Annotated in this window: 93 protein-coding genes, 8 tRNA genes and 2 riboswitches; of the genes, 87 read left to right on the top strand and 14 right to left on the bottom strand. The window is 49.8% G+C overall.

Going from position 1 to position 115,343, the window contains the following annotated elements:
- Positions 1 to 206: 206 nt before the first annotated feature.
- Complete coding sequence (locus DWV73_RS06450; protein ID WP_181357208.1) at positions 207 to 872, top strand: Crp/Fnr family transcriptional regulator; 666 nt, start codon at positions 207 to 209, stop codon at positions 870 to 872.
- A 68-nt stretch (positions 873 to 940) separates the two neighbouring features.
- Here the strand turns inward: DWV73_RS06450 and DWV73_RS06445 are convergent, their stop codons facing one another.
- Complete coding sequence (locus tag DWV73_RS06445; protein WP_117796184.1) at positions 941 to 1,885, bottom strand: LysR family transcriptional regulator; 945 nt, start codon at positions 1,883 to 1,885, stop codon at positions 941 to 943.
- Between the two features lie 383 nt (positions 1,886 to 2,268).
- On the opposite strand from DWV73_RS06445, the gene DWV73_RS06440 reads away from it, so the two are divergent.
- The 12 genes from DWV73_RS06440 (at position 2,269) to DWV73_RS06385 (ending at position 14,342) form a co-directional block, all read left to right on the top strand.
- Positions 2,269 to 2,946, top strand: coding sequence for a F0F1 ATP synthase subunit A (locus tag DWV73_RS06440; protein WP_107000520.1), 678 nt, complete (start codon positions 2,269 to 2,271; stop codon positions 2,944 to 2,946).
- Between the two features lie 39 nt (positions 2,947 to 2,985).
- Entirely contained in the window at positions 2,986 to 3,210 is a 225-nt protein-coding gene (gene atpE / locus DWV73_RS06435) for an ATP synthase F0 subunit C (protein WP_022359062.1), read from the top strand.
- A 31-nt stretch (positions 3,211 to 3,241) separates the two neighbouring features.
- Complete coding sequence (locus DWV73_RS06430; RefSeq protein ID WP_117796183.1) at positions 3,242 to 3,730, top strand: ATP synthase F0 subunit B; 489 nt, start codon at positions 3,242 to 3,244, stop codon at positions 3,728 to 3,730.
- Positions 3,717 to 5,786: a F0F1 ATP synthase subunit alpha gene (gene atpA, locus DWV73_RS06425; protein ID WP_117796182.1), complete on the top strand. Its 2,070-nt coding sequence runs from the start codon at positions 3,717 to 3,719 to the stop codon at positions 5,784 to 5,786. The genes DWV73_RS06430 and atpA overlap by 14 nt, the downstream gene beginning before the upstream one ends.
- A 14-nt stretch (positions 5,787 to 5,800) precedes the next feature.
- A complete protein-coding gene (gene atpG / locus DWV73_RS06420) occupies positions 5,801 to 6,703 on the top strand; it encodes an ATP synthase F1 subunit gamma (protein ID WP_117796181.1) in 903 nt (300 codons plus the stop codon).
- 41 nt (positions 6,704 to 6,744) lie between these two features.
- On the top strand, positions 6,745 to 8,145 hold the full coding sequence (atpD, locus tag DWV73_RS06415) for a F0F1 ATP synthase subunit beta (protein ID WP_117796308.1): 1,401 nt from the start codon (positions 6,745 to 6,747) through the stop codon (positions 8,143 to 8,145).
- Between the two features lie 6 nt (positions 8,146 to 8,151).
- Entirely contained in the window at positions 8,152 to 8,565 is a 414-nt protein-coding gene (gene atpC / locus DWV73_RS06410) for an ATP synthase F1 subunit epsilon (RefSeq protein ID WP_022359057.1), read from the top strand.
- A 94-nt stretch (positions 8,566 to 8,659) separates the two neighbouring features.
- The gene (locus DWV73_RS06405) at positions 8,660 to 9,619 is read left to right on the top strand and encodes a LysR family transcriptional regulator (protein WP_107000515.1); all 960 of its coding nucleotides are present in this window, start codon (positions 8,660 to 8,662) and stop codon (positions 9,617 to 9,619) included.
- A 296-nt stretch (positions 9,620 to 9,915) separates the two neighbouring features.
- Positions 9,916 to 11,283, top strand: a complete 1,368-nt coding sequence (locus DWV73_RS06400) for an MATE family efflux transporter (RefSeq protein WP_117796180.1) — start codon at positions 9,916 to 9,918, stop codon at positions 11,281 to 11,283.
- A 14-nt stretch (positions 11,284 to 11,297) separates the two neighbouring features.
- The gene (locus tag DWV73_RS06395) at positions 11,298 to 11,891 is read left to right on the top strand and encodes a cytidylate kinase-like family protein (protein ID WP_333549888.1); all 594 of its coding nucleotides are present in this window, start codon (positions 11,298 to 11,300) and stop codon (positions 11,889 to 11,891) included.
- 407 nt (positions 11,892 to 12,298) lie between these two features.
- On the top strand, positions 12,299 to 13,132 hold the full coding sequence (locus DWV73_RS06390) for an RNA methyltransferase (protein WP_117796179.1): 834 nt from the start codon (positions 12,299 to 12,301) through the stop codon (positions 13,130 to 13,132).
- A gap of 109 nt (positions 13,133 to 13,241) precedes the next feature.
- Complete coding sequence (locus tag DWV73_RS06385) at positions 13,242 to 14,342, top strand: zinc ribbon domain-containing protein (RefSeq protein ID WP_117796178.1); 1,101 nt, start codon at positions 13,242 to 13,244, stop codon at positions 14,340 to 14,342.
- 2 nt (positions 14,343 to 14,344) lie between these two features.
- Here the strand turns inward: DWV73_RS06385 and DWV73_RS06380 are convergent, their stop codons facing one another.
- Positions 14,345 to 15,220, bottom strand: coding sequence for a polysaccharide deacetylase family protein (locus DWV73_RS06380; RefSeq protein ID WP_117796306.1), 876 nt, complete (start codon positions 15,218 to 15,220; stop codon positions 14,345 to 14,347).
- 314 nt (positions 15,221 to 15,534) lie between these two features.
- Here DWV73_RS06380 and DWV73_RS06375 point away from each other — a divergent pair, with 314 nt between their 5' ends.
- From DWV73_RS06375 to DWV73_RS06275, 21 genes are all read left to right on the top strand, one after another.
- On the top strand, positions 15,535 to 16,821 hold the full coding sequence (locus DWV73_RS06375) for an aminotransferase class I/II-fold pyridoxal phosphate-dependent enzyme (RefSeq protein WP_117796177.1): 1,287 nt from the start codon (positions 15,535 to 15,537) through the stop codon (positions 16,819 to 16,821).
- A gap of 149 nt (positions 16,822 to 16,970) precedes the next feature.
- Entirely contained in the window at positions 16,971 to 17,408 is a 438-nt protein-coding gene (locus DWV73_RS06370; protein WP_117796305.1) for a GtrA family protein, read from the top strand.
- Between the two features lie 105 nt (positions 17,409 to 17,513).
- The gene (locus DWV73_RS06365; protein ID WP_117796176.1) at positions 17,514 to 20,369 is read left to right on the top strand and encodes a YfhO family protein; all 2,856 of its coding nucleotides are present in this window, start codon (positions 17,514 to 17,516) and stop codon (positions 20,367 to 20,369) included.
- Positions 20,370 to 20,401: 32 nt separating this feature from the next.
- Positions 20,402 to 20,926 (top strand): adenine phosphoribosyltransferase, encoded by a 525-nt coding sequence (locus DWV73_RS06360; RefSeq protein WP_022359322.1) that lies wholly within the window; start codon positions 20,402 to 20,404, stop codon positions 20,924 to 20,926.
- A 277-nt stretch (positions 20,927 to 21,203) separates the two neighbouring features.
- Positions 21,204 to 23,489 carry a bifunctional (p)ppGpp synthetase/guanosine-3',5'-bis(diphosphate) 3'-pyrophosphohydrolase gene (locus DWV73_RS06355; RefSeq protein WP_022359323.1) on the top strand — a complete coding sequence of 762 codons (2,286 nt, stop codon included), beginning with the start codon at positions 21,204 to 21,206 and terminating at the stop codon, positions 23,487 to 23,489.
- A 68-nt stretch (positions 23,490 to 23,557) separates the two neighbouring features.
- Positions 23,558 to 24,202, top strand: coding sequence for an MBL fold metallo-hydrolase (locus DWV73_RS06350; protein WP_117796175.1), 645 nt, complete (start codon positions 23,558 to 23,560; stop codon positions 24,200 to 24,202).
- Positions 24,199 to 25,650: a coproporphyrinogen dehydrogenase HemZ gene (hemZ, locus tag DWV73_RS06345; protein WP_117796174.1), complete on the top strand. Its 1,452-nt coding sequence runs from the start codon at positions 24,199 to 24,201 to the stop codon at positions 25,648 to 25,650. The genes DWV73_RS06350 and hemZ overlap by 4 nt, the downstream gene beginning before the upstream one ends.
- A 148-nt stretch (positions 25,651 to 25,798) precedes the next feature.
- Positions 25,799 to 27,061, top strand: coding sequence for a histidine--tRNA ligase (hisS, locus tag DWV73_RS06340; protein WP_107000509.1), 1,263 nt, complete (start codon positions 25,799 to 25,801; stop codon positions 27,059 to 27,061).
- A gap of 53 nt (positions 27,062 to 27,114) precedes the next feature.
- Positions 27,115 to 28,923: an aspartate--tRNA ligase gene (aspS, locus tag DWV73_RS06335; RefSeq protein WP_022359327.1), complete on the top strand. Its 1,809-nt coding sequence runs from the start codon at positions 27,115 to 27,117 to the stop codon at positions 28,921 to 28,923.
- 358 nt (positions 28,924 to 29,281) lie between these two features.
- Complete coding sequence (locus DWV73_RS06330; protein WP_022359328.1) at positions 29,282 to 29,959, top strand: response regulator transcription factor; 678 nt, start codon at positions 29,282 to 29,284, stop codon at positions 29,957 to 29,959.
- Positions 29,956 to 31,713, top strand: coding sequence for a HAMP domain-containing sensor histidine kinase (locus DWV73_RS06325; protein ID WP_117796173.1), 1,758 nt, complete (start codon positions 29,956 to 29,958; stop codon positions 31,711 to 31,713). The genes DWV73_RS06330 and DWV73_RS06325 overlap by 4 nt, the downstream gene beginning before the upstream one ends.
- 384 nt (positions 31,714 to 32,097) lie before the next feature.
- Positions 32,098 to 32,817, top strand: coding sequence for a C40 family peptidase (locus DWV73_RS06320; RefSeq protein ID WP_022359330.1), 720 nt, complete (start codon positions 32,098 to 32,100; stop codon positions 32,815 to 32,817).
- Positions 32,818 to 33,081: 264 nt separating this feature from the next.
- Positions 33,082 to 33,282 carry a hypothetical protein gene (locus DWV73_RS06315; RefSeq protein ID WP_107000506.1) on the top strand — a complete coding sequence of 67 codons (201 nt, stop codon included), beginning with the start codon at positions 33,082 to 33,084 and terminating at the stop codon, positions 33,280 to 33,282.
- Positions 33,283 to 33,508: 226 nt separating this feature from the next.
- Entirely contained in the window at positions 33,509 to 33,829 is a 321-nt protein-coding gene (locus tag DWV73_RS06310; protein WP_117796172.1) for a rhodanese-like domain-containing protein, read from the top strand.
- 273 nt (positions 33,830 to 34,102) lie between these two features.
- A complete protein-coding gene (locus DWV73_RS06305; protein WP_107000505.1) occupies positions 34,103 to 35,269 on the top strand; it encodes a class I SAM-dependent RNA methyltransferase in 1,167 nt (388 codons plus the stop codon).
- Positions 35,259 to 36,974 (top strand): lectin like domain-containing protein, encoded by a 1,716-nt coding sequence (locus DWV73_RS06300; RefSeq protein ID WP_117796171.1) that lies wholly within the window; start codon positions 35,259 to 35,261, stop codon positions 36,972 to 36,974. Before DWV73_RS06305 ends, DWV73_RS06300 begins: the two co-directional genes overlap by 11 nt.
- 109 nt (positions 36,975 to 37,083) lie before the next feature.
- Positions 37,084 to 37,683, top strand: a complete 600-nt coding sequence (gene rdgB / locus DWV73_RS06295; protein ID WP_117796170.1) for an RdgB/HAM1 family non-canonical purine NTP pyrophosphatase — start codon at positions 37,084 to 37,086, stop codon at positions 37,681 to 37,683.
- Positions 37,683 to 38,180 carry a metallophosphoesterase gene (locus tag DWV73_RS06290; RefSeq protein ID WP_117796169.1) on the top strand — a complete coding sequence of 166 codons (498 nt, stop codon included), beginning with the start codon at positions 37,683 to 37,685 and terminating at the stop codon, positions 38,178 to 38,180. The genes rdgB and DWV73_RS06290 overlap by 1 nt, the downstream gene beginning before the upstream one ends.
- Before the next feature lie 134 nt (positions 38,181 to 38,314).
- A complete protein-coding gene (locus DWV73_RS06285; protein ID WP_181986221.1) occupies positions 38,315 to 38,944 on the top strand; it encodes a DUF3877 family protein in 630 nt (209 codons plus the stop codon).
- 16 nt (positions 38,945 to 38,960) lie between these two features.
- Positions 38,961 to 39,821: an SseB family protein gene (locus DWV73_RS06280; protein WP_022359338.1), complete on the top strand. Its 861-nt coding sequence runs from the start codon at positions 38,961 to 38,963 to the stop codon at positions 39,819 to 39,821.
- A 15-nt stretch (positions 39,822 to 39,836) separates the two neighbouring features.
- Entirely contained in the window at positions 39,837 to 40,832 is a 996-nt protein-coding gene (locus DWV73_RS06275) for an aldo/keto reductase (protein WP_107000500.1), read from the top strand.
- A gap of 72 nt (positions 40,833 to 40,904) precedes the next feature.
- Here the strand turns inward: DWV73_RS06275 and DWV73_RS06270 are convergent, their stop codons facing one another.
- Together DWV73_RS06270 and DWV73_RS06265 are read right to left on the bottom strand one after the other, a co-directional pair.
- Positions 40,905 to 41,249, bottom strand: a complete 345-nt coding sequence (locus DWV73_RS06270; RefSeq protein ID WP_181357182.1) for a NusG domain II-containing protein — start codon at positions 41,247 to 41,249, stop codon at positions 40,905 to 40,907.
- Complete coding sequence (locus DWV73_RS06265; protein ID WP_107000498.1) at positions 41,230 to 42,255, bottom strand: FAD:protein FMN transferase; 1,026 nt, start codon at positions 42,253 to 42,255, stop codon at positions 41,230 to 41,232. The genes DWV73_RS06270 and DWV73_RS06265 overlap by 20 nt, the downstream gene beginning before the upstream one ends.
- 287 nt (positions 42,256 to 42,542) lie before the next feature.
- On the opposite strand from DWV73_RS06265, the gene DWV73_RS06260 reads away from it, so the two are divergent.
- The 3 genes from DWV73_RS06260 to DWV73_RS06250 all read left to right on the top strand — a co-directional run bounded on the left by DWV73_RS06260 (position 42,543) and on the right by DWV73_RS06250 (position 45,760).
- Positions 42,543 to 43,076: a Gx transporter family protein gene (locus DWV73_RS06260; RefSeq protein ID WP_107000497.1), complete on the top strand. Its 534-nt coding sequence runs from the start codon at positions 42,543 to 42,545 to the stop codon at positions 43,074 to 43,076.
- A 313-nt stretch (positions 43,077 to 43,389) separates the two neighbouring features.
- Positions 43,390 to 44,895 carry a UDP-glucose--hexose-1-phosphate uridylyltransferase gene (galT, locus tag DWV73_RS06255; protein WP_117796167.1) on the top strand — a complete coding sequence of 502 codons (1,506 nt, stop codon included), beginning with the start codon at positions 43,390 to 43,392 and terminating at the stop codon, positions 44,893 to 44,895.
- Between the two features lie 10 nt (positions 44,896 to 44,905).
- Positions 44,906 to 45,760 carry a RelA/SpoT domain-containing protein gene (locus DWV73_RS06250; RefSeq protein ID WP_265104151.1) on the top strand — a complete coding sequence of 285 codons (855 nt, stop codon included), beginning with the start codon at positions 44,906 to 44,908 and terminating at the stop codon, positions 45,758 to 45,760.
- Positions 45,761 to 45,977: 217 nt separating this feature from the next.
- Here the strand turns inward: DWV73_RS06250 and DWV73_RS06245 are convergent, their stop codons facing one another.
- Positions 45,978 to 47,000 carry a PTS sugar transporter subunit IIC gene (locus tag DWV73_RS06245; RefSeq protein ID WP_117796166.1) on the bottom strand — a complete coding sequence of 341 codons (1,023 nt, stop codon included), beginning with the start codon at positions 46,998 to 47,000 and terminating at the stop codon, positions 45,978 to 45,980.
- 251 nt (positions 47,001 to 47,251) lie between these two features.
- On the opposite strand from DWV73_RS06245, the gene DWV73_RS06240 reads away from it, so the two are divergent.
- The 10 genes from DWV73_RS06240 (at position 47,252) to DWV73_RS06195 (ending at position 56,278) form a co-directional block, all read left to right on the top strand.
- Positions 47,252 to 47,722, top strand: coding sequence for a hypothetical protein (locus tag DWV73_RS06240; protein WP_117796165.1), 471 nt, complete (start codon positions 47,252 to 47,254; stop codon positions 47,720 to 47,722).
- A 166-nt stretch (positions 47,723 to 47,888) separates the two neighbouring features.
- A complete protein-coding gene (gene metF / locus DWV73_RS06235) occupies positions 47,889 to 48,749 on the top strand; it encodes a methylenetetrahydrofolate reductase [NAD(P)H] (RefSeq protein ID WP_022359348.1) in 861 nt (286 codons plus the stop codon).
- Positions 48,749 to 49,402 (top strand): vitamin B12 dependent-methionine synthase activation domain-containing protein, encoded by a 654-nt coding sequence (locus DWV73_RS06230; RefSeq protein WP_107000493.1) that lies wholly within the window; start codon positions 48,749 to 48,751, stop codon positions 49,400 to 49,402. The genes metF and DWV73_RS06230 overlap by 1 nt, the downstream gene beginning before the upstream one ends.
- 30 nt (positions 49,403 to 49,432) lie before the next feature.
- The gene (locus DWV73_RS06225) at positions 49,433 to 51,910 is read left to right on the top strand and encodes a homocysteine S-methyltransferase family protein (protein WP_117796164.1); all 2,478 of its coding nucleotides are present in this window, start codon (positions 49,433 to 49,435) and stop codon (positions 51,908 to 51,910) included.
- Between the two features lie 74 nt (positions 51,911 to 51,984).
- Positions 51,985 to 52,260 (top strand): HPr family phosphocarrier protein, encoded by a 276-nt coding sequence (locus tag DWV73_RS06220; RefSeq protein WP_022359351.1) that lies wholly within the window; start codon positions 51,985 to 51,987, stop codon positions 52,258 to 52,260.
- Positions 52,261 to 52,388: 128 nt separating this feature from the next.
- Positions 52,389 to 52,823 carry an acyl-CoA thioesterase gene (locus DWV73_RS06215; protein WP_107000491.1) on the top strand — a complete coding sequence of 145 codons (435 nt, stop codon included), beginning with the start codon at positions 52,389 to 52,391 and terminating at the stop codon, positions 52,821 to 52,823.
- 120 nt (positions 52,824 to 52,943) lie between these two features.
- A riboswitch (THF riboswitch) is annotated at positions 52,944 to 53,048 on the top strand.
- Positions 53,049 to 53,111: 63 nt separating this feature from the next.
- Positions 53,112 to 53,675 (top strand): folate family ECF transporter S component, encoded by a 564-nt coding sequence (locus DWV73_RS06210; RefSeq protein WP_022359353.1) that lies wholly within the window; start codon positions 53,112 to 53,114, stop codon positions 53,673 to 53,675.
- Between the two features lie 127 nt (positions 53,676 to 53,802).
- Positions 53,803 to 54,387, top strand: a complete 585-nt coding sequence (locus DWV73_RS06205; RefSeq protein ID WP_022359354.1) for a biotin transporter BioY — start codon at positions 53,803 to 53,805, stop codon at positions 54,385 to 54,387.
- 312 nt (positions 54,388 to 54,699) lie between these two features.
- Complete coding sequence (locus DWV73_RS06200; RefSeq protein WP_022359355.1) at positions 54,700 to 55,527, top strand: Mrp/NBP35 family ATP-binding protein; 828 nt, start codon at positions 54,700 to 54,702, stop codon at positions 55,525 to 55,527.
- A gap of 37 nt (positions 55,528 to 55,564) precedes the next feature.
- Positions 55,565 to 56,278 (top strand): GTP pyrophosphokinase family protein, encoded by a 714-nt coding sequence (locus tag DWV73_RS06195; protein ID WP_107000490.1) that lies wholly within the window; start codon positions 55,565 to 55,567, stop codon positions 56,276 to 56,278.
- Positions 56,279 to 56,343: 65 nt separating this feature from the next.
- On the opposite strand, the gene DWV73_RS06190 is transcribed toward DWV73_RS06195, so the two are convergent.
- Positions 56,344 to 57,225, bottom strand: coding sequence for a GNAT family N-acetyltransferase (locus DWV73_RS06190; protein ID WP_181357181.1), 882 nt, complete (start codon positions 57,223 to 57,225; stop codon positions 56,344 to 56,346).
- 280 nt (positions 57,226 to 57,505) lie between these two features.
- Between DWV73_RS06190 and DWV73_RS06185 the strand changes: the two genes are divergently transcribed.
- The 14 genes from DWV73_RS06185 to DWV73_RS06125 all read left to right on the top strand — a co-directional run bounded on the left by DWV73_RS06185 (position 57,506) and on the right by DWV73_RS06125 (position 69,513).
- Positions 57,506 to 57,871, top strand: coding sequence for a CidA/LrgA family protein (locus DWV73_RS06185; RefSeq protein ID WP_107000488.1), 366 nt, complete (start codon positions 57,506 to 57,508; stop codon positions 57,869 to 57,871).
- The gene (locus DWV73_RS06180; protein WP_107000487.1) at positions 57,868 to 58,560 is read left to right on the top strand and encodes an LrgB family protein; all 693 of its coding nucleotides are present in this window, start codon (positions 57,868 to 57,870) and stop codon (positions 58,558 to 58,560) included. The genes DWV73_RS06185 and DWV73_RS06180 overlap by 4 nt, the downstream gene beginning before the upstream one ends.
- Positions 58,561 to 58,681: 121 nt before the next feature.
- Complete coding sequence (locus DWV73_RS06175) at positions 58,682 to 59,446, top strand: nitroreductase family protein (protein WP_333489839.1); 765 nt, start codon at positions 58,682 to 58,684, stop codon at positions 59,444 to 59,446.
- Between the two features lie 276 nt (positions 59,447 to 59,722).
- Entirely contained in the window at positions 59,723 to 60,640 is a 918-nt protein-coding gene (gene pyrF, locus DWV73_RS06170; protein WP_117796163.1) for an orotidine-5'-phosphate decarboxylase, read from the top strand.
- Between the two features lie 10 nt (positions 60,641 to 60,650).
- Positions 60,651 to 61,415, top strand: coding sequence for a dihydroorotate dehydrogenase electron transfer subunit (locus tag DWV73_RS06165; protein ID WP_107000486.1), 765 nt, complete (start codon positions 60,651 to 60,653; stop codon positions 61,413 to 61,415).
- Positions 61,412 to 62,317 carry a dihydroorotate dehydrogenase gene (locus DWV73_RS06160; RefSeq protein ID WP_022359363.1) on the top strand — a complete coding sequence of 302 codons (906 nt, stop codon included), beginning with the start codon at positions 61,412 to 61,414 and terminating at the stop codon, positions 62,315 to 62,317. The genes DWV73_RS06165 and DWV73_RS06160 overlap by 4 nt, the downstream gene beginning before the upstream one ends.
- A gap of 14 nt (positions 62,318 to 62,331) precedes the next feature.
- On the top strand, positions 62,332 to 63,006 hold the full coding sequence (pyrE, locus tag DWV73_RS06155) for an orotate phosphoribosyltransferase (RefSeq protein WP_107000484.1): 675 nt from the start codon (positions 62,332 to 62,334) through the stop codon (positions 63,004 to 63,006).
- Between the two features lie 74 nt (positions 63,007 to 63,080).
- Positions 63,081 to 63,230, top strand: a complete 150-nt coding sequence (locus DWV73_RS12750; protein WP_022359365.1) for a hypothetical protein — start codon at positions 63,081 to 63,083, stop codon at positions 63,228 to 63,230.
- Between the two features lie 106 nt (positions 63,231 to 63,336).
- On the top strand, positions 63,337 to 63,804 hold the full coding sequence (locus tag DWV73_RS06150; protein WP_107000974.1) for a VanZ family protein: 468 nt from the start codon (positions 63,337 to 63,339) through the stop codon (positions 63,802 to 63,804).
- Positions 63,785 to 64,111, top strand: coding sequence for a hypothetical protein (locus DWV73_RS06145; RefSeq protein WP_107000483.1), 327 nt, complete (start codon positions 63,785 to 63,787; stop codon positions 64,109 to 64,111). Before DWV73_RS06150 ends, DWV73_RS06145 begins: the two co-directional genes overlap by 20 nt.
- A 127-nt stretch (positions 64,112 to 64,238) precedes the next feature.
- Positions 64,239 to 66,311 carry an aminopeptidase gene (locus DWV73_RS06140; RefSeq protein WP_117796162.1) on the top strand — a complete coding sequence of 691 codons (2,073 nt, stop codon included), beginning with the start codon at positions 64,239 to 64,241 and terminating at the stop codon, positions 66,309 to 66,311.
- Between the two features lie 69 nt (positions 66,312 to 66,380).
- A complete protein-coding gene (locus DWV73_RS06135; RefSeq protein WP_117796161.1) occupies positions 66,381 to 67,661 on the top strand; it encodes a D-alanyl-D-alanine carboxypeptidase family protein in 1,281 nt (426 codons plus the stop codon).
- A gap of 224 nt (positions 67,662 to 67,885) precedes the next feature.
- A complete protein-coding gene (locus tag DWV73_RS06130) occupies positions 67,886 to 68,479 on the top strand; it encodes a hydrolase (protein WP_117796160.1) in 594 nt (197 codons plus the stop codon).
- A gap of 14 nt (positions 68,480 to 68,493) precedes the next feature.
- The gene (locus tag DWV73_RS06125) at positions 68,494 to 69,513 is read left to right on the top strand and encodes a glycosyltransferase family 2 protein (RefSeq protein WP_107000480.1); all 1,020 of its coding nucleotides are present in this window, start codon (positions 68,494 to 68,496) and stop codon (positions 69,511 to 69,513) included.
- Positions 69,514 to 69,801: 288 nt separating this feature from the next.
- On the opposite strand, the gene DWV73_RS06120 is transcribed toward DWV73_RS06125, so the two are convergent.
- The 5 genes from DWV73_RS06120 to DWV73_RS06100 all read right to left on the bottom strand — a co-directional run bounded on the left by DWV73_RS06120 (position 69,802) and on the right by DWV73_RS06100 (position 71,041).
- Positions 69,802 to 70,467 (bottom strand): phosphatase PAP2 family protein, encoded by a 666-nt coding sequence (locus tag DWV73_RS06120; protein WP_117796303.1) that lies wholly within the window; start codon positions 70,465 to 70,467, stop codon positions 69,802 to 69,804.
- A gap of 236 nt (positions 70,468 to 70,703) precedes the next feature.
- Positions 70,704 to 70,777, bottom strand: a tRNA-Met gene (locus tag DWV73_RS06115).
- Between the two features lie 18 nt (positions 70,778 to 70,795).
- A tRNA-Val gene (locus DWV73_RS06110) sits at positions 70,796 to 70,868 on the bottom strand.
- Positions 70,869 to 70,876: 8 nt separating this feature from the next.
- Positions 70,877 to 70,950 (bottom strand) — tRNA-Met (locus DWV73_RS06105).
- An 18-nt stretch (positions 70,951 to 70,968) separates the two neighbouring features.
- A tRNA-Val gene (locus tag DWV73_RS06100) sits at positions 70,969 to 71,041 on the bottom strand.
- Between the two features lie 241 nt (positions 71,042 to 71,282).
- On the opposite strand from DWV73_RS06100, the gene DWV73_RS06095 reads away from it, so the two are divergent.
- From DWV73_RS06095 to DWV73_RS06055, 9 genes are all read left to right on the top strand, one after another.
- Positions 71,283 to 72,230, top strand: coding sequence for a YegS/Rv2252/BmrU family lipid kinase (locus DWV73_RS06095; RefSeq protein WP_242995758.1), 948 nt, complete (start codon positions 71,283 to 71,285; stop codon positions 72,228 to 72,230).
- 97 nt (positions 72,231 to 72,327) lie between these two features.
- Complete coding sequence (ispF, locus tag DWV73_RS06090; RefSeq protein WP_117796159.1) at positions 72,328 to 72,903, top strand: 2-C-methyl-D-erythritol 2,4-cyclodiphosphate synthase; 576 nt, start codon at positions 72,328 to 72,330, stop codon at positions 72,901 to 72,903.
- 18 nt (positions 72,904 to 72,921) lie between these two features.
- Entirely contained in the window at positions 72,922 to 74,331 is a 1,410-nt protein-coding gene (cysS, locus tag DWV73_RS06085) for a cysteine--tRNA ligase (protein ID WP_107000478.1), read from the top strand.
- The gene (locus DWV73_RS06080; protein ID WP_117796158.1) at positions 74,316 to 74,753 is read left to right on the top strand and encodes a ribonuclease III domain-containing protein; all 438 of its coding nucleotides are present in this window, start codon (positions 74,316 to 74,318) and stop codon (positions 74,751 to 74,753) included. The genes cysS and DWV73_RS06080 overlap by 16 nt, the downstream gene beginning before the upstream one ends.
- 19 nt (positions 74,754 to 74,772) lie before the next feature.
- Positions 74,773 to 75,537: a 23S rRNA (guanosine(2251)-2'-O)-methyltransferase RlmB gene (gene rlmB / locus DWV73_RS06075; protein WP_022358985.1), complete on the top strand. Its 765-nt coding sequence runs from the start codon at positions 74,773 to 74,775 to the stop codon at positions 75,535 to 75,537.
- 234 nt (positions 75,538 to 75,771) lie between these two features.
- A tRNA-Thr gene (locus DWV73_RS06070) sits at positions 75,772 to 75,844 on the top strand.
- Positions 75,845 to 75,947: 103 nt separating this feature from the next.
- A tRNA-Ala gene (locus DWV73_RS06065) sits at positions 75,948 to 76,020 on the top strand.
- A 280-nt stretch (positions 76,021 to 76,300) separates the two neighbouring features.
- Positions 76,301 to 76,380, top strand: a tRNA-Leu gene (locus DWV73_RS06060).
- Between the two features lie 11 nt (positions 76,381 to 76,391).
- Positions 76,392 to 76,475 (top strand) — tRNA-Leu (locus DWV73_RS06055).
- Between the two features lie 149 nt (positions 76,476 to 76,624).
- On the opposite strand, the gene DWV73_RS06050 is transcribed toward DWV73_RS06055, so the two are convergent.
- Positions 76,625 to 76,960 (bottom strand): cyclic-di-AMP receptor, encoded by a 336-nt coding sequence (locus tag DWV73_RS06050; RefSeq protein WP_022358984.1) that lies wholly within the window; start codon positions 76,958 to 76,960, stop codon positions 76,625 to 76,627.
- 188 nt (positions 76,961 to 77,148) lie between these two features.
- On the opposite strand from DWV73_RS06050, the gene DWV73_RS06045 reads away from it, so the two are divergent.
- The 11 genes from DWV73_RS06045 to DWV73_RS05995 all read left to right on the top strand — a co-directional run bounded on the left by DWV73_RS06045 (position 77,149) and on the right by DWV73_RS05995 (position 106,479).
- Entirely contained in the window at positions 77,149 to 77,763 is a 615-nt protein-coding gene (locus DWV73_RS06045) for an HAD family phosphatase (RefSeq protein ID WP_117796157.1), read from the top strand.
- Between the two features lie 304 nt (positions 77,764 to 78,067).
- The gene (locus tag DWV73_RS06040) at positions 78,068 to 78,313 is read left to right on the top strand and encodes an NAD(P)H-dependent oxidoreductase subunit E (protein WP_107000475.1); all 246 of its coding nucleotides are present in this window, start codon (positions 78,068 to 78,070) and stop codon (positions 78,311 to 78,313) included.
- A 37-nt stretch (positions 78,314 to 78,350) separates the two neighbouring features.
- The gene (locus DWV73_RS06035) at positions 78,351 to 80,066 is read left to right on the top strand and encodes a [Fe-Fe] hydrogenase large subunit C-terminal domain-containing protein (protein ID WP_107000474.1); all 1,716 of its coding nucleotides are present in this window, start codon (positions 78,351 to 78,353) and stop codon (positions 80,064 to 80,066) included.
- Entirely contained in the window at positions 80,067 to 81,251 is a 1,185-nt protein-coding gene (locus DWV73_RS06030) for a SpoIIE family protein phosphatase (protein ID WP_107000473.1), read from the top strand.
- A gap of 15 nt (positions 81,252 to 81,266) precedes the next feature.
- Positions 81,267 to 82,718: a 4Fe-4S dicluster domain-containing protein gene (locus DWV73_RS06025; protein WP_107000472.1), complete on the top strand. Its 1,452-nt coding sequence runs from the start codon at positions 81,267 to 81,269 to the stop codon at positions 82,716 to 82,718.
- 661 nt (positions 82,719 to 83,379) lie between these two features.
- The gene (locus DWV73_RS06020) at positions 83,380 to 84,873 is read left to right on the top strand and encodes a DUF6273 domain-containing protein (RefSeq protein WP_147341930.1); all 1,494 of its coding nucleotides are present in this window, start codon (positions 83,380 to 83,382) and stop codon (positions 84,871 to 84,873) included.
- A 116-nt stretch (positions 84,874 to 84,989) separates the two neighbouring features.
- A complete protein-coding gene (locus DWV73_RS06015; RefSeq protein WP_242995757.1) occupies positions 84,990 to 88,892 on the top strand; it encodes a peptidase A26 in 3,903 nt (1,300 codons plus the stop codon).
- Between the two features lie 109 nt (positions 88,893 to 89,001).
- A complete protein-coding gene (locus DWV73_RS06010; RefSeq protein WP_022358976.1) occupies positions 89,002 to 89,946 on the top strand; it encodes a hypothetical protein in 945 nt (314 codons plus the stop codon).
- A 60-nt stretch (positions 89,947 to 90,006) separates the two neighbouring features.
- The gene (locus DWV73_RS06005; protein ID WP_117796154.1) at positions 90,007 to 103,575 is read left to right on the top strand and encodes a SpaA isopeptide-forming pilin-related protein; all 13,569 of its coding nucleotides are present in this window, start codon (positions 90,007 to 90,009) and stop codon (positions 103,573 to 103,575) included.
- 142 nt (positions 103,576 to 103,717) lie between these two features.
- Positions 103,718 to 104,701, top strand: a complete 984-nt coding sequence (locus tag DWV73_RS06000) for a hypothetical protein (protein WP_117796153.1) — start codon at positions 103,718 to 103,720, stop codon at positions 104,699 to 104,701.
- Positions 104,702 to 104,821: 120 nt separating this feature from the next.
- A riboswitch (glycine riboswitch) is annotated at positions 104,822 to 104,926 on the top strand.
- A gap of 149 nt (positions 104,927 to 105,075) precedes the next feature.
- Positions 105,076 to 106,479, top strand: a complete 1,404-nt coding sequence (locus DWV73_RS05995) for a sodium:alanine symporter family protein (protein ID WP_117796152.1) — start codon at positions 105,076 to 105,078, stop codon at positions 106,477 to 106,479.
- A gap of 202 nt (positions 106,480 to 106,681) precedes the next feature.
- Here the strand turns inward: DWV73_RS05995 and DWV73_RS05990 are convergent, their stop codons facing one another.
- A complete protein-coding gene (locus DWV73_RS05990) occupies positions 106,682 to 107,620 on the bottom strand; it encodes a DUF4392 domain-containing protein (protein ID WP_117796151.1) in 939 nt (312 codons plus the stop codon).
- Between the two features lie 533 nt (positions 107,621 to 108,153).
- On the opposite strand from DWV73_RS05990, the gene DWV73_RS05985 reads away from it, so the two are divergent.
- Complete coding sequence (locus tag DWV73_RS05985) at positions 108,154 to 108,672, top strand: MazG nucleotide pyrophosphohydrolase domain-containing protein (RefSeq protein WP_207661062.1); 519 nt, start codon at positions 108,154 to 108,156, stop codon at positions 108,670 to 108,672.
- A 164-nt stretch (positions 108,673 to 108,836) separates the two neighbouring features.
- On the opposite strand, the gene DWV73_RS05980 is transcribed toward DWV73_RS05985, so the two are convergent.
- Positions 108,837 to 109,265, bottom strand: coding sequence for an Rrf2 family transcriptional regulator (locus DWV73_RS05980; RefSeq protein ID WP_117796150.1), 429 nt, complete (start codon positions 109,263 to 109,265; stop codon positions 108,837 to 108,839).
- 549 nt (positions 109,266 to 109,814) lie between these two features.
- On the opposite strand from DWV73_RS05980, the gene DWV73_RS05975 reads away from it, so the two are divergent.
- The 5 genes from DWV73_RS05975 to sdaAA all read left to right on the top strand — a co-directional run bounded on the left by DWV73_RS05975 (position 109,815) and on the right by sdaAA (position 114,903).
- Positions 109,815 to 111,098 (top strand): O-acetylhomoserine aminocarboxypropyltransferase/cysteine synthase family protein, encoded by a 1,284-nt coding sequence (locus DWV73_RS05975; RefSeq protein ID WP_107000465.1) that lies wholly within the window; start codon positions 109,815 to 109,817, stop codon positions 111,096 to 111,098.
- A gap of 348 nt (positions 111,099 to 111,446) precedes the next feature.
- Positions 111,447 to 112,319 carry a phosphoribosylaminoimidazolesuccinocarboxamide synthase gene (locus DWV73_RS05970; protein WP_022359439.1) on the top strand — a complete coding sequence of 291 codons (873 nt, stop codon included), beginning with the start codon at positions 111,447 to 111,449 and terminating at the stop codon, positions 112,317 to 112,319.
- 211 nt (positions 112,320 to 112,530) lie between these two features.
- Entirely contained in the window at positions 112,531 to 113,295 is a 765-nt protein-coding gene (locus DWV73_RS05965) for an SDR family oxidoreductase (RefSeq protein ID WP_333549887.1), read from the top strand.
- Between the two features lie 21 nt (positions 113,296 to 113,316).
- The gene (gene sdaAB, locus DWV73_RS05960) at positions 113,317 to 113,976 is read left to right on the top strand and encodes an L-serine ammonia-lyase, iron-sulfur-dependent subunit beta (protein WP_107000463.1); all 660 of its coding nucleotides are present in this window, start codon (positions 113,317 to 113,319) and stop codon (positions 113,974 to 113,976) included.
- A gap of 42 nt (positions 113,977 to 114,018) precedes the next feature.
- Positions 114,019 to 114,903, top strand: coding sequence for an L-serine ammonia-lyase, iron-sulfur-dependent, subunit alpha (sdaAA, locus tag DWV73_RS05955; RefSeq protein ID WP_117796300.1), 885 nt, complete (start codon positions 114,019 to 114,021; stop codon positions 114,901 to 114,903).
- Positions 114,904 to 115,343 lie beyond the last annotated feature (440 nt).

Here is a 115,343-nt window from a genome sequence, read left to right as displayed (position 1 = left end):
AATCTTCTGGTTTAAAGCTCCATTTGATATAGGAATGTTTCTATTATCGCAGAAGTTGCATGGATGTGCAAGAACGGGAAATCAGATTGCAGAAAAATATAAAAATATTTGATATAATAAGAACACTTAGTTAAAACAGAAAGGTCAACATCTATATGGCATCAAACTATAAAACGGGCGCCAGCCTGAATTTAACTCCCTTCGAAATGCAGCTTCTAAGCCGCAGCCCCCTGTTTCGAGGCGCGGGCGAATCCGGAATCGGGGAGATGCTGTCCTGTCTGGGGGCGGAGGAACGCAGTTATGAAAAAGAAGAAATGATTTATCGCGCGGGGAATACGGTCACATCTCTGGGGGTGGTGATGCACGGAAGTGTGATGATTGTCAACGATGATCTGTGGGGTAACCGCAGCATTCTAGACCGGGTAGAACCGGGACAGATTTTTGCGGAGACATATGCGTGCGTGCCGGGGGAAAAGCTGCTGGTCGATGTGTTTGCAGCGGAGGTGACGGAAGTGCTGTTTTTAAATGTTGGAAAAATGCTGTCGCAGTGTCCCAATTCTTGCGGACATCACACGCAGCTTATCCGCAACCTGCTTGCAATCTCGGCGCAGAAAAACTTGCAGCTGTCCCGCCGGATCTTCAATACATCGTCGAAATCCATCCGGGGACGGCTTCTGTCGTACCTCTCCGATCAGGCGGTAAAAAATGAGAGCGAGAGATTTGATATCCCATTCAACCGCCAGCAGCTCGCCGACTATCTGGGTGTGGACCGGTCGGCGTTGTCGGCAGAGCTGGGGAAAATGCAGCGGGAAGGGCTTCTGGAATTTAGAAAAAATCACTTTCATTTATATGAAGAGGTTAGAAGCTTGTAGATTACAAACAAAAATACCCTGTCAGGAGCATTAAAATCCGACCGACAGGGTATTTTTAGCGAAAATCCCTATGGGTGTAACAAGACCGGCTGTTCATTCCCTATACTTTCCTGCACCGGCTGTTTCAGCATATCCAGAAATGCCTGTGCCGCCGGCGTCAGAGGGCGCATCGGGTTTTGCAGGATGAGGATCTGGCGCTTCGGGATAGGGATATTTAAGTGAAGCTGGAACACGCGGTAGTTGAGCAGGTAGTTCCGGGCAAATTCCGAGGGAACAAAGCCGATTCCCAGATTGTGGGAGACGGTCGGGGCGATCAGATCGTTGGAAGAAACTTCGATGCTCGGGTGCAGATCCAGCCCCTGTTCCTCAAAGAGATTGTCCCAAAAAAGCCGCGTCGTCGTGCCGGACTCCATGCTGACAAGCGGGTGCATACAGAGCTCTTCAAGGGAGAGTGTGCGGTTCTGCAGCTCGGAAAAACGGTTTCCGGCGATGACGATATCCTGGAACTCGGCAACCGGCATCACGTGAACCAGATCCAGCTCCTTCATGATCTCGTGGATCGGAGAGATGATGACGGCAAAATCATTTTCCCCGGCCTTTAAGGAAGAAGCGGTGATCGGCGCAGAGTTGGAATGAATCTGTACGGTCACATTCGGAAAACGCTGCTGGAACTGTTCAATATAAGGAAGCAGAAAGAAGCGCATCGTCAGCTCGCTCGCACCGATCGAAACCCTGCCGCTCTGACTGTTCGTATATTCTTTTAAAATCTCTTCCGCGCGTCCCATCTGCTGGCAGGGACGGTTGATCTGGCGGAACAGGATCCGCCCTTCATCGGTCAGGGTCACGCCTTTTTGGGAGCGGTTGAAAAGTTTGCACTGAAGCATATCTTCTAAATTATGAATGTATTTTGTTACGGTTGGCTGCGTGAGGCAGAGATTCAAAGCCGCCTGGGTAATATTCTGGCATCGAGCCACCTCATAGAAAACCTTGTAGTAGTCGAAACTGATGTCCATGTATGTAATTGAAATCCTTTCTGTATGTCGGACTGTTTCTGCCTGATTGAAACAGTGTTTATCTGATTTTATATCTGTACGTGTATTTACCAAATATAGTCACACTTTATCGTATTTTTCCAGAAATGTCCAGCCACAATAACGATTACCAATAACTATCACCATTCATTTTATCTATGGATATAGGAAAAAAATATAATTTTACCATTTGTATTTCTGGGAGTAAGATCGGGAACAGACGGGAAGAATGTGGAGACACAGGAGAAAACGTTACTGGGCACGTATGCGTGAACAGTAACTAGAACACGTGGCGGCATCGGGAAATGAAAGAACAATAGCCGGGGCAGCCGCGGGAGAACAACCCGGAGAGAGGAAGTGACAGTATGGGAGATCTGGGTGCGACCCTGATCAAGGAATTGAACTGTGAGACAGCCTTTACAATTGGCGGGATCGGCATATCAGAATCCGTTGTGGTTACATGGATCATGATGGCAGTGGTGCTCGTGGTTTCACTGATTGTGACGCACGGTCTGAAAGTTGAACATCCCGGACGCGGACAGCTCCTTCTGGAGAACGCTGTTACGTGGCTGCAGGGCATTGGCGAGGGAATCCTCGGAGAGGAAGGAAAAGGCTATGCGCCGTATCTGACATCCGTGCTGATGTATCTGGGCGTGGCGAACCTGCTTGGTATACTGGGATTCAAGCCGCCAACCAAGGATTTGAACGTCACGGCAGCACTGGCGCTGATGAGTATTGTGCTGATTGAGACAGCAGGGATTCGGGTCAAAGGTTTAAAAGGATGGTTAAAGAGCTTTACAGAGCCGATCGCCATCGTGACACCGATCAATATCATGGAGGTATTTATCAAACCGTTGTCGTTGTGTATGCGACTGTTCGGAAACGTGCTGGGCGCGTTCGTCATCATGAAATTGATTGAATACATCCTTCCGGTAGGGCTTCCGGTATTGTTCAGCGCTTACTTTGATATTTTTGACGGTCTGATTCAGGCGTATGTATTTGTCTTTCTGACAGGGCTTTTTATCAAGGAATCAATCGAGTAATAGAAGAGAAATAGAAAATTACAAAAAGGAGACTTTATTATGGGTACAATCATTGCAATCGGAGCAGGTCTGGCAGTTCTTGCAGGCGCAGGAGCCGGAATTGGTATCGGAATCGCCACATCTAAGGCGACTGAGGCAGTCGCAAGACAGCCGGAGGCAGAGGGAAAAATCACAAAGATTCTATTGTTAGGTGCGGCACTTGCCGAGGCAACTGCTATTTATGGTTTCGTTATTGCCCTTTTGATTATTATTCTTTTAAGCTGATACGATAGAAAACGAAAGGTGGGGCAAGGCTATGTTACGGTTGGACATCAACCTGGTTTTTACGATCATCAACCTTTTAATCTGGTATGCGATTATCCGTATTTTCCTCTTTAAGCCGATCAACAAAGTGATCGATAAACGGAATACAGCCATTCAGGAAAAGTATGATGAGGCAAAAAAGATGCAGGAAGAAGCGCAGGCGGAGAAAGAGAAATACGCAGCCTGCCAGGATGAAATAGAAGCAGAGAAAAACAAGGTGCTGGATGCGGCGCGTGCGAGTGCACGTGAGGAAGGACGCCAGCTGATTGAAAACGCCCAGAAAGAGGCAGATAAAGTCATCCGTAAGGCGGGCGAGGATGCACGCCGGGAGAAGGACAAGATGCTCGAACAGGCGAAGCATGAAATTTTGTCGCTGGTTCTGGACGCGGCGGCTGGTTCGATGAACAAGAAGTCGGATGACAGCGCTCTTTATGATGAGTTTTTGAAGAAAGCGGGTACGACGGAGAATGAAGAAACTTGATGTCTATTTACAAGAAATAAAGAGGCAGAAGATTTCTGTCGATGATCTGCAGCATGCGGCTGAGATACTGGCTGCGACACCGCAGCTTCCGGCAGAGCTTGAAAATCCGGATTTGACCCGTGAGAAGCGGGAAGATCTGGTTCGTAGCCTGTTTCCGCTGGCAGTCCGGGGAATCATCGAGGTGCTGGCACAGGATCAGACAATGAAAATGATGCCGGATCTGATTAAGGAAGCGGAGACGTTTGAAAAGCCGGATAAATATCTGCGCTGTGTGCTGGAATATGTCAAAGAGCCGGATGAAAAACAGGCAGCCGGAATCCGGAAATTTCTCTCGGAGAAATATCCGGGACGGGAACTCCGGATTGTGAAGGAAGAAAAGCCGGAGCTTGGAAGTGGTTTTATCCTCCGGGTCGGAAGTGAGGAATATGACTGGAGCACGGAGGGAAGAAAACGGGCACTGGCAGATAAATTAAAGAATCTGGTAAAAGAGCCGGATTCGGGTGATTTCCTTACCCAGAAGGGAATCATCGGGATTCTGAAAGGAAATCTGGATGGAATCGACATTTCAGCCCGTGAGATCGGTACGGTCAGCCGGGTGGGCGACGGCATCGCCTATGTGGATGGAATCGACCACGCAATGTATGGCGAGATCGTGGCGTTTGACGGTGATGTGAGAGGCATGGTACAGGATATCCGGTCGAAGGAGATCGGCTGCATCCTCTTTGGACATGCGAACACCATCGGAGAAGGAAGCCGCGCGATGCGGACCGGCAAGATGGCAGGTATACCAGTTGGCGAGGGATTTTTAGGGCGTGTTGTAGATGCGCTGGGCAATCCGATCGATAATAAAGGTGAGATTGAGGCTGCCGGATACCGTCCGGTGGAGTCACCGGCGCCGGGTATTATCGAGCGTCAGTCAGTTGATACCCCGATGGAGACCGGTATCCTCTCGATCGATTCGATGTTCCCGATCGGACGCGGACAGCGTGAGCTGATCATTGGCGACCGCCAGACCGGTAAGACCTCGATCGCGGTGGATACGATGCTGAACCAAAAGGGAAAAGACGTGATCTGCATCTATGTGGCGATCGGTCAGAAGGCTTCAACGGTATCGAGACTGGTTCATACACTGGAAAAACACGGGGCGATGGAGTACAGCATCGTGCTGGCAGCGACGGCGAGTGATCCGGCGTCCTTACAGTATATCGCGCCGTATGCAGGAACGGCGCTGGCAGAATATTTCATGCATCAGGGAAAAGATGTTCTGATTGTCTATGACGATTTATCGAAACACGCGGTTGCGTACCGTGCACTGTCTCTTCTGATGGAACGTTCTCCGGGACGTGAGGCATATCCGGGCGATGTATTCTATCTGCATTCCCGTCTGCTGGAGCGCTCGGCGCGGCTTTCGGATGAGCTGGGCGGTGGTTCAATCACAGCGCTGCCGATTGTCGAGACACAGGCGGGCGATGTGTCGGCGTATATCCCGACCAACGTTATTTCCATCACAGATGGACAGATTTTCCTGGAAAGTTCGCTGTTCTTCGAGGGCATGCGCCCGGCGGTCAATGTAGGGCTTTCGGTATCGCGTGTCGGCGGCGCAGCGCAGACTAAGGCGATGAAGAAGGCAGCCGGAAGCGTACGTATCGACCTGGCACAGTACCGCGAGATGGAAGTATTTACACAGTTCAGCTCCGATCTGGATCCGGCAACCAAGGCACAGCTTACCTACGGCAGCGGTCTGATGGAGCTGTTAAAACAGCCGCTTGAGCATCCGCTCTCGATGGAAGAACAGGTTGTGATTCTGTATGCGGCGACGAGCCATCTGCTGGTAGATATTCCGAAGGAAAAGCTGAAAACATTCCAGGGCGGTCTTTACGAATATATGAGAAGCTCCTACCCGCAGGTGGGCGATGCACTCCGCACGACGAAGACACTCAGCGATGATATCCAGCGAGAGATTGCGAAGGCGGTGGGCGAGTACAAGGCAAAATTCCTGAAAGCACAGGGAAATGCGCCGGAGGCAGCAGCGGATGCAAAACCGGATAAGCAGTAAGGCGGTGATGGAAGATGGCAGGACTCAGAGAGATCCAGAACCGGATCCGGAGTATTCAGGATACGCGCAAGATCACGAATGCGATGTACCTGATATCTTCGACGAAATTAAAGAAAGCCAGAAAAGAACTGGCAGAGACGGAGCCGTATTTCTATGCATTGCAAAATGTCATCCGGCGTATCCAGAGGCATCTGCCGAACATGGAAAGTCCCTATTTTGAAAAAGAAGGGCACCAGTCGAAGAAAACGGGGCTGCTGGTTATTTCCGGCGATAAAGGGCTGGCGGGTGCTTATAACCATAACATCATGAAGATGGCGGATACATTTTTAAAGGATCCTTCCCGCGAGGTACATCTGTTTGTCATCGGTGAGACGGGGCGGCAGTTTTTTGCCTCCCAGCACGTCCCGATTGAAGAAAATTTCCAGTATACGGCGCAGGATCCGACGTTTAACCGGGCAAGGTGGATTGCTGGAATACTTCTGGAACGATATTTGTCGGGTGATTTGGATGAGATCCATGTCCTGTATACAAGAATGGAAAATGTGATGCAGAGTGTGGCGAAGGATAAAAGAGTGCTTCCGATTACCAAGCCGGATATGCATGGAATGGCGATTCCGGTCGATGTGCGGCTGGAGGAGTTTTCCCTCCGGCCAACGCCGGAGGAAGCGATGAATGCGATCGTTCCGAACTATGTAGCCGGATTTATCTACGGCGCGCTGGTTGAGTCGTTCTGCAGCGAGCAGAATGCCCGTATGATGGCGATGGATGCGGCGACGGATAATGCGGATGCACTTTTAAAAGATTTGAATACGATGTACAACCGGGCGCGGCAGGCGGCGATCACACAGGAGATCACCGAAGTATGCGGCGGCGCGGCTGCACAGAGACGAGAACGAGAAGAGGAGATGAGAGTGTGATGGGAGAACAGGCGGCAGAGACAAAAAAGACCGAAACCAGCCTGCCGGAAGGCAAGATTGTCCAGGTTTCCGGTCCGGTTGTCGATGTGAAATTTGAGAGCGGTCCCCTTCCGGAGATCCGGGACGCGCTCACAGTAGAAAATCAGGGAAAGACGTGTGTGATGGAAGCTGCCAAGCACATGGGAAATAATATCGTCCGCTGCATCATGCTGTCGGCAAGCGAGGGCTTGAGCCGTGACATGAAGGTAACACCGACGGGAGAAGGCATTTCCGTTCCGGTTGGCGAAAAGACGCTTGGACGTTTGTTTAATGTTTTAGGTGAGACGGTAGATGGAGGACAAAAGCTGGATGGTGAGGAGCACTGGTGTATTCACCGGGATCCGCCGCCATTTGAGGATCAGAGCCCGGTCGCGGAGATTCTGGAGACGGGCATCAAGGTTATTGATCTTCTGGCGCCGTATTCCAAGGGCGGAAAAGTCGGTCTGTTTGGCGGCGCGGGCGTCGGAAAAACAGTCCTGATTCAGGAGTTGATCCGGAATATTGCGATGGAGCAGGGCGGTTATTCTATCTTTACGGGTGTCGGTGAGCGTTCCCGTGAGGGCAATGACCTCTGGAGTGAGATGAAGGCATCCGGTGTTCTGGAAAAGACAGCGCTCGTGTTTGGACAGATGAACGAGCCGCCGGGAGCTCGTATGAGAGTTGCAGAGACCGGGCTTACGATGGCAGAATATTTCCGTGACAAAATGCACCGGAATGTGTTACTATTTATCGATAATATTTTCCGTTATGTACAGGCAGGTTCGGAGGTTTCAGCGCTGCTTGGGCGTATGCCGTCGGCGGTTGGTTATCAGCCAACGTTAGCGAATGAGATGGGCGAGCTGCAGGAGCGGATTGCCTCGACGAAAGATGGTTCGGTCACTTCAATCCAGGCAGTCTATGTACCGGCGGATGATTTAACCGATCCGGCACCGGCGACTACCTTTACCCATCTGGATGCGACTACGGTTCTTTCCAGAAAGATCGTAGAACAGGGTATCTACCCGGCGGTCGATCCGCTGGAATCCTCGTCCCGTATTCTGGAACCGGATGTGGTCGGAGAAGAACACTATGAGACGGCCAGACGGGTGCAGGAGATTTTGCAGAAATACAAGGAATTGCAGGATATCATTGCAATTCTGGGTATGGACGAGTTGTCTGAGGAAGATAAGCTGACCGTCGGCCGCGCAAGAAAGATACAGCGTTTCTTATCCCAGCCGTTCCATGTGGCGGAGAACTTTACCGGTGTACCGGGCAAGTATGTGCCATTAAAGGATACCGTCAAGGGCTTTAAGGCAATTCTGGATGGTGAGATGGATGCGTACCCGGAGGCAGCATTCTTCAATGTCGGAACGATCGAGGATGTAGTGGCAAAGGCGAAGGCTTTAGAGAAACAGGAGGCGTAGGAACGGATGGCAGATTTTCATGTAAAAATCATATCCAGCAACCGGACATTCTATGAGGGAGTCTGCCACTGTCTGATCCTTCCGGCGGTGGACGGTGAGATGGCTGTCATGGCGCACCATGAGAGCGAGATCGTGGCAGTCAAAGCGGGAGAAATGCGTTTCCAGGCGACAGAGGACGGTCCGTGGGAGGCGGCAGTCGTCGGGCAGGGCTTCTGTGAGATCGCCAACAACCGTGTTATGTTGCTGGCAGATACGATCGAGAAACCGGAGGAGATCGACCGGATCCGGGCGCAGGAGGCATTAGAGCGTGCGAAAGAGCGGCTGCGCCAGAAACAGAGTATTTCCGAGTATTACAGCACCCGCGCGGCGATGGCGAGAGCGCTGGTTCGTCTGAAAGAGACGGAAAAATTTGTGGACTAGGTGCGTTAGAGGCGGATTTGAGTCTGATGTAATTCTGTGGCAGATGCGGTTCAGAAAGAAATGACAGAAAATCAGTAAGAATGGAGAACAGGGCATGACATTACTTCAGTTAAAATACGTGGTGGAGGTGGCGGCAGCCGGAACCATCAGCGGGGCGGCAAAAAAACTTTATATTGCACAGCCGAGCCTCACGGCGGCGATCAAGGAACTGGAGCATGAGATTGGATTTTCCCTGTTTACCCGCACGAACAAGGGCGTGGTGATTTCCCCGGACGGGGAAGAATTTCTGGGGTATGCGAGACAGGTGATCGAGCAGGCAAACCTGATCGAGGAGCGCTATTTTGGCGCTGTGCCGCAGAAACGCCAGTTCTGTGTTTCCACCCAGCACTATTCCTTTGCCGTTGAGGCGTTTGTCGATCTGATCCGCGAGTACGGCGGAGAAGAGTACGATTTCCGTATCCGCGAGACGCAGACGTATGAGCTGATTGAGGATGTGGCGAAGCTTAGGAGCGAGGTTGGCGTGCTGTATCTGAACCGTTTTAACGAGACGGTGATCCGCAAGACGCTGCGGGAACACGACCTCAAATTTACGCGGCTTTTTATGGCAAAACCGCATGTATTTATCGGTGCGGCCAATCCGCTTGCAAGCCGCAGTTCTATCACCCTGTCGGATTTGGAACCTTATCCGCGTCTGTCCTATGAGCAGGGCGAGCACAATTCCTTTTATTTCTCCGAGGAGATCCTCAGCACGCTGGACAGCCGCAAGGACATCCTGGTGTCCGACCGCGCGACCCTGTTTAATCTTCTGATCGGGCTGAATGGGTATACGATCTGCAGCGGTGTCATCAATGAGGAACTGAACGGACCGAATATTGTAGCGATTCCGCTTGATGTGGACGATTATATGGAGATCGGTTACATTACCCACAATCGCGTGACACCGGGACGGTTTGCGGGACTGTATATTGAGGCGTTGAAGCGGAGAGTGGGAGTGCCGGTTCCCAAAGTGTCTACCCGTGAACCAATAACCAGAATTCCTGTTTCCGACAGGTGATTTTTTGGTTTGACTTTTTTTAAAACAGGAAATATAATAATACCGAAACGAGTAGCAAACGAGCGTAAATCCAGTTTTTGCTGCTCTTTTTTTATTATTCCATAAAGAATGTGCCAAGGTGCATTTTTTATTAAATTTTATAAAAATGCCATTAAAAAGTGTGTTGCCTATCAGCGTAAGTCCAGCTTATGAGATAGGTGCACACTTTTTTATGTAATAGGAAATTCCTTGGAATTCCCTATTACACAAAAAGGCACATTCTTTTTCATGCGGAAAAAAGGAGGATTTAGTTTAAAATGGCAGAAAGCAACAAGATGAAGGATATGCCGGTAAATCAGCTCATGATCCAGATGGGCATACCGATGATTTTATCGATGGCATTGCAGGCAGTCTACAATATCGTGGACAGCGCCTTTGTGGGAAATATGAGGGTAGGAAGCGAAGCCGCCCTGAATGCGCTGACACTGGTGTTCCCGATCCAGATGCTGATGGTGGCAGTGGGAATTGGAACCGGCGTGGGAACGAATGCGCTTCTTGCGAGGATGCTGGGACAGGGAAATAATAAAAAAGCTGCAAAGGCAGCCGGAAACAGCCTGTTTCTGGGTGTGATTATTTATGCGGTATGTCTGTTATTCGGACTCTTTGGAGTAAACGCATATATCGCGTCGCAGACGGTCGATCCGGAGGTTATTTCGATGGGAACGGAGTACCTTCGGATCTGCTGCGTGATTTCGTTTGGAATCGTATTTTTCTCTTTGTTTGAAAAATTATTGCAGGCAACAGGGCGTTCGTTTTATTCGACCATCGGTCAGGTTTTGGGAGCAGTGGTAAATATCATTCTGGACCCGATTATGATCTATGGAATTGGACCTGTCCCGGAGATGGGAGTTGCGGGCGCTGCCTATGCAACGGTGATCGGGCAGATCATATCGGCGGTTTTATTATTTGTTTTTCATATGAAGTTAAACAAAGAGTTTGAGCATGATTTCACATATATGAAGCCGGATGTCGGAATTATAAGGGAAATCTACGCGATCGGACTTCCTGCGATCATCGCGCAGGCGCTCATGTCTATTATGGTGTATGTGATGAACCTGATTTTGAAATTCAATCCTTCCGCCCAGACGGCGTATGGACTCTTCTACAAAGTACAGCAGTTTGTATTGTTCCTTGCGTTTGGTCTGCGCGACGCCATCACACCGATCATCGCGTTTGCATACGGAATGCATAGCAGAAGGCGGATTCTGGATGGAATTAAATATGGTCTGTTCTATACGGTTGTTCTGATGATTGTGGGCATGGCAATCACAGAGGTTTTCCCAGGGATGTTTGCCGGGTTATTTAATGCCGGATCGTCCAGAGAATACTTTATCGGGGCAATGAGAATCATTTCCATCAGCTTTATTTTTGCCGGAATCAATGTGGCATATCAGGGTATTTATCAGGCGCTCAACAGTGGCATCCAGTCGCTGGTGATTTCACTGCTCAGACAGTTTGTGATTATTCTGCCGTTGGCAGGCATCTTTTCAATCTTTGTGAGAAACGGTCAGGCAGGTGTTTCGCTTATCTGGTGGGCGTTTCCGATCACAGAGCTCGCCGCCTGCCTGGTGGGATATGGATTTTTGAAGAAAATCAGAACGAATAAAGTGGAACATTTGGAGTAAGGAGAGAGGATAGGATGATGGGAAAAAGAATTATTACGGTCAGCCGGGAGTTTGGAAGCGGCGGACGTTTTATCGGTATGGAAGTGGCGCAGAAACTGGGTGTGAAATACTACGATAAGGAGATGATCGGACAGATTGCGGAGCAGTCCGGATTTTCACCGAAGTATATCCAGGAGAATGCGGAATTGTCACCCAAGAAGGGGTTATTTGCCTATGCGTTTTCAGGGCGCGACCAGATGGGACGATCCGTCGAAGACATGATCTATGAAGCGCAGAGAAAGATCATTTTGGATATTGCGGAAAGAGAAGAGTGTGTGATAATAGGTAGAAATGCGGACTTTATCCTGAAAGATCGGGATGACGTTCTGAACGTATTTATACACGGAAATATACCGGAGAAGGTAAAGCGGATCTGCGGCTTATACAATGTTACGGAACAGGAAGCGATCAAAATGACAGAAGACATTGATAAGCGCCGTATGAGCAATTATCGCTTTTACACGGATCAGAAGTGGGGGATGGCAAGTAATTATACACTGTCGCTGAACAGTTCAGTGCTGGGGTATGAGATGTGTGAGAGGATTATTATGGAGTGTGCGGGGCGCTAGGATAGGGCTGACAATAGTCTTTTGTTCTTATAAGTAACAGAAAAACCAGAACTGTGTAGCTGATTTAGTCGACAGTTCTGTTTTTTTGTTTTGGAAGTCCCACATAGATGTGTCAGAACCCATTTTTTATTTCTGAACTTTGTGTGAAATCTTTGCCCAGATGATTGACATAAAGCGGGGGTTCAGCGTTATGATAGGCGGTATGGAAAACAGGGATGAAAAAGTCAAATCTTTTGCCGAAGATAGATTTGTATGGAAATAGGAACGGAATCGGAAAGAGGATGATAGAATGCGGCAGAATAGAGGAATGATTTCATGTCAGCGTCCATAATCAGCACTTCCTTTTTGTAAGAAATGTGGTATACTCGATAGAACATGAAAACCATATTAAAAAGGTGAAAAGCAGAATGAATCATATTTCAATTACAACCCTGGAAGCGCCGGAGCTGGATATCTACGCCCGGCTGAGCGAGGGGCAGTTATTTCATTATAATGAACCAAAGGAAGGTCTTTTCATTGCGGAAAGCCCGAAGGTCATCGGGCGGGCGCTCGACGCGGGATATGAGCCGGTTTCTTTTCTGATGGAAGAACGCCATATTGAGACAGAAGGGCGAGAGATTCTGGAACGCCCGGTGTGTGCGGGAGTGCCTGTGTTTACGGCACCATTTGATGTGCTGACGCGCCTGACCGGCTTTAAACTGACGCGCGGGATGCTGTGTGCGGTGAAACGGAAGAAAATGCCGGGGATCGAGGAAATCTGTGCAGGTGCCAGACAGATCGCGATTCTTGAGAATGTAGAAAATCCTACGAATGTGGGGGCGATTTTCCGGTCAGCGGCGGCGCTCTTTATGGATGCGGTGCTTCTGACACCGGGATGCAGTGACCCGCTGTACCGCCGCGCAAGCCGTGTCAGTATGGGAACAGTGTTTCAGGTGCCGTGGACGTACATTCCGAAGGGCGACTGGGCGGAGAACAGTATGGAAACGCTTAAGAAGCTGGGATTTCGCACGGCGGCGATGGCGCTCAGTGACCGTTCCGTGAGTATCGCGGATCCGGCGCTTTCGCAGGAACAAAAATTAGCAATCATTCTCGGAACCGAGGGTGACGGGTTGGCGGCATCGACGATCGCGGCGTGCGATTACACCGTGAAAATCCCGATGTCACACGGCGTGGATTCGCTCAACGTGGCAGCAGCGAGTGCAGTGGCGTTCTGGCAGCTGGGCATGGGAAACAGGAAATAAAGTTCTGGCTGTGTGAAAAAAAATGTACATTGTTTAACATGCGTTTCAAATGCCAGAAATGAGTGCGGAAATGGATGGAAAGAATCGTTTGGAGGAAGGAGAAAATAGAATGAAGTGTCCAAAATGCGGACAGGAGGCAGTTGGAAATTTTTGCAGTAACTGCGGAACTCCGCTTGTAAATGATACAGTACGCCGAGAACAGGAAACGGTGGGAAGAAAGCCGGAAAATAGCTATGACGACGGTGATTCAGAACAGCGGAATCCAGCTCGGATGGAATCGGATGAGAAAAAGGCGGAATCCGGCTCTGGATCGAAACGAAACAGTCAGGAAAAGCGGAGCAGCCAGAGTCAGGACGCACAGAAGCGTGAGGAAGAGCGCCGCGACAATGAACGCTGCCAATCCCAGGCACAGGAGGATGCCCGCCGCGACCGTGAAGCGGCATCGCGCAGACGACAGGGCGCGAGACGTTCTTCTTCCAGCGCGAAAGAGGATAAGCGGGATGCAAAACAGCAGAAGCAGATGGAAAAACGCCTTCATGCTCTGGAGTCGGAGCGGGAGCGCTCAGAGCGTCAGAAAAATCGGATGGAGCGCAGCCACCAGCGGGAACTGGAACGCCAGTCCCGGGAGGCAGAGCGCACCAGACGGGCGGCGGAGCGCAGTGAGGCGCATACGCAGAGTGACTCAAATGACGGTCCGTCCGTGCTGGATGTGACGGCAGCCGGAGTAACCGGCGTGGTTGTGCTGATGGCGCGCGTGATGCAGGCAGCCAGTTTTCTTCTGATGGCGGGAATCACCTGGGCGAATGCGAAGGCATTTCGGTATGGCGGCGACGATCTGGGCTATATCGGAACTATGATTACCGAGGAAAATTATGGTCTGGGGCTGTATGTAGGGATTGGCGTATTTCTGGTATTGATGGGCGCGATCTGGTGCCTGTGGATTCTGTCAGGCAAGCACGCGGGTGGTAAAGTACGGCTGCAAAAATACGATACGGGGCGCGGATTTATCCCGTTTATAATCATCCTTGTTCTGGTATTAGTAGCCGGTCCGGCAGCGTACCTGATGCCGAAGAATGCGGGCAGCTTACAGCCGATTGTAGACGGCGGCTATGCGGCACTGGAGGCGATCAATGCGAACCACGGATTTCTGCTGTTCTGCAGCATCGGAGGCGCGATCCTTTCGTTTATCCGGAAAATGCTGCTGGTATAATTTTATAATTCATCTAATCGCCCGAACTGATACCCCATTTCCTCCCATTTTGCCAGAAGTTCATCGAGAATCTGAGCGTTGGTCTGCGAAGTGCTGTGCAGAAGGACGATCGCGCCGGGGTGGATGCGCGTCAGAAGCTTGGAAAATGCTTCTTCTTTGGATGGCTGCTGATCCTGCATCCAGTCCACATAGGCGAGACTCCAGAAAAAGGTCTTGTAGCCGAGCTCCTTTGCCATCTGCAGGTTCGATTCACTGTATTTGCCCTGCGGCGGACGGTAATATTTTTTCATTGTCTGCCCGGTGACGGACTGGTAGAGTGTTTCCAGGGCAGTCAGCTCCTTTTCAAATGCTGCTTTGTCGGAAATGCGGGACATATCGGGATGGTGATACGTGTGGTTGGCGACGGTGTGACCCTCTGCGATCATCTGTTTTACCAGTTCAGGACTGGTTTCGAGATAGTTGCCGACGACGAAAAAGGTTGCCGGGACATGGTGTTTTTTCAGTGCTTCCAGAATGGCAGGTGTGCAGCCGTTTTCATATCCGGCGTCGAAGGTCAGATAGATGACGGGCTTGGAGGTATCGCCTACATAGAAAGCGTCAAAGTTTTTTAAAGTGTCGGCGGAGGCATTGCCGACCGGTGTCTGCCCTGGACTGGGAAATCCAAGTCCCCAGTTTCCATCTGCGGAAACCGGAATCGAATCGGAATCAAAGGCAGGCGGGAGCGAGCCACAGGCGATAACAGGCGCTGAAACCGTGTGCCCGGATGGACGGCGCAGGAAATGTGCGGCAGTCTGCCCGGCGAAGAAAGAGATGGCAAACAGGGCGGGAACCAGCAGCGGGGAAATGATGTGCCGGAAACGTGATGGAACAGAATGCATGGGAAAATGAATGAACATGATGTGACCTGAAAGATATATTTTCATTAGTATATGAAAGAAGGGGGAACATCATGTTTTTATTATAATTTGCTGTCCGTGAAATGCACCGAATCGGAAAAACCAAGCGGTACCATATAACAAATTTTATGTGCTGACATAACAAATTAATGCTTGTCATGCCCTTTGTACCTATGTTATTATTATAACGATGCTTAGATGAGATGATCCGAACCCTTGAACAAGGGGAGCTGGATGAAAAGCAGACCATGAAATTATGATGAAATAAATAAGAGAAACAAGGAGGATGTTGAAGGATGAAGCCTTATAGCGAGATGACGAAAGAAGAACTTCTGGAGCTTAAGCGTGATCTGAGCGATCAGTACCGGGAGTTTCAGGGCAAGAATCTGACGCTGGATATGTCACGCGGTAAGCCAAGTGCAGAGCAGCTTGATTTATCGATGGGAATGATGGACGTACTGAGCAGCGACAGTGATCTGACCTGCGAAGATGGGACAGACTGCCGCAATTACGGCGGTCTGGACGGTATCAGCGAGGCGAAGGAGCTGTTAGCGGATATGATCGAGGTTCCGGCTGACAATATCATTATCTATGGAAACTCCAGCCTGAACGTAATGTACGACACCATCTCCCGTTCTGTGACTCATGGCGTTATGGGAAATACCCCGTGGTGCAAGCTTGACAAGGTTAAATTCCTGTGTCCGGTACCGGGATATGACAGACATTTCTCCATTACTGAATATTTTGGCATCGAGATGATCAACATTCCGATGACCGCAGATGGTCCGGATATGGATCTGGTAGAGCAGTATGTGACAACCGACCCGACCGTAAAGGGAATCTGGTGCGTTCCGAAGTACTCTAACCCGACCGGCAATTCCTACTCCGATCAGACGGTACGCCGTCTGGCACGCATGCATCCGGCTGCTCCGGATTTCCGTATCTACTGGGACAATGCATACGGTATCCATCATTTATATGACGATGAGCAGGATCATGTGCTGGAGATTCTGGCAGAATGTAAGAAAGCCGGTAACCCGGATATGGTTTACAAATTCTCTTCAACTTCCAAGATTACCTTCCCGGGTTCTGGTATTGCGGCAATCGCAACTTCCCACAACAACCTGGACGATATCAAGAAGCAGTTAAAGATCCAGACTATCGGTCATGATAAGGTGAATCAGCTCCGCCACGTGCGTTTCTTCAAGGATATCCACGGCATGGTAGAGCACATGAGAAAGCACGCCAACATCCTGCGTCCGAAATTCGAGGCTGTTGAGAACATTCTCGACCGCGAGTTAGGCGGACTGGAGATTGGTACCTGGACAAAACCGCACGGCGGCTACTTCATTTCCTTTGATTCCCTGAACGGCTGTGCGAAGGAGATCGTTGCGAAGTGCAAGAAAGCAGGCGTTGTTATGACCGGAGCCGGTGCAACTTATCCATATGGCAAGGATCCGGAAGACCGCAACATCCGTATTGCTCCGTCCTATCCGCCGCTGCAGGATCTGATCATTGCAACTGAGCTCTTCACTCTCTGCGTGAAGCTGGTCAGCGTAAACAAGCTGTTAGAGGAAATGTAATAGCAGGAGTAACTGTAAATGCAGAAGACAGTTACGTTTCAATCATAAAACTGCCGGATCAGAGTCCGGTGTGTTACAGAAAGTACAGGAATTGTATGGGGATGTCGAAGGACCGCTGCCCATACAATTCTTTTTTCGGAGAAAAAGTGATGATAAAGGAAAAATTATCCCTGCTCTGGGGAAAGTTTGTAAACAGGGAGACGATATCGTATCTGATATTTGGTGTCCTGACGACGCTGGTGGACTGGATTTCCTATGCGGTTTTCCGCCACAACGGTATGAACTACCGTATGGCGACGATCTGCTGTCAGGCGGCGGCGATCCTGTTTGCATATGTGACAAACAAGATCTGGGTATTTCGAAGCTACAATTTCCGCCCTGTATATCTTCTTAAGGAAATGGCTTCGTTTTTCTCCTGCCGTATTCTCACATCGGTGTTCACGTATGTGGCGATGATCGTGATGGTAGACGGCATGGGAATCAAACAGGATATGATCTGTAAGATTGTGGTATCAGCGATCTCGCTGGTGCTGAATTATATTTGCAGTAAATTATTTATTTTCAAAAAGAAAGAATCCTCGAAATAGGGCTGTGTGGGGAAATGACAGCGGAAATGGATGCTGAAGACAGACCGGAAAAGCCGGAAAGAGTAGAGAAAACGCCGCCTGAACAGGATTCTGGATGGAGGGAAGATGGAGCAAAGAGAACGAGACGAAAGTTCCAGTAAACTGGAAGAAGCACTCAGGGAGCTTACGGGAGCGGAAACAACGGGGAAAATAGAGGAGTATGAGAACGAGCGGGAAGGTGCGGACGTGGATTCGGAGATCGCTTGTACAGATATGAGACGTGCTGAACGAATGCCTGCCTGGAGACAGGAAGAAGATGCCAGAAAATCTAAACTTTCAGAGTCCAGAGCAGATGTCGTTAATGAGTTGAATGATGATGACTGGGAGCAGGAAGAATTAGATGAATTAGATGAGTGGGATGAACCAGAGAAATCACCCCGCGGAATGGGGCGCCTGGCTGCGGTTTTCCGTCCGTCGGATGATCTCCTGGCGGCATTTTTCCTGCCGGTGGTGATTTTGATCCTGATTTTTGCATACCGCGGTATTTTTCCGTTTGGACAGGAAAGCTTTTTGCGGACGGATATGTACCACCAGTATGCGCCGTTTTTCTCGGAATTCCGGCATAAGCTTTTAAGTGGCGAGAGCCTGCTTTACAGCTGGGATGTCGGCATGGGCGTAAACTTTGCCGCGCTCTATGCGTACTATCTGGCGAGCCCGTTTAACTGGCTGCTGCTGTTATGCCCGTCGTCCCTGATTATCGAATTTATGACCTACATGATCGTGTTCAAGAGCGGTCTGGCGGGTCTTTCGATGGCGTGGTATCTGAAAAAGCACACGGGTTCACAGAAGTTTGGAGCGTGCTATTTCGGCGTATTCTATGCGCTGTCCGGCTATATGGCGGCGTATAGCTGGAATATCATGTGGCTGGACTGCATCGTGCTGCTGCCGCTGATCCTGCACGGCCTGGAGCGGCTGGTGCGCGAAAAAAAAGGGCTTTTTTACTGCCTGATGCTGGGACTTTCAATCCTGTCCAACTACTATATATCAATTATGATATGCCTCTTCATGGTGATTTACTATGTGGCGCTCCTGTTTCTGGAGAAACGGCCGGGATGGAAAGATTGTCTGCACAGCTTTTTCCTGTTTGGTGTGTATTCGCTTCTGGCGGGTGCGCTGGCGGCTGCGGTGCTTCTTCCGGAGATTGCCGCGCTGCAGAGTACGGCGTCTGGCGATTTTAATTTTCCGACCACACTGGAAATCTACTTCCCGATCTTTGACATGATCGCGCGGCACATCGGAAATGTACAGGTGGAGACGGGACTCGACCATTGGCCGAACCTCTACTGCGGCGTGGCAGTTTACATTTTCATGGGGTTGTATTTTCTGAACCGCCGGATTGCGATCCGGGAAAAGGTTGTGTACGGTGTGCTGTTGCTCTTTTTCTATGCCAGCTTTTCGTTCAATGTGCTGAATTTTATCTGGCATGGCTTCCATTACCCGAACAGCCTGCCGTGCCGCCAGTCGTTTATCTATATCGCGCTGGTGCTGACGATGTGTTTCCGGGCGTATCTATATCTGGATGAAATATCCAAACGGCAGTTTGCCGGGGTGACATCCGCCGCGATTGGCTACGTGATTCTGGCAGAAAAGCTGGTGACGGACGATGCGTTTGAGCCAGTTGTCTGGTATGTGGCAGTGGTGCTTCTGCTGCTGTATCTGGGCGTCTTTTATTTCTATCAAAATAAAGAACATTTCGCGTTCACGGCGGCGCTTCTGGCGATGGCGCTGGTAAGTGTGGAGGCGCTTGCCAATATGGCGGCAACGAGTATTCCGACGACGAGCCGGACTGATTATGTGGCAGACAATCAGGATGTTGCAGCGGTGACAGAACCGCTCAAAAAGACGGAATTTTACCGGATTGATAAAACGAATGCGCGCACGAAAAATGATGGCGCGTGGATGCATTTTCCATCCGTATCACTGTTTTCATCGGTGGCAAATGCCGGGGTGACGGATTTCTTCAAACAGATGGGCTGCGAAGGTTCGACGAACGCGTACAGCATCGTGGGAAGTACGCCGCTGGTGGATTCGTTATTTTCAATCAAATATGCACTCTATGAGGGCAAGCAGGACAATCCGCGCCTGTCGCTTTATGCATTTTCAGGTGACACGTACCTCTATGAGAATCCGTGGACGCTGCCGCTCGGCTTTATCCTGCCGGACATAGTAGAAACGGGCTGGAAGCGCGATCTTTCTTCGCCAGCGGATGTCCAGAATGATTTATCGGATGTGCTGGGCGTGCCGGAGTGCCTGATTTTCACGGACGGGGAGGAGCAGGGGAATCGTTTTTCCTTTACAGCACCGGAAGATGGGGAGTATTATATAAGTGTCGCAAACCGTCAGATTGATTCGGTTAAACTGGATGTCGGCGGGGAGAGCCGCAGCATTGATACGTTGAAACGCGGGTATCTGGTGGAAACCGGATATGTGAAGGCAGGCACATTGATTCTGCTGGAGAGCAATGACAGTGCCGGAAGCATGGACGCGAGCGCGTACCGCTTTGACGAAGCCGGGCTGCGTGCGCTCTATGAGCGCCTCAACCAGCATCCATTTGAACTGGAAACATTGGGCGAGGAGGCGATGAAGGGCACGATCGACGCGGGCGAGGGCGGAACGCTGTTCCTCACGATCCCGTATGACGAGGGCTGGACGGTCACGGTGGATGGAAAAGAAGCTATTACGCGTCCGGTCTGGAAGGCATTTACCGGCGTGGAACTGACGGCGGGAACCCATACGGTGGAACTCAGGTATTATCCGCAGGGACTGCATGAGGGACTGCTGATCAGCGGAGGTGCGCTGTTTGTGCTGGTGGTGATTGTGGCTTCTATGTATATAAGGAAGAAGAAGCAGGGGAAAACTTCTGCAAAAATGAGAAGAACGGTGGAAAAAGAGCCGGATGGCGATTTGAAACTGAGAAATTGAGATACAAAATTTATAGAAAAGAGGTTAAAATCATGAAAAAGCTGGAAGAATATGTAAGAAGCATTCCGGACTTCCCGGAGCCGGGTATCATTTTCCGCGATATTACTACGATTTTACAGGATGCAGACGGACTGCAGCTTGCGATCGACGGAATCCAGAAATCCTTAGAGGGTGTGGATTATGATATCGTGGTTGGTCCGGAGTCCCGCGGGTTTATTTTCGGCGTGCCGGTTGCATATGCGATGCACAAGGGATTCGTGCCGATCCGCAAGAAAGGCAAACTGCCGTGCAAGACGGTATCTGTAAGCTACGATCTGGAGTATGGCAGCGCGGTTCTGGAGATGCATGAGGATGCCATTAAACCGGGACAGAAGGTAGTTATCGTTGACGACCTGATCGCAACCGGCGGAACGACCGAGGCGATTGTCAAGCTCATCGAGAAGATGGGCGGCGAGGTTGTAAAAATCTGCTGCGTGATGGAGCTGGCAGGCTTAAAGGGACGCGAAAAACTGAACGGATATGCGGTGGATGCCCTAATTACCTATGAGGGGAAATAGATAACGGTTCACGGGTAGGCACTTTTGGAACCGAAAGTGCCGTAAGAAAACGTGGCGACAGCAGGAATTTGCCGTATTTAAATGCGAAGCCACGGCAAATTCCGTTACTGGGCATGTATGCGTGAACAGTAACAAAATAGTTTGCCGTTGCATTTTTTGTCAAATATTCGTATAATAGGGGTATTCTATATAATATTTTATTTCATTTGCGTGAACCGCTTTCCGGATTCCGAACGGCAGGCGTTTCAGTTATCTACGGAAGGGTCAGGAGGCATATATGGGAAATTTGGATAAAATAAAAAAGCTGGATCAGGAAATTGAAGCGCCGGCGGATTTTACGAGTCCGGAGGTACTGTATAATGAGTTGATTGCCGCCATTCGCAAGTACCATCCGTCGGATGACATCAGCATGATTGAGAAAGCGTACCAGATCGCGTATGACGCACATAAGGACCAGAGGCGTAAATCAGGTGAACCGTATATCATTCATCCGCTCTGTGTGGCGATCATTCTGGCGGATCTGGAGCTGGATAAAGAGACTCTGGTGGCAGGTATCCTGCACGATGTCGTGGAAGATACGGTCATGACAGAGGAGGAGATCACGGCGATCTTTGGCGAGGAGGTAGCACTTTTAGTAGACGGCGTTACCAAGCTGACCCAGATCTCGTGGACGATCGATAAAGTAGAGATTCAGGCGGAAAACCTGCGTAAGATGTTCTTAGCGATGGCGAAGGACATCCGGGTTATCCTGATTAAGCTGGCAGACCGTCTGCACAATATGCGGACGCTTCAATATATGAAGCCGGAAAAACAGAAAGAAAAGGCGCGTGAAACGATGGATATCTACGCGCCTATTGCTGATCGTCTCGGTATTTCCAAGATCAAGACCGAGCTGGATGATTTGTCTCTCAAATATCTCCAGCCGGAGGTTTACAAAGAATTGTCCGAAAAACTGGCGCTCCGTAAGGACACCAGGGAGGCGTTTATCCATAAGATTATGGATGAAGTCAAGAAACATATGGACGATGCGGGCATCGAAGCCAAGGTAGACGGCCGTGTGAAACATTTCTTCAGCATCTATAAAAAGATGGTAAACCAGGACAAGACGCTGGATCAGATCTATGATATTTTTGCGGTCCGGATTATCGTGGAGAGCGTGAAGGACTGTTATGCGGCGCTCGGTGTCATCCATGAGATGTACAAACCGATTCCGGGACGTTTTAAAGATTATATTGCCATGCCGAAACCGAATATGTACCAGTCGCTGCATACGACTCTGATTGGCAGCAGCGGACAGCCGTTTGAGATTCAGATCCGCACCTATGAGATGCACCGTACCGCTGAGTATGGTATAGCGGCACACTGGAAATATAAGGAGAGCGGCAGCAGCAAGGCGGCGATCGACAGCGCCGAGGCAAAGCTTTCCTGGCTGCGTGAGATCCTGGAATGGCAGCGGGATATGTCCGATAATAAAGAGTTCTTAAGTCTCTTAAAGAGTGATCTGGACCTCTTTACGGATGATGTATACTGCTTTACCCCGACGGGCGATGTCAAGAACCTGCCGAGCGGTTCCACCCCGATCGATTTTGCGTATTCGATCCACAGTGCGGTCGGCAACAAGATGGTTGGTGCCCGTGTCAACGGAAAACTGGTCAACATCGATTATGTCATTAAAAATGGTGACCGTGTCGAGATTATTACCTCCCAGAATTCCAAGGGACCGAGCCGCGACTGGCTGAAACTGGTTAAGAGCACACAGGCGAAGAATAAGATCAACCAGTGGTTCAAGAGCGAGCTGAAAGAGGACAATATCCTGCGCGGCCGTGCGCTTCTGGATAAATATTGTAAGGCGAAGGACATCAATTATTCAGAGTTAAATAAACCGGAATATATGGAAAAGGTCATGAAGCGCTATGCGTACCGTGACTGGGATTCCGTTCTGGCATCGATCGGACATGGCGCCCTCAAAGAGGGACAGGTCATCAACAAGATGCTGGATGAGCGCAACAAGAAGTTAAAGAAGGAAGTAACCGACACGACGATCCTCGATAACATGGCGTCGGATGGAAACAAGGTTCCGGTGATCGCAGCCGGGAAGTCGAAGAGTGGTATCGTTGTCAAGGGAATCCACGATCTGGCGGTTCGTTTTTCGAAGTGCTGCAGCCCGGTTCCGGGCGATGAGATCGTCGGATTTGTCACAAGGGGACGCGGTATCTCGATCCACCGGACGGACTGCATCAATGTGATGAATCTGCCGCAGGAAGAGCGTGAGCGCTTGATTGAAGCCGAGTGGCAGCAGCCGGAAGCACAGACGGGCACGGAAAAATACTCCACCGAAATCAAGATCTATGCGAACAACCGCATCGGCATGTTTGTGGATATTTCCAAGGTATTTACCGAGCGCCAGATCGACATTACCTCGATGAATGTGCGGACAAGCAAGCAGGGCAAGGCGACGATCGTCATGACGTTCGATATCCACGGAATTGAGGAATTAAATAAATTATCTGATAAACTCAGACAGATTGAAGGAGTATTAGATATAGAGAGAACTGCCGGATAAGCGGTTCTCTCTATATTTCACAGGTACGTACACCCTGTGAAAGTTTCACATATTATTAGGAGGAAAAGATGGAGATAAAACGGCTGATCGTGGGAATGGTCCAGACGAACTGTTATATTGCGGTGCATCCGGAGACGAAAGAAGCTGTGATTGTCGATCCGGGCGATGAGGCGGCGCGGATCAAGGATGCACTGGCGCAGACCGGAGCGAAGGCAAAGGCGATTCTGCTGACTCATGGACATTTTGACCATGTGACGGCGATGGAAGAGCTGAGACGGGATCTGGGCGTGCCGGTCTATGCCTGTGAGCAGGAGCAGGCGGTCTTGGCGGATCCGGATAAGAACCTGTCCGTCCAGTTTCAGGGCGGCGGTCTGCATCTGAAAGCGGATATGCTTTTGAAGGATGGAGAGACGTTCGAGGCAGCGGGCTACACGTTCCAGATGCTTCATACACCGGGGCATACGGAAGGTTCCTGTTGTTATTATGTAAAATCAGAGAAGGTGCTGTTTTCGGGAGATACCTTATTTGAAGGTTCTTACGGACGCATCGATTTCCCGACTGGAAGCGGACGTCAGATGATTCATTCGGTGGCAGATATCCTTCTGAACCTGCCGGATGATACGAATGTATATCCGGGACATATGGGATATACGACGATCGCCGACGAAAAACAGTACAATCCGCTGGCGGGATACAGGGGGCGCGAAGCATGATAGCGATTTTGTTAAATGACGCGTCCTTTGAACAGGATATCCGTGAGCTCCTGATGGCATTTTATCCGGGCGAGACATTTACGCACAAGGAAGAGGAAGCCGGGGAGGCGGATCTGATTGTGCGGGGAGTACGGGACGGAAACTCGTTTTCACTGGATGTGACGCCGGTGAAGAAAGAAGCTGTTCACTTTGCTTTGATTTATCCGGATTTTTCCAACCGTTTTGAGACGAAAAATGAGATCAAACAGACGTTATACCGTCTTTTGAGTGCCCAGACCGGCAGAGAGCTTCCGTGGGGGACGCTTACCGGCATCCGTCCGACGAAGATTGCGCTCACGAAGCTGTATGATGGCTGGACGGACGAGCAGATCGAGACCTATATGCGCGAGACGTATTTCACCAGCAAGGAAAAGATCGATCTGAGCATCGACGTGGCGGAGCGCGAGAGACGCCTGCTGTCCACGATCGATTATGAGAATGGGTACAGCCTGTATGTGGGAATCCCGTTCTGTCCGACAACCTGCCTGTACTGTTCGTTTACGTCGTTTCCGATTGTGAAATGGGAAAAACGGATGGACCTCTACAAAGAGGCGCTTTTTAAGGAAATGGAATATGTGGCGGAGCAGATGAAGGATCGCCCGCTTTCGACCATCTATTTTGGAGGCGGCACACCGACCTCGTTAAATCCGCAGGATCTGGATGAGATCCTGACAAAGGTGGAAGAATTATTCCCGGTGGAACAGGCAGTTGAATTTACCGTTGAGTCGGGACGTCCGGACAGCATCACGCGCGAAAAGCTGCAGGTGCTCCGGAATCACGGCATTTCCCGTATTTCCATCAATCCGCAGACGATGAAGCAGGCGACGCTTGACCTCATCGGACGCCGTCATACGGTGGAGGATGTGAAGGAAAAATTCCTGCTGGCGCGGGAGTTGGGATTTGACAATATCAATATGGACCTGATCGTGGGTCTGCCGGAGGAGACGATCGACGATGTCCGCCAGACAATGGAGGAGATCAAGGCACTCAGACCGGACAGCGTGACGGTGCATTCGCTGGCGATCAAGCGCGCGGCGCGCCTGAATATCTATAAGGAGCGCTACGGAAATCTGAAGATTGTCAATACACAGGAGATGATTGACCTGACCGCGCAGTATGCCGAGGAGATGGGACTGAAACCGTACTATCTCTACCGCCAGAAAAATATGGCGGGCAATTTTGAAAATGTCGGTTATGCGGTTCCGGGCAAGGAATGTCTCTATAATATATTGATTATGGAAGAAAAACAGACGATCGCCGCCTGCGGTGCGGGAACGACCACCAAGGTTTATTTCCCGGCAGAAAACCGGATTGAGAGGGCGGAGAACGTCAAGGAAGTTGAGCAGTATATCGACCGGATCGATGAGATGATCGGGCGGAAAGAGAAGCTGCTTGGACGAAGAGAGTAAAAACGAAAAATTCACAGATACAGGGTGTCAGATGCAGAAAAACACTTTGTAACAGAGAAACATAAAAATCCAGTTTCCAGCATGGAAAAGTGAAGTTTTCTTTGCGCGGGAAATATGGTTGCAGAAAGACATAGAAGGAGTTTGACACATGGCTTTAAAGAAAAAACCAGTTACAGGCATGAAGGACATTCTTCCGGGCGAGATGGAGATCCGGGATTATGTGCTGAATATCATCAAAGATACCTACCGCGGATACGGCTTCTCGGCGATCGAGACTCCGTGCGTGGAGCACATTGAGAACCTGACCAGCAAGCAGGGCGGCGACAATGAGAAGCTGATCTTCAAGATTTTAAAGAGAGGCGAGAAGCTGAACGTCGAGGCAGCACAGACAGAGGCAGATGTCGTAGACGGTGGTCTCCGCTATGACTTAACTCTGCCGCTCAGCCGTTATTATGCAAACAATTCTGCTAATTTATCAGCGCCGTTCAAGGCGCTGCAGGTCGGAAGCGTATGGCGTGCCGATCGTCCGCAGAAGGGACGTTTCCGTCAGTTTGTACAGTGTGATATCGATATTTTAGGTGATGCGACAAACCTGGCTGAGATCGAGGAGATTCTGGCGCTTACCAAGGCGCTGAAGCGCATCTGCCCGGACAAGGCATACACTGTCCGCGTCAATGACCGTGCGATCTTAAAGGGCATGGCAGATTACAGCGGATTTCCGGAAAATGAGACCGATAAGGTATTTATCATTCTCGATAAGATGGATAAGATCGGTCTGGACGGTGTCCGCGAAGAGCTGCTTGCAGAAGGTTATGCGCCAGAGGCGGTTGAGAAATACACCGGACTTCTGGCAGAGATTCAGAACGATGCGGCAGGCGTCCGCGCGCTGGGCGAGAAGCTCTCCGGCGTGATGGATCCGGCAAAGGCAGAGAATCTGGCAACGATCATGGAGACAGTTAAAGCGGTTGCAGACATCGAATTCGGTCTTGAATTTGACCCGACGCTGGTGCGCGGCATGGGCTACTATACCGGAACGATTTTTGAGGTTTCCATGGAAGGCTTCGGCGGCTCGGTTGCAGGCGGCGGACGTTACGACAAGCTGATCGGCAAATTTACCGGCGTCGATACACCGGCGTGCGGATTTTCCATCGGTTTTGAGCGTATCATCACGATCCTGATGGATTCCGGTTTCAAAGTACCGGAGGCAGCCGGCAAGAAAGCATTCCTGTATGAGAAAGGTTTAAGCGGCGAGCAGTTCCGTGCCGTCTTAAAGAAAGCACAGGAAGAGCGCGCTAACGGCACCCGCGTGGCAGTCGCACAGATGAACAAGAACAAGAAATTCCAGAAGGAGCAGCTGGCGAAGGACGGCTACGAGGAGATCGTGGAATTTTACAAAGACAGTTTGAAGTGATTCAGTTTTTGAATTTTTCAGATAAAACTATAATAAACGGAGGAAATACTATCATGGCAGAATCTATGGCAGGACTGAAACGTTCCCATCGCTGTACCGAGCTGGGAACTGCCAATATCGGTGAGAAAGTAACCGTTATGGGCTGGGTTCAGAAGAGCAGAAATAAAGGCGGCATTATTTTCGTGGATCTGCGGGATCGTTCCGGTATCCTGCAGCTGATCTTCGAGGAAGCTGACTGCGGCGCTGAGAGCTTTGCAAAGGCAGAAAAGCTGAGAAGCGAGTTCGTTATCGCTGTAACCGGACGCGTAGAGGCACGTTCCGGTGCAGTAAATGAAAACTTAAAGACAGGTGCGATTGAGATCCGCGCGGATTACCTCCGCATTTTGGCAGAGTCTGAGACACCGCCGTTCCCGATCGAGGAGAACTCCAAAACCAAAGAGGATCTTCGCCTGAAATACCGTTACCTGGATCTGAGACGTCCGGATATCCAGAGAAACCTGATGACAAGAAGCCGCGTGGCTATCCTGACCCGTGCATTCTTAGCAGAGGAAGGCTTCCTTGAGATTGAGACTCCGACTCTGATTAAAAGTACTCCGGAGGGCGCGAGAGACTATCTGGTACCGAGCCGTGTACATCCGGGCAGCTTCTATGCACTGCCGCAGTCTCCGCAGCTGTTAAAACAGCTTCTGATGTGTTCTGGATATGACCGCTACTTCCAGCTGGCACGCTGCTATCGTGACGAGGACTTAAGAGCCGATCGTCAGCCTGAGTTTACCCAGATCGATATGGAGCTTTCCTTCGTTGACGTTGAGGACGTTCTGGATGTCAATGAGCGTCTGTTAAAGAAGCTCTTCAAGGAGATCTGCAATTACGATCTGCAGCTTCCGATCCAGCGTATGACCTGGCGCGAGGCAATGGATCGTTTCGGTTCCGATAAGCCGGATCTGCGTTTCGGCATGGAGCTGAAAAACGTATCGGATGTAGTAAAAGACTGCGAGTTCGTTGTATTTAAGAGTGCACTGGAAAATGGCGGCTCTGTCCGCGGTATCAACGCAGAAGGACAGGGCGCTATGCCGAGAAAGAAGATCGATGCGCTGGTTGAGTACGCAAAAGGCTTTGGTGCAAAAGGTCTTGCATATCTGGCAATCCATGAGGACGGTACCTACAAGTGCTCCTTCTCCAAGTTCATGAAGCCGGAAGAGCTGGATGCACTGGTGGCTGCTATGGGCGGTAAGCCGGGCGATCTGCTTCTGTTCGCAGCTGACAAGGATAAAGTTGTATTTGATGTACTTGGAAACTTACGTCTGGAGATCGCTAGACAGCTTGACCTCTTAAAGAAGGATGATTTCAAGTTCCTGTGGGTAACCGAGTTCCCGCTGCTTGAATATTCAGAGGAAGAGGATCGCTACGTAGCTATGCACCATCCATTTACCATGCCGATGGAAGAGGATCTTCCGCTGATCGACACCGATCCGGGCAAGGTACGTGCAAAAGCATATGATATCGTCCTGAACGGTACCGAGATGGGCGGCGGTTCTGTCCGTATCCATCAGGCAGACATCCAGGAGAAGATGTTTGAGGTACTTGGATTTACGAAAGAAAAGGCACAGGAGCAGTTTGGTTTCCTGTTAGACGCATTCAAATACGGAGTACCGCCGCACGCTGGTCTGGCTTACGGTATGGACCGTATGGTTATGCTGATGGTTGGCGCAGACAGCATCCGCGACGTCATCGCATTCCCGAAGGTAAAAGATGCTTCCTGCCTGATGATGGAAGCACCGTCTCAGGTTGATCCGAAACAGCTGCAGGATCTTTCGATTGGCGTGGTTGAGAGCGAAGAGGCGGAGAAAACCGAAGAATAAAATGTAAGATATGGAACAGCCTGAGAAGACTGTGAAATAGAAAGCAAACAGGGCTGGATGAGAAATGCAGGGAAATACTGGATTTTGTCGGACAGTCCTGTTTTGCGTGTGAGATGAAAAAGTTCCATTTGTCCTTGGCAACTGAATATATAAATTGCTCGCATTGGGGAGCCCAGGAGGATGGAAAAGGACTCTCTTTTCTATATGTGGTAGAAACTATGAATCTTTTGTGAACCTATGGAATCTCCCATCCGAATCTGTTAAAATACAGACAGATTGAGAATGTAATCAGGATATGACAGCGTGGAAAGAGGTTCTGTCATACACGGCAGAGTAAAATAAATGAGGTGAAGATTTTATGGATAAGATTAAAATACTGGTCGTGGACGATGAGGCGAGGATGCGGAAGCTGGTGAAGGACTTCCTTTCGATTAAAGGGTATCAGGTGCTGGAAGCCGGGGACGGCGAGGAGGCGGTGGATCTGTTTTTCCAGCAGAAGGACATTGCGCTGATTCTTCTGGATGTGATGATGCCGAAGATGGACGGCTGGGAGGTTGTGAAGACGATCCGCAAGTATTCGCAGGTGCCGATCATCATGCTGACGGCGAGAGGCGAGGAGAGCGACGAGCTGCAGGGCTTTAATCTGGGCGTGGATGAGTATATTTCCAAACCGTTCAGTCCGAAGATCCTGGTTGCACGTGTGGAGGCGATCCTGCGCCGCAGCAACGGCGGCAGCCAGGATGTGATCGATGTGGGCGGCATCCACATTGATAAGACGGCACATCAGGTCAGCGTGGATGGAAAACCGGTGGATTTAAGCTACAAGGAATTTGAGCTGATGACGTATTTTGCAGAGAATCAGGGAATTGCGCTTTCGAGAGAAAAAATTCTGAATAATGTATGGAATTATGATTATTTCGGCGATGCGCGGACGATCGATACGCACGTGAAGAAGCTACGGAGTAAGCTGGGCGAGAAAGGCGAGTACATCAAGACGATCTGGGGCATGGGCTACAAATTTGAGGTAAGCGAATGAAACGTTCGGTCCGATGGAAATTTACAATCATATTTGCCGGGTTGATGACGGTTGCAATCGCGCTTATCTGGTGTATCAATAACTGGTTTCTGTCCGGATATTACCAGAATTATAAGATTCATACGCTGGAAAAGGGATATCGGGCGATTGACGCGATTATCCAGGATGAGGTCCGGAATGGCGAGAGTTCGCTGGAGGACGCACAGGCGGAGCTGAATTCGGGTTGGAAAGAGTACCAGAAGTCGAAAGATGGAAGTTCTGATATGGACAGTGCAGATGGCGGTTCGGCTCAGTCTGGTAAAAATGGAACCGGTGATAGGGCTGGCGATGAGACACAGGATGCGCTGGGTGAATATGCGGAAGGTGACACGGTGGTGCTGGAGGATGACTCGGAGGATGCATCGGCGGATGCACTGGATGGGGAGGAAGCTTCGAGCGGCGGTGTCCGGCTGGCAAATGTGATCCGCGAGCTGCGTGACCGGTCGAATATTTCCCTGCTTTTATATGACAGCGAGAGTGACCAGACACTCGTCTCCTCGGCGCGGGATGTGGAAGTCATGCGTGACCGGGTGCGGCGCTATATCGTCGGTCATGCGGGGGCGAAGCGGGATGTATTGCGGGAATATGACAACTACATGATTCAGAAGACGTTTGACCCGCTCAGCAAGACGTTTTATCTGGAAAGCTGGGGATTTTTCTCGGATAATGCGACCATTTTCATCATGACGATGCCGATGGAGAGCATCCATGAGAGCGCGGCTATCTCAAACCGGTTTCTGATGTTTGTTGGAATCGTGGTAATTCTGGCGGGAAGTATTCTGATTTACTTTATTACCCGGCACATTACGATGCCGATCAAACGGCTGTCGGAGCTGTCGGAAAAGATGTCGAACCTGGATTTTGATGCCCGCTATGAGACAAGCCGCCGCTCGACGGAGGAAATTGATACGCTTGGAAACAGCATGAATGTGCTTTCGGAGCGCCTCAAGACAACGATCGGAGAACTGAAAGAGGCGAATGCACAGCTTAAAAAGGATATTGACGAGAAAGTGCAGATCGATGAGATGCGGAAGGAGTTCATTGCGAATGTGTCGCATGAGTTAAAGACGCCGATCGCGCTGATTCAGGGCTATGCGGAAGGACTCGTCGAGGGCATGGCGGAGGACAAGGAGAACCGCGATTATTACTGCGGCGTTATCATGGACGAGGCTGGGAAAATGAATCGGATGGTGCGCCAGCTTCTGACCTTGACGGCGCTGGAATTTGGCGGAGAACGGCTGTCTGTGGAGCGGTTTGACCTGACGGAGCTGATTGCCAGTGTGATTTCTTCTTCCGGTGTGCTGCTTAAGCAGAATGAGCTGACTGTGGATTTTGACGGGAAGGAACCGGTCTACGTCATGGGCGATGAATTTAAAATAGAGGAAGTCATCACCAATTATCTGACGAACGCGATTCATCATGTGGGCGGCGGGGAGAAGAAGATTCAGATCCGGATTGACCGCCGGCGCGATGGAAAAGAGGTCTGCGTGGAAGTGTTTAACACGGGAAATCCGATCCCGGACGAAGCGCTTCCGAACCTCTGGACGAAGTTTTACAAGGTAGATAAAGCGAGAACGCGGGAATATGGCGGCAGCGGCATCGGGCTTTCGATCGTCAAGGCGATCATGGAGATGCACCATAAGGCGTGCGGTGTGAAGAACCATGAGAACGGTGTGGAGTTCTGGTTTACGCTGGACACGGCTGGTGAAAAATGAAAATAAAATTTTGCCAGAGACAGAATCTTAGAATTATGAAATATGTTTCAGAATCGTGATTTGCATTATATATAAGATGATATAAAAAACACTTGAAAATACAGGGCATTTCGGCAGCCTGGGGCAAAAATATTTTGTACCAATATGGTTGAAATTCCCTGTATTTTTGCGCTTTTTTGTCGGAAATTAAAATCTTAAATAAATATAAAAGATCCGTCATTTCCTTGACAACGAAAAGAAAAGAAAATATAATAACAATGTAATAAGATTTAATAATTATGTAACATTTCGAACGATAGATAACACCACAGCGATTGGGACTCGATTCTTTTGTTTCAGCAATATCTGCGGGAATCACAAAATCTAATTAAGGAGTTTTGAAGCATGAATTTAAATAGAACAAAGAAACTTTTCAGTATGGTATGCGTGTGCTCAATGCTGACCATTGGCAGCGCGCAGGCAGCTTTTGCGGGGCCGTCTACAGGTTATGAGAGCGACATGGTGGCAACCGTGGCAGCAGACCTTTCGATCTATGCGGATGAGGATGAAAACTCAGAAGTAGTAGCGATGGCTGAAAAGGGCGAGTCCTATGACGTAGTTGGAAAGGCAGACGACAGCTGGATCAAGGTAGCAGCCGGTGAGATGGAAGGCTATTTGAAGGTTCAGAGTAGCGTTATGCTCAGCAAGGCAGAGGAAGCAGCTGCAGTCGCAGATGCATTTGTCGCAGAGCAGAGCAATCTCTCGACCAGAGAGCAGTTAGTCAATTATGCACTGCAGTTTGTAGGTGGACGTTATAAATTTGGCGGCAGCGACCCGCACACAGGGGTTGACTGTTCTGGTTTTACGAAATATGTGATGCAGCACGGTGCCGGTGTGAGCCTGAACCGTTCTTCAACTTCCCAGTCCAAGCAGGGTACAGCAATCAGCGCTGACCAGATGCAGCCGGGCGACCTGATTTTCTACGGAAGCGGAAGAGGTATCAACCATGTAGCGATGTATATCGGCGACGGCAAAGTGGTACATGCTTCAACTGAAAGGACCGGCATCAAGACTTCCCCATGGAACTACCGCACACCGGTTAAGATTGTGAACGTGCTGGGTTAAGAATGAATTTACGAAACATCTGCATTGAACCTTTTCATGAAAAAAGGGTTGGATGCAGATGTTTTTTGATTTCATAGGAAATTGCGTCCGATGAAACAAAAAAATATTACTGGCATAAAAAGTAAGAATTACCCTGCATACTTTCGCAGTAAAATTCCATACTAAGACCTGTAACAAGAAAGTGACGGTTAAGCGGCTGTTCACAGGAAGCCGGAACCGACACGTAGAAAACCTGACAGGGCAGGAATTTAGGAGGAATGACTTATGTCAAGCAAAAACAGTTACAGCAACTATGATAACAGTGCCGAGAAAAACAGCACCAAAAATGCATCCAAGAACAGCTCTAATTATGGTTCCAACCAGAGCCAGAACCGCATGCAGAACCAGAGCCAGAACCGTTCCAGAAATAGCTCTAAAAACCAGTATCAGGACAAGACAGAGGATGATTACAGCGATTGTGACTGATGAGACAGGCAGATAAGAGAAAAAATAGTGAATGCCGGGAATGCGGAATATCCACCGTTTCCCGGCATTTGTTCGTCTTTTGTACTTTCGTGCCAATGGAAGAGGCTGCCGCATCTCCTCTGACACCTGTCCGCCGGACAAAGCATATATTAATATTACATAGAGGTAAAAAAGAAATCGGGTTCTGTCAGAAACCGTTTTTGTATAAAATGAGGAGGGATGACGGATGTATCAGACCATACCGGTGCGGTATCTGGACGCGTGGCTGGAGCAAGGGTACACGGGACGGCTGATTGACCTTCGGACGCCGGAAGAATATAATGTGTCTCACCTCTGCGAGGCGGAAAATATTCCATTTTTATGGCTTCAGGATAACCGGCAGACACTTACAGGTGAACGTCCGCTTCTGTTTTACTGTGCGCGGGGGAGTGAAAGCCTTCTGGTGTGCGGCTGGTATGACCGGATGGGATATGAAGTTTATAATCTGGGCGGCGGTTACCGCTTTTATCAGGGAAAGTATCAGTGCAGTGTTATTGTACACGGGTAGGCACTTTTGGAACCGAAAGTGCCGTAAGAAAACGTGGTGGCAGCAGGAATTTGCCGTATTTAAATGCGAAGCCACGGCAAATTCCGTTACTGGGCACGTATGCGTGAACAGTATCAGTGCAGCCTGAGATAGACACTTTTGCCGCGGCTTTTCATTGACAGATGCAGACCAGTCAACTAGAATAAAAATGGTGAAGACTGTAATGAAAATAAAAGGATTCTTTGCATGAAATGATTTGGCAATGAATCCACAGAGAGATAAGAGGAAAAAAGATTGGAACGATATGAACTGATTGCTCCCTGTCATTTTGGACTGGAAGCAGTGTTAAAAAAAGAGGTAGTGGATCTGGGCTATGAGGTTACCGAGGTGGAAAATGGCCGCGTAACCTTTATCGGCGATGCGGAGGCGATCTGCCGTGCGAATATTTTTCTGCGGACGGCGGAGCGCGTCCTTTTAAAAGTGGGAAGCTTCAAGGCAGTGACCTTTGACGAGCTGTTTGAGGCGACCCGTGCGATTCCGTGGGAGAAATATCTTCCGAAGGACGGTAAATGCTGGGTTAAAAAGGCGTCGTCTATTTCGAGTAAGCTGTTCAGCCCGTCAGATATCCAGAGAATTATGAAAAAGGCGATTGCCCGTCATATGCAGGAATATTACGATCTGGACCGGATGCCGGAGACGGGCAATGAATATCCGCTGCGCGTCTTTTTCTATAAGGATCAGGTGACAGTCGGTATCGATACGAGCGGCGAGTCGCTGCACAAGCGCGGTTACCGTCAGATGACGAGTAAGGCGCCGATCACGGAAACACTGGCAGCGGCGCTGATTCTTCTGACTCCGTGGAAAGCGGACCGGATTCTGGTCGATCCGTTCTGCGGAAGCGGTACTTTCCCAATCGAGGCGGCGATGATCGCGGCAAATATGGCACCGGGCATGAACCGTTCCTTCCTGTCGGAGAGCTGGACAAACCTGATTCCGAAGAAATGCTGGTACGACGCGATCGATGAAGCGACCGAGATGGTGGATGATACCGTAAAGGTAGACATTCAGGGCTACGATATTGACGGAGAGGTAATCAAGGCGGCGCGGGAAAATGCGGAGAGAGCCGGAGTGGATCACATGATTCATTTCCAGGAGCGCCCGGTGGCGCAGCTGAGCCATCCGAAGAAATATGGCTTTATTATCACAAACCCGCCTTACGGCGAGCGTATCGAGGAGAAAAAGAACCTTCCAGCGCTCTATAAGACGATCGGTGAACGGTTTAAGGCGCTGGATTCCTGGTCGATGTACCTGATTACCGCGTATGAGGACGCAGAGCGCTATATTGGCAGGAAAGCGGACAAGAACCGGAAAATCTACAATGGTATGATGAAGACGTATTATTATCAGTTTATGGGTCCGAAGCCGCCGAGAAGAAAAACGGGGGATCAGGTTGAAGCGTAATGTTTTCTATGGGGCGCTTCTGGTGCTTCTGCTGGGATTTCTGGTACGCGAGAACCGTCTGATTCATATTCCGAAGCAGGTGGAAAAGACGGAGGAGAGCGCCGAGTGGCAGCCGGAGTGGTATGAGCAGATGGCCGAGGAGATTAATGACAGCCCGATCACGCTGGAAGTCGATGGAACAATGGTCGATCCGCAGCTTGGAAGCTTGAGAATGTCGCAGGACGGGCAGTTTATGATACCGTATGGGATGCTGCCGGACGCGCTTTCCTGTGCGGCGCTTCTCTACGATGGAAACCGGCTTGTGATGGAGCGCGGCAATACTCATGCGGAGATGACGGTCGGAAGCCCGGAACTTTTGCTTGGGGAGGAGAGCCAGACGATTGCAGCACCCCCAGAGTGGGAAAATGGAATCCTGTATGTGCCGCTTGAGGCGGTGACGGAGGTATTTTCCTATGAAGAAAATTGGGATGCAGAGAACCGGAAAATGGAACTGACCGGGTCAGAGGATCCAGCCACGTTTTTGCCGGAATCCTATGATTACCGGAAGGCTGGCCGGGCACCGGCGGTTAAAAACCAGGGGAGTCTCGGAACGTGCTGGGCGTTTGCATCGGTGATGGCGCTGGAAAGTCGTGTCCGGCCGGAGTGGAATGTCAGCTTTTCGGAGGATCATATGTCCCTCCGGAACAGCTTCCATTTTTCACAGAATGCCGGGGGTGAGTATACGATGTCGATGGCGTATCTGCTGGCGTGGCAGGGGCCGGTGCTGGAAGAACAGGATCCATACGGCGACGGCTATTCGCCTGACGGTTTAAGCCCTGCTTGTCATGTGCAGGAGATACAGGTGTTGCCGGAGAAGGATTATGAGGCGGTTAAACGGGCGGTTTATCTGTACGGAGGCGTTCAGAGCTCCCTGTATACGGCGATGGTCAGTGACCGCGACGATACGCATTATTACCGGAAAGAGACAGGGGCGTACTGGTATAATGGCGATGAGAAGCCAAATCATGACGTTGTGATCATCGGCTGGGATGACCACTATTCGAGAGACAATTTTAACCAGCCTCCGGAGGGGGATGGCGCGTTTATCTGCGCCAACAGCTGGGGCGGCGAATTTGGGGACGATGGGTATTTTTACGTATCCTACTATGATACAAATATTGGGATCCACAACATTCTCTATTCCGGTATCGAGTCGGCAGATAATTACGACCACATTTACCAGGCAGATCTGTGCGGCTGGGTCGGGCAGCTCGGTTACGGAAAAGAATCGGCATTTTTTGCCAATATTTATACGGCAGAGGAGAAAGAAGAGCTGGAGGCAGTCGGCTTCTATGCAACCGGGGAAAATACATCGTATCAGGTATATACCGTGACGGACGCCGAGGGCAGCTCCCAGTTCGGGCGGCGCAGAAAGGTGGCTTCCGGGGAGGTTGCGAACGCCGGATATTATACGGTTTTGCTGGATAAGACGGTGACGCTGGAGGCAGGCGAACGGTTTGCCGTGATTGTCGAGATCACGACGCCGGGAGCGATTCATCCGGTGGCGATCGAGTACAGTTCGCCGGATAAGGGACTGACGGTCGATTTAAGCGACGGTGAAGGCTATATCAGTTACCGCGGTTCCTCCTGGGAGCGCGTGGAGGCGGAGCAAAACTGCAATGTGTGTTTGAAAGCGTATACGAGAAATGTGGATTCCTGGAATTGATTGCTGGTACGGATGTGAAGGTATGGCGGAAGCCGTTTTTGAAGAACGGTGATTCGGAATGTCGGGATATGAAAAGCCATGCTGTTTGAGGATAAAGGAGCGAGGAAAAGTGAGCGAGAAAATTATATTTGCGACGGGAAATGCGGGAAAGCTGAAAGAGATCCGTGAGATTTTAAAGGATTTAAACCGTGAGATTGTTACGATGCGCGAGGCTGGATTTGAAGGCGAGATCGAGGAAAATGGAACCACCTTCCGCGAGAATGCAGAGATCAAGGCGAAGGCAGTCTGGGAGAAGACGGGCGGCATTGTGCTGGCAGATGATTCCGGACTGGTGATAGATTATTTAAACGGCGAGCCGGGCGTTTATTCAGCGCGGTATTTAGGGGACACACCGTATGAGGAAAAGAACCGGATTTTGATTGAGCGCGTGAAGGATGCAAAAGGAAAAGAGCGGAGCGCCCGTTTTATGTGCAATATCGCGGCAGTGCTGCCGGATGGCAGAGTGCTTCACACAGAAGCGGCGATGGAGGGCGAGATTGCAAAGGAAGCGGCTGGAAACGGCGGATTTGGATATGATCCGATTCTCTGGCTGCCGGAGTACGGCAAAACGTCAGCAGAGCTCACGATGGAGGAAAAAAACCGTATCAGCCACCGGGGCAAGGCGCTGGAGCGGATGAAAGATGCGCTGAAGGAGGCGCTTGGCGAGTGATGAAAAAAATATTAATTACAAGCGACACCCACCGTCGGGATGGTAATCTGCTGGAAGTCATCCAGAATGAAGCACCGTTTGACATGTTCATTCATCTGGGTGACGCCGAGGGAAGTGAGGACATGATTACGTCGTGGTGTAAGGAGCAGAACCCGGACTGCGAGGTCTATATGGTGCTGGGAAATAATGATTTTTTCTCCCATCTGGACCGTGAGAAGGAGATTTCGATTGGAAAATACCGCACATTTCTAACCCACGGTCATTTTTATAGCGTATCGGTTGGGACGGAGCGCCTGATCGATGAGGCACAGGATCGCGGCGTGCAGATTGCGATGTTTGGACATACCCACAAGCCGTATCTGGAGCGGCGCGGGGATCTGACTGTGTTGAATCCGGGCAGTCTTTCGTTTCCGCGCCAGGAGGGCAGACGCCCGAGCTACATGCTCATGGATCTGGATGACGAGGGCGAGGCGCATTTTACGACCTGCTATTTGTAGAGGTCTGTTACTGGGCACATATGTGTGTCACTGTACACGCATATGTGCCCAGTAACTATGCGTGTACAGAAACCGAAAAAGCAAATATCCGCATATTGACGCATTTTCGGTAAATTGTTATAATGAGAGAGATTGTGAAAAAGGTACTTATCAATGATTCAATCGACCCAATAAAGATGCCGGGGACGGAGGTTTCGTTTCCGAGGCAGGAGTATGACATGAGACTGGAAGCTTTAATTCAAAATATGACGGATCAGATCAAAGAGGCGCAGCTAAAACTTGGTTATGCCAGGGAGACGATGCGCCTTTATTATCCGCTTTCTTCCCTGAATGCGATGCTGGAGATACAGGAGACGGATATCCGGGAGCTGGCGAAGAAGATACGGCATGAGCTGGAGGCGAAGAAGGAGAAAATGGGAGATACCCAGATTCGGATCCACGCCGATCGGATCGTCTTTACGATCCCGCCGGATTTTGTGGAGTATGTCCATGAGCAGGTTCCGGAACCGCCGTTTTTAAAGGAGCTGATCCAGTTGTTTCGGGAAAAGCACGCCTGCACAAAGGAAGAGATTACCGCTGTGTTTGAAAAATTCGGTGCGTATGAGTGTCGGCAGATGCCGGACGGCATGGATTTTGATTATGTCATTTATTTTACAGACAGCAGCATCGATGCATATGATTACTGCATCCGTGAGGAGATGGGGCACACGATTTACCACCGATTTGCACGGGCTGATTTTGAGGCATTGATGACGATTCAATAAAAAGGAGATTAGACGGATGGAAAACGAGACAAAGCAGACAAATACGAATGAACAGGAGCCGGATATCTTCGCACAGAAGTTAAGAGAGGCAGATTCCTTATATGCCATTCTTTCCGGATGTACGAAAGAGCCGTATGTATACTGTGATCCGGAAACAATGGATGATGCCATCCTGCTGTTTACGGACGAAGAGGGCGCAAAGGCAGGCGCACAGAAGCTGGCAGAGCAGCAGATTCCGGTAGGAATCGCGAAGGTAGACAGAAAGAGCCTTCTGCTTTTCTATACCAGCCTTTACACGATGGGTGTCAATGCTATCCAGGTACACGTGGGCGAGGAGCAGAAGATGATTCAGCTGACCGAGTTTGTAAGACGCAAAGACCCGGAGGAGAGCAAGAATGGAAAAGTCTGGGTGGAGAACCCGGAGCTGCACCTGACGATGCTTTACTATATGCAGGATCTGCGCCGTCAGCCAAATCAGGAGATTACGCCGGAATTAAACGATTTACAGGAGGAGATCGGCGCGCACTTCACGAAGGGCCGCTATATCGTGCCGCTTCCAGAGGAAGGAAATGGCATTCCGCTGGTTAAATTAAAGAGCGGAGATATTTTCCAGCCGATCTTTACGGATGTGATCGAGTTCCAGCGTTTCAACCGTGAGAAGAAATTCCGCCCGGTTGTCGTAGATGCGCTCAAGCTGGCTCAGGTACTCCCGGAGGAGGCAAAGGGCATCGTTCTCAATCCGCTGGGCGTTAATATGCCGCTGACCGTACAGAAAGTAAAGAAGCAGCCGGAAGCACCGGTCCAGAAGCCGGTATCCGTAGAGGCACAGATCGACGCAGCTATCCGCGAGGTTCAGGCAGAGGCTGGACGGGAGTAGGAAAGGAAAGAGTATATGTATCAGGCAGCAGACGCAAGATATGATGGAATGACCTACAACCGCTGCGGCAGCAGCGGACTCAGACTCCCGGCAGTTTCGCTGGGATTCTGGCATAATTTTGGCAGCACCGGCGTCTATGAGACAATGCGGAAGCTGTGTTTTACCGCTTTTGACAATGGCGTCACGCACTTTGACCTTGCCAACAATTATGGACCGGAGCCGGGAAGTGCTGAGGAAAATCTGGGACGGATTGTAAAGGAAAATTTCATGCCATATCGAGACGAGCTGATCATCAGCACGAAAGCCGGATACGAGATGTGGAACGGCCCTTATGGAAACTGGGGCAGCCGTAAATACCTGCTTGCAAGCCTCGATCAGAGCCTTACACGCCTGGGACTTCCGTATGTAGACATTTTCTACCATCACCGGATGGACCCGGAGACGCCGCTTGAGGAGACGATGGGAGCACTCGATCAGGCAGTTAAGAGCGGAAAAGCTCTCTATGCAGGACTTTCCAACTACAATGGACAAAAAATGCAGGAAGCCGCTGCGATCCTGCGTGATCTGAAATGCCCGTTCGTCATCAATCAGAACCGCTACAGCATCTTTGACCGCACGATCGAAAACAACGGCTTAAAAGAAGCCGCTGTCAAAGAAAAGAAAGGTCTGATTGCATTCAGCCCGCTTGCACAGGGAACTTTAACCGACCGTTATCTGTACGGTATCCCAGCCGACAGCCGCGTCATGACCGACGGCAGATTTCTCAAAAAAGACCAGCTCACCGAAGAAAAAATCAGCCAGATCCGCGCCCTCAACGAGATGGCCGGACAGAGAGGCGAAAAACTCTCCCAGATGGCGCTCAAATGGGTCATGAAGGATCCTGTGGTAACCAGCGTTCTCATCGGTGCGTCCAAACCGGAGCAGATATTAGATAATCTGAAAATGTTGGATGGGGCACCGTTGAGCGAGGAAGAGCTGCTTAAAATCGATCAAATTTGTGGAATAAAATAAACAGAAAACGCCCAGCGGCGCAATTATGCGTACCCGCTGGGCGTTTCTTCCGTCCGTGTTGGCAAACCATATCTATTTAACCGCCACAACCACCCTATTCGGCAGGCAAACCAGCGATTCCCCACTCTCTGAAACGGTTCCCTGCTTCACACAGAGCTTGTCCGGGCAGTCTGCCTCTTCGATCCGGGCACATCCATCTTGAATCACCAGATGATTTTGTCCCCCCTGATACCCATCGATCCAGGTGTCTATCTCCTCATCCAGCCGGTAGGTGGCGACGGTTGTTCCATTGACACTGACATCAACGGTAAAAGCATCCTTCTGGCGCTGCAAGCGCACAACCAGAAAACCGATGAGTATGACGGCTAGAAGAACCAGAATCAAAACAAAATCATTTCTATTTTTCTTTGATTTCATCAATAAATGCCTCCGCTCCATCCGAGTAAATCAGTTTATAATCATCCGTGATAAAATAAGCATAAATGCCATCCATTGAATTGATGAGTTCCAGGCCCTTATCCAGTCCCATCGAGAAACAGGTCGTGCTGAGTACATCGCCGTCCACCGAACGCGGGGAGACGATCGTCACGGAAACCAGTCCGTTCTGGTACGGATAGCCTGTTTTCGGGTTTAACAGGTGATGGTAATTGACACCGTTTTTTTCAAAATGGCGCTCATAGACGCCGGAGGAGACAACGGACATGTCATCAATATTCAGATCGGCAAAGACCGTTGCATAGTCGGCAAACGGTTTCTGCAGCCCGATGCGGAACGGCTGGTGGTTTGTGCGCTCACCGACACAGAGTACGTTGCCGCCCAGGTTGATGATGGCGCTTTCGACGCCGGATTCGGTCAGATAGTCTTTCATGCGGTCGGCAATGTAGCCCTTGGCGATGGAGCCGAGGTCAATCGTCGTGTCCGGGGAGAGGAAGGTTAAAGTATTTCCGTCAAGTTTCACATTTTTCCAGTTGACGCGTTCTGCCGCCGCTGTTATGTCATCCTCCGCCGGGATCACGTGCTCGTCGCTGGTAAAATTCCAGAGAGAACTGAGCGGTTCGATCGTCAGGTCGTAGGCACCATGGGAAACCTCACTGTAATGCAGTCCTTCAGAAATCATCGCCGCCATATCGTCGGAGACGGTAAAAGTCGTCTCGTCGGCGCTGCGGTGGTTTAACTTGTAAAGCTCGCTGCCCTCGATCGTCTTGCTGAAACGGTTTTCGTACTCCTGGCACATGTCCACACAGTGGTCAAGGATCGCTTCATCCTGCGAATCATAGAGTGTGATGTTGACAAATGTATTCAGCAGAAACGCGGAACGGCTGATCGGCTCCCGGCGGGATTTGCTGAAAAGAAGCGCCGCGCCGCAGCCAAAAAATACGACGGCAAGAAGTGTCAGAAGCGCGGATAAATCCTTTTTTTTCATAAAGAGCTCCATTCTTAAAAATATCGAAAATTCGGTTTGAAACTATGTTTGCAAAAATGTCTGCAACTACTCTAACAAAGGTTGATAGGAAAGTCAAGATTACGGCCCAGAAACTAAATGCACCGGCAGCCAGAACGTTACTGGGCACGTATGCGTGAACAGTAACGCCAGAACTGTATCGTACGGAATTTTTAGTTCAGAAAATTCCTATCTGTGAACAGTTACGCGCTTTACAAAACTAAAAATTTTTACTAATATATTTATAGAGGTATACAGAGGAGGAAGAAATGCAGAAAAAAGGACGAGCAGGCACATCCAGAGCCGGAAAAATCGCTTTATATGGAATGATGACAGCGCTGGCATTTCTGCTGAGCTATGTCGAGACCCTGATACCGCTCAACCTGGGCGTTCCGGGGATCAAGCTGGGATTGGCGAATCTGGCGTCGATCGTGAGCCTGTATCTGCTGGGAGCCGGTGCGGCAGCGGCGATTGCATTGGTGCGTATCGTGCTGGTAGGATTTACGTTTGGAAACCTGTCGATGATGCTGTATAGTCTGGCAGGTGCTGCGGTCAGCCTTCTTCTGATGGTGGTGTTCCGCCGGTTGGACTGGTTCGGCGTGACCGGTGTCAGCATCCTGGGTGGTGCGGGACACAACATCGGGCAGCTTATCGTGGCGGCGCTGGTGGTGGAAAATGCGAGTCTGTTCTACTATCTTCCGGTGCTTCTGGCAGCCGGAACGGCAGCGGGGGCGCTGATTGGGCTTCTCGGAGGAATCCTGGTAAACCGCTTAAAATGTCTGGATTTGACAAAATTTATGTAAATGGAAGCCACAAGAGTAAGAGGATGTACAGTGACTGTTCATATGCAGGCATTTTTGGAACCGAAAATGCCATGAGATAAGGTGGCGCAGTGGTAGATGGGCAGATAAAGTGTTACTGTTCACAGGTAGGCACTTTTGGAACCGAAAGTGCCGTAAGAAAACGTGGTGGCAGCAGGAATTTGCCGTATTTAAATGCGAAGCCACGGCAAATTCCGTTACTGGGCACGTATGCGTGAACAGTAACGATAAAGTTATAATGATAAAAGGATAAGAATGAAACAGCAAGGTTGTTTTTCAGTCAGGAGGATAGGGTATGGCAGTATATGAAGCAATCAGAAATTTAGTACAGTACGGAGTCAATACGGGGCTTCTTCAGGAGTCGGATCGCATTTACGCGACGAACCAGATTCTCGAGGTTCTGAGACTGGATGAATATGAAGAACCGCAGGGCGCATGCAGGGAGATTTCACTGGAAGAGACGTTGGATGCCCTGCTTGATTATGCACATGAGACGGGCGTTTTGAAGGAGGACGGCGTGGTGTACCGCGATCTGTTTGACACGAAGCTGATGAACTGCCTGATGCCGCGCCCGAGCGAGGTGATTGGACATTTCTGGAAATTGTATGAGGAATCGCCGGAGGCGGCAACCAATTATTATTACAAATTGAGCCAGGATTCCAATTACATCCGCCGTTACCGTGTTTCCAAGGATATGAAATGGAAAACGGATACAAAATACGGGGAGCTGGACATCACGGTTAATTTATCCAAGCCGGAGAAAGATCCGAAGGCAATCGCGGCAGCCAAACTGGCAAAGCAGAGCGGTTATCCGAAATGCCTCTTATGCAAGGAAAATGAAGGCTATGCCGGACGTGTCAACCATCCGGCGCGCAATAACCACCGCATTATTCCGATCACGGTCAATGACAGCCAGTGGGGCTTTCAGTATTCGCCGTATGTGTATTACAATGAGCACTGCATCGTGTTCAACGGTGTGCACACGCCGATGAAGATCGAACGGGCAACGTTTGTCAAATTGTTTGATTTTGTGAAATTGTTCCCGCACTATTTCCTGGGGTCCAATGCGGATCTGCCGATCGTCGGCGGTTCGATTTTAAGTCACGACCATTTCCAGGGCGGACATTACACGTTTGCGATGGCAAAAGCGCCGATTGAACAGAAATTTGAGATGGAAGGCTTCGAGGATGTGGAAGCCGGAATCGTTAAATGGCCGATGTCAGTTCTGCGGACCCGTTCCAAGAATCCGGACCGCCTGATTGATCTTGGTGAAAAAGTGCTGCGTGCATGGCGCAGCTATACGGATGAGGATGCTTTTATTTATGCTGAGACGGACGGAGAACCGCACAACACGATCACGCCGATTGCCAGAAAGAATGGCGATTTCTACGAGCTGGATCTGGTGCTCCGCAATAACATCACGACGGATGAGTATCCGCTTGGTGTTTACCATCCGCACGCGAAGCTGCATCACATCAAGAAAGAAAATATCGGTCTGATCGAGGTCATGGGTCTGGCGGTGCTCCCGTCCAGATTGAAACAGGAGCTTGCCGATCTGGCGGAGGTGATCCTTTCCGGAGGCGATATCCGTTCCAATCCAGAGCTTGAAAAGCATGCGGACTGGGTGGATGAGTTCCTGCCGAAGTATGAGCATATAACAAGTGAAAATATAAACGAAATCCTGCAAAAAGAGGTAGGTCTTGTCTTTGAGCAGGTACTGGAAGACGCGGGCGTATATAAGTGTACGCCGGAAGGCAGGGAGGCATTTGCCCGGTTCCTGCGCTCAGTGGGCTTCCGATAAAGAGGAGATAATGGAGAGAGATTTATTTTTAAGAAAATATCGGATCGAACAGGAAGACTTTGACGCGGCGGGCGTTTCCTGGGAGGAATTGACTGCGATCGCGGATCATTATGCGACGATCGAGGGAAAGCTGCGGGAGATTGGCAAGGATTTTGTAGATAAGTATCTGTATGATATTGAAAAAGCGGGGATCCATTCCTACCGTTACCGTACCAAGGCACCGGGGCATCTGCTGGAGAAGATCATCCGCAAGAAAAAAGAGCAGCCGGAGAAATTTGCCCAGCTGGGAGTTGATAATTACTGGAAATACGTGACGGACCTTATCGGTATCCGTGTATTCTTCCTGTACCGTGAGGATTGGCGTCATTTCCATGAATACATCACATCGGCGTTTGAAAATGCCCCGGAGCAGTATGTAAAAGACCGTGAGCGCGATTTTGACAACGATGAGACACACTGCTACATTGCAGAGCGTCCGAAGGTATACCGCCGAAACGGGGACAGCCGGATCTACGATGAAAATGTGATCGAAATCAAGTCAGGCGGTATCTACCGTTCCCTTCACTACATCATCAAATACCGCGGTTACTACGTCGAGATTCAGGCGAGAACGCTGTTCGAGGAGGGATGGAGTGAGGTTGACCACGACATTGTTTATCCGTACCACAAGGACGACGTGATGCTGCGCGATTTCTCCCGCCTGTTAAACCGGCTCTCCGGTATGGCGGATGAAATGAGCTCGTATTTCCGCCGGATGAAGGTGGAGAAGGAGTTTGAAGAGGTCCTGCTCGGAGAATATAAGGAAGACAAAGAGGCGAAGCTGCTCGCAAGTATGCGGGAGCTGCTGGGGAAAGAAGAACGATAAGGAATAGGGAAAAGATAACTGGATCAAAAAACAGGCATTGGAATGCTTGCTATCCACACAGTGGTGGATGAAGAGCATTTCAATGCCTGTTTTGCTGTCATAGGTCTATGAATCTGGCCTTACTGGGCACGTATGCGTGAACCGTGACAATCTGGCTGATTCTAAGGACAGATGCCAGATAGGAATGATAGATAATTGGAAGCACATGGAGCTATAATTATAGATCCAGCTTCAAATCGCCTTCCTTGATCCATCCGGCTTTCCGGCAAAGTGCGCCGAAGAACAGGGTCAAAACAGCCGGAAGCACGAAGCAGATGAGCAGGATGTCCGGCCACATCATCGAATTTCCACTTCCCTGCATGGCGGTGTAGATTCCGATCGGTCCGACGAGACCGCAGGTTCCCATGCCGGAACCGGCTGGAATATTTTCCAGATGGAAGACCATCGTGGAGAGCGGACCGGTGACCATCGAGGCGAGTGTCGGTGGAATCCAGATTTTCGGGTTCCGGACGATATTTCCCATCTGGAGCATCGAGGTTCCGAGTCCCTGTGCCAGAAGACCACCCCATTTATTTTCACAGAAGCTTAAAACGGCAAATCCGACCATCTGCGCGCAGCAGCCTGCGGTGGCGGCACCGCCTGCCAGACCGTCGAGGCTTAACATGATGCAGATTGCCGCACTGCTGATCGGAAGCGTCAGGGCGATGCCGATCAGGGCAGAAACCAGAATACCCATGAAAAGCGGCTGCATGACGGTCGCTGTCTTCACCAGATTTCCGAAAGCGGTCATGAATGCGGAGACGCCCGGACCGACAAACTGTGCGGCCAGGATGCCGGAGATGATGGTGACACCCGGGGTGACGAGAATATCAACCGGTGTCTCTTTGGAGACGATTTTTCCAAGCTCGGCTGCGATGATGGTGGCAACGAGCGCGCCGACCGGACCGCCGAGTTCATTGCCCGCGATGCCGACGGTAGCGGCGGAGAAAAGGACGAGCGTCGGTGCCTTTAAGGCGTAGGCAATCGAGACGCCGAGCGCCGCACCGGTCGCGCTCTTGGCGTAGCCTGCGATCGTAGTAAAAATTACAACGCCTGTTTTTTCCCCCAGCGTGCCGAAAATGGTACCGATCAGAAGAGAAGCAAACAGACCAAATGCCATCGCGCCCAGCGCATCGATGAGATACGTCTGAACGGAGATGACAACCTGCTTCCGTTTCAGAAAAGCTTTCACACGTTCCATATTGATAGAACCTCCCAGAGTAAAATAATTGTGAACGGAATGAATCGTTTCAGCCATTCCGGTCAAATCCATGACAGTCAAATAAATGGCTTACACCTGTCTTGACAGGTGTAATGGACGTTTGTATTTTAACACGAAATGGAGAAAATACAAGAGAAAATATAGAAAAAAGTAAAAAAGTTATGGTACAATAAAAAATAATTGACGAGGTGTTTTCGAAAAAGTATGTTCGATCCGAGGGGAGGTATTTCATGCAGAGACGAATTTGTCCGATTTGCGACCATCCGATCAAGTATGGTCATTATTGTTCTTTTTGTAAACAGTGGATCCGGAATCCTAACTATGTCAATGCAACTTATTATCTGAATGAGCGCCACCCGGCGCATGAGACGGACTGTGAGTACCACAATGCGGGATCTGCCTCGTGGGAAACGAGTGCAAGGGCAGGCACAGATGCCATCCGCACGCTTGCGGACCGGGCGAAGGTATATTCCCAGACGCAGAAAGCAGCAGGCGCAGGCAGACAGGCATCCGTCCGGACACAGAACCAGAACAGTATGTCGTATCAGACAACGCAGAGACGAAGCGCGGTGCAGCAAGGAAAAAATCAGAAAAAGAAGGGGAAAATGAGCCTTGTGCTGGTGATTTTGCTGATTTTGTTTGCTTTGTCTGGAATTAATTATCTGTATCGTATGTTTATGTATTTTATTTGGTTCCTATAGATTTTACCTATGGCAAGATATAGAAAATCAATCCAGAAGATAGCTGCCGGAAGTCTGGCGTTCATTGGGGAAATATGGTATACTGAGCAAAAATCATATAGAATACATAGGCAATAGAGGTCCGGGGCAGAACCGGACGAAATGATGAGAACAGGAGATAAATACGATGAAGATTAAGGATATTTTAGCCAAAGGACAGCCGACGCTTTCGTTTGAAGTGTTCCCGCCGAAGGAGGAGAGCAACTTCGCTTCCGTTGAGAAAGCGGCGCTTGAGATTGCAAAGTTAAATCCGTCATTTATGAGCGTGACCTACGGAGCAGGCGGCGGCACAAGCCAGTATACGGTCCAGATCGCATCGGATATCCAGAGCACCTGCCAGGTGCCGGCGCTGTCACATCTGACCTGCGTCTCCTCGACCCGTGAGAAGGTGCACAGTGTCCTGCGCGAGATTCAGGCACACGGAATTGAGAATGTCCTGGCACTTCGCGGCGATATTCCGAAAGACGGCAAGGTAGAAAAAGATTATCAGTATGCATCCCAGCTGATCCGCGAGATCCGTGAGACCTGCCCGGATCTGTGCATCGGCGCAGCCTGCTATCCGGAGGGACATGTGGAATCGGTCAACAAGACGGTGGATATCGGGCATCTGAAAGAAAAAGTGGAAGCGGGCTGTGATTTTGTGACGACCCAGATGTTCTTTGATAATAATATCCTTTATAATTACCTGTACCGTATCCGAGAAAAAGGAATCACGGTTCCGGTTGTCGCAGGCATCATGCCGGTGACAAACATAAGTCAGATTAAGCGCATCTGCAGCATGTCCGGCACCTACCTTCCGGCACGCTTCAAGGCGATCGTAGATCGTTTTGGTGATAACCCGGCAGCGATGAAGCAGGCAGGTATCGCCTATGCAACTGAGCAGATCATCGATCTGATTGCAAACCATGTAAATGGAATCCATGTATATTCAATGAATAAACCGGATGTAGCGGCGCAGATTAAGAACAACCTGTCGGAGATTCTGTAATGGCGGAAGTCAATCGGAGAGAAATATATCGGTATTTAGGAATTAAAGGGCAGCAGGAGCCGGATCCGCAGACGAAAGATCTGGTGGAGGACTGTCTGGGAGAATTAGAGCGGTCCGTCAACTGCCGGAGCTTTTACAGACGCTATCCGCTGACGCTGCTGCCAGATTCAGAACTTGATTTTACGTGTTTTAAAGTAAAAAGCCGGGCGCTCAGCCGCAATTTAAAGGACTGCCAGGAGGTCATCCTTTTTGCGGCGACGCTGGGTGCTGGTGTGGATCTGCTTCTGCGCCGATACAGCCGTCTTTCGATGAGCCGGGCGGTTGTCCTGCAGGCGTGCGCGGCGGCACGGATTGAGAGTTACTGCAATGAAATCAATGACAAATTAAAAGCGGAGGCAGCAGAAGAAGGACTCTATCTGCGTCCCCGCTTTTCGCCAGGTTATGGAGATCTGCCGCTTTCGTGTCAGCCGGATTTCTGCCGGGTACTGGAAGCGGAAAAGACGGTGGGGATTACATTGACGGAAAGTTTTTTGATGATGCCGTCCAAGTCGGTGACGGCGGTCATCGGAGTATCGAAGATAGCGGCGGGCTGTGTGAAAGAGGGCTGTGAGGTCTGTTCAAACAAAAACTGCCTGTACCGGAGAGATAAATAAGTAAGAAACAAAAACAGAGAGGAAGCTGACATGGGTATACGGGAAGATTGGAACGATAAAATACTGGTATTTGACGGAGGAATGGGAAGTCTTTTGCAGGGAGCCGGGCTGAAACCGGGCGAACTGCCGGAAACCTGGAATATCAAGCATCCGGAGGTTCTGGTAAAGATCCATGAGGATTATCTGAACGCGGGCGCGAATATTATTTTATCGAATACATTCGGCGCGAACCGTCTGAAATACAATGAGACAGCCGAGTTTAATCTGGATGAGATCGTGGATGCGGCGATGAAAAATGCCCGGACAGCGGTAGAACACTGCGGCCGTGGTTATGTAGCGCTGGATCTGGGACCGACCGGACGCCTTTTAAAGCCAATGGGCGATCTGGACTTTGAGGAGGCGGTCTCCATCTATACCGAGGTGGTAAAGGCAGGCGTGCGCGGCGGCGCGGATCTGATTCTGATCGAGACGATGAGCGACACGTATGAACTCAAGGCAGCGGTTCTGGCGGCAAAGGAAAATTCCGATCTTCCAATCTTTGCAACCACAATTTTCGATGGAAAAGGCAAACTTTTAACCGGCGGAACACCGAAGTCCGTTGTGGCACTTTTGGAAGGTCTGGGCGTGGATGCGCTCGGAATCAATTGTGGATTAGGTCCGGTTCAGATGAAGCCGATTGTGGAAGAACTGCTTCGGTATGCGTCGATCCCGGTGGTTGTCAATCCAAATGCGGGACTTCCGCGAAGCGAGGGAGGAAAGACTGTATATGATATTGATCCGCCAGAATTTGTCGAGGAAATGAAAGGAATGCTGGAGATGGGCGTTTCGGCAGTCGGGGGCTGCTGTGGTACGACCCCGGAGCACATCCGTCTGCTGGCAGAGATGTGTAAGGGCAGAACGAGAAAGCCGATCGAGCCGAAAAATGACACTCTCATCACTTCCTACGCGTCGGTAGTTGAGATGGGAACCGATCCGGTCATTATTGGCGAGCGCATCAATCCGACCGGAAAATCAAAATTCAAACAGGCGCTGCGCGATCACAACCTGGAATATATCCTGCGCGAGGCGATCACCCAGCAGGAGAATGGCGCTGCGGTGCTTGACGTCAACGTGGGACTGCCGGAGATCGATGAAGTGGCGATGATGCGCGAGGTCGTACAGGAATTGCAGGCGGTGACTGAGCTTCCGCTGCAGATTGATACGACTGACACAGAGGCGATGGAACAGGCGCTGCGTATTTATAATGGAAAGGCACTGATTAACTCTGTCAATGGCAAACAGGAGGTCATGGACGCTGTATTTCCGCTGGTAAAACATTACGGCGGCACGGTGGTTGCGCTGACGATCGACGAGGAAGGCATTCCGGCGACGGCGGACGGACGTATGGCGATCGCGCGGAAAATCTGTGCGGAGGCGGAAAAGTATGGCATCCAGAAAAAAGACATCGTGATCGATGCGCTCTGTATGACGATCAGCTCCGAGCCGACCGGCGCGCTGGTGACACTGGAGACGGTGCGCCGTGTCCGCCAGGAACTTGGCTGCAATACGATTCTCGGCGTTTCAAATATTTCCTTCGGATTACCGCAGCGTGAGATTGTCAACTCCAATTTCTTTACGATGGCGATGCAGAGCGGTCTGACCGCGGCGATCATTAATCCAAATTCGGCGGCGATGATGCGTTCTTATTATAGCTACCGGGCCCTGGCAGCACTGGATGAACACTGCGGCGATTATATTGAGCAGGCAGCGCGGCTGGCGATTCCAAAGGCAGGTGCGGGCGGAGCTTCCGGCGCAGGTGCAGCAGGCAGCGCAGGTTCGGGTGCCCCGGCGGCAGGTGCAGCTGGAGCTTCCGGCAGTGCGGACACTGGCAGCCAGGCATCCGGTCCGGAGCATCAGCTTACGGTCAGTGTGGAGAGAGGTTTAAAAGAGCAGGCGGCATCGGCAGCCGGGGAACTCTTAAAGACCATGGATTCCCTGACCGTCATCAATTCCTGCATGATCCCGGCACTCGATAAGGTCGGAAAGGGTTTTGAGGCAGGCACCGTCTTTCTGCCGCAGCTTCTGATGAGTGCGGAGGCGGCAAAATCGGCGTTTGAGGTCATCAAAAACCAGATGGAGTCCTCCGGGGAAGCAGGAGAGAAGAAGGACAAGATCGTGCTGGCGACCGTCAAGGGCGATATTCATGACATTGGAAAAAATATCGTAAAAGTATTATTGGAGAATTACAGCTATGATGTGCTGGATTTAGGTAAGGACGTAGCTCCGGAGGCGATCGTGGAAGAGACGATCAAGAACCATGTAAGACTGGTTGGTCTGTCCGCCCTGATGACGACCACCGTGCCGAGCATGGAGGAGACGATCAAGCAGCTCCGCAAGGAAGCACCGTGGGCGAAAGTCATGGTCGGCGGCGCGGTTCTGACCCAGGAATACGCGGATATGATCGGAGCGGATGCGTATTGCCGCGATGCGATGGCGTCTGTTAATTACGCGCAGCAGGTGCTGGCCTAACGCTTGACAGTCTGCCCTACTTAGACTAAAATTAGAGTAATTAAAAACTAAGAATTGACGAGGGAGGGACAGCTATGGTATCGAAGAAAGTGAAAGTGGTTAATCCATCGGGACTTCACCTGCGGCCGGCTGGCGTGCTTTCGCAGACCGCGATGAAATTTAAGAGCCGGACTCTGATTGAGTGCGGGGAGAAACATATTGTGGCAAAGAGCGTGCTGAACGTGATGGCAGCGGGTATCAAGTGCGGCACCGAGATCACGGTTGCCTGCGACGGACCGGATGAGGAAGAAGCGCTGAAGACGATTACCGAGGCGATCGAGAGCGGACTCGGAGAAGAACTGGAACAGTAAGGTATCAGCCATTGCCTGCACAGTGTGCGGACGGTGACACACATATCAGAACCAGAGGGGGATATTGCAGAACGGCAGAAATTGCAGTTGTGCAGGTATCCCTTTTTAGATGGAAAAGAGGGGTTTTTATGGAACTGAAAATTTACGAACACAAAGCGCAGTATTATGAAACCGACCAGATGGGAATCATTCACCATGCAAATTACCTACACTGGTTTGAGGAAGCGCGGATCGACATGATGGAGCAGATGGGAATGGGATATGACATCATGGAAAAACAGGGGATCATAAGCCCGGTGCTGTCGGTTCACTGCGATTATAAGAGCATGGCGCGGTTTGGCGAGACGGTGCAGGTGCTGGTTCAGATGAAGGAATACAACGGCATCCGCATGACGCTGGAATACACGGTTTTTGACAAGGAAACGGGCGCAATCCGCTGCGTGGGCGAGAGCCGCCATTGTTTCCTGACCCGCGACGGAAAGCCGGTTTCCCTGAAACGCAACTATATCGAGATGGATCGTGCGTTTAGGGAATACAGCGAACAGAGCCAAAAAGAAGAGTAAATGCTGGTCGGTTCGAAAATGGACTGCCAGAGGCGTGCTTGTGCGGAAATTGCCAGAAGCGCTTATAAAGTGCTTGAAAAGCGGGAAAATTATGGTATGATGTAAAAGATAAAAAAGAAACGCAGAGTAGGAATACAGGCGTTAAGTGCTGGTTGAACAGGGAGTTGTCAGCCGGACGAAGAGACCCTCCGGGGTTTCGCGGTCAGTATTCCGCATCCCGCTGCATCGTTGATACAATCTATCTCCTGATGTGGTTCGAGAGATCTGCAGAAAAGGAGGTATTTTTTTATGAAAAAATTTGCAGTATGTTATCAGGCATCCTTTCAGGAACTGAAACACGTGAAAACACTCACGACTGCCGCCATGCTGATGGCTGTCTCCGTTGTTCTGGGATACTTCACGATTGAGGCTGGTCCGTATTTGAAAATCGGATTCGGCGGTGTGGTCAACCAGTTTGTCTACTACCTCTTCGGTCCGGTGGCTGGAGCGGTCTATGGCGGAGTCTTGGACCTGGTCAAATATGTCGTAAAGCCGACAGGGGCATTTTTTCCGGGATTTACGCTGAATGCGATGCTGGGCGGCGTGCTATATGGCACAATTCTGTATCGGAAACCGCTTACCTTCCGCCGGGCGCTCTGGGCGGATCTGGTGGTGGCGCTGATCTGCAACATATTTTTGAACACACTCTGGCTTAGCATGATGTCTGGAAAAGCAATGATGGTGCTTCTGCCGATGCGTGTGCTTAAGAATCTCATCAAGTGGCCGGTGGATGCAGCACTCTTTTATCTGATTGCAAAACGGATGGAGAGTCTTGGACTTGTGCGGATGATCCGTAAATTCCAGGCGGAGTGATGCTGGAGGATTCGTTTTGAGCAAAAGGAAACATACATGGACAGCGAAAGTCTGCAGGCACGGTGGCTGCATGCCATGAAAGGAACCGTTTATGAAAAAATGCATCATGCATGATGGAGGAAAACAGATGAGAGAAAAAGCAGTTTCGCGGAGCCGGGAACATTCGAAGGATGTGGCGCTTTGCGGTCTGTTTGCGGCGCTGGTCGCCGTGGGGGCATTTATCAAGGTTGTCATTCCGACCGGCGCAGATACCATGAACTTCACCTTGCAGTGGTTTTTCGTGATGCTGGCAGCATTTCTGCTGGGCTCCAGACGGGCATTTACCAGTGTGGGTGTCTATTTGCTGATTGGACTTGCGGGCGTCCCGATCTTTGCACGCGGCGGCGGTCCGGCGTATCTGCTGCGCCCGACCTTTGGTTTTCTGCTGGGATTTCTCCTTGCGGCGTGGGTCATGGGAAAGGTCTGTGAATGTTTGAATTCCTGGAAAATGGGAGCGCTGATGACGGCGGCGACGGCTGGATATGTGGTATATTATGGAATGGGAATGGTTTATTTCTATCTGATTACCCATCTCGTAACCCTGCAGCCGATCGGCTGGAAAGCGATTGTGCTGGTTTACTGCCTGCCGGAGATGCCGGCGGATTATATTCTCTGCATTCTGGCGGCGATCATGGCAAGACGGCTGCGCCCGATGGTACAGGCGTATCTGTAGAGAAAAATGAATAGGATATAAAAAAGACAGACAGTCTGAATGCAGTGTAGCAAACGGGCTGTCTGTTTTTGTCTCATAGAAAACGTTACTGTTCACGCATACGTGTACAGTAACGGCACATTCTTTTGTAACGCTGCCAGTTGTGTTTGCCCCCTATCATTTTTGCAGAAAATATGGTAAAATGTACGGAGATTACGACAGGGGAGGATTTGGGCGTTACAGGTTTTTGGTCTTGGAAAACGTCTGAAGAGGATGCAAAAACGAAAACCAGCGAACGATCAGAATCCAACCTGATAAAAAGGAGAAGTATGTATGAGTGAGAATTGCAGTCATAATTGTTCAAGCTGCGGCGAAACGTGTGCCAGCCGGACGATGGAGAGTTTCCGGGTGCCGTTAAATCCACAGAGTTCAGTTAAAAAAGTAATTGGTGTAGTCAGCGGCAAGGGCGGCGTCGGAAAATCCCTGGTGACATCCCTGATGGCATGTAAGATGCGTGCGAGAAACAACCGCGTTGGCATTCTTGATGCAGATATTACAGGACCGTCGATCCCGAAGGCATTTGGCATTCACGGCATGGTAGGTGTGACAGCGGATCAGCTGATGCTGCCGCGCACGACCTCGACGGGGATAGAGATTCTTTCTTCGAACCTGATTCTGGAGCATGAGACGGATCCGGTAATTTGGCGTGGACCGGTTGTGGGCGGCGTGATTAAGCAGTTCTGGAGCGAGGCACTCTGGAAGGACATTGATTATATGTTTGTCGATATGCCTCCGGGAACCGGCGATGTGCCGCTGACTGTATTTCAGTCCCTGCCGCTGGCAGGTATTATCATTGTGACTTCCCCGCAGGAGCTGGTTTCGATGATCGTGGCAAAAGCGGTCAACATGGCGAAGAAGATGGATATTCCGATTCTGGGACTGGTTGAAAACATGAGTTATCTGGAATGTCCGGACTGCGGAAAGAAGATTTCTGTGTTCGGTGAAAGCCATATCGAGGAGACGGCAGACGAGTATGAGATTCCGGTGCTTGCGAAGATTCCGATCGATCCGTCGATTGCGTCCAAGGTGGACGAGGGGCTGGTTGAGTATGTGGAATCCCCATGGCTGGATGCGGCGGCTGACGCAGTGGAGAAGGCATAAAAGAATATAGATATATAGAAGAGGTGGAAGAATACAAATGAATATTGCTCAGAATCCCAACAGCGAGCTGAGCCATTTCGCGGTCAATACGCCTCAGGTGTTTGAGATTCCTGAGACATTCCGGGAGACGGCAAGGCAGTTTCAGGAAGCGATGATGCAGTACAGCTGCGCGATTCGAGAGTTTAAGACGAAGCTGGAAGTGCTCAACGATGAGCTTTCCATGCGGAATGCAAGAAACCCGATCGAGATGATCAAGGCGAGAGTGAAGAAGCCGAAGAGTATTGTAGAAAAACTGCAGCGGCGCGGACTTCCGCTTTCGATCGAATCGATGGAGTCCAACCTGGATGATATAGCGGGTGTCCGTGTGATATGTTCGTTTGTGGACGATATTTACGAGATCAGCCGGATGCTGGAACGCCAGGATGATGTGACCATCATTGCGATCAAGGATTATATCAAGGCGCCGAAGGAAAACGGCTACCGCAGCTACCACATGATCGTGGAAGTACCGGTATTCTTTTCAAGCAGTAAGAAAAATATCCGTGTGGAAGTCCAGATCCGCACGATCGCCATGGATTTCTGGGCGAGTCTGGATCACCAGCTCAAGTATAAAAAGCAGCTGGATGCCCAGGAAGCCGCAGAGATCGGTGCGGAGCTGAAAAAGTGCGCGGATGTCATCGCGGAGACAGATTGCAAGATGTTAAGCATCCGTCAGAAGATTGAGGAAAAACATCCGACGCAGGAAGAATAGTCGTGATGTAAACGAATAGCTCATGTATCGGGGTGCTTTTGGCGGCTGAAGCGCCTGCCATATCTTTAATACATAAAATAGGACAGGGTTTCGGTAATTCGGAACCCTGCTTTTTTATAGATCGAGAGTGCCGGATAATTGTCACTGCTGACGTGAAGAACAATTCGGGTGCAGCCGCGCGCGATCAGATCGTTTAAGACCAGACAGAAAGCAGCTTCACCGATTCCTAGTCCGCGGCAGAGGTCATGGACCCGGAAACCGTAGAAACAGGCATGAAATGTGCCGGGAACGTCCGAGACGGGCTGCATACGCGCCATGCACACGGCAGCCGGAGAGCACATCGGATCCGGCGGAGTCTCTAAAAATTCATAGGTCAGAATTGTAACGGCCGGATCTGGATCATCGGCGCTGTGGAAGCAGTCCCAGCAACTGTCGGGATCAACACTTTCGTTGACGTCACCTTCCGGTGCAGAAGTGCAGGTAAAGGTAAGCGGGCGTTTTTCAACCATGGGAGAGTCAAAGCGTTCGGCCGCCGGGTCAAAGTCCCATTTCATCTGATATTCCTGATCAACGCGGTCAGCGTGAATGGCTTTCATCGTGGCAGCCGTATCAGCAGATTCCGGGTCAACCGGAAATAGAATATCGTGCTCACCGGAGATGTCGCAGGCTTTTTCTAAGAGTGCGGCAAAATATCCGCGTCGGCGCAGGGAAGGGCGGGTGAAGGCGATGCATTCGACGGGTTCCTCGTCCGAAGAGCCATCCGGTGGAAGGATCATTCCCATGATGGCTGCAAGTGTCTCTGATTCATCCAGAAGAAGCAGGAAACAATTTCCGTCTTCAAATGGAAAAGAAATGTGGATCGGCTGCGTCTTCTGGCATTCATTCAACAGTGCCAGGATCTGTTCTGCCTGTCTGGCAGAGAGAGAGTTTGTCTGAATTAAATTCATAACTTCTAATCCTTTCTTTCTTGCAATACAAAGTGTACCAGCTACAAAAGCAGCTGAGAAGATAAGTCTTTCATAAAGATAAACGTATTTGCGGATAAAAACTTCACGTTTTTTGGATCGAAAATGTCTGGATTTTACGAATCGGAAAAGCTTACCTGTATCGTATAAAAAAGACGCAAAAAATTCAAGGAAATTGACAGAATTTATGCTAATTTTCATATTGTCCTATAAATTTGGGAGTGATAGAATAGAGGCATTAAATACGAAAGGTGAAGACATCATGAAGTACTTGAAAGAAGTGACAATTATTTTTGGCATCACAATGCTGGGAGAGTTTTTGAACTATCTGCTTCCGTTTCCGGTTCCGTCCGGCGTATACGGATTGTTCATTCTTCTGCTTCTGCTTTGCACAGGTGCATTACATACAGAAGATGTGGCGGAAGTGGGAGATTTCTTCCTGGATACGATGCCGATTATGTTTATACCGGCAGGTGTAGGTCTGCTTGACAGCGTGCAGGAGGCGGAGTCCATCCTGGTGCCGCTGACAGTGATTACCGTGATTTCGACGGTATTTGTTATGGTTGCGACCGGGTGCGTGGCGCAGAGCATCATCCGCAGAAAGAATAAAGGAGGTGCGAAAGCATGAATGGACTGATTCATTCTTCTCTTTATTTTGGAATGCTGGTCAGCGTTGGCGCGTATATGTTGGGCGTCTGGCTGAAAAAGAAGACCGGCTGGGCGATTTTAAATCCGCTGCTGGTTGCAATTATAGTTGTGATTGCATTTTTATCTGTTTTTCATATAGAATATAAGGAGTATAACCGCGGTGCGGTGTATCTGGGCTATTTCCTGACACCGGCAACGGTCTGTCTGGCGATTCCGCTGTATAAGCAGCTGGAGCTTTTGCGCCAGCACCTGATTGCGGTTGCTTCTGCAATTGTGGCAGGGGTAGCGGGAAGTGTCGGCAGTATCTATGTGATGTGCCGTTTCTTTCAACTGGAGCATACGCACTATGTGACATTGCTTCCGAAGTCCATTACGACGGCGATTGGCATGGGCGTCAGCGAGGAAGCGGGAGGTATCGTGACGCTGACGGTTATCAGCATTATAATTACAGGAATTTTGGGAAATATTATAGCCGACTGGCTGTTTCAGATATTTAAAATTGAAGAGCCAATCGCGAAGGGTCTGGCACTTGGAACAGCAGCCCATGCGATTGGAACGGCAAAGGCGCTGGAATTAGGCGAGATCGAGGGTGCGATGAGCAGCTTGTCAATTGCGGTCGCCGGTCTTTTGACCGTAGTGGTAGTACCACTGATGTCGGGACTGATTTAAAGGTGGTGCTGAAACGGTCAGAATTTGTATAGAAATTGGAATGCACATAGAGAGGCAGAGAAAAAGATACTGCGGGTCATGCGCATGATAACGGCAGCAAAAAGATAGGAGGGGAGCAGGTATGATGAATTTGTATGAGGCGATAGGATGTCGCCATTCAGTTCGAAAATACACCGATCGGGAGGTCACGGAGAAGCTGCGTGGGCAGATCCTGTCCTATTTTGATAAGACCTCCCGGTTAAATGACCGGATCCGGGTTGAGGCAGTGATATTCGACAATACAAAGAAAAAAGCCGATGTCCACGGACTCTGGAAGGTGGATGCTCCCTACTATCTGGCGATCTATTCGGACCAGGAGGAAGGCTGCGAGCGCAATGCCGGTTATCTGATGGAGCAGATGGTGCTCTATATGACGGCAAAAGGGCTTGGAACCTGCTATTTGGGCAGCGTGCAGCCGGCGCAGAAGGTGCGCGGCGGCAAACGCTGCCTGATGATGGTCGCATTCGGCTACCCGGAGGGCAAGCTCTACCGTGAAAGCCCGCTGGCAAAGCGCCTCCCGCTCAATGAACTCTGTATTTTCAAGGAAGAAGCCGGAGAGCAGATGAAGACGATTCTCCGTGCGGCGCGTCTCGCACCGTCCGCGATGAACACCCAGCCGTGGCGCTTCATCGTCTATTCCGACCGAATCTATGTGTTCGCCCTAAAAACCCGCTTTCCGGGCAAGAGCTTCCATGCGATGCGCGAATTCAGCATCGGCATTATGCTCTCCCACATTATGCTCGCCGCCGAAGAACTCTGGATGGAACTTCAGACGGAGACGGAGGAACATTTTGCGGCTAAAAGTTACAAAAATGGAGATTATGTGGCGACGTTGACGCTGCATTAGATGCATTGATTCATTGTGTTAAATGTTGAAATAGTTTATATTTAAGCAAGAAAAACCAATTTTGCAATTTTAAAACCAATTATTCAAAGAAACGATACACTCAAGAAAGAAGCGCGCCAGCCGTCCGATGCCGTGACAGCTGGCGCGCTTCTTTCGGGGCAATCAAAAGGGCATAAGCAAAAACCCTTTTTTCCTTGCTCCGTGCCCTTGAAAGCGCCCTCCACTTATGATAAAATAAGTTGATTATTTATGAGAGATACTCTGGAGGAGAACGTGATGGTTAGTAAATTGATTGAGAAGATTCAGAAGACAAAGGCACCGATCTGTGTAGGACTGGATCCGATGCTTGGATATATTCCGGAGCACGTGAAGGAAAAAGCATTTGCGGAGTTCGGAGAGACCCTGGAAGGAGCGGCAGAGGCGATCTGGCAGTTTAACTGTGCGATCGTGGATGCGACGGCTGATCTGATTCCGGCGGTCAAACCGCAGATTGCGATGTATGAGCAGTTTGGCATCGAAGGCCTGAAAGCGTATGACCGGACTGTCAAATACTGCCAGCAGAAGGGCTTAATTGTCATCGGAGACATCAAGCGCGGCGACATCGGTTCCACATCGGCTGCCTACGCAACCGGTCATCTCGGCAACGTGAAGGTTGGAAATACGACCTGTTCCGCGTTCAATACCGAGTATGTGACGGTCAATCCGTATCTGGGAACCGACGGCGTGAAACCATTTGTGGACGAGTGCAACGCATCCGACCGCGGTATCTTTGTACTGGTAAAGACTTCTAACCCATCCAGCGGCGAGTTCCAGGATCGTCTGGTGGACGGCCGCCCGCTTTATGAGCTGGTAGCGGAGAAGGTCGTTGAGTGGGGGGAGGCTTCCATGGATGGCGACTACAGTAATGTAGGCGCAGTTGTGGGCGCAACTTACCCGGAGATGAGCAAGATTCTGCGTAAGCTGATGCCGAAGACTTACTTTCTGGTTCCGGGTTATGGCGCACAGGGCGGTACGGCCGAAGACTTAAAATACTGCTTCAACGAGGATGGACTGGGCGCGATCGTCAATTCTTCCCGCGGTATCATCGCGGCATACAAGAAAGACGCATACGCCAAATTCGGTCCGGAGCATTTTGCGGATGCATCGAGACAGGCTGTCATCGATATGATTGCGGACATCGGACGCGTACTGTAAGGAGGAGCTCATGGCACAGAAGAAAGAGACAGCAGTTGTATATAGTCAGGAAGAACTGGCACCTGGCATTTTCAGTATGTGGATCGTGACGGACATAGCGGACGAGGCAAGACCGGGACAGTTTATCTCGGTCTACAGCCAGGACGGTTCCAGACTTCTTCCGCGCCCGATCAGTATCTGCGAGGCAGATCCGGATGAAGGACGCCTGCGGATCGTATACCGGATTGCCGGTAAAGGAACGGATGAATTTTCCAAATATGTTTCCGGAGACCCGATCGACATCATGGGACCTCTGGGAAATGGTTTCCCGCAGGAGGGCGAAAATGTATTTCTGATCGGCGGCGGTATCGGTGTTCCGCCGATGCTTGAGATGGCGAAACAGTTAAACTGCGAAAAACAGATCATTTTAGGATACCGGGATGAAAATCTCTTCCTCCGGGATGAATTTGAGGCATATGGAGAAGTCTTTGTGGCGACCGAGGACGGAAGCGTCGGCACGAAGGGCAATGTCCTGGACGCGATCCGGGAGCAGAACCTGACGGCGGATGTGATCTACGCCTGCGGACCGACTCCGATGCTGCGCGCCATCAAGGAGTATGCGGCAGAAAAGGGAATCAAGTGCTATATTTCCCTGGAGGAGAAGATGGCATGTGGAATCGGCGCCTGTCTGGCATGTGTCTGCCAGTCGAAGGATGTAGACCACCACAGCAATGTACACAACAAGCGGATCTGCAAGGATGGTCCCGTATTTTTAGCCGAGGAGGTAGAATTATGAGACAGATGGCAGTCAATCTTGCGGGTGTAGAGCTTAAAAACCCGGTCATGACGGCATCCGGAACCTTTGGTTCAGGGGCAGAGTACGGCGAGATGGTCGATCTGAACAAGCTCGGCGCGGTTGTGACCAAGGGTGTGGCAAATGTGCCGTGGCCAGGCAATCCGACCCCGCGTATTGCGGAGGTGTACGGCGGCATGATCAACGCGATCGGCTTACAGAATCCGGGGTATGATTTATTTGCATCGAGGGATATCCCGTTTTTACGTCAGTATGATACGAAGATTATCGTCAATGTATGTGGAAAAACGACGGAAGATTACGTCGATGTAGTGGAAAAACTGGCGAGCCAGCCGGTCGATATGCTGGAGATCAACATTTCCTGCCCGAACGTCAAGGAGGGCGGCATCGCATTTGGACAGGATCCGAAAGCAGTGGAGGCGATCACCCGCGAGGTAAAACGCCATGCGAAACAGCCGATTATCATGAAGCTCAGCCCGAATGTTACCGACATCACGGAGATGGCGAAGGCAGCCGAGGCAGGCGGTGCGGATGTGCTGTCCCTGATCAACACACTGACTGGCATGAAGATCGATATCAACCGGAGAACCTTTGCGGTAGCCAACCGTACCGGCGGTCTGTCCGGTCCGGCAGTGAAACCAGTGGCAGTCCGCATGGTTTACCAGGTGGCGCAGGCGGTCAAGCTTCCGATCATCGGCATGGGCGGTATCATGAATGCGGACGATGCGATCGAATTTATTCTGGCAGGCGCAAGCGCGGTGGCAGTCGGTACGGCGAATTTCCATAATCCGTATGCGACGGAGGAGATCGTGAAGGGCATCGACGCCTACATGGAAAAATATGGCATTGAAGATATACATGAACTGATTGGTGCGGTTCGGTAAGATAGGAGAGTATGATGGAACAGTATAAGCAGGAATTTATCAATTTCATGGTAGAGAGCGAAGTGCTCAAGTTTGGCGAATTTACCTTAAAGAGCGGACGTAAATCTCCGTTCTTCATGAACGCGGGTGCATATGTAACCGGTACGCAGCTGCGCCGTCTGGGCGAGTATTACGCAAAGGCGATTCATGACAACTATGGTCTGGATTTCGATGTCCTGTTTGGACCGGCTTACAAGGGAATCCCGCTGGCAGTTGCCACCTCGATGGCGATCAGTGAGCTGTACGGCAAAGAAGTACGTTACTGCTCCAACCGGAAAGAGGTCAAGGATCACGGCGATACCGGCATCCTTCTGGGAAGCAAGTTAAAGGACGGCGACCGCGTCGTTATCATCGAGGATGTAACCACTTCCGGTAAATCCATCGAGGAGACCTTCCCGATCCTCAAATCCCAGGCAGATGTGGAGATCAAAGGCCTGATGGTATCTTTAAACCGTATGGAGCGCGGCAAGGGAGAAAAGTGTGCGCTGGATGAGATCAAGGAACTGTACGGCTTCCCGACCGCAGCGATCGTATCGATGTCAGATGTCGTAGAGTGCCTGTACAACAAGGAGTGCCAGGGCAAGGTCGTGATCGATGATACACTGAAAGCAGCGATCGACGCATACTATGAGCAGTACGGTGCAAAATAGAGATTTGGTTCACGGAGCGGCATGCTTGAAATGGGAAATGCCATGCGACGGAGTGTAAGAAGGAGCGGATCGATATGGAAAAGATCTACAAAACGATGCAGGGAACCGGTGTGATTAATATCGTGATTGGAAGCGTGATCATCACGGTAGGGCTGGCAGCCGGTGTGATGGCGATCGTCAGCGGTGCGTTTTTACTGAAACGCAAATCAGATATTACATTCTAAAAATTGGATTTGAAACAGGGCAGATATGCCCAGTCGAAAGAGAAAAACCGTATGACCGGGGACGGTGTACGGTTTTTCTCATTTCTGGCAGTTTATGTGGGGAATTATGTGGAAACGGACAAAAACGCATCAGAAGGTGTGCTGGATATTCTTTGTCGCATACCTGGTGCTTCTTATATATTTTATGTTTTTTTCGGACGGATTCGGGCGCGCGCCGCATGTGGAGTATGCCTATAATCTCGTTTTATTTAAGGAAATCAAACGGTTTTATATTTATCGTGATATAGTGGGAACGGAAGCGTTCCTGTTAAATACGGCTGGCAACGTGGTGTGCTTCATGCCGTTTGGATTTTTCCTGCCGATCATCAGTCCGAGATTTGGAAAATGGTACCTGATGTTGATTCTGAGTTTCCTTCTGACTTTGAGCATCGAGACGATTCAGCTCGTATTCAAGGTGGGAAGTTTTGATGTGGATGATATGTTTTTAAATACGTTAGGTGGAATTGCTGGCTACCTCTGCCAGTGGATTACACGTGCAATTGGGAGGTGTCTGCATGGGACGTCAAACAGATAACCGGATTTCTTATATCCGCAAGCCGATGGCAGAACACGGCTATCTCTGTCTGGGACTGGCGGGAGTCGGTCTGCTGCTGTGCGTGGCAGGGATGGCATTCAGTGTCCGCAGCCAGGGCAATACGCCGGTCGGCGCGCTGTCGATGTGCTTTTCGAGCATATTATTTTCCGTGGCGTCGCTGATGTACGGATGGAAATCTTTTAAAGAAGAAGAAAAAAATTATATATTCGCGAAAATTGGTACGATTTTGTCGGGGCTTCTGGTCATCTGGTGGATTGTGACGATTTTGATTGGCATCCGGGGCTAAGAATGAATGGGTTTTATGCGTGGCTTGCCTGGAATGCCGGACCAATGGAACGCCGGTAAGAGCCTTTGCGGCGGGCGTGGTTTGAAAGTGAAATTTGGCGATGGCAGAAGGAGGGAAATATCTGAACATGAAATATTGGGAACTTTTGAAAGAAGAAAATGAGGCGGTTGCGGAGCGCCATGAGCTCGCGATGGAGCGCATCGGCCATATGAAAGAAGAAGCGACGGTTGGTGAGCCATACCGGGCATTTTTTGAGCGCACCGTCCAGTTTATCGAGCTGATAGAAGAAACCTTCCAGAAACAGATGGATGGGACGCTGGCGGCGATGAGCCAGAAAGAGGCGGCAGAATTTAACCGGACGCTTTATGCGGATATACTTCCTGGGGCGTATGGAAAGAGCTTTGCGAACCCGGACTATGCGGCAAAAGAGCTGGGAGAGGACTATGGTCCGTGGCTGTCATTTCTCTATACGGAGATCCGCAGCGCGATCGTTTACGCCTATGAGAGCCGTCTGGTGGATGTGACGGTGTTGGAGGAACTGTTTATTGAGGTTTACAACCTGTTTGAGGGCGGTACTCCGGAGGTGGCGGAGCTTCGCGAGCCGCTTTATTATTTTGTCAGCGATTACTGTGACCGGATGCTTCCGTGGCGGGTGCGTGAGACGCTGGATCCGTCGCTGGATTTCGGAAAATCGATCATCATGGACAGTGATTTGAGCGATCTGCGTTATCTGTACCGGTTTGGCGAATATATCTCGGAGACAGAGCTTGCGACGGCGCGTTTTATGAATGAGCTGCCGGAGGAGACGGTACGCCGGATGGCAGATACCTACACAGAAGGCTACCGCAAGGGATTTGCGGCGACCGGACGCAGCTATGAGGGCAAGAAAACGGTGCAGATCCGTTATCACATCGGATTTGAGCGCATGATCCGGATGGCAGTGGAAAATTTCCGCGAACTCGGTCTGGAGCCGATCATTGCCCGCGCCTCCATCGGCACGGTGAACCGGATGGCGGCGCGCACGAACGGTTACTATGGCACACCGGCGAACCGCCAGTACGAGTATGATCACCGCTACGACAATGCGGTTTACCTGGACAAGGCCTTTCGTGAGCGGAAACTGTCTATTTTGAAGGTGGCATATGAGACATACAAGGATCTGGCGTCGGTATATGCCGGTCCGGCAGTGGTGGAAACCTTCGGCGAGGCCGGATTTGAGCCGGTCAATGCAGCAGCAGCCTTTTCTTTAAGTGAAAAACAGGAGAAACTGCTGTTATCCTACAGCAATGAGGCGATGCAGATTGTGGACGCGTATATTCCGGGAACGGAGACGAGCTTCACAATCATTGCATTCCCGCTTCCGGAGATCGGAGCGGAGTTTGAGGCGATTTTTAAGGAGACGATCCGCATCAATACGCTGGACTATGAGCTGTACCGCGACATCCAGCAGATCATGATCAACGAACTGGATCAGGCATCGCAAGTCCACATCAGCGGACGCGGCGGCAACCGCACCGATCTGACCGTACAGCTTCACACGCTTGCTGAGCCGACGAAACAGTCGAATTTCGAAAACTGCGTAGCGGATGTAAATATTCCGGTTGGAGAAGTCTTTACCTCCCCGCAGCTTGCTGGGACAAACGGGCTTCTGCATGTCGGCAGCGTCTATATCGGGGAATTTCAGTTCAAAGATCTGGAAATCCGGTTTGAAAATGGTATCGCTGTCTCCTATACCTGCAAAAACTTTGAGACGGAAGAGGAAAATAAGGCGTTAGTGAAACAGATGATCCTCAAAAACCATGAGACGCTGCCGATGGGCGAGTTTGCGATTGGCACCAACACAACTGCGTATGAGGTAGCGCTGCGCTACGGCATTCTCGACAAATTCCCGATTCTGATTGCCGAGAAGATGGGACCGCACTTTGCGGTAGGCGATACCTGCTACAGCTGGATGGAGGACTGCCCGGTCTTCAACCCGGATGGACGCGAGATGGTGGCGCGTGAGAATGAGATTTCAGCAAAACGCAAAGAAAACCCGCAGGAGGCATATTTTGGCTGCCATACGGACATTACAATCCCGTACTCCGAGCTGGATACGATCGAGGCGATTCATCCAGATGGAACGAGTGTAAAGATCATCGCGGGCGGACAGTTTGCGCTGCCGGGAACGGAGAAGCTGAATGAGCCGCTGGAAAAATAAAAAGAAAAAGTTATAGAAAACAGGTTTATTCTCATATAATCTCCTGAAAAGGGATTCCGGAGCAGCCGGATGGGAGATAGAATCAGAAAATGGATAGCCGTTCTGCTGGCAGGAAGTATACTGGCGATGATTCAGTTGGTTCCGGCCGGCGGGGCGGTTTTTGTTCGTGAAAACATAGAAAATAAAGAGATTCTGGGAGAGAAAGAGACTTCTCTACAACAGCCCCTTCACGCCCGCGCCTGGGTTCTCATGGACGCGGACAGTGGGCGTATTCTGGCGGGGAAAGATGCGGATACCGCTTATCCGATGGCAAGCACGACGAAGATTCTGACCTGCATTCTCGCATTGGAACAGGGAAATCCCGATGACTGGGTCGGGGTATCAGAGAAAGCGGCCTCCATGCCGGATGTCCAGCTCAATATGCGGGCGGGGGAGCGGTACCGCCTATCGGATCTACTCTATTCCCTGATGCTGGAATCCCACAACGACAGCGCCGTGGCGGTGGCGGAGCACATCGGGGGAAGCGTGGAAGAATTTGCGGAGAAAATGAACCGGAAAGCGCGGGAGATAGGATGTAAGAATGTTTGTTTCGTGACACCGAACGGTCTGGACGTTGCGGATGCGGATGGAAACGAACACAGCGCTTCGGCGGCGGATATGGCGCGGATCATGCGCTACTGCGCGTTCCAGTCGCCGTGCCACGAAACATTTCTGGAAATTACCCGTACGGCATCACGGACGATTCAGGATGAGTCGGGAAAACGTTCATTTTACCTGGCAAACCACAACGCGCTTTTAAGCCAGTGCGCGGAGGTGCTGTCGGGCAAGACAGGATTTACCGGGAAAGCCGGGTACTGTTATGTAGCGGCGTTAAAAAAAGAAGGAAAAGCATTTACGGTGGCGCTTCTCGGCTGCGGGTGGCCGCCGCACAAGACGTACAAATGGGCGGATATGCGGAAACTCGATCAGTATGCATTTGATACATATAACTGGTATGATATATTTGACCGGGAGAAAACATTTCCGGAGGTGGAGGTGAGGCGGGGCGTGAAAGGAACGACGGCGCTCACACTGAATCTGCCATCGGAAAAACAGACGTTTCTGATGCTTCTGCGCGCGGACGAGAAGCCAGACATCCGTTATGAGTACCCGACCGAGCTGGAAGCACCGGTTCATGAAGGACAGGAGGTCGGGCAGGCATCCTATTATATTAATGACGAGCAGGTGGCTGCTTATCCGATCTATGCGGCAGAAACAGTGGAGAAGATTGATTATGGGTGGTGTTTAAGACGATGCGTAACTTATTTTGAAAGAGAATTTCAGTCAATGTGGAAGACGTGGGGAGTTTGAGTTGTTATTACTGGGCACGTATGCGTGAACAGCAACGACTTGTTCACAATACGTTTACAAAAATCTGCTTTATTTTGCTGGTTAATTTTGTTATAACTATAGATAGTGTGAATTACTGAGAATCTTGAAAAGAATGTATTTTTTGCACAGAAAAATATTTCCAATCAGGACTCAAACAAGGATCTGGACACGGAAACGTGGAAAGAGAAAGAGAGGCACGGAGGATGAAACAGACATCACTGAGCAGGGAACAGGGGCTTGCGCTCCTTCGCAAGTATAATAAAGAACCATTTCATATTTTACATGGACTGACCGTGGAGGGCGTCATGGAGTGGTATGCTGAGCAGCTGGGATACGGGGACGAAAAAGCATTCTGGGGCATGGCAGGACTGCTGCATGACATTGATTTTGAACTTTATCCGGAAGAACACTGCGAGCGGGCACCGGAGCTTCTGCGCAACGGAGGCGCAGAGGAAGATTTAGTCCATGCGGTTGTCAGCCACGGCTATGGCATACGGGTGGATGTGGCTCCGGAACATGAGATGGAAAAGGTGTTGTTTGCAGCCGATGAGCTGACAGGGCTTATCTGGGCGGCGGCGAAGATGCGCCCGTCCAAGAGCACAAAGGACATGGAGCTTTCAAGTCTTAAGAAGAAATTTAAGGACAAGAAATTTGCGGCTGGATGTTCCAGAGATGTGATCCGCCGCGGGGCAGAGCAGCTTGGCTGGGAATTAGACAAACTGATGGAACAGACGATTCTCGCCATGCGTTCCTGTGAGGATCGGGTCAACAAAGAGATGGAGGAACTGGAGTTTTGAGAGAAAATAAACCAATGAAACTGTTGTCGGTAGCGATTCCGTGTTACAATTCGGCGGCATATATGCGTAACTGCATCGAATCCCTGCTGCCGGGCGGCGATGAGGTGGAGATCCTGATCGTGGATGACGGTTCCACAAAAGATAATACGGCGGAGATTGCCGATGAGTATGAGAGAAACTATCCGGGAATTTGCCGGGCGATTCATCAGGAAAACGGTGGTCACGGCGAGGCCGTCAATGCGGGACTGCGCAATGCGACGGGCGTCTATTATAAGGTCGTGGACAGCGATGACTGGGTCAACGAAGAGGCATATATGGAGGTTCTGGATACGCTGCGCAAATTTGTCCATGACAATGTGACGCTGGATATGCTGATTACCAACTTCGTTTATGAAAAACAGGGCGCAAAACACAAAAAGGTCATGAACTACAACATGGCGCTCCCAAAACGCCAGCTCATCGACTGGAACGGTGCAAGAGGCTTCCGCCTGGGACAGTATATCCTGATGCATTCGGTCATTTACCGTGTGGAAATGCTTCGGAACTGCGGCTTGGAACTGCCAAAGCATACGTTCTACGTGGATAATATTTTTGTATATCAGCCGCTTCCACACGTAAAATCCATGTACTACCTGGATGTGAATTTTTACCGCTATTTCATCGGACGCGACGATCAGTCGGTCAATGAAAAAGTCATGATCAGCCGTATTGATCAGCAGATACTCGTCACGAAGCTGATGCTGGGATATTACGATGTGACCAAGATCAAGAATCCAAAGCTGCGCCACTACATGGTCCGCTATCTGGAGATCATGATGACAGTTACTTCAATTCTGGCGATCCGCTCGGAGACAGAGGAAAATCTGAAGAAGAAAAAAGAACTGTGGCAATATCTGAAACAGCAGAACTTCACGTTATATATGCGCCTGCGTTGGGGCTTCCTCGGACAGGGCGTAAACCTGCCGGGAAAAGGCGGACGGAAGGTGTCGATCGCCTGCTATAAGATTTCGCAGAAGTTTTATGGGTTTAACTAGAAATCCATTATAAAAATTGAAATAATATGGATTAGAAAACGAAATCAAATCTATCATAAAAGTGAAATTAAAAGATCCGATCGTCTGGAAAGTCGAGTGTTTCCAGATGGTCGGATTTTCTGATTCTATGTCAATCATTAGATATGATTCGATAAGGGATTACCACGTGATGAATGTTAGAAACCTAGTTTTCGTAACGGCTGCGGCAGGGGGGATTTATCGCAGATAAAAAGCTGGCACCTGTCATACTTTGGCGCCAGCTTATGTTTACTTGTCTTGAGAAATCCTTTAGCGAATATATTCCGGTTCGTTCTCTGTCTCTTCCTGCGTGCTTCCCGCATATACTAACGGATAGATAGCTGCGCTTAAAAGAATCGCGCCTGCGACGTCCAGAACCGAGTGCTGCTTCAGCGAGACAGTTGCCATGCAGATAGCGACCATCAGGATACCGGAAAGAATCCGGATTACTTTGTGCTTTTTCAGAGATTCACTCTTCATGACCGCGATGTGGGTTCCGATGGAATTGTACACGTGGATGCTTGGAAATACATTCGTGTTCGTGTCAGCCTGGTGGAGCATATAGACAAGACGGGAACAGAGGTTCTTGTCCGGGTCTACGGCGGTCCGCAGGTCAGTTCCATTCGGGAACAGGGTGCAGATTAAGAGTGACAGCGTCATGCCGGTAAATAAAAATGCACATAACCGGTAATATTCTTCTTTGTTCTTGAAGAACAGGTATGCAATCGCAGCGGTCACATAGGCGAACCACAGTAAATATGGGATGACGAAGTATTCATTAAACGGAATCATATCATCCAGCGATGAGTGCATGATATGGTAATTGGAGGTCACGGTTTTTTCCAGATGCATAAACCACGGAAGATAGATAAATCCGTATCCCAGAATCCATATATGCCCGTATTTCTTCAGGAGTTCCTTCAGAAAATGTTTCATATCAATCAACCTCGATTTTCTTTTTATCATAAATAAATTAACATTATTTTAACATCTCTCCAAGTTCGTCTGATTATAGCACACTCACCCGCCAACTTCAAGGCTAAATAGGGATTGTTATAAATATTAAGAAAAAGGTTATGGAATGTGAAATTTGTTAAACAAAAATTTTATGGATGGACAGGGACTTTAAGTAAAATAAAAACAGCTTGCTCAACTGCAAGCTGCTTCATCAATAGCGAGAGGGGGATTCGAACCCTCGACACCGCGGGTATGAACCGCGTGCTCTAGCCAACTGAGCTATCTCGCCATATTAAATTTAGAAAAGTGGGACCTACAGGGCTCGAACCTGTGACCCTCTGCTTGTAAGGCAGATGCTCTCCTAGCTGAGCTAAGATCCCAGATAAAATAGCGAGAGGGGGATTCGAACCCTCGACACCGCGGGTATGAACCGCGTGCTCTAGCCAACTGAGCTATCTCGCCATATTAAATTTAGAAAAGTGGGACCTACAGGGCTCGAACCTGTGACCCTCTGCTTGTAAGGCAGATGCTCTCCCAGCTGAGCTAAGATCCCGCTGACACTCGCACAAATCACGACTGCTTTGCAAGTATAATATAAATTTTCAAGATTGTCAACACTTTTGAGAAAATAATTTATAGAAATTTTCTTATCATTTAAAAGGAAGTATGGTATACTTATCTCATGCAAAATTGTAATGGCGCTGTATCCTGTGACAGGTATTCTGGCAGGGTAAAAGATAAAATATAACGGCCCAGCAGGGGAGTTTCTGTATTTTCGGAAAGCAGGGGACGTTATGGCAAAATATGAGGATGGAGTAATGTATTATTTCATTATTAATCCCGCTTCACAGAGTGACCGCGGCTATAAGATATGGAAGAAAATAGAGCAGCGGCTTGTGCGGGACGGGGTTGAGTATCAGGCATATTTGACAGAATATGCGGGGCAGGCGACAGAGTATGCAAGGAAGCTGACGTCCCACTGCAAGGAGGCACGGGTGATTGTGGTCGTGGGCGGTGACGGGACGATGAATGAGGTCGTGGACGGAATCGTTTCCTGCGACATGGTGACGCTGGGCTATATTCCGGTGGGGACAGGCAGTGATCTGGCGCGCGGGCTCCGGCTTTCGAGAAGACCGATGCGCGGACTGCGCCGGATTTTTAAGGCGCGGCGGATCCGGCAGATCGATTATGGTGTGATTGCATATGGCGATGATGTGCTCCGACATCGGCGTTTTATCGTCAGCGCGGGGATCGGGCTGGATGCGGAGGTATGCCAGCATATGCAGCATTCGGCGATCAAAAATATCTGCAACCGGATTCATCTGCGGCGATTGTCGTACCGGATACTGGGATTTATACAGTATTTGAAGGCGAAACCGATCCGGGGATATATTTTGCTCGATGGAACGCGCCGGGTGGAATTTAATTATATTTATTTTATCAGTGCACAGATTCAACCCTGCGAGGGCGGCGGATTCTGGTTTGCGCCGAAGGCGGACAGCAGCGACGGCAACCTGGAGGTCTGCATTGTCAGCCATGCCTCGAAGCGGCAGGTGCTTGGAATCCTGCTCCGGGCGTTGTTCCGGCGCTCCCACAACCGGGGGCTTCGGTGCTTCAGCTGCCGGGAGGTCCAGATCTACACGGAACGCCCGATGGCAGTTCACGTGGACGGCGAGAGCTGTCAGTACCAGAGCAATCTGGAAGTCCGCTGTATTGAGCGTAAATTAAAAATTGTTGGATAAGTGTATATTTTTCAAAAGTATAAAATAATTTATTAAATAAAGTAACTGCGGGCAGTCCGGACAGTTACAAAATGACCAAGAAAGGAACTGGAATACGATGAGAATAGGACAGGGATATGATGTGCATAAACTTGTTCCAGATCGGGAACTGATTTTAGGCGGCGTGACGATCCCGTATGAGAAGGGGCTGTTAGGACATTCGGATGCGGATGTGCTGGTGCATGCGGTGATGGATGCGCTCTTAGGGGCGGCGGCACTGGGCGACATCGGACAGCATTTTCCGGACACGGATCCGGCATATGAGGGTGCGTCGAGCATCGAGCTTCTGAAAAAGGTAGGGAAACTTCTGCAGGAACGCGGCTATGTGATTGAAAATATCGATGCCACGATCATTGCGCAGCGCCCGAAGCTGGCTGCATACCGCCCACAGATGGCAGAAAATATTGCAGATGCGCTGGGGCTTCCGGTCAGCCGTGTGAGTGTCAAGGCGACGACCGAGGAAGGCCTTGGTTTTACAGGCAGCGGCGAGGGCATTTCCTCACAGGCGATTACCCTGTTGACGGAAGTGGAGAATTACTGTTATGATAGTGAAATGATGACGCAGGCAGCGGCTTGCGCTGGATGCGGCGGCTGTGGCAGCTGTCAGGCAGCACCGGAAGCAGATTTAAAATAGAAGAGGAGTAATGAGGTTATGAAAATTTTCAACACATTGTCCCGCAGAAAAGAGGAGTTTGTGCCGATCGAACCGGGCAAGGTTAAGATGTATGTGTGCGGACCGACCGTTTACAATTTTATTCATATTGGAAATGCAAGACCGATGATCGTATTTGATACGGTCCGCCGGTATTTTGAGTACAAAGGATACGAAGTAAACTATGTATCTAACTTTACTGATGTGGATGACAAGATCATCAGGAAAGCCATCGAGGAGGGCGTGGATGCGGAGACGATCTCCAAGCGCTATATCGCAGAGTGCAAAAAAGATATGGAGATGATGAACGTCAAACCGGCGACGAAGAATCCGCAGGCGACTCAGGAGATCGGCGGTATGATCGAGATGATCAATACGCTGATCGAAAAAGGACATGCGTATGTGGCAGCTGACGGCACGGTTTATTTCCGCACCAAATCCTTTAAAGAGTACGGAAAACTGTCCCATAAAAATCTGGACGATCTGCAGTCCGGCTTCCGTGAGATCAAGGTAACCGGCGAGGAAGGCAAGGAAGATCCGACCGATTTCGTTCTCTGGAAACCGAAAAAAGAAGGAGAGCCGTTCTGGGAGTCTCCGTGGTGCCAGGGCCGTCCAGGCTGGCATATCGAGTGCTCCGAGATGTCCAAGAAATACCTTGGCGAGTCCATCGATATCCATGCAGGCGGAGAGGATCTGATCTTCCCGCACCATGAAAATGAGATCGCGCAGAGCGAGTGCGCGAACGGCAAGACCTTTGCCAACTACTGGATGCACAACGCATTCTTAAATATTGATAACCGCAAGATGTCCAAATCTCTTGGAAACTTCTTTACCGTGCGTGAGATCAGTGAGAAATACGATTTGCAGGTTCTGCGTCTCTTCATGCTGAGCGCCCAGTATCGCAGCCCGCTCAATTTCAGCGCGGATTTGATGGAAGCTTCGAAAAACAGCTTAGAGCGCATCCGCACTGCGGCAGAGCATCAGGCAGACTGCCTGAAAGCAGCGAAAGAGGGCGAGATGACGGCAGAGGAGAAGCAGAATCAGGCAGCAGTCGAGGAGTTGGTTCAGAAGTTCGAGACGGCGATGGACGATGATTTCAACACCGCAGATGCGATTTCAGCTATTTTTGAGATTGTACGCCTGAGCAACTCCACAATTTCGGAAGCATCGACGAAGGCATACGTTTCCTATGTCAAAGAGACGATGGATAAACTCTGCGATGTGCTCGGTATTATCACGGAGAAGAAGGAAGAGATTCTGGACAGCGAAGTAGAAGACTTGATCGCAAAACGCCAGCAGGCGAGAAAAGACAAGAATTTCGCACTGGCAGATGAGATCCGTGGACAGCTTCTCGATATGGGAATTATTCTGGAAGATACGAGAGAGGGCGTCAAATGGAAACGGGCTTAAATGCGTTTAAGGAAGCGCTGCATTTAAAACATGTTGAGGCGGGAGAGTATTCCCCGCTGGCGCTGGCGTATATCGGCGATGCGGTCTATGAGCTGGCGATCCGCACCCTTGTCATGAACCGCGGCAATATGCAGGTCAACAAGATGCACAAGAAGACGGCGAACCTGGTCAAGGCGGACGCACAGGCACGTTTTTATTTGCTACTGGAGGAAGAGCTGACGGATGCGGAGAAGACGGCATACCGACGCGGACGCAATGCGAAATCTTTTACGATGCCGAAGCACGCGACGATGAAGGATTACCGGATGGCGACCGGATTTGAGGCGCTGATGGGTTATCTCTATCTGACCGAGCAGTTTGACAGGATGGCAGAACTTCTGGGAAAAGGGCTGGAACAGATGGGAGAATTAATATCGTTATAAATCATGATGAGGAAAATAGATGGAACAGGAAAATAAGCAGGAAAATAGATTTGAAGAGACGATGATCGAAGGCAGAAACGCCGTTTTAGAGGCATTCCGTTCGGGCAAGACGGTGGATAAGCTGTTTGTGCTGGATGGCTGCCAGGATGGACCGGTCAAGACGATCACGAGAGAGGCAAAAAAGCAGAATACGATCATCCACTATGTGGCGAAGGAGAGACTCGACCAGCTTTCTGAGACCGGCAAGCATCAGGGCGTGATTGCACAGGCAGCGGCATACCGCTATGCAGAGGTGGAAGATATGCTAAAGCTGGCAGAAGAGAAAGGCGAGCCGCCGTTTCTCTTTATTCTGGATGGCATTGAGGATCCGCATAATCTGGGTGCGATCATCCGTACTGCCAATCTGGCAGGCGCACATGGCGTGATCATCCCGAAACGCCGCGCAGTGGGACTGACATCGACGGTTGCTAAGACCTCGGCGGGAGCGCTGAATTATACGCCGGTGGCGAAGGTAACCAATATTTCAGCCACGATCGAGGAGCTGAAAGAGAGAGGACTCTGGTTTGTTTGCGCCGATATGGGCGGAGAGAGCATGTACCGCCTCGACTTAAAAGGACCGATCGGTCTGGTGATTGGCAATGAGGGCGAAGGTGTCAGCCGTCTGGTGCGGGAAAAATGTGATTTCATCGCATCGATCCCGATGAAGGGAGATATCGACTCCCTGAACGCATCGGTGGCAGCTGGTGTGCTGGCATATGAGATTGTGCGTCAGAGAATGATGTAGGGTAAGTGAAAGGTATCGGGCAACCGATTCCGCTACTCCCCTCCCCGTTGGAATCATATAAAAATATGAAAAGATAGGAAATGAGAATCGGATGTCTGCGAATGAAAACGGAGGCATCCGATGAAAAAAACGGGAAATTTAAAAAAATAAAAAAAATTCAAAAAAACCGTTGACAAAACGATTGTATCATGATAAACTAATCGAGGCTTAGAGATGAGCCGAAAACAAAAAGATGCTGCTGTAGCACAGTCGGTAGTGCGTCGCATTGGTAGTGCGGAGGTCACGGGTCCGATTCCCGTCAGCAGCTCTGCTAGAAAAGAACGGAAGCCTTTGATTTACAAGGGTTTCCGTTTTTTTTATTCTCTACTTGCAATTCATTCCAGTTGTGCTATAATGATAACAGTTTGGACGGGGACATAGCTCAGCTGGGAGAGCGTTGCGTTCGCAACGCAAAGGTCGCGGGTTCGAATCCCGTTGTCTCCATGATAGAGAAAGCTTAGAAAATGAGGATTTTTCCTTTGTTTTTTAGGCTTTCTTGTTTTTTTTGGAAAGTTTAAAACGAAACAAAGGAGCCGGCTTTAGGAATATGTTTTCAGGAAAAGTATTATACGAAATAACACACGGACTTTCAGAATGGATGAATTTGCCGCACATTTTTTTCTAAAAGAACTTTCAAAAAAATTCAAAAAAATAAAAAAAGCTCTTCCATTTTGAACTACCCTATGTTATAATGAATTCACTTGTGAGTCAGAAAGACAAGCAAGCGGGCATGGCGGAATTGGCAGACGCGCCAGATTTAGGTTCTGGTACGAGAGTGTGCAGGTTCAAGTCCTGTTGCCCGCACTAGAAATTACGCAGAAGTGGCGGAATTGGCAGACGCGCACGGTTCAGGTCCGTGTGATGGCAACATCATGAGGGTTCAAGTCCCTTCTTCTGCATGATTAGCTGCAGAACCTGAGTGCAGCGTGGAACTCCCAGAGATGATTTCTCCGGGAGTTTTTCTTTTTCTATACAAGGAATCAAAAAGGGGCAGACGCGCAAGCGAAAGCCCCTTTTGTAATTCGAATTTGTAATATAAATCAAAAAATTAGAATTTCTGAAATTCTTCTACATTTATTACAAATACGGTTGCTCCGCCGACTTTCATGTTCATCGGAACGGTCATATTAACGGTCGGGCAGCAGTTTCCGGCCATGGTCGGCGGCGTGTATACAAGCTGCTCGCGGGCACCGGACATTTTTTTGATGATGGAGATGGCGTCCTCGACGCGTTCATCTTCGACACCGAGCATCAGGGTTGTACTTTTCTTTTTCAGAAAGCCGCCCATCGTGGAAAGCTTGGTGACAAAGAAGGAGTGCTGGTTTAATTCATATACTAAATCATCGGCGTCCTCACTGCCAATGATTGCGATAATCATTTTCATAAGCGGTACCTCCTGAAAAATTTTCTATTATTGTACCATTAATTTATGAAAATGGAAATAAAAAAATGAGAAATTTATGTTAAAATATAAATGATTATGATTGCTTGCAGGTGAGAATTTTTTGGACTGAAAATTCCATCTGCCGCAGGAATGGCGGCAGATTTGCGGGATGAGAGAAAGGCAGAAGTATGATTCGAAATATAGTATTTGATATGGGAATGGTTTTACTGGAGTATGATCCGGTCAAGGTGTGCTGGGAGTACACAGATAATCCGGAGGATGTGGAGTGGATGCGCCGCGAATTGTTTGATTCGAAGGAGTGGTCGCTTTTAGACGAGGGAACGCTGACGGATGCACAGGCGCTGGAGCGGGTGCAGAAACGCCTGCCAAATGAACATCTGCGCTGGCTGGCGCAGGAAAGTCTGGAACACTGGCATGAGTACAACATCTGGGCAAAGCCGGGGATGGGAGAGCTGGTGAAGGAACTGAAAGAAAAGGGCTGCGGCATCTACCTCTGCTCGAATTGTTCCGTGCGCCTGCGTGTGTTCGAGTATGAGATTCCGGGCATTGAATATTTTGATGGCACGCTTGTCTCAGCGGAGGAGAAGCTGGCGAAGCCGAATCCGGCGATCTATGAGAGATTGTTTGAAAAATTTCATCTCAAAGCGGAAGAATGCTTTTTCATCGATGACCGTCAGGATAACATCGATAGCGCGAAGGGCTGCGGCATGGATGGTTACTGTTTTGCGGACGGGAATGTGGAGAGGCTGCGGGCGTACATGGAGGAGATGGAAATATTATAGAAAAGCAGTGCAAGGTGGCCGATAAAAAGATTATTTTCCTAAAAAACACCGGGAGAGTCATAAGCTGATGAAAAGAAAGTGAAAAGGTTTTGGAATCAGGCGCTTATGGTCTAAAAAAAATACAAAATCAGCAAGAAATTTGATTGATAATAATATCACAATATGAGATAATGAAGAAGAATGGGGAAAGATGCATTTTTAGTAAATTCCCCTGGAAGATGCATGTGAACAGGCAGTTTTTTGACCGGGAATCTCCGGTGAAAGGCTGCGTCTGTTTTATAACGGATAGTGAGGAGGTCATTATATGAGAGTATCGATTTGTATCGGAAGTGCCTGTCATCTGAAAGGATCCCGTGAGGTAATCCAGAAGCTGCAGAAGCTGGTTTCAGAGAATCATCTGGACAGTGAGGTAGATTTAAATGGAGATTTCTGCAGCGGCAACTGCCGTAAAGGTGTCTGTGTGACGATAGACGGAGAACTGTATTCCGTAAAACCGGAGACAACCGAAGAATTTTTCCAGAAGGAGATTCTGGGACGCCTGAACGCGTAATCGTTTACATATAACGGCAAAAAGAGAGGGAGAGTCTATGCCGATTATTGATTTTAAGGCGACGATGTGTAAGCATTGTTATAAATGTGTGCGGGGCTGCGAAGTGAAATCAATCATGATCCGGGATGGTCATGCATATATCATGCCAAATCGCTGTATTCTCTGTGGGCAGTGCCTTTTGAACTGCCCGCAGTCGGCAAAACGTGTTCCGAGCGAACTTTCCAAGGTCAAAAAGCTGATTGAGAGCGGCGCACCGGTCATTGCATCGCTGTCGTCTTCCTATATGGGGGTTCTGCCGTATAAAAAGCGGGGGCAGGTCAAGTCAGCATTAAAAAAGCTGGGATTTACGAATGTTTGTGATGCGGCGGAGGGCGCCGCGCTGGCGACGGAAGAGTATGTCCGTTTATTAGAGCAGGGCGAGATGAAAAATATCATCACAACTGCCTGTCCGAGTATCGTGAACCTGATTGAGATTCATTATCCGGAACTCATCAAATATCTGGCACCGGTGCTGATTCCGTCGGGGATCCATACGCGCATGCTGCACGCGGAGTTCGGCGAGACGGCGAAGGTAGTTGTGATCGGACCGTGTATCGCGGAAAAAGAGAAAAACAGGGTTGTGAAGCCGGATGCAGTCCTCACATTTGAGGATTTAAAACAGTGGCTGTCAGAGGAACAGATCGAGATCGAAGCATGTGAGGAAGAACCGTTCGAGGATCGTGAACCGGGCGCGAACCTGCGTTATCCGGTCAGCGGCGGACTGCTCACGGCGGTGACGGCGACCCAGAAGAAACCGGACAAGTACCGCAAGTTCTACGTCAGCGGCGTGAAGGACTGTCTGGATGTCTGTGAGGCGATGAAAACCGGCGAGGTGGCTGGCTGTTTCATCGAGATGAACGCCTGTCATGGAGGCTGTGTCAATGGACCGTCCACGGCGACCTCGGTGTCGAGTTTTAAAGTTAAGCTGGATCTGGAAGCGATGCTTCCGAAGGAACCGGCAGATTTGTCCCTGATGCATGAGGCGGCGCGTCAGGTAGAGATTCACCGGACGTTTGCGGACCGTTCCCAGAAGGAGCGGATTCCGACCGAGGAAGAGATCCGGGAGATCTTGAAAAAGACGGGCAAGACGACACCAGAGCAGGAATTAAACTGTGGTGCGTGCGGTTATCCGACCTGCCGGGAGAAAGCGATCGCCGTTTTCCAGAAAAAGGCGGAGGTCGATATGTGTATTCCGTACCTGCATGACCGGGCGCAGTCGCTGTCTCATCTGGTGATGGATACGTCCCCGAACCTGATCATGATCATCGACGATGATATGCGGATCCGGGAGTGTTCGGTGGCGGCAGAAATGTATTTCGGCGTCAAACCGGAGGCGATCAAGGGAAAACCGCTGGAGGACTTTATCAACGCCGAGGATGTACGCGAGGTATTCCGGACGCACACAAGCGTCCACAGCCGGAAGGTGATCTATCCGGATCGGAATCTTGTGACGCTTCAAAACATTGCGTATATCGATGACGGCAATTTTGTCATTGCCACGATCATTGATGTGACGCGCGAGGAAAAACAGGCAAAACAGGAATATGCCAAGAAAAAGGCGACCATTGATCTGGCACAGAATGTCATTTACAAACAGATGATGGTTGCACAGAATATTGCCGGACTCCTGGGTGAGACGACGGCGGAGACGAAGACAACCCTGATGAAGCTTTGTTCCCTGATTGACGATGAGAGCGAAAGTGAGGTCCGATAAATGGGAGTAACCGTAGATGTCACGTTTAAAAGTCTGAATAAGTATTCAGAGATCCTGTGCGGCGATACGGTAGAGTGCCTGAAAACGGAAGATTCGGACGTTATCATTCTGGCGGATGGCATGGGAAGCGGCGTCAAGGCGAATATTCTTTCGACGCTGACGGCAAAGATTCTGGGTACGATGTTTTTAAATGGAGCCACGCTGGAGGAATGTGTGGAGACGATTGTGCAGACGCTTCCGATCTGTCAGACGAGACAGGTGGCGTATGCGACGTTCTCGATTCTCCAGATTTTCAACAACGGCGAGGTATATTTAGTTGAATATGATAACCCGCGATGCATTTTTTTGCGCTGTGGTCATGTGGTGGAGCTGCAGAAATACAAGCGTCTCGTCAAGGACAAGGAGATCAGCGAGTGCCGGTTCCAGGTTCAGAAGGGTGATGCGCTGGTACTTGTCAGCGACGGCGTGACGCACGCGGGAGTCGGAAAGAGCGGCAAATATAAATTTGGCTGGCCGTGGGAGTCGGTGGCAGAGTTTGTTTCGGAACAATGCCTGACCTCTCTTTCGTCGGCACGTATGGCGGCGGCACTCTGTGCGGAATGCAGCCAGATTTACGAGGGAAAACCGGGCGATGATACGACGGTTGTGGTAGCTCGGATCATTGACCGGAAACCGGTCAACCTGATGACGGGACCGCCGCTCGACCGCAACGACGATGAGACGATCACGGCGGATTTTATGAAAGATGAGTCGGCAAAGCACATTGTATCGGGCGGAACCAGCGCGACGATCCTGTCGCGGGAGCTGGGACGACCGCTGCGGGTATCAATGGATTACAGCGACCCGGATATTCCGCCGATCGCTTTTATGGAAGGCATCGATCTGGTGACGGAGGGAGTCCTGACGCTGCGGAAAGCGATCGAACTTCTGAAACGCTATCTGATCGAATGCGATTTAAGTTCTGAGTTTTTCAGCGAGTTGGACAAGAAAAATGGTGCGTCCATGATCGCGAAGATTTTGATAGAAGACTGCACGGAATTACATATGTTTGTGGGAACGGCGGCGAACAGCGCCTACCAGAATCCAGGGCTGGCGTTTGATCTGGGAATCCGCCAGAACCTGGTCAAACAGCTAAAAGAAGCAGTCGAAGGTATGGGAAAGAAAGTTACGGTAACGTATTATTAATAAGGAGGATAAAACATGGTAACGAATGACGCGACAATTCTGCGCATCAAACATGAGATACTTTATGAGGTAGCAAAGCTTGCCTGGAATGATCAGTTAGAGGACGGAAGAGACGATATTCCGTACAAAATCAGCCCTGGTCCGCAGGCACAGTACCGCTGCTGTGTATACAAGGAGAGAGAGATTGTCCGCCAGAGAATCCGTCTGGCAGAAGGTAAATGTCCGTCTGACCGCAATACAAACAACGTCGTACAGGTTATCAATGCAGCCTGTGAGGAGTGCCCGATTGCGTCCTACACAGTCACCGATAACTGCCGTAAATGTATGGGTAAAGCCTGCCAGAACTCCTGTCCGTTTGGAGCGATCAGCATGGGAAATACCAAGGCGCACATCGACCCGGATAAATGCCGCGAGTGCGGAAAGTGTTCCCAGGCATGCCCATACAATGCGATTGCCCATCTGGAGCGCCCGTGTAAGAAGGTCTGCCCAGTGGATGCGATTACCTACGATGAGTATGGTGTATGTGTGATCGATGAGAAAAAATGTATCCAGTGTGGCGCCTGCATCCATTCCTGCCCGTTCGGTGCGATCGGTTCCAAGACCTTCATGGTCGATGTGATCCGCCTGATCAACGCAGGCAAAAAGGTCGTAGCGATGCTGGCACCGGCGACCGAAGGCCAGTTTGGACCGGACATCACGTTTGCAAGTTGGAAAACAGCTTTAAAGAAGATTGGATTTGCAGATATGATCGAGGTTGGTCTGGGCGGCGATATGACCGCGGCAGCCGAGGCAGAAGAGTGGGCGGAAGCTTACAAAGAGGGCAAGAAGATGACGACCTCCTGCTGTCCGGCATTTGTCAACATGATCAAACAGCATTTCCCACAGCTGCTTGACAATATGTCCACGACGGTTTCCCCGATGTGTGCGGTCTCCCGTATGCTGAAGGCGCAGGATCCGGAGGTTGTCACTGTCTTTATCGGACCGTGTATCGCGAAGAAGAGCGAGACGCTGGATCTGAATATCCAGGGCAATGCGGACTATGCGATGACTTACGGAGAGATCCGTGCGATGATGCGGGCGAAAGACGTAAATCTGGAGCCGGAAGAGAACAGTATGCAGGAAGCCAGTGTATTTGGAAAACGCTTCGGCAACGGCGGCGGCGTAACAGCGGCGGTATTAGAATGTCTGAAGGAGTCTGGTGAGAATACCGATATCAAGGTAGCGCGCTGCAACGGTGCGGCTGAGTGTAAGAAAGCCCTTCTTCTTCTGAAAGTGGGACGTCTGCCGGAGGACTTCATCGAGGGTATGGCGTGCGTCGGCGGCTGTGTCGGCGGACCGAGCAAGCACAAAGCCGAGCTGGAGGCGAAGAAGTCGAGAGACAAACTCATCGCCGAGGCAGATGCAAGAGAAGTACATGAGAACCTGAAGGCGTATGATATGTCGTCGTTCTCGATGCATCGGCATTGATGTGGGATACCCTTGGGAGAATGTGGCTGAGATAAAATAAATAGGAATTTATATATGAGTTAGTGGGAAAGTGCCTGCTCTGGAAAATGAAATTTGGAATATGAATTTTATTTTCTGGGGCGGGCGTTTTTCGTTGTGAAAATTCCAAAAGAGTTCTTGCATTTAGAGAATAGATGTGTTAGACTCAATATATCTTATCGAAATGAACTGCGGTCGCAGGTGGTTTCGTTCTAATTTATCTTTTTATTCTGGTAATTTGTGAGGTGCGTTTCGCACAGAATTCGATGATTTAGGAAAATTTGGGAGAATCGGATAACTGTATCGTTATAAAAAATGTGCAATATATTATATGATATATGCAATGTAAAATGAAAGCTTTTTATAGACGGAAAGAACCGTTGTTTAACTCAGAGTGAGGATGTGTTTTGAATTAGAAGAATGAAAATAGAGAATAGAAATTTGATATAAATTAGAACTTATATAACTTGCGAAAGAGGATAAGAAAAGAGATGTGAAAAAGGTTTGAGGGGGGAGGTTTGAGTTGTTAAAAATAAACATGGGGGCTCATAAAGGGTGTCGCTGCCGGAATGGGACCATTTTGGGAATATCACTGATATTGATATTTTCATCCGGTAGAATGGCGTGGGCAGCTGAAAATGCAGTGAAACAGGCAGAAACAGCTGTCGTAGTCGGCTACAGCGTCTCATTTATAGATGCTGAGAATGCAAATCATCTTATATTTCATACGCAGACGGGAAAAGTTTTGGAAGGAACTTCCCTGAACGTATCTTTCCCAGAGCAAATCATAGGGAGCGACGGGCATATCTGGAAATCAGCGGTACAGTCACCGCAAATATTTGAATTGTATGGAACAGGAACTGAAAAAATTTATATCAAATATGAAAGAGGCGGCAAGGTTCCAGAAATGGGGGCAGAGGAGGATGGCGTCATGCTGGCGCTTCGGAAACGTCTGGAACGATGGAAACAGAGGGCATGGGAGGCGGAGTGTGCCATATTCGGACGTGAAGATGCGGCGGTATCGGGCAGCCACACCGGTCTGACTGTTCAAAATCAGTCGGAAAATGATGCCAGGATCCGGAATCTGGTATCTGCGATCGGGGATGCAGCGTGTCATGAATTTTATCTGATTGGTCAGGATTTTACACCATCGGCAAAAACAATCGGGGTGGAATACGACGCAGTTTATTCTGAGGTGGAAGAGGATTCCTTTTCGGTGGATGGAAAGGAATATATCATCACGCGCATCCGGGTGCGGAGAAACTGGGATGACCGTACTTGTACGCATCAGTGGAGCCAATGGGAGTGGGAGGAAAATGATTGCTTAAAGAATGGGCGGGCAGTGTATGTCTGCGGACGATGTCAGAAAGAAAAGATAGAGCGCCTTCCGGCGCTGGGGCACCTGGATGAAAACGGGGATCAAATCTGTGACCGCTGTGGAAGTGTGGATTGGAGCGAAAGTGAAATGCCCGAAAAAGTGATCTGGAAGGAGGGCGATGTCCAGCTGCGCAAGGTGGGCGGAGAGATTTTGTCATTTACCTGTATCGACGACGATTACCATGACTGGCAGGATGGGCATCGGAAAGCAGCGCTGTTTCTCTGTGACCGCGTGATCCGGGCGGATGTGGACACGGCGCCGGGAAAAAAGATGAAGATTTTCTCGTTTGGCAAAGACAATAATTATAAGACTTCGCAGGTGCGCGCATGGCTGCAGAAAAACAGTCAGAACAGCAGCTTCTGCCTGGAACCGATCCATACGGGAATCCAGACCGCGTACATGGGAAGCACGGCGGCTGGTGCATTTTCGCAGACTTCCGGGCGGGAACTGGCGCGTCATGATATTGGTTTTCAGCTTATGAACGACCAGCTTTTCTGCCTGTCACTGGAAGAGGCACTTGCGTACCGGGAATATCTCTGGCGGTTTGATTCCGGGGATGATAACCCACAAAGTCAGGTCAGCGCCTATTCACAGGGATATTATTTGCGGACGCCTTTTTATTTGCAGGATGAAAATGGGAAATTCGTTTATAATCAGCAGATTTATGGCGTTGATCTGGTAAATGGCCGTCTGCGTCCGGTGGGGACGGACAGTGAGACATATGGAATACGTCCGGCATTTGCACTGCCACAGATGTAAAAAAGAATACTTGCTGAGCTTGAAAGGCGAGAGTGAAGCTGTTTGGCAGTTTGATTAGGAGAAAAGATTGGATAAGGGCCAATCAATCTAATGTTTGGGGAAAGAGGGGAATGTGTATGGGGAAAAAGAAGATGAAAAAAGTGATTCCATTTGCGGTAATGACGATGATGCTTTTGTCGGCGACGCTGCCGGCGTTTGCGGCGAGCGGGTTTGTGTTTGAGGATTGGGATTTGGGGGTTATTTCGGAAAGAAAGGAAAAGTTGGATGATACAGATGATATCATGAAAAGACGAAAAAAATGGCAGAAACGGGCTGCATCGCCCAGTGAGCTTATGAATGCGGATGTGAGGGCAACTCCCTCTGAATTACGTTATTCCAAAGTCATAGAGGCAACTCCTTCACAATTAATCATGCCGCGCGTTGGTGTCAGCGCCAGCCTCGGAAATCTCTGGGAAAACTGGGATGTGGCGGATTTGAGCTTTCTGGATGGAACACATGGACTTGGAACGAAACAAAAACCGTATCAGGTACGCACGAAACATCAGCTGATGGGACTTAGCTTTCTGGCGGCATTTGGCATGCAGCCGGATCACGGCGAGGTGGAAGAAGAGATCGTGGGGGATTACCGGGGCGCATGGTTTGAGCTGACGGCGAACATCGATCTGGGAGGAATGGACTGGAATCCGATCGGTTATTACCGGGATGATTCGGAATTTTCAGGGGAGGTAACGCACCCGTTTACGGCAAATCTGGATGGAAACGGTTATAAGATTTCAAATTTCCGGTTTGCAGGAGGCAGTTCGCCGAATGTTGGATTCTTTGGTGCGCTGGATGGGGCGGAGATCCGAAATCTGACGCTGGAACCAGGAAAGCCGGTCAAAGGAGTGCGTCAGGTGGGAATTTTGGCAGGAAATGCGAAGAATTCCAAGATTTTTAATTGTCAGGTAAAAGGCGATGTGGAAGGAACCGGAGCGGTCGGTGGAATGATCGGGCACATGGAAGGCAGCACGGTGGAAAACGGAATGGCACAGGTAACCGTCCGAACGACGGGACGTGCAGCCGGAGCGCAGGCGCTTGCGGGCGGAATCGCCGGGGAAGCGGCGGATGATTCTCGTATCATTGACTGCCAGGTCCGCACCGGGGATAACAGCACCTCGCGGATTCAGGGAACGGATGCGACTGTCGGCGGAATCGTGGGGCTTCAGAATGGGGCGGCTCTCTACAATACCTATGTAAATGGCACGATCGGCGGTTCTGGCAGCCAGAATGTCGGAGGACTCGTTGGAGAACGAATCAGCGGAGACTTGAAAGTGGGGCGGTTTGAGGGAATGATCGGTCAGTCGGGAACTGGGGCTGCCGGACACAGAGGAACCTTCATCGGATACCGCGCATCAGCTAATTATTTTAAATATGGGGATGACATCGCGTACCTGTTTGCGGATACGGAGGCGAAAATCGCAAACAATGTCTGTGGAAGCGGCATTTCAGATGATAACCAGTATACATACGCGGCGCACATCGGATATTCCCACGCGAGGGACAATTTCTTCACGCTGGTATCCGGCGGTGTCACGCGGGATGTGGACGAGCGATATTTTTATGAAGAACTGGAACAGGGGATTCTCTCGATTGTGGATGAAGAGCTGGGCGGGGAGATGGATGCGGAGTCGGTCGGGTACGATCTTGACCATTTTGCACCAAATGATGCGGGACGCCCGGTCCGTGGTTATCTGATTACGATTCCGCAGGTCGATACCGTTTCCAATGGAACGAATTATTACGATGTGGCAGTGCTGGAAGCACGGGGAAATGGCGCGTATTATCGGACACTCGATAAAAAACACCGAGGTGCGGTGGCACCGGGAAAGACGGTGACGGTCAGCACCTCGGCAAAGCAGGCGGACAAAGCGCGCTTTCAGATGGAGGGAGTTCCGACGTATACGCGTGGGAAGAGCCGGAAAGATACTACTTATGTAAATGGCGGCGAGTATTGTTTTACGATGCCGGAGGAAAATACGCAGGTGTCGGCGGTTTATAAAAAGGTGGCAGTTTCGGTCGGTCTGACGCCGGGCGTGACGAAATTCCAGGTGGTGCAGGAGCGGACCGGAAACCGGAAATATCCGACGAAAGTCACACGCGTGATGGATGGAAATGGAAAATTAATTGCGACGTACATCCATGGAAATCTGCAGGCGGGAACACAGGTGCAGCCGGTGACGGTGCAGGCGATTGTGGATCGGAATAATGATGTGGCGGATGCATCGGTGCGCTGGAGTATCGATGATTCAGATTTGATTACGTTACTTCCAAATGACGATGAGGAAAGTGGTTATACGAAAAAGAGCGCGTCGGTTCAGGTAAATTTAAATAGTTCGTTTATCACTGATATAGTACGGAAGCTGGAAAAAGAGCAGGCAGACCGCGGATACCAGTATGCGATCGGAAGCGACATATACGGAGCAGGGTATCAGAACGGCGGCGTAGCGGTGCTGACGGCAGAGACGAAACCGGCGGCGAGCTTTGATGGGAAGCCGTGCCGGGGAAATGCGCGAATTGAGGTTACGTTCCAGATCAAGGATCAGACCTATGTAGCCAATGAAGGTGCGGCACTAAATCAGGATCAGTTGAAATTTGAGGTGGTGCGGACATTAAACGGAAATCGGAAACATCCAGATGAAATGATCCGGGTTACGGCACCGCAGGTCTTGAGTGCGTCTTTTACACCCGATTATTTTGACCGGAAAGATATATCGTGGACTGTCGGTGACGCAGCACTGATTTCGGTGGACGGCGAGGACAAGTCTGCCGGTGTGCAGGCGAAAAAGGATGCAAAATGGATCCGGGATCTGATCGCGGCAGATCAGGGCAGACATGTGAATACACCATATGAAATACAGACAGCTTCCGGCAGCCGCACGACGAAGGTGACAGTGATCGGCGATGATATGCTTGGAAACCGGCAGACGGCATCGTGCAGAGTACAGGTGGATTTCCGGACAGTGGACGAATCGAAGATTTGTGTGGAAGGCATCAGCCTTATACCGAAAACGCTGCAATACGAGATCAAACGCACCCGGACGGGGGCGGGTTATCGTCCGGTGGAGGCATGGACGGGAACCGGTGCGAAAAAGCTGGCAGCGTCGGTATTTCCGGCGCAGGCGTTTAACCAGAAAGTGACATATCAGGCAAGTGATGATTCGCTGTATGTATCATCGGATGGAACCGTGACGGTCAATACGACGGCTTCCTGGATACAGGAGCTTGACCGTCAATACTTAAAATCAGGCAGCCATACGGCATATGTGACCGTGAAAACCGAGGATGGTGGCTTCACCGACCGGGCGGCAGTCACAATTCAGTATGAGGCGGTCGATCAGACATACAGCGGAGGTTCCCATTCGGGCGGAGGTTCTCATTCGGGCGGCGGCTTGGGTGGAGGCTCTTCTTCTGGAAAGGGGGCAGCGGCAGGAAGCAGTGCAGCGAATGCAACCGGACCGGCATCGGGGTTCAGTGATTTGACAGGAGCGGGTATTGGAAATCTGACAGAAGGACAGGCAGGCCCCGGGCAGAATGCGGATGCGGCAGCCATACCGGAATATGTAGTAGCTGGAAACTGGCGGAAGAATGCAGATGGAAGCTGGCAGTTTGAAGCGGGCGGTAGAAGCTATGCTTCTGAATGGGCGGCTGTCTACAATCCATATGCCGATCCGGCAAAGGGGCAGAGTACGTTTGACTGGTTCCGATTTGATGCAGATGGCAGGATGGTGAACGGCTGGTATACGGATGTGGATGGAAACACATATTATCTCTGGAAGGAAATGGATGGAACACAGGGGCGTATGCTGACTGGCTGGAACTGGCTGCCGGGAAGCGATGGAGTGTTTCATTGTTACTATTTTCAGGAAAAATCTGATGGAATGAGGGGACGTTTGTATCGAAATACGCACACGCCCGATGGGAATTTAGTCAATGCGGATGGTTCCTGGGTGCTGGACGGAATAGTACAGACGAGAAGCTGAGAGAGGAGGAGAGAAGAAAACAGAGGTAAACAGGAAAATGAAGGGATTTTTTTATATTAAAAATGAAGTGGAATGAGACAAAAAGAATGAAAAATGGGGGTATAAAAAAATGAAACAGGATAAGAAAACAACCAATAAATCGGGATGTACAGCCGTACTGGCAGCAGCCATGATCGCAGCCGGAGGTTTCAGCGCTTATGCGGGCAATCAGGGGACGCATGGCGGTGAATGGAAGGACACAGAGAGTCTGAGATGGGAGTGGCAGAATGGAGAGATGAGTTTTTATGGAAATGGAAGTATTTTTTCAGAGCAGCACCCAGAGATCAGCGATCCGGAATATTACCTGAAAGAGGCAGTCCGTTATCCGGGGGAAGCAAATCCAGGGTGGAATACGAAGGGAGAACCGAAAGCAAATTATAGCTGGGCTTCGGTCGAAGAACTGCAGAAATTTGTCAATAGTTTTGACTGGATTCATTTGGATGAAAAAACGCGTCTTCTGTATGTGCATAACCGGATTGCAAACGGAGAGGGAGGTTTTAACCAGAATCATTACGGTTCGCCGGAAGAGGCAAAGGATTTCCCGGTTTTGGAAGGAGGCGTTGGCGTCTGCCGGGATTTCGCGGAAGAATTTCAGTTCCTATGCCAGATCGTAGGGCTGGAGTGTGTGACCTACACGCCGGAATATCTCCATGATGCGTGCCTGGTGCGGATCGGCACGCAGTGGTATGCGACGGATCCGACCTCCAGCCTGCCGCTATTTTCAAATGCGAAAACATATCCGGTTGACTTTGAGACGGAGTTTTACCGCTATGAAAATAAGGAGCGGGAGCAGAGAAGAAAGGAGTATGAAGCGGATCCAGACAGTCTTGCCAATGTGCTGGCGCTGACCTTGAGTATGCGGGGAGAAGGGACGATTTCCGAGGCTGCCTGGGAGAAAATACAGGCACCGATGGGGCAGATAGAAGAACAGTGGGGACGACAGGAAATATCAAGACAGGAGTATGAAAAGGGGATTATCTCGCTGCTGAAATCAGTTTGGGGAACTGAAAAATAAAGAAAACGAGGGACTGCCGGTGTTAAGGGGCGCGGGGCAGTAAAAACGAGGAGGAAGTTTATGGGGGAGTATCGGTACAGAGAGAATGTGAAACGGGGGATGGCGTTTGTACTGGCAATTATATTGGGAGGAATAGCTTTTTTGCCAGGATTCCCGGTTTTTCCGGCGAAAGCGGCACCTGCGAGCGGTCAGCAGACAACACTGACGACAGCCCATGGCGATACGCTGCTGGGACACAAGCTTTATTGTATCGATAAGGGCGGTTATGCGATCTGGGGAATTGCAGAAAAAGGGGATCTCTATGAAGCACACCGTCCCTCCCAGGCATCCGTTCCGCTGAGCAGTCAGGAACAGAAATATGTATTTTGGGCGATGCTCTCGCTCAAAGCCGCGCTGGGGGATGAAAAGGCAAATACATTTATCCGGGCGATCAATGTGGCAGCAAAAGCACAGGGAAAACCGGAAATTATCAAGATGGTGTCCGAGGAAGATCTGAAAACAATCCTCTATGTTCCAGCTGTGCGGGCAAAATATCCGTGGCTGGAGGCAGCTGCGTCAAATAGTGAGGCGTACATGCAAATGGGAGGAATGCTGTCTGGCGGAGGCAGCGGAAAGGAAAATACCGGTGTCGGCGGCGGAAAGATTCCAAATGTGATAGCTTCCAGCACCTCGCTGGGAACGGCAAAACAGGTAGATGCGGCGACTCTGACGCTGTCGTTTGCGCCGGATGGCTCGGATTGGGATTTTATCCGTTCTGTACCGCTTGAATTTTCAAACAATGACGGTGTTTCATTCAGTCCGGTTCCGACCGATGGATGGACATATATAAAAACCGACTCGCAGATTGTATTTAAAAATCCAAATCCAAAACCGTCGAAAGCCCTGATTCGTTTCCGGGTGGAAGGAACCCCATACGCTTCGGGCGGCGGGGGATATGCTTCGGCGGAGGAGGCGATTGACCAGTCGCTTCAAATCTGGGAGTGTGTGACCTGTTCGGGGACACACGGAGGCGGAACGCCTGCCAAAAGTGATCCGTGGATTCATCAGCGGATGGCATGGATGGAGCTCGGAATGGTTCCGGTCAATTATTTTGCTGCATTGGCGGGCGATCCAACCCCGGTACCGGAGCAGGGAGGCATTCAGTTTGAGGTATTTAGGCATGAAGAGGATTTTACTTCCACCTATAATCTACAGATGTATAAATACGATCATGAGACAGGGAAAGCGCTGGAAGGGGCGCGGTTTGGCTTCTTTGAGCGCTTTGACGATAAGAACAGGGTAAATACTGAGCGGGACGGAGCTGCCGAATTGTATGAGGGCGGAGAACCATATGCCAGTCATTATCAGGATGAGCCGGTTCTCTGGGATGGTTTCAGACAAGTGGGTTCGGCGGTAACAGATGGCGATGGCTACGCCTCCCAGACGGTGGAACACGGTTATCACTATGATAAGACGTTCTGTGACGGTCATCCGGCACCGGTCTTTGTACCTGTTCCAGAGGAAGAGGAGGATGAAGAGGGAGAAGTCATCAATGAGGATGAGATTGAGGCGGCGCAGGCAGAAAATATCCGCCTGGCAAATAGCTGGCTTTTGTGCGAAGAGGAATGTGAAAGAAAGGCGGGCGGAGACTTTGAGGGCGTCCATTTCCACTGGATAATGGAGGAGGTCGATGCAGGGGAGATAGAAGGTATCGCGTCAGACGGCGGCTCCGAGGGAGAAACACCCGATGCGGGACCGATGACAGGGGCAGACGGGGAAACTTCGTATGCAAAGTCTGGCTGCCAGGAGGACTGTGGGCAGACGTATGAGAAGTTCATTTCCATGAAGTACAGTTATACCTGGAAAGAATTTAAAGCGCGGGATGGATATATTCTGCATGATGAACATGCAGATGACCTGCCAATTGAGATTATCACAACCGATGCATCTGAGCATGGGGCAAATGCAGCCTTTGGAGGCGGATATTCGCGTGATGTGGTGCTGGGAACGAAGAGTGTGAGAAGGAGTCAGGGCATCGGAGAGGCTTCCGGAAATCAGAATGGAGAAAGTGAGGCGAAGGCAGGAATTTCTGAAAAAAATGGCTGGGATCGTCGAAGTGCGTCTGGCTGGACGATCCGGGAAAATTTAGCGGCTTTTCTGGGGGAGAGTCCTGCATTTCCAGGGCCGTTAAAAATGCGTGTTTTGCCGCAGAGGGTGGTTCTGTTTACGGCATTGGATGCAGCGCTTCTGGGGAAAGGGACACCGTCGGAGGCGGAGATAGGAGAAAAACCGCAAGATACAGGAAGCAAAGCGGGGAGAAATAGGAGTAAGACAAGTGAAAACAAACAGGACATAAATGAAAAAGGCAGAAAATTGACACAAGAGAAGAAGGAAGCAACTGCCTCGGAGATGAAAGTCTCTATTTCGGAGCGTCTGGTAAATCGCGTCCAGAAAGGTTTTGTGTTTATTGATGAAGCGGATGATGATTTAGAAGAAGCAGAAAAAGCGGAACGTGCAAGTATTCGGCGATATATGGCAACCGGCTCAGATTTATTGACAACCGAGGCAGGTTTTTATACAAGCTGGCATTCACCTTCTTCGTTGTATCAAAATCCGCAGTTGTCACAAAGAACGGAAACACTGGCGGGTGCGGCAGCAGAGTCTCTATTTTTCCCAGCCTATGAATCGGCGCTTGTTTCCGCGAGTGTGGGTTCAGCGATAGAGCCGGGAAGTGCTGGCAATTTCAGCCATTGCAACGGGGCAGACGGCGAGAAAGATGCCTGGAGGATCTACGATCACCGGACAGAGGGCGAGGTACATATCAATAAAAAGGATCTGGATCTGAAAAAGGGCGAAAATGAGTCTTACAATGCGCTTGGGGACTCACAGGGGGATGCAACGCTGGAAGGTGCAGTGTATGGCTTGTTTGCAGCAGAAGATCTGCTGCATCCGGACGGGAAAACAGGGGTAGTTTACCGGGCCAATCATCTGGTGGCGGTGGCGACGACAGACAAAAATGGCGATGCCTCGTTTCTGGCATGTACAGAGGCGCCGGGGCGAACCTATGATTATTCGAAGGGGACAATTGCGGATGCAGCGGATGGATGGCGAAAGAAAGCGCCGGGAAATCTGTATACACAAGATGCGGCGATCGATGATTATACGGCAGATAAAGCCTGGGAGCGGATTTATTATAACAATACGTCAAAGAATGGAAATGCCTGGATTGGACGCCCGCTTCTGATGGGGGAATATTATGTCAAGGAATTAAGCCGATCCGAGGGCTTTGAACTTTCGATTGGAAATAAACTTCACGCAGTTACAAACCTGGGACAGGATCTGGAGGCAGCGGCCCTGGAACCGGGAGAAGGATATGCCCATATTTCCATGCAGATGTACGGGGAAGAGCAGGCAGGCGATGGCGGCGCTGATACGAATGAAATTTTCTTTTCGGCAGAGTCGAAGAACACGAAAGATGGAGTTTATGAGATTGTGGTGTCAGGGCTGCCGGAGGGCGTGAGCTTTTATCGAAAAGATGAGGGAAAAGGTACGGTTTCGGTGGAAGCCGGGACAGGTGAGTATGAAAAAGTTTATACCGGGGAACTGGCAGCGGCAGAGAACGACTATCAGTATCCAAAGTACAATGCGGATGGCACGCCGATGAGTAAAAAGGTTCCGATTGATTATGCGGCGGGGTGGATGCGCCAGGTCCGGGTGCAGGAACTTGTGCCGGAGACAGTGGAAGCAGTTCTTTTGCAGGCAGAAACGGGAATGACAGAGGAAGAAAATGCGGACAAGCTGGTAAAGACATTTGATGTGGATGACTTTTGTTATCTGAAAGGGAAAGCTGAGCGGGTACTCCGTAGACATGCGAAAACAACGCCGAGAATACCGGGAGCAGGAGGAAATGCATATTCCAGTATCTATACCGGCGTATTTGACCGGGGTGTCCGGGAAGGAGAGCGGGACGTGTACGGCGTCAGCGGTGTGACGCCGGGAGAAAAGGCAGAAAAAACAGTGTATGGTTCTCCGGTTCAGACGATTGCGGTGCCGAAAACAAAAGATGGAATCTCAATGACAGTGGGAGACGCGATCACTTCCATTCTGGATTTTTATCATACCCATCCATATATCAGCTATGGCGGTCTGGACGCGGTGCATGAGTATTCGGATTCGTTTGAATTTACGGTATATGCAGGAATTTTAGGAATACCGGAAAATTTTATGGTACTGGGAAGTGATCCGGAGAAAGACAGCTTGATTTTTCACCGGGCAGAGTGGCTGCCGGATAATATGGAAATGTGTCCGCGTTATGTGTATATACCATATTCAAATAATCGCGAGCGGGACGCATTTGGAACGTATACCGATTACAGGGAAACAACTGCTGGAAATCAGGTGATGGCGTCGGCACTTTTGCAGACAGATGCTGTGATTGAGGGAGATGGTACGATTGTTCCAGAGGAAAATGAGGTAAATGTCTATTACAAAACCGGGGAAATTCCGTATGATGCGGATGGGCAGCCGATCCAGGTAGTTGTTTACCGGGAAAAGACAGAAACACAGCAGCGGGAGATAACGGAGACAAAATGGGTTCATCAGGCAGCAGCCCGGAATGCAGATGGGAGATACATACTGCGGGTCAACGCGAATTTTACCGACAGTTTTGGCGTGAAAAAAACAAATGCAGGCGTGCTGGAAGAGCTGGGATTTAAGGCGGTATTGAAAGAGAAGAAGGTTACACTGAACGAGGAAGAAGCCGCAATGCTGGGAAATGGTTTCTTTGCCGGCCACCAGATGAACAGTTCCAGCTATTACACGTGGATAAAACAGGCGCGGGCAAAGGCATATGTCGATTCTGGAGGTTCTGGCTTGACAGGCGATGATTCCTATGTGGTCCCGGTGGCACTGGCGTACCCTGGGCAGGAGACCACCTATCAGGATGCCGGGACAAGGAAAGAACCGCTGGGTGTACTGGAGCGAGTGATCCGCCAGAAGATAAAAATCGTCAAAAATATAGCGACGACACCGGAGGGCACCTATGCACATAACACTTATGCGGAAAGTGGACATACCGATCTGTTTACGGAAAAAGAGGGAGGGAAGGAAAATGTCGCTTCGGCACTGCCAAATTTCCGTTTTAAGCTCTATTTGAAATCCAATCTGGAACGTCTGTACCGAAATACGGATGGCGAAATCGTGTGGATGAACCGGGATGGGGAAGTTGTCTCGTTGCCGGAGGTAAAAAAGAATTTTCCACTGCTTAGAGAATCCTTTGCTCCGGTTCAGAAAATTTTCACGCAGGTAATTCATAAAAAAGATTCCCAGACGGCTGGTTCCGTCAATAACAATGTCTGGGGCAGCGCAGTGACGGCAAAGGAACGTCTGTACGAATATGGAAAAGACGGGCAGATCGCGGATTCGAAAGAGGTCAATCAGGGATATACAAGACTTCTTGAGACGGTTATGCGGACCAAGGAAGATGGAGCGGGATCGGTACGGGAAGTTTCCGGCTATCAGTATGAGAAATTTTTTGATGCGATGGCGGTGGCGAACCGGGATAAATGGCAGCGGGCAGATGCAGCAGATACATCCTTTAAGCCGTTTGCGTGGATCCGTACGGGCATTTTTGGAACCGGTGGCGGAGAAATAAAAGATCCGGCGCATCATAACAATGCGGCGATACAGAACCAGAGCCGTACGTCGGAAGCAGCCATAGAAAATGCAAAACGGTCGGATGCTGTCCGTCAGTTTGCGATTGACTGGTATTTGAAGAATGAGGTAAAGAAGCAGAACATTCAAGCATCGGGCGGACAGGAAAGCTATCCGGATTATATCTATGATGAAGCATTATATCAGGCAATTTTAAAAGCAGAGGAATATTTGAAGCCGTTTTTCTCCTATGATTTGGACGATTTATACGCGATTGAGTGGGACAGCGCGGAAAATGGAGGTTCCGATCGGGACAAAACAACGTTGTCAGCAGAAAAATTAAAAAAATCCGAGGAAGGTTATTATTACGGCGTTTCGAAATACCTTCCTTACGGAACCTATGTGGCAGTCGAGCAGCAGCCGTATTCTGGAGCACTGGAAGATTTCAAAAACCAGCATTATCGGATCGACCAGCCGAAAGAAATAGAAGTCCCGTCGGTTTATGAGGCAGGTGGAAACCTCGTATCTCCGGAAAAAAAGTCAGCGGATTATCAATATGACGCCTCGGCATTGCCGGAAACGCTGGCGGCGAACTATCAGATCCGGATGAATGAAGAGTGGGGAGATACAAATCAGGCGGATTTGAGGAAATATGTGATCCGCGCACATGGACAGGATGGAAATTATGAGATTTATAAGTATGGTCTGGATGCGGATAAACGGCAGGGAACGATCTCCTATCCAGGCGGAAGCTATGACTACAGCGGATTTTCGCCCGCTCAGAGGGAAATGGCGCCGTACAAGGACATTTATCGGTCTGAAAATGCAAATAGCCGGTACCGGAGCAACGAGAAGGTAGAAAGCTATTACCGCTATGGTTCGGTCTCAGAGCAGGCAGGGTGGGCAGATTCAGTGGAATATCCGTATGGAGAGAAGACGGATGATAACAATCCGGCGGGATTTTATCTGAAAGATCATGTCAGGACAATCACCGGGGCGCTGACCGGGTTTGACGGGCGGTATTTTCAGGGATTGGTGCCTTACAGTGTGACAGAACCGGCGGCGGAGTCTGCCTATGATGCGTTGGGATTTACCGGCTACGCGGATGGAAAATACCGGAATACGTTTTATGCTGCAAAGCTTCGGATTGAAAAACTAGATTCGGAGACGGGAGAGAATATTCTGCATGATGATGCGGTGTTCGCTATTTATGCCGCCAGCCGGGACACGTCGAAGTACAGCGAGGGGGAGGTGCAGTTTTATGAAAAAGATACACAGGTGACAGCCAGCCGGGAATTTTTGGAGGCAATGGGGGCAAAGAAAATCGCGCCGGTTGATTTGAAAACGCTAATTCCGTCAAAATACCCCTGGAAAGCACCTTATACAGGAAAATATACAGGCATAATCCCGGCAGGAACTCCGATTTGCAGTGAAACCGATCAGGTGGTGATGCAGGATGCCTTTGGGACGCGGACGGGCACATTCCGGGTTTATTCGACGCTGCAGGATTTTGGTGGTTTGGGGGAAACTCTGCCGTCCAACCAGAATACAGGATATCTGATCACGCCGCAGCCGCTGGGAGCAGGAGCCTATGTGTTGTGTGAATTATCTGTACCGGAAGGATACGTGAGAACGAAACCGATAGCGGTGGAAGTGTATTCGGATGAAGTGACGTATTATCGGGACGGAGAGCGCGGTCAGCGGGTGGCAGCTGCCGTGTATAGAGAAATGGTAACCCGGATAAGCAGCAACGGAGAAGCAGTCCAGAATCCGGATGGAACGAAGCCAAATGGCAATAAGCCGCAGGACCGGGGGGATGTGGCGCGGATTTATGTAGGAAATACGCCGATCCGGCTGGAAATCGCGAAAGTAAAACAGGAGGAAAAGGAGATTTTGTTTGAGTTGAGCGATCGGCGAGAGGGAACTTTGACCGAGCTTTCGAACCGTTATGGTCTTGAAAATCTGGAACTGGCGTACAATGCGTCGGGAACGTTCCTTGGATATGGGTGGTCAAAGGGCTGGCTGGATAGTCTGAGGGCAAAACAGGAAGCCGGGGAGTGGATTGACCTGATTTATGAGGATCAGGTTTTTACTGGAAAGGCGATCTGGCATCGGGTTCCAGATACGGCGCACGCACTCAACCGCTATCTTCCAGGTGCATCGATGTGCCTGTATGATGCGATCGAGGTAAAGAAGAACGGGGACAGTGAGGATCGGGCGTATGCCGGTGTCAATGTGGTGCGCGATTCGTTTGGAAATGTGATCCGGATGTATGTGCAGAAAGGTTATGCGGGAAACCGACTTCTGTATGTGAGGGATAAAGATCAAGAGGGGGAAGATAGCGAAGGAGAAAATAACAATTATACACGATATACGCAGGATGACCGGTTCAACGACCAGGGAAAAGGCAGATGGATTCTCAAGCGGGTTGAACGCGAAGATACAGACATTTTATATTACGATCTCGGGGCTCTGGAGGTATTTACGACACTCCGGGGCGTGCGGTATGCCTATAACGAAAAGGGCGAACCGGTGCGTCCAAAAGACGGCGTTCCATTTCTGGAAATTGTAAGCCCCAGCTATGAAGAACTGGCGTACAGTCGGAAAGAAAGGCGGTTTGAATACGTTCCGTCCGGGACAAAATTCTATCATCTGGCATCAGACGGAAGCCGGGACAGCGAGGTAGAACCGTACACGGGAATGGCATATGTGACGGAGGAGAAAACCGGCAAAACATTGGTGTGGGTGGTCCGGGTATCGAAGGATCGCTATGGAAATGTGATTGCCAGGAATAAGATAAAGACCGGCCGCGTAGCAACGATGTATGCTGATACGGAACAGGAATACACGATCGGGACATATGACGGAGGTCTGCTGCAGCCCCATGTCAATCCGGTTTTGAATGAAAATGGGCTGCCGGTTTATTACCAGCGTTCCGATCAGACCTATATCAAAGGATATCCCGTTTATGATCGGGATGGCGATTATGTGCGTTACCGATACAGCGATCTTCTCAGAGCTTACAATGCCAATGCATGGGATCTGCAGTTGAAAGCAGCGCTCTATGATATTGGAAAAGATCCGGAAAAACGGGAAGATGACCGACCACTGTACCATCGTCAGGGTGAGGCGTATCTGATGGAAAACAGCTGGATAACCGGGGATGAAATGCCAAACGATCCGTTCCATACACGGATCAGAGATGGGCAGGTGGACGTTTTAAAACGCGTTCCGGTGGGAGTGTATATTTTAGAGGAGACGCGTGCCCCATCCGGCTATGCGAAACGGATGCCGACAGGTCTTACGGTAGAGGAAACCTGTGAAGTACAGGAGCTGCGCCTTACTAACCGCCCGATCACGGTGCAGATCGAAAAGATCGACGCGCCAGAACAATATCAGCAGCCAGTCCGGGACTATGATCGCATTTTGAACGAATCGGATTCTAAGACCTGGGAGGAAGGAAAAGGGGGGTATACGTTTTCAAGTGTGGAAGGAGCCGTGTTAGCGCTCTATCCGGCAAAAAGAATTGCGAGTGATGATTTGGAAGCACATCCGTCCGGGTATTATCTGGAAAAGAAAGGGGAACTTCCGGCGAACTGGACGGTACTGGATGAGAGAAACCAGAAAAAGACAGTGACTGCCAAATGGACCGTCGGAAAGACGCCAATGGCATGGGAGGGGATTCCGGCAGGCGATTATATTCTCGGGGAGATAGAGACGCCTCCGGGATATCTGACAAATCAAATGGAGGTGGAAATCCGGGAAACTTCTAAGCTGCAGCTCATCACGATGCAGGAAGATCATATAAAAACTGCCTTTTTCAAATATGAGAAGAAGGATGGAAAAAAAGAATGTCTGCCGAATGCATATGCGGCGGAGCTGACCCTGTATGAGGCAGTGACAGATGAAAATGGAATTGTCATGGAAGCGGATGGAACACCGCGCTATGACCGGGAAAAACGGGTGACGAGCTGGAAGACCGAAGATGCGAAAGCCTACAGCCAAGGAAGCGACAGCTTTGCAACCCGCTATCAGGAGCTGTATGCAGAATATCACACAAGGTTTAACACGGTTGCATGGTGTGGATATACCGCTGAAAAACAGGAAGAAACGGCGACAGAACAGGGCGAATTAGTGCGTCAGCTCTGGAATCTGGGAAATGGTTCGCAGGTGCTTGTTCAGGTAACGAAAAATCTGCAGCCGGATGGAAAAGCAGGCTACAGCTATGATTTCCGCTGGAATTACCAGACGGAGGGGACTCTGGTCAGTTATGATACCTCCGATGGGATTCACCGGATTGATTATTTACCGCTGAATCCGACGAAAAATGATTTGGCTTCGAACAGAAAGAAAGGCTATTACGTTCTGGTGGAGACGAAAACACCAAGCGGCTATCAGAAAGCAGCACCGAAGCCGGTGATTGTCGAAGAAACTGCTGAAATTCAGCTTTACGGGCTGGAAAATAGGGCAAAGTCTGTCTATATTTCCAAGCTGGGAAGCTCAGGAGAGGCATCCGAAGAGGCAATTTATCTGGCAGGCGCAGAACTTGCTGTTTTCCGGGCGGCACAGGATGGAAGCCTGATGCAGGAAAAAGAATATTTAGTGGAACGCTGGATTTCTGGATCGGATGGAAAATTTACAGAGGAAGAAGCAGAAAAACAGGAGATTCCGGCAGGCTGGAAGGCAGGGGACTGGAAGCCGCATCGGATTTCTCCGATTGCCTATGGAGTGTATTATCTGGTGGAACTTTCGGCACCGGCAGGTTATCGCCTCATGGAACCTAAGAAATTTACGGTGGCGGCTGCTTCGGGGGAGACAATCGAAGCGGTTAATACGTTGAAACAGGGACGGGTTCGGGTTGAAAAGGTGGATGAGAGAAAGCCAGAGGAAAAACTGGCAGGTGCGGTGTTTGAAGTGAAAAACAGAGAGACGGGAGAAAAGGTTCAGATGGAGACAGACGAGAGCGGTCAGGCGGAAAGCCCATTGCTGCCAATCGGAACGATAGGGGAGAATGGAAGCTGGATTCCGTACCATTACGAAGTCCGTGAGACGATGCCGCCGGATGGATATCAACTTATTCCGCGCGTGTACGAGGTGCTGATGGAAGATCAGAAGGAATGCGAGGTGCTAACGTATAATCTGACGGTGCCGAATGAAACAACGAAAATCAAAATTTCCAAGCTGGATTTCGATACGGGTCTCTTTGTGTCAGGAGCAAAGCTGGCAGTGTATGAAGCGGGATTTTTGGATGGTGTGTACGCTGAAGCGGGTGAGGCATTGGAATCCTGGATCTGCGATGGGAAAACACACGTGATAGAAGGAAAGCTGATTGCCGGGCACACGTATCTTCTGAAAGAACTGGAAGCGCCGGATGGATACACTGTGCAGAAACCGATGATTTTCACGGTGTCAGATACAGGCAGGGGGATTAACGCAGCCAGAGATGGTGCAAATGCGCTGGAGACAGAGACAGCAGACGGTTTATTTGACAACATAACGTCTCTGCGGGTGCAGGGAAGAAAAGCACTTCGTCTGGTGAGAACACTGTGGGATTTGGACAGTGGGGAAGAATTTGTACTTTCTTCACTGATGGAAGCTTCTGCGCCTTATCTGGAACGAGAAAAATGTGAAAAAGAGGGAGTGGCGGAAGGACATCGTTTCGAACTGCGGGAGATCATTGAGTTCAGTGACGGCAGCCGCCGGACGATAGGAAAAAATACATTCCGTCTGAATTGGGATGAGAACGGACATTATCCGCTGACGCTTCGAACATTAAAAGGAACGAGGTATCGTCTGGAAGAATATCATCAGAAAGAGACAGATGGCAGGGAAGTGGAAAGCTGGATCCCGGAAAACAGAGATGGCCTGGGATATATCCATGAAATACGAAATCCGGAATACAGCGACCCTTGTGGCATCCGCGCCGTTTCCCCGATTGGAAAAGACGGAGCAGCGGTGCTGCCGGGAAGTGTAATTGTATATGAAATTACATATCGGAACCAGTCAGATAAAAAAGAAAATATGAAGATTGGACTGGAAATTCCAGCTGGGTGTGAACTAATGACAGCGGCTTCGATGGGCGGAGCGGAACAAATAGGTGAATCCTGGTATTGGAATATAGAGAATGTGGCAGCCGGATCAGGAGGCATTTTGCGGGTGGCTGTTCTGGTTGGAGAGCATATAAATGAAAACGGACAGGAAAATCATTCTGGTATGACGGTAACGGCAACGATATGGGGAAAAACGGGCAAAAGCTATGAATCCTTCCATCCAATTCTATCTCCGGGCGCAATTGCTATCGCCGGGCGGGTGACGGGAACTGCTGCGGCGTTGTTAAGGCAGGTAGATATAACATATACGTTATACTTAAAGAATGCGGAGGGAAAAGAGCTTCCAGGCTTGATTTCGTACACAGGTTCTAAATCGGGAACGCTGCGAAGTGGAGGAAGCCTGACGCTTTCTTGTGGCGAATCGGTTGTTTTGACAGGAATGCCGTGGGGAACAAACTATGAGGTTCGGGCACAAGTTCCGGCACAGACTCCGGATGGACTGCCGATCGAGTGGAAGAGTACAGGAAGCACGGGACGGACCTCCCGGCAGGGAAATACAGTGCTCTGGGAATTTCATCAGAATGATCGGTCGGTGCGCGAAGTGCTCAAACGTGGGAATAGATACCGCCTAGTTGAACTGCTGGAACTGGACGGTGGAAAAACGGAAGAGGTGGAGTCGAATCAGATGATTTTTTCTCTGGGGAATGATGCACAGATAGACGGAATTGGAATGATAGATTCCCCGACAAAGCTGGTCTTTTCAAAGACAGATCTGGGCGGAACGGAGCTTCCGGGTGCTCAGATAGAGATTCTGGATCAGTCTGGAAATGTAATCGAATCATGGATTTCTGCGGATCATCCTCATGAGATAATTGGAACGTTGACACCGGGAAAGAGTTATATAATGCGCGAGACGGGAGCGCCGGATGGATTTGCGTATGCGGAAGAGATTCCGTTTACTGTTTCCGAGGATGGAACGGTCGAGCGGATTTCCATGCAGGACAAGCCGACGCACGTGGAAATCACAAAATACAGTGTGACGGGAGAAAAGGAACTGCCGGGGGCGCGGATGGAACTCTGGGAGGAGAAGGAAGGCGGAACCTTGGTTGATTCGTGGGTATCTTATCGGGGCGCCCATGTGATAAAAGGAAAGTTAAACGCTGGAAAAAACTATGTGCTGGTAGAAAAAACAGCGCCGGATGGGTACTGGAAAGCAGAAAAAGTGACATTTACGGTATCACTGGACGGTCGAGTCGATCAGGTGAAGATGTATGACAGACCGACGGAAGTGCAGGTGGAGAAGCGGAAATGGAGGGAGCAGAAAGGAGATAGCGAATTTATAAAAGGTGCCCTCCTGAGGATTTCTGATGAGACTGGAAAGGTAATATTGGAATGGATTTCTGAAGAAAAGGAGAAATGTATACAGGGCATTTTAAAGGAGGGCTGCCGCTATATTCTGGAAGAGCTGGAAGCGCCGGAGGGCTACGAAAAAGCCGAACCAGTTTCATTTACGGTTTCAGAGGACGGAACGGTGACGGTTGTGCGGATGTATGACCGTTTGAAGCCGGAGAAGCCAGGGCGACCGGGACATGGTCAGCCGGAATATCCAAAGAAAGTGATAGAAGAGCTGAAAGAGGGCTATTTAACAGTTCACGTGCCAGAGTCGATCTGTGGAGAGGGGAAAATTGTTCTCGACAGCAGACAGATGAAGCCGCTTCCGAGGATGGGATATGGAGAATCAGCCACCTGGGGAGTGGAAGGCGCTTATCAGATTGAGGACGAAAAAGAACGTCTGAATGAAGTGATTTCACTGATTTGGAAGTGGAAACTGGTGATTGGACTGATATGTATGAGCGTTGGGACAGGACTGGCGCTCGCAGAGCGGCGAAGAAAGGAGGAAAATATAAAAAAGAATATGGAGAGGAATGATAAGGGCAAGGAGGAGTAAAAAAATAAGAGAAAAATGAACAGAAGAAAGATGTACTCTCGGAGTCTTTTCTGCACTTGCTTTTGCGGCTAACAAAAAACATTTCACAAAATCAAGCACAGAAAGATTTCGAGAGTACATAAAGTGGGAGAGGAGGGATTTTATGGATCAGATGGCGAAAGGGCTGCTCTTCGGAGCAGCCGTACTGAGCTTGGCGGCTGCGGGATGTTTTCCCGCTGCCGCGGCATCCATCAATCAGGTCAGGATTCGGCTGGCAGCAGAAGAGTTTGATGAAATGGGAATGCCTGTTTTGGAGGCAGAAAGCCGGGACAGGGCATATAGCGTCACTGGTGTGGAACGAATCTCCGGTGATTCGGCAAGCGGACCGGCGATGGATGGGGCAGAGGTGGAAAAAAAAGAAAATGAACAATATAAAGGGAGCATACAAGCCGACTCTGAAAATATAGGTACCAAAGAAGTTTCTTTAGAAGAACGAAAGATAGAAGAAATCCATGCAGAAGAACCTGCTCCGGAAATTCTATACGAAATAGAACTGGAATCCGACGCAGATGATTCTTTTTCCGTCCTTCGCCAGGAGGACATCCAGTTTTCAGGGCTTGGCGCGGTATGCAGCAAGGCAGTTCGGAAAGATAATGGCACTACGTTGCTTTTGACGATCGAATTACAGGATGCCGGAGAGATAATAGGAACGGTGGATGCAGCAGGCTGGGCGGAAAGAGGAATTGGCAGGTGGAAGAAAGCGCCGGGGGCTTCGGCATATTTGGTGATGCTTTACCGGGATGCGAAGCGTGTCGGACATCCGCATCGGACGAGTGCTGAACAGTACGATTTTGTACCGTTGATGCAGACTGCGGGTGTATATCATTTTAAAGTGATTCCTCTGACAAAGCAGGGAAAGCGTGGTCAGGCAGCAGAATCGGCATGGAGGAAAGTGACGGAGGCAGAGGCAGCTCAAAACCGGGAAGAATGGGGAGGGAAAAAGCCGGGATGGCAGCCAGAAGGGGAAATTCCATCGTATATTTTAAAAGATGGTGCATACCCGCAGATGGATTCTCTTTTGATTGGGGAAAAGTATGAGCAGTTTAATGAAAAGGGGGAAAACGTGTCGCGAACCGTAATATTTTGAGGATTTTCGTATAATTTATAAAAATCAGTTGAAAAAGCAGAAGAAATGTGATAGCATACCTCACATAAGTTCGTTCCTGTTTACTGAACCGTCCTGACGAGTGATCGAAGGTCAGTCAGGCAGGGACACTCTGGAGAGTCTCCAAGAAGGAGCGCCGAAGGTGTAAGACGGATGCACGTCCATGGTATTCGTTGATCTCTCAGGCAAAAGGACAGGGCATACAACCAATCACAATGGAACCAGGGGATGAGTTCTATTGTATGCATATGTTCTACTCTTTGGAGAGCTGATTTGTATCAGCTCTTATTTTATTACTCGATCCCGGATTTATAAAAGAGCCGGAATCGTAACGAAAACATAGAGGAGGATAAAAAATGGACACGATTTTGACACTGGTAAACAAAGGCAATGATTTTCTGTGGAGTTTTCTTCTGCTGATTCTGCTGTGTGGAACGGGCATCTATTACACGATTCGTCTCAAATTCATTCAGGTAAGAAAATTTGGAGAGGGCTGCAAGCATGTGTTTGGACATTTCAGCCTGAACGGAGAAAAACATGAAAAAGGGGAAATGAGCCCGTTTCAGTCGATCATGACGGCGATCGCAGCACAGGTTGGTACTGGTAACCTGGCAGGTGCGGCGACAGCGCTGTTTGGCGGCGGTCCGGGGGCAATCTTCTGGATGTGGCTGAGCGCGTTCTTCGGAATGGCGACCATCTACTCCGAGGCGGTTCTGGCACAGACCTACAAGACAGAGGTAAATGGTGAGGTGACAGGCGGACCTGTCTACTACATCAAGGCGGCATTTAAAGGTAATTTTGGAAAGGTATTATCCACTCTGTTTGCTATCTTTATTGTTTTAGCACTTGGGTTTATGGGCAATATGGTACAGTCCAACTCGATCGGTGCTGCGTTTACAGAGGTATTTCAGGTATATGGAATCAATATTCCGCCGATCACGATCGGTCTTGTGCTGGCAGTACTGGCAGGATTCATTTTCATTGGTGGAACCAAACGTCTGGCAGCTGTGGTAGAGAAGGTTGTGCCAGTTATGGCAGGCGTTTACATTGTAGGAAGCCTGATTCTGATTGGTCTTCATATCAATCACGTGCCGACAGCATTTATGATGATCATCAAGGGCGCGTTTGATCCGAAAGCGGTAATGGGCGCTGGTGCTGGTATCACCGTCCGCGAAGCAATCCGTTTTGGTGTAGCGAGAGGACTTTTCTCCAATGAGGCAGGTATGGGTTCCACACCGCATGCTCACGCACGTGCGAAAGCAGAAAGCCCGCATCATCAGGGGCTTTGTGCGATGATCAGTGTCTTTATTGATACATTTGTTATTTTAAATCTGACCGTATTTGCAGTCCTGACAACGGATGCGATGAGCTCCGGCAAGGATGGTACAGCGCTGACGCAGGCGGCATTCATGCAGAGTTTTGGAAACTTTGGTTCTATTTTTATTGCGATCTGCCTGCTGTTCTTCGCATTTTCGACGATTCTGGGATGGCATTTCTTTGGCCTGACGAATGCGAAATATCTGTTCGGCGAGGGGGCGGCAAAGGTTTATTCCTTCATCGTAGTGATTTGTATTGTCATTGGTTCTATGTTAAAGGTAAATTTAGTATGGGCGCTGGCAGATTTCTTCAACGCGCTGATGGTTATTCCGAACGTTTTGGCATTACTTGCATTGAGTCATGTGGTTGTGGCGGCTGATCGGAAAACGGAAGCGATCACGAAAAATGTGACCCAGGCATATCAGATTGCGGAAGAAAAGTAAGAGCAAATAAAAAGAAGATAAAAGGTAACTGTTCAGTAGGTCTGCGCGTGACTGTGAAGGTACTGAACAGTTACGATAGAAGTGAATTGTAAGCGTAAAAAGCGAGCATTAAACAATCATTCAAAAAAGACCTGCTTATGTAGTGAAATACATAGGCGGGTCTTTTTTATGAAAATGAAAACAAATAAAAAACCAAAAGTCCCTAAACAGCTGCCATTACCTTCCGCTCTCTGTAAAAATAAGGAGTTTCTCTCTTTGCTGTCTGCTTTTTAAGTGTTTCATCGGTCAATTTGCGGACAGACTGCAAAATCCTCAGATGCGTCTCCAGAGGGAGTGCATCAACGGTCAGTTCCGCTTTTTTCGTGCATCCATCCACACCGCCTGCTGCCACAACCCGGCGGAGCAATTCTGTCTCGGTGCGGTCAGAAGGGAGAAGATTCCGTCCTAATTCCAGGGAGAGCAGGGAGGCAATGCCCCAGCCCCACCAGTTGGAAACGCCGCTTGCCAGCGTCAGGTCTGCTGCTTCTGCGGTGCAGATAAGTTCGCCGTGTGGAACACCTGCGAGAATTTCACGGCGGAAGGTCCCCATTCCCATCTCGTTGCCGCCATCTCCGATGGAAATGACCGTGGCACCAGCTTCTCTGGCAGCAGACAGGAAAAGAGCCGAATCCGTGATCATGTCGTCGAGCTGTTCACCGCGCATGCTATGATAATGTCCGTTTTCAGCTTTACCTGGGCGCTCCAGGCTGATCAGATGGGTCGGTTTTGCATCATGGATAAAGGTGCGGATAAAGTTATCCGTATTCTGTTCCGGCAGACGGATCAAGGTTGCCTGCGGAGCGCGGAAGCGGAGAGCCGCTTCCAGATGCGGATAAGAAGACCAGTCGGTTACGACTGACACGCCGCAGCCAGCTGCCGTCAGCGCTGCTGCGAGGTTGGCAGTTCCGGAAGGTCCATCCGTCTCGCCGGTAATAGAACCGTCTGGCATTCGAACCGGGAAACCGGTCAGAAGAACGGCTCTTTTCGCATGGGCGAGAGAAGCAGACACAGCCGCAAGTGGGGAAGCAGGCAGAGATGCTAAAAGTCCGCGACCGCCAAAATCCTGTTTCATAATTGAATCTAAAGTTTCATAAAAAGTCATGGTATCAATCCTCCAGGTATACTGCATTGTGCAGAAATTGACAGGGGATTTTCTATCTGGATGATCCGAGCGCTTATTTACTGGATAATTTCCAAATCAAAAAAGATTGGAAGCAGTCCGGTATGGTAGCTGTATCGGAATCATGTGCAATAAAAAAAGACCCACGTATCCTGTAAGATTCATGGCTCTTATTTACGAAGGGAGCATCCGGGCAGGAGTCCCGATAAATAAAAGAATCTGTTTTGTTATAATTATATTGTAAATGAAAAATATCAGACTGTCAATTCCAAATTTATTTTACGGCTGACAGAAAGTGAAATTTGGAATATAATAAAAAATGGGGTAACTGTTCAGTAGGTCAGCGCATTTACTGCGCTGACCGTACGAAAATATGGGTCAGCAGGCAAAAATCCCATTGCCGTAGGCAATTTTTAATGGATTTTTGCTTGTGGCTGTGAAGGTACTGAACAGCTACAAAATAGGCATATAAACAAGCTCAGAAATAAAAGCAGACAAGAAAATGGATAGAGAGAATGAAACGAGAATCAAATGAGATAAAAAAAGAAAATGACCGCGCCGCATCGTTCATGCGCTTCTGCGAGGTGGTCCGCCATCTCCGTGCCGAGGACGGCTGTCCGTGGGATCGGGCGCAGACGCATACATCGCTGAAACCGTACTGCATTGAAGAAGCGGCAGAGGTGATTGGCGGTATCAATATCTGGGAGGCGACCGGCGATGCGGAGAACCTGAAAGAAGAACTGGGGGATTTAATGCTGCAGATTCTTCTTCACGCGCAGATCGCGGAGGAAGAAGGACTGTTTACGGTACGGGAGGTCATGGATGGCGCCAGCGAAAAAATGATCCGCCGCCATCCGCACGTGTTTGGTAAGTCGATGCTGTCCGAACAGGGAGAACCGGTCACGGATTGGGATGCAATCAAGAAGCAGGAAAAAGCCGGAAAAGAGTGGACGGAAGCGTATCTTCCAGGAGCTCTGGAAGAGGCGGAGAAACTGCTCGAGCGGGCAGAGGAGCGGAAAGGCATCAAAAAATAATGTTTGAGATGCCTCCAATCTGAAATAAATAGAAAAATCTATATAATAAAAAGGCATTCGGTCAAAATGGAATGCCTTTTTTGAATCCTTGTAAAGGGCGAAGTGATGGGATTTTCAAACGATGCCAATATGAATGATAAGATTTCACCGTTCATTTATAAATGCTAATTCGTACTTTTCGGCAAAGACTGACTTTCCTTTACCAGATCTTCTAAAGTAATATCATAGAAGAAATTGTGTACAACCTGATCAAAGCGTTTCCACATCGGCAGGGTCACACAGCTTGTCTGACGTTCGCACGGCGGCGCATCCGGTGCAAGGCAGGCAACGGAAGAGAGAGAGCCTTCGGTCAGTTCCAGAATCTCTCCGGCGGTATATTCATTCATCGGACGGGTCAGACGGTAACCGCCGCCTTTGCCGCGCTGTCCTTCCAGTAATTTATTTTTGACCAGAACCTTCAAGATGATTTCCAGATACTTTTCAGAAATCTGCTGACGGGTGGCAATTTCATTCAGTGGTATATATCCAGCAGAATTTTGTTCCGCCAGATCGATCATAACGCGCAGGGCGTATCTTCCTTTTGTTGATATCATTCGGTAACCTCCTTACTATTAACCAATTATAACGCAAGGTAATAGGACTTTCAAGGAGAAAAGCGTGGAAAACAAAGAAAAAAAGTTTTTTCCTAATACCTATTGACAAAGTTGGTTTATAAGAGTATCATTAAGCCATCGAGTTCGGAAAGAACATGAAAATGAAAAGGAGGCAGATACAATGGCAAGACAGAATATTGTATGGAACGGAAATCTGATGTGTTGTTGTCGAATGTGTAATTCCCGGGCATTTTATATGGTCAGGTAAATTTGCATATCTGCCGTTCAAGAGAATGACAACGATTTAAGATGCAAGCCATTTGCCCGGGAGCTTAAAGAAGATTAAGCGGTCCGGCTTTTTATTTACCCAAAAAGCCAAATATACATTTGCATAAGCAAATATAATATTGCGGAAAAAGCAATTATTTTATAGAAAGCTTGAAAATAAATGGAAAAACGCTTGCTCAAATAAAAAAATGAATATAAAATAAAAACGAATTTACATACTAGGAAATAAACTTCCAGAAAAAGAAAGAGAGGTATTTTGAGATGGGAAACTATAGATTTGAGACTCTTCAGTTACACGTAGGTCAGGAGCAGCCGGATCCGGCAACCGATTCTAGAGCCGTTCCGATTTATCAGACCACTTCTTATGTATTTAAAAATTCCGCCCATGCGGCAGCACGTTTTGGTCTGGCAGATGCCGGTAACATTTACGGACGTCTGACCAACTCCACACAGGATGTATTTGAGAAGAGAATCGCAGCACTGGAGGGCGGCGTTGCAGCACTGGCAACCGCATCCGGCGCAGCTGCTATTACATATACAATCGAGGCACTGGCAGCAGACGGCGGTCACATCGTAGCACAGAAGACCATCTACGGAGGCAGCTATAACCTTTTAGAGCATACACTTTCCCATTTCGGTGTATCTACAACTTTCGTAGATGCTCATAATCTGGAAGCGGTAGAAGGTGCAATTCAGGAAAATACCCGTGCTATCTATCTGGAGACTCTCGGAAATCCGAATAGTGATATCCCGGACATCGACGCGATCGCTGAGATTGCACACAAACACGGACTTCCGTTAGTCATTGACAATACATTTGGTACACCGTACCTGATTCGCCCGATCGAGCATGGCGCAGATATTGTCGTACATTCCGCTACCAAGTTCATCGGCGGACACGGAACCACTCTGGGCGGCATCATCGTAGATTCCGGTAAATTTGACTGGAAAGCAAGCGGCAAATATCCGGCAATCGCAGATCCGAATCCGAGCTACCACGGCGTATCTTTCGTAGAGGCAGCAGGTCCGGCAGCATTCGTTACCTACATCCGTGCTATCCTTCTGCGTGATATGGGCGCTACGATTTCCCCGTTCAACGCATTCCTGCTTCTTCAGGGAACTGAGACATTGTCTCTGCGTATCGACCGTCATGTGGAAAATACCAAGAAGGTTGTTGAGTACCTGTCCAAACATCCGTTAGTAGAGCACGTAAATCATCCGTCTCTGCCGAATCATCCGGATCATGCCCTGTATGAGAAATATTTCCCGAACGGCGGCGCTTCTATATTCACCTTTGAGATCAAGGGCGGACAGGCAGAAGCTCATAAGTTCATCGACAACCTGCAGCTCTTTTCCCTGTTAGCAAACGTAGCAGATGTAAAGAGCCTGGTTATCCATCCAGCAACAACAACCCACTCCCAGCTGACCGACGAGGAGCTGGCCGATCAGGGCATTAAGCAGAACACCATCCGTCTGTCCATTGGTACCGAGCATATCGACGATATCATCGAGGATCTGGAGCGTGGATTTGCAGCTCTGAAATAAGTAAGAGTGTGTCGGGCTGAGAATCCGAGTCATATACATAATAAATGGTAAATTGATAAAATGCGGTGTCATTTGCCAACTCTTCTTTAAGCAGGGAAGAACGGCAGATAACGCTGCATTTTTACTATTCCATTTTGGAAGAAAAAGGCGTAGAAAAATTCATACCAAACCGCCTTTCACAGGGTAAAATGCTGAATTGTTGGGATTTAAGGAGGAAACGGGTAGGCGAGTCTTGACAATAAGGGCGGGTAAGTGGTAATTTATCAGATAGAAGGATACAGAGCTGTACATTTGTGATATAGGGGGGCTCTGGATTCCACCATAAAATTTAAGAATGAGGTGCAAAAAATGCAGGAGATGAAACCGATTAAAGAAGGAAAAGTCCGTGAAATCTATGACAATGGAGACAGCCTGATTATGGTTGCAACGGATCGTATCAGTTGCTTTGATGTTATCTTACATAATGAAGTGACAAACAAAGGCAAGGTACTGACACAGATGTCCAAGTTCTGGTTTGACCTGACGAAAGACATTATCCCGAATCACATGATTTCCGTAGATGTAAAAGACATGCCGGAATTCTTCCAGCAGGAGAAATTCGAAGGAAAGAGCATGATGTGCCGTAAGCTTGAGATGCTTCCGATTGAGTGCATCGTCCGCGGTTATATCACAGGAAGCGGCTGGGCAAGCTACCAGAAGACCGGAAAGGTTTGTGGAATTGAACTGCCGGAAGGCTTAAAAGAGTCTGACAAACTGCCGGAGCCGATCTACACACCGTCCACTAAGGCAGAGATTGGCGATCATGATGAAAACATCTCCTATGAGCAGAGCGTAGATCATCTGGAAAAATACTTCCCGGGCAAGGGAAAGGAGTATGCAGATAAGCTGCGTGAATACACGATTGCACTTTACAAAAAATGTGCGGAGTACGCACTGGAAAAAGGTATCATTATCGCAGATACCAAGTTTGAGTTCGGTCTGGATGAGAATGGCAACATCGTTCTTGGTGATGAGATGCTGACTCCGGACAGCTCCCGTTTCTGGCCGGCACAGGGCTACGAGGCAGGACATTCCCAGCCGTCCTTCGACAAGCAGTTTGCACGCGATTGGCTGACCGCTCATCCGGGCAATGACTGGACACTCCCGCAGGAGATTGTGGACAAGACCATTGAAAAATATCTTCAGAGCTATGAGATGCTGACCGGCGAAAAGCTGGCATAAGCGGATCGCTCGATGCAGCCGGTCAGGTAGCGGAAGAAAATGCATTGAATAAAAGAAAAAAAGCTGCTGTGAAAAGAATGAAATTCTTGTTTCGCGGCAGCTTTTATATATGGAAATAAAAAACAAATATATCGCTAGTTCGTAATCTGCAGCAGAGGGGCTGTTTACAGATGTGTGCTTTTGAAAGGGAAAATAAAAGATGCGCGATTTCATGGATTTATTTAGCTTAAAGGGGAAAAAAGCGATCGTTACGGGCGGAACCAGAGGACTCGGCTATGGCATGGCAGAGGGACTGTGCAGAGCTGGGGCGGAGGTTGCTATTTTGGGAACAAGTGAGAAGGTGCGGGAGAGCGCTGATGCGCTTGCACGGACAACCGGTGTGGTGGTTCACGGAATAGTGGGAGATCTGGTAAGAGAAGAGGAGGTTCCGAATATCTATAAGCGTCTGGTGGAAAGTCTTGATGGTCAGGCGGATATACTGGTAAACTGTGCGGGAGTTCAGCACCGGTGCGTGGCAGAAGATTTTCCGATGGAAGAGTGGAATCGGATTCTGCGAGTAAATTTAGGTGCTATGTTCCAGATGTCTCAGCTGGCGGCGCGGGATATGCTGCAGCGTGGATACGGCAGGATTATTAATGTGGCATCGATGACCTCCTTCTTCGGAAGTGTGATGATACCGGCATACGCGGCAAGTAAGGGCGGTGTGGCGCAGCTCACGAAAGCCTGCTCCAATGAATGGTCATCGTGTGGTGTGACCGTCAATGCGATCGCACCTGGTTATATGGAGACAAAGCTCACATCGGACATGAAAGCCAAAAATCCGGATCAGTATGAAGAGGTAACGGCGCGGATCCCGATGCACCGCTGGGGGAAGGCGGAGGATCTGGCAGGAATTACCGTGTTTTTAGCGAGTGACGCGGCAGAATATATAACGGGAGCGGTAATCCCGGTGGATGGCGGCTACCTGGCGAAGTAAACGAGAGAAAAGGAAAGAAATATGAATCTATTTGATATAGTAGGTCCGGTGATGGTCGGACCGTCCAGTTCCCACACAGCGGGCGCGGTTCGGATTGGATTTGTGGCGCAGAAGCTTCTTGGGGAACCGGTTAAGCGGGCAAGGATTGGTCTGTACGGCTCATTTCTGGCAACGGGAACCGGACACGGAACCCAGAAAGCGCTGATTGCGGGACTTTTAGGAATGGTGCCGGACGACATGCGGATTCCGGACAGCTTTCACCTGGCAGAGGAGAAAGGGATTGAGTTTTCCTTTGAGGAAGCTAATTTAAAAGAGGCGCATCCAAATTCGGCGGAACTGGAGCTTGAGGGCATTTCTGGGCGCAGTCTGACGGTAGTAGGTGAATCACTGGGCGGTTCCCGGATCAATATTGCGAAGGTCGATGGGATTGAAGCCAATTTTTCCGGCAGTTATCCAACCTTGGTTGTCCACAATGACGATCAGCCGGGACATGTGGCGGATGTGACGGCGATGCTGGCGCACAAATCGATCAATATTGCGACGATGCAGCTCTACCGTGCGGCGCGCGGCGGCATGGCAGTGATGGTTATTGAGTGCGATCAAGAGATTCCGGAAGAAGGGCTTGTGTGGCTGCGCCGTCAGGAGGGTATCCGAAAGGTAACATATTTAAGTCTTCGATAGGAAAGGTTCATATAAGAAAAGGAATGGAACGGGAAAATGGAAATGTTATATCATTCAGTGAGTGATCTGGTCCGCTTAGCGAACGAACATCAAATTCCGCTCTGGAAGGTGGTTCTTCTGGCAGATGTGCAGGAACGCCAGGTGACGGTGGAAGAATCGTTTGAAACAATGCGGCAGATGTATCAGGCGATGCGCCAGGCAGATCAGGAATACGACGGCTCGATCGTCTCGGCAAGTGGAATGGCGGGCGGCGACGGAGAAAAACTGCACGCATACAATGCCTCCGGTCGCAGCCTGGCGGGCGGATACATGGGGCTTGTGATGGAAAAAGCGGTGAAAATGGGAGAGTCCAACGCCTGTATGAAACGAATCGTGGCGGCTCCGACGGCGGGCGCATGCGGGGTGATTCCGGCGGTATTTTTGTCGTATGAGGAATATTGTAAGGAAACGGAGAACCGGATGGTCGAGGCGCTCTTTGTCAGTGCAGGAATCGGTGCGGTTATTGCAGAAAATGCGAGCATCGCCGGTGCATCGGGTGGATGCCAGGCGGAGATTGGTTCAGCAAGTGCGATGGCAGCAGGGGGGCTGGCATATCTGCAGGGCGGCGATGCGGAGTGTATCGCGAATGCAGCGGCATTTGCCCTCAAAAATATGTTGGGACTAACCTGTGATCCGGTCTGTGGTCTGGTTGAAGTTCCGTGTATCAAGCGGAATTCCGCCGGCGCCGTCAATGCGGCGGTCAGTGCGCAGATGGCAATGGCGGGAATCAAGAGTGCAATCCCGGCAGACGAGGTCATCGATTCCATGCGTCGGATCGGCAATGCGCTTCCGGCTGCTTTACGTGAGACGAGTGAAGGCGGTCTGGCAGTGACCGAGAGCGCCAGAAAGATAGCAGAACGGATGGGAAAGAAGGAACACATTACGTAGAAAACCCGAGAAGGTAATGAAAATCAATAGAACCAGACAGCACGCGATTGCAGAACCTGTCAGAACTGTTCCAGCTGCTGATTAGAAAATAAAATTGTAGAAGAAAGAACAGCAATATAGAAATAGCTCTGTTTAAATGATGCCAGAATATTCTTGAAAATCACAAAAAAATATATAAAATAGCAAATTTAGAAAAATGCTTGACTTTCCGGGAATGCTCTGGTATCATAACATACGTCTTCGAGACAAGGACAAAAACAAAACACGAAACGAAAGAAATGATTTGAAGATTCTTGATGAACTCAGAAAAATTTCAAAAAAACGTGGATTTGTAAAAAAATAAAAAAGTGTTGACAAAAGCAAAAACTTTTGATAAACTATAAAAGTTGCTGCTGAGGCAACAACAAAGAACCTTGAAAACTGAACAGTATGTAAAACCC

Source organism: Clostridium sp. AF12-41, from assembly GCF_003461685.1.
Lineage (GTDB): Bacteria > Bacillota > Clostridia > Lachnospirales > Lachnospiraceae > Otoolea > Otoolea fessa.
Note: the sequence above shows the minus strand (reverse complement) of the source record. Positions and strands in the feature narration are given on the sequence as shown.

What these genes read in the sequence shown, in the direction of transcription:
- DWV73_RS06450 (WP_181357208.1), top strand. Translation starts at nt 207, where the DNA reads ATGCAGCTTCTAAGCCGCAGCCCCCTGTTTCGAGGCGCGGGCGAATCC.
- DWV73_RS06445 (WP_117796184.1), bottom strand. Translation starts at nt 1,885, where the DNA reads ATGGACATCAGTTTCGACTACTACAAGGTTTTCTATGAGGTGGCTCGA.
- DWV73_RS06440 (WP_107000520.1), top strand. Translation starts at nt 2,269, where the DNA reads ATGGGAGATCTGGGTGCGACCCTGATCAAGGAATTGAACTGTGAGACA.
- atpE (WP_022359062.1), top strand. Translation starts at nt 2,986, where the DNA reads ATGGGTACAATCATTGCAATCGGAGCAGGTCTGGCAGTTCTTGCAGGC.
- DWV73_RS06430 (WP_117796183.1), top strand. Translation starts at nt 3,242, where the DNA reads ATGTTACGGTTGGACATCAACCTGGTTTTTACGATCATCAACCTTTTA.
- atpA (WP_117796182.1), top strand. Translation starts at nt 3,717, where the DNA reads ATGAAGAAACTTGATGTCTATTTACAAGAAATAAAGAGGCAGAAGATT.
- atpG (WP_117796181.1), top strand. Translation starts at nt 5,801, where the DNA reads ATGGCAGGACTCAGAGAGATCCAGAACCGGATCCGGAGTATTCAGGAT.
- atpC (WP_022359057.1), top strand. Translation starts at nt 8,152, where the DNA reads ATGGCAGATTTTCATGTAAAAATCATATCCAGCAACCGGACATTCTAT.
- DWV73_RS06405 (WP_107000515.1), top strand. Translation starts at nt 8,660, where the DNA reads ATGACATTACTTCAGTTAAAATACGTGGTGGAGGTGGCGGCAGCCGGA.
- DWV73_RS06400 (WP_117796180.1), top strand. Translation starts at nt 9,916, where the DNA reads ATGGCAGAAAGCAACAAGATGAAGGATATGCCGGTAAATCAGCTCATG.
- DWV73_RS06395 (WP_333549888.1), top strand. Translation starts at nt 11,298, where the DNA reads ATGATGGGAAAAAGAATTATTACGGTCAGCCGGGAGTTTGGAAGCGGC.
- DWV73_RS06390 (WP_117796179.1), top strand. Translation starts at nt 12,299, where the DNA reads ATGAATCATATTTCAATTACAACCCTGGAAGCGCCGGAGCTGGATATC.
- DWV73_RS06385 (WP_117796178.1), top strand. Translation starts at nt 13,242, where the DNA reads ATGAAGTGTCCAAAATGCGGACAGGAGGCAGTTGGAAATTTTTGCAGT.
- DWV73_RS06380 (WP_117796306.1), bottom strand. Translation starts at nt 15,220, where the DNA reads ATGCATTCTGTTCCATCACGTTTCCGGCACATCATTTCCCCGCTGCTG.
- DWV73_RS06375 (WP_117796177.1), top strand. Translation starts at nt 15,535, where the DNA reads ATGAAGCCTTATAGCGAGATGACGAAAGAAGAACTTCTGGAGCTTAAG.
- DWV73_RS06370 (WP_117796305.1), top strand. Translation starts at nt 16,971, where the DNA reads ATGATAAAGGAAAAATTATCCCTGCTCTGGGGAAAGTTTGTAAACAGG.
- DWV73_RS06365 (WP_117796176.1), top strand. Translation starts at nt 17,514, where the DNA reads ATGGAGCAAAGAGAACGAGACGAAAGTTCCAGTAAACTGGAAGAAGCA.
- DWV73_RS06360 (WP_022359322.1), top strand. Translation starts at nt 20,402, where the DNA reads ATGAAAAAGCTGGAAGAATATGTAAGAAGCATTCCGGACTTCCCGGAG.
- DWV73_RS06355 (WP_022359323.1), top strand. Translation starts at nt 21,204, where the DNA reads ATGGGAAATTTGGATAAAATAAAAAAGCTGGATCAGGAAATTGAAGCG.
- DWV73_RS06350 (WP_117796175.1), top strand. Translation starts at nt 23,558, where the DNA reads ATGGAGATAAAACGGCTGATCGTGGGAATGGTCCAGACGAACTGTTAT.
- hemZ (WP_117796174.1), top strand. Translation starts at nt 24,199, where the DNA reads ATGATAGCGATTTTGTTAAATGACGCGTCCTTTGAACAGGATATCCGT.
- hisS (WP_107000509.1), top strand. Translation starts at nt 25,799, where the DNA reads ATGGCTTTAAAGAAAAAACCAGTTACAGGCATGAAGGACATTCTTCCG.
- aspS (WP_022359327.1), top strand. Translation starts at nt 27,115, where the DNA reads ATGGCAGAATCTATGGCAGGACTGAAACGTTCCCATCGCTGTACCGAG.
- DWV73_RS06330 (WP_022359328.1), top strand. Translation starts at nt 29,282, where the DNA reads ATGGATAAGATTAAAATACTGGTCGTGGACGATGAGGCGAGGATGCGG.
- DWV73_RS06325 (WP_117796173.1), top strand. Translation starts at nt 29,956, where the DNA reads ATGAAACGTTCGGTCCGATGGAAATTTACAATCATATTTGCCGGGTTG.
- DWV73_RS06320 (WP_022359330.1), top strand. Translation starts at nt 32,098, where the DNA reads ATGAATTTAAATAGAACAAAGAAACTTTTCAGTATGGTATGCGTGTGC.
- DWV73_RS06315 (WP_107000506.1), top strand. Translation starts at nt 33,082, where the DNA reads ATGTCAAGCAAAAACAGTTACAGCAACTATGATAACAGTGCCGAGAAA.
- DWV73_RS06310 (WP_117796172.1), top strand. Translation starts at nt 33,509, where the DNA reads ATGTATCAGACCATACCGGTGCGGTATCTGGACGCGTGGCTGGAGCAA.
- DWV73_RS06290 (WP_117796169.1), top strand. Translation starts at nt 37,683, where the DNA reads ATGAAAAAAATATTAATTACAAGCGACACCCACCGTCGGGATGGTAAT.
- DWV73_RS06280 (WP_022359338.1), top strand. Translation starts at nt 38,961, where the DNA reads ATGGAAAACGAGACAAAGCAGACAAATACGAATGAACAGGAGCCGGAT.
- DWV73_RS06275 (WP_107000500.1), top strand. Translation starts at nt 39,837, where the DNA reads ATGTATCAGGCAGCAGACGCAAGATATGATGGAATGACCTACAACCGC.
- DWV73_RS06270 (WP_181357182.1), bottom strand. Translation starts at nt 41,249, where the DNA reads ATGAAATCAAAGAAAAATAGAAATGATTTTGTTTTGATTCTGGTTCTT.
- DWV73_RS06265 (WP_107000498.1), bottom strand. Translation starts at nt 42,255, where the DNA reads ATGAAAAAAAAGGATTTATCCGCGCTTCTGACACTTCTTGCCGTCGTA.
- DWV73_RS06260 (WP_107000497.1), top strand. Translation starts at nt 42,543, where the DNA reads ATGCAGAAAAAAGGACGAGCAGGCACATCCAGAGCCGGAAAAATCGCT.
- galT (WP_117796167.1), top strand. Translation starts at nt 43,390, where the DNA reads ATGGCAGTATATGAAGCAATCAGAAATTTAGTACAGTACGGAGTCAAT.
- DWV73_RS06250 (WP_265104151.1), top strand. Translation starts at nt 44,906, where the DNA reads ATGGAGAGAGATTTATTTTTAAGAAAATATCGGATCGAACAGGAAGAC.
- DWV73_RS06245 (WP_117796166.1), bottom strand. Translation starts at nt 47,000, where the DNA reads ATGGAACGTGTGAAAGCTTTTCTGAAACGGAAGCAGGTTGTCATCTCC.
- DWV73_RS06240 (WP_117796165.1), top strand. Translation starts at nt 47,252, where the DNA reads ATGCAGAGACGAATTTGTCCGATTTGCGACCATCCGATCAAGTATGGT.
- metF (WP_022359348.1), top strand. Translation starts at nt 47,889, where the DNA reads ATGAAGATTAAGGATATTTTAGCCAAAGGACAGCCGACGCTTTCGTTT.
- DWV73_RS06230 (WP_107000493.1), top strand. Translation starts at nt 48,749, where the DNA reads ATGGCGGAAGTCAATCGGAGAGAAATATATCGGTATTTAGGAATTAAA.
- DWV73_RS06225 (WP_117796164.1), top strand. Translation starts at nt 49,433, where the DNA reads ATGGGTATACGGGAAGATTGGAACGATAAAATACTGGTATTTGACGGA.
- DWV73_RS06220 (WP_022359351.1), top strand. Translation starts at nt 51,985, where the DNA reads ATGGTATCGAAGAAAGTGAAAGTGGTTAATCCATCGGGACTTCACCTG.
- DWV73_RS06215 (WP_107000491.1), top strand. Translation starts at nt 52,389, where the DNA reads ATGGAACTGAAAATTTACGAACACAAAGCGCAGTATTATGAAACCGAC.
- DWV73_RS06210 (WP_022359353.1), top strand. Translation starts at nt 53,112, where the DNA reads ATGAAAAAATTTGCAGTATGTTATCAGGCATCCTTTCAGGAACTGAAA.
- DWV73_RS06205 (WP_022359354.1), top strand. Translation starts at nt 53,803, where the DNA reads ATGAGAGAAAAAGCAGTTTCGCGGAGCCGGGAACATTCGAAGGATGTG.
- DWV73_RS06200 (WP_022359355.1), top strand. Translation starts at nt 54,700, where the DNA reads ATGAGTGAGAATTGCAGTCATAATTGTTCAAGCTGCGGCGAAACGTGT.
- DWV73_RS06195 (WP_107000490.1), top strand. Translation starts at nt 55,565, where the DNA reads ATGAATATTGCTCAGAATCCCAACAGCGAGCTGAGCCATTTCGCGGTC.
- DWV73_RS06190 (WP_181357181.1), bottom strand. Translation starts at nt 57,225, where the DNA reads ATGAATTTAATTCAGACAAACTCTCTCTCTGCCAGACAGGCAGAACAG.
- DWV73_RS06185 (WP_107000488.1), top strand. Translation starts at nt 57,506, where the DNA reads ATGAAGTACTTGAAAGAAGTGACAATTATTTTTGGCATCACAATGCTG.
- DWV73_RS06180 (WP_107000487.1), top strand. Translation starts at nt 57,868, where the DNA reads ATGAATGGACTGATTCATTCTTCTCTTTATTTTGGAATGCTGGTCAGC.
- DWV73_RS06175 (WP_333489839.1), top strand. Translation starts at nt 58,682, where the DNA reads ATGATGAATTTGTATGAGGCGATAGGATGTCGCCATTCAGTTCGAAAA.
- pyrF (WP_117796163.1), top strand. Translation starts at nt 59,723, where the DNA reads ATGGTTAGTAAATTGATTGAGAAGATTCAGAAGACAAAGGCACCGATC.
- DWV73_RS06165 (WP_107000486.1), top strand. Translation starts at nt 60,651, where the DNA reads ATGGCACAGAAGAAAGAGACAGCAGTTGTATATAGTCAGGAAGAACTG.
- DWV73_RS06160 (WP_022359363.1), top strand. Translation starts at nt 61,412, where the DNA reads ATGAGACAGATGGCAGTCAATCTTGCGGGTGTAGAGCTTAAAAACCCG.
- pyrE (WP_107000484.1), top strand. Translation starts at nt 62,332, where the DNA reads ATGGAACAGTATAAGCAGGAATTTATCAATTTCATGGTAGAGAGCGAA.
- DWV73_RS12750 (WP_022359365.1), top strand. Translation starts at nt 63,081, where the DNA reads ATGGAAAAGATCTACAAAACGATGCAGGGAACCGGTGTGATTAATATC.
- DWV73_RS06150 (WP_107000974.1), top strand. Translation starts at nt 63,337, where the DNA reads ATGTGGAAACGGACAAAAACGCATCAGAAGGTGTGCTGGATATTCTTT.
- DWV73_RS06145 (WP_107000483.1), top strand. Translation starts at nt 63,785, where the DNA reads ATGGGACGTCAAACAGATAACCGGATTTCTTATATCCGCAAGCCGATG.
- DWV73_RS06140 (WP_117796162.1), top strand. Translation starts at nt 64,239, where the DNA reads ATGAAATATTGGGAACTTTTGAAAGAAGAAAATGAGGCGGTTGCGGAG.
- DWV73_RS06135 (WP_117796161.1), top strand. Translation starts at nt 66,381, where the DNA reads ATGGGAGATAGAATCAGAAAATGGATAGCCGTTCTGCTGGCAGGAAGT.
- DWV73_RS06130 (WP_117796160.1), top strand. Translation starts at nt 67,886, where the DNA reads ATGAAACAGACATCACTGAGCAGGGAACAGGGGCTTGCGCTCCTTCGC.
- DWV73_RS06125 (WP_107000480.1), top strand. Translation starts at nt 68,494, where the DNA reads ATGAAACTGTTGTCGGTAGCGATTCCGTGTTACAATTCGGCGGCATAT.
- DWV73_RS06120 (WP_117796303.1), bottom strand. Translation starts at nt 70,467, where the DNA reads ATGAAACATTTTCTGAAGGAACTCCTGAAGAAATACGGGCATATATGG.
- DWV73_RS06095 (WP_242995758.1), top strand. Translation starts at nt 71,283, where the DNA reads ATGGCAAAATATGAGGATGGAGTAATGTATTATTTCATTATTAATCCC.
- ispF (WP_117796159.1), top strand. Translation starts at nt 72,328, where the DNA reads ATGAGAATAGGACAGGGATATGATGTGCATAAACTTGTTCCAGATCGG.
- cysS (WP_107000478.1), top strand. Translation starts at nt 72,922, where the DNA reads ATGAAAATTTTCAACACATTGTCCCGCAGAAAAGAGGAGTTTGTGCCG.
- DWV73_RS06080 (WP_117796158.1), top strand. Translation starts at nt 74,316, where the DNA reads ATGGAAACGGGCTTAAATGCGTTTAAGGAAGCGCTGCATTTAAAACAT.
- rlmB (WP_022358985.1), top strand. Translation starts at nt 74,773, where the DNA reads ATGGAACAGGAAAATAAGCAGGAAAATAGATTTGAAGAGACGATGATC.
- DWV73_RS06050 (WP_022358984.1), bottom strand. Translation starts at nt 76,960, where the DNA reads ATGAAAATGATTATCGCAATCATTGGCAGTGAGGACGCCGATGATTTA.
- DWV73_RS06045 (WP_117796157.1), top strand. Translation starts at nt 77,149, where the DNA reads ATGATTCGAAATATAGTATTTGATATGGGAATGGTTTTACTGGAGTAT.
- DWV73_RS06040 (WP_107000475.1), top strand. Translation starts at nt 78,068, where the DNA reads ATGAGAGTATCGATTTGTATCGGAAGTGCCTGTCATCTGAAAGGATCC.
- DWV73_RS06035 (WP_107000474.1), top strand. Translation starts at nt 78,351, where the DNA reads ATGCCGATTATTGATTTTAAGGCGACGATGTGTAAGCATTGTTATAAA.
- DWV73_RS06030 (WP_107000473.1), top strand. Translation starts at nt 80,067, where the DNA reads ATGGGAGTAACCGTAGATGTCACGTTTAAAAGTCTGAATAAGTATTCA.
- DWV73_RS06025 (WP_107000472.1), top strand. Translation starts at nt 81,267, where the DNA reads ATGGTAACGAATGACGCGACAATTCTGCGCATCAAACATGAGATACTT.
- DWV73_RS06015 (WP_242995757.1), top strand. Translation starts at nt 84,990, where the DNA reads ATGGGGAAAAAGAAGATGAAAAAAGTGATTCCATTTGCGGTAATGACG.
- DWV73_RS06010 (WP_022358976.1), top strand. Translation starts at nt 89,002, where the DNA reads ATGAAACAGGATAAGAAAACAACCAATAAATCGGGATGTACAGCCGTA.
- DWV73_RS06005 (WP_117796154.1), top strand. Translation starts at nt 90,007, where the DNA reads ATGGGGGAGTATCGGTACAGAGAGAATGTGAAACGGGGGATGGCGTTT.
- DWV73_RS06000 (WP_117796153.1), top strand. Translation starts at nt 103,718, where the DNA reads ATGGATCAGATGGCGAAAGGGCTGCTCTTCGGAGCAGCCGTACTGAGC.
- DWV73_RS05995 (WP_117796152.1), top strand. Translation starts at nt 105,076, where the DNA reads ATGGACACGATTTTGACACTGGTAAACAAAGGCAATGATTTTCTGTGG.
- DWV73_RS05990 (WP_117796151.1), bottom strand. Translation starts at nt 107,620, where the DNA reads ATGACTTTTTATGAAACTTTAGATTCAATTATGAAACAGGATTTTGGC.
- DWV73_RS05985 (WP_207661062.1), top strand. Translation starts at nt 108,154, where the DNA reads ATGAAACGAGAATCAAATGAGATAAAAAAAGAAAATGACCGCGCCGCA.
- DWV73_RS05980 (WP_117796150.1), bottom strand. Translation starts at nt 109,265, where the DNA reads ATGATATCAACAAAAGGAAGATACGCCCTGCGCGTTATGATCGATCTG.
- DWV73_RS05975 (WP_107000465.1), top strand. Translation starts at nt 109,815, where the DNA reads ATGGGAAACTATAGATTTGAGACTCTTCAGTTACACGTAGGTCAGGAG.
- DWV73_RS05970 (WP_022359439.1), top strand. Translation starts at nt 111,447, where the DNA reads ATGCAGGAGATGAAACCGATTAAAGAAGGAAAAGTCCGTGAAATCTAT.
- DWV73_RS05965 (WP_333549887.1), top strand. Translation starts at nt 112,531, where the DNA reads ATGGATTTATTTAGCTTAAAGGGGAAAAAAGCGATCGTTACGGGCGGA.
- sdaAB (WP_107000463.1), top strand. Translation starts at nt 113,317, where the DNA reads ATGAATCTATTTGATATAGTAGGTCCGGTGATGGTCGGACCGTCCAGT.
- sdaAA (WP_117796300.1), top strand. Translation starts at nt 114,019, where the DNA reads ATGTTATATCATTCAGTGAGTGATCTGGTCCGCTTAGCGAACGAACAT.